Source organism: Pseudomonas sp. ML96, assembly GCF_000761545.1.
In the GTDB taxonomy this organism is placed as follows: domain Bacteria; phylum Pseudomonadota; class Gammaproteobacteria; order Pseudomonadales; family Pseudomonadaceae; genus Aquipseudomonas.
Genome location: NZ_JPMY01000045.1, coordinates 54275 through 143812, shown reverse-complemented (window position 1 = coordinate 143812; position 89538 = coordinate 54275). Strand labels below are relative to the sequence as shown.

90 protein-coding genes, 2 pseudogenes and 3 riboswitches (1 of these 95 running past the window's edge) are annotated in these 89538 nt (G+C 65.9%); of the genes and pseudogenes, 34 read left to right on the top strand and 58 right to left on the bottom strand.

The genetic code is table 11. The annotated features are described in order from the left end of the window. Positions 1-316 precede the first annotated feature (316 nt). Complete coding sequence (locus IP89_RS21355; RefSeq protein ID WP_043311855.1) at positions 317-676, bottom strand: DUF5064 family protein; 360 nt, start codon at positions 674-676, stop codon at positions 317-319. 66 nt (positions 677-742) lie between these two features. Then, complete coding sequence (locus IP89_RS21350) at positions 743-1060, bottom strand: DUF2288 domain-containing protein (protein WP_043311852.1); 318 nt, start codon at positions 1058-1060, stop codon at positions 743-745. A gap of 325 nt (positions 1061-1385) precedes the next feature. On the opposite strand from IP89_RS21350, the gene IP89_RS21345 reads away from it, so the two are divergent. The 8 genes from IP89_RS21345 to IP89_RS21310 all read left to right on the top strand — a co-directional run bounded on the left by IP89_RS21345 (position 1386) and on the right by IP89_RS21310 (position 8712). Beyond that, positions 1386-2507 (top strand): branched-chain amino acid ABC transporter substrate-binding protein, encoded by a 1122-nt coding sequence (locus tag IP89_RS21345; RefSeq protein ID WP_043311850.1) that lies wholly within the window; start codon positions 1386-1388, stop codon positions 2505-2507. A gap of 117 nt (positions 2508-2624) precedes the next feature. Continuing rightward, complete coding sequence (gene livH, locus IP89_RS21340) at positions 2625-3548, top strand: high-affinity branched-chain amino acid ABC transporter permease LivH (RefSeq protein ID WP_043311847.1); 924 nt, start codon at positions 2625-2627, stop codon at positions 3546-3548. Continuing rightward, a complete protein-coding gene (locus IP89_RS21335; protein WP_043311845.1) occupies positions 3545-4804 on the top strand; it encodes a high-affinity branched-chain amino acid ABC transporter permease LivM in 1260 nt (419 codons plus the stop codon). Before livH ends, IP89_RS21335 begins: the two co-directional genes overlap by 4 nt. Next, positions 4801-5568, top strand: a complete 768-nt coding sequence (livG, locus tag IP89_RS21330) for a high-affinity branched-chain amino acid ABC transporter ATP-binding protein LivG (protein ID WP_043311843.1) — start codon at positions 4801-4803, stop codon at positions 5566-5568. Before IP89_RS21335 ends, livG begins: the two co-directional genes overlap by 4 nt. 2 nt (positions 5569-5570) lie before the next feature. Then, the gene (locus IP89_RS21325) at positions 5571-6272 is read left to right on the top strand and encodes an ABC transporter ATP-binding protein (RefSeq protein WP_043311842.1); all 702 of its coding nucleotides are present in this window, start codon (positions 5571-5573) and stop codon (positions 6270-6272) included. Between the two features lie 222 nt (positions 6273-6494). Then, the gene (sstT, locus tag IP89_RS21320; protein ID WP_043311840.1) at positions 6495-7706 is read left to right on the top strand and encodes a serine/threonine transporter SstT; all 1212 of its coding nucleotides are present in this window, start codon (positions 6495-6497) and stop codon (positions 7704-7706) included. 101 nt (positions 7707-7807) lie between these two features. Next, entirely contained in the window at positions 7808-8314 is a 507-nt protein-coding gene (locus tag IP89_RS21315) for a GNAT family N-acetyltransferase (RefSeq protein WP_043311838.1), read from the top strand. Between the two features lie 50 nt (positions 8315-8364). Beyond that, entirely contained in the window at positions 8365-8712 is a 348-nt protein-coding gene (locus IP89_RS21310; RefSeq protein WP_052081177.1) for a hypothetical protein, read from the top strand. On the opposite strand, the gene IP89_RS21305 is transcribed toward IP89_RS21310, so the two are convergent. The 4 genes from IP89_RS21305 to IP89_RS21290 are packed head-to-tail and all read right to left on the bottom strand — an operon-like array spanning position 8706 to position 11173. Beyond that, positions 8706-9098, bottom strand: a complete 393-nt coding sequence (locus tag IP89_RS21305) for a DUF488 domain-containing protein (RefSeq protein WP_043311836.1) — start codon at positions 9096-9098, stop codon at positions 8706-8708. The genes IP89_RS21310 and IP89_RS21305 overlap by 7 nt on opposite strands. A 3-nt stretch (positions 9099-9101) precedes the next feature. Continuing rightward, positions 9102-9404, bottom strand: coding sequence for a DUF5629 family protein (locus IP89_RS21300; protein WP_043311833.1), 303 nt, complete (start codon positions 9402-9404; stop codon positions 9102-9104). After that, on the bottom strand, positions 9401-10042 hold the full coding sequence (locus tag IP89_RS21295) for a YceH family protein (protein WP_043311830.1): 642 nt from the start codon (positions 10040-10042) through the stop codon (positions 9401-9403). Before IP89_RS21295 ends, IP89_RS21300 begins: the two co-directional genes overlap by 4 nt. A 60-nt stretch (positions 10043-10102) precedes the next feature. Then, complete coding sequence (locus IP89_RS21290) at positions 10103-11173, bottom strand: diguanylate cyclase (RefSeq protein ID WP_043311827.1); 1071 nt, start codon at positions 11171-11173, stop codon at positions 10103-10105. A 130-nt stretch (positions 11174-11303) separates the two neighbouring features. Here IP89_RS21290 and IP89_RS21285 point away from each other — a divergent pair, with 130 nt between their 5' ends. After that, positions 11304-11978 (top strand): COG3650 family protein, encoded by a 675-nt coding sequence (locus IP89_RS21285; RefSeq protein WP_043311825.1) that lies wholly within the window; start codon positions 11304-11306, stop codon positions 11976-11978. A gap of 84 nt (positions 11979-12062) precedes the next feature. After that, the gene (gene gap / locus IP89_RS21280) at positions 12063-13100 is read left to right on the top strand and encodes a type I glyceraldehyde-3-phosphate dehydrogenase (RefSeq protein ID WP_052081176.1); all 1038 of its coding nucleotides are present in this window, start codon (positions 12063-12065) and stop codon (positions 13098-13100) included. Here the strand turns inward: gap and IP89_RS21275 are convergent. The 13 genes from IP89_RS21275 to IP89_RS21215 form a co-directional block, all read right to left on the bottom strand. After that, positions 13097-13615 (bottom strand): GNAT family N-acetyltransferase, encoded by a 519-nt coding sequence (locus IP89_RS21275; protein ID WP_052081175.1) that lies wholly within the window; start codon positions 13613-13615, stop codon positions 13097-13099. The two genes, gap and IP89_RS21275, sit on opposite strands and share 4 nt — an antisense overlap. After that, positions 13612-14703 carry a PLP-dependent cysteine synthase family protein gene (locus IP89_RS21270; RefSeq protein ID WP_043311823.1) on the bottom strand — a complete coding sequence of 364 codons (1092 nt, stop codon included), beginning with the start codon at positions 14701-14703 and terminating at the stop codon, positions 13612-13614. The genes IP89_RS21275 and IP89_RS21270 overlap by 4 nt, the downstream gene beginning before the upstream one ends. Positions 14704-14713: 10 nt before the next feature. Then, positions 14714-15619, bottom strand: coding sequence for a DMT family transporter (locus tag IP89_RS21265; RefSeq protein WP_043311899.1), 906 nt, complete (start codon positions 15617-15619; stop codon positions 14714-14716). Between the two features lie 85 nt (positions 15620-15704). After that, positions 15705-16037 carry a Na+/H+ antiporter subunit G gene (locus IP89_RS21260; RefSeq protein WP_043311820.1) on the bottom strand — a complete coding sequence of 111 codons (333 nt, stop codon included), beginning with the start codon at positions 16035-16037 and terminating at the stop codon, positions 15705-15707. Beyond that, positions 16034-16303 (bottom strand): K+/H+ antiporter subunit F, encoded by a 270-nt coding sequence (locus IP89_RS21255; RefSeq protein WP_043311817.1) that lies wholly within the window; start codon positions 16301-16303, stop codon positions 16034-16036. The genes IP89_RS21260 and IP89_RS21255 overlap by 4 nt, the downstream gene beginning before the upstream one ends. Further along, positions 16288-16785 carry a Na+/H+ antiporter subunit E gene (locus tag IP89_RS21250; protein ID WP_043311815.1) on the bottom strand — a complete coding sequence of 166 codons (498 nt, stop codon included), beginning with the start codon at positions 16783-16785 and terminating at the stop codon, positions 16288-16290. Before IP89_RS21250 ends, IP89_RS21255 begins: the two co-directional genes overlap by 16 nt. Further along, positions 16782-18269, bottom strand: coding sequence for a monovalent cation/H+ antiporter subunit D (locus IP89_RS21245; RefSeq protein WP_043311898.1), 1488 nt, complete (start codon positions 18267-18269; stop codon positions 16782-16784). Before IP89_RS21245 ends, IP89_RS21250 begins: the two co-directional genes overlap by 4 nt. Next, positions 18266-18613: a Na+/H+ antiporter subunit C gene (locus IP89_RS21240; protein WP_043311814.1), complete on the bottom strand. Its 348-nt coding sequence runs from the start codon at positions 18611-18613 to the stop codon at positions 18266-18268. Before IP89_RS21240 ends, IP89_RS21245 begins: the two co-directional genes overlap by 4 nt. Next, on the bottom strand, positions 18613-21414 hold the full coding sequence (locus IP89_RS21235) for a monovalent cation/H+ antiporter subunit A (RefSeq protein WP_043311811.1): 2802 nt from the start codon (positions 21412-21414) through the stop codon (positions 18613-18615). Before IP89_RS21235 ends, IP89_RS21240 begins: the two co-directional genes overlap by 1 nt. Before the next feature lie 206 nt (positions 21415-21620). After that, positions 21621-22121: an acyl-CoA thioesterase gene (locus tag IP89_RS21230; RefSeq protein WP_043311808.1), complete on the bottom strand. Its 501-nt coding sequence runs from the start codon at positions 22119-22121 to the stop codon at positions 21621-21623. Positions 22122-22161: 40 nt separating this feature from the next. Beyond that, complete coding sequence (locus IP89_RS23585) at positions 22162-22563, bottom strand: hypothetical protein (RefSeq protein ID WP_177326914.1); 402 nt, start codon at positions 22561-22563, stop codon at positions 22162-22164. Then, the gene (locus IP89_RS21220) at positions 22560-22880 is read right to left on the bottom strand and encodes a hypothetical protein (protein WP_043311802.1); all 321 of its coding nucleotides are present in this window, start codon (positions 22878-22880) and stop codon (positions 22560-22562) included. Before IP89_RS21220 ends, IP89_RS23585 begins: the two co-directional genes overlap by 4 nt. Positions 22881-22944: 64 nt before the next feature. Beyond that, positions 22945-23409, bottom strand: a complete 465-nt coding sequence (locus IP89_RS21215; RefSeq protein ID WP_043311800.1) for a glycine zipper domain-containing protein — start codon at positions 23407-23409, stop codon at positions 22945-22947. A 161-nt stretch (positions 23410-23570) separates the two neighbouring features. Here IP89_RS21215 and IP89_RS21210 point away from each other — a divergent pair, with 161 nt between their 5' ends. Further along, the gene (locus IP89_RS21210) at positions 23571-23813 is read left to right on the top strand and encodes a hypothetical protein (protein ID WP_043311798.1); all 243 of its coding nucleotides are present in this window, start codon (positions 23571-23573) and stop codon (positions 23811-23813) included. Here IP89_RS21210 and IP89_RS21205 read toward each other — a convergent pair. From IP89_RS21205 to dinG, 9 genes and pseudogenes are all read right to left on the bottom strand, one after another. Continuing rightward, positions 23810-24943: a glycerate kinase gene (locus IP89_RS21205; RefSeq protein WP_043311795.1), complete on the bottom strand. Its 1134-nt coding sequence runs from the start codon at positions 24941-24943 to the stop codon at positions 23810-23812. The two genes, IP89_RS21210 and IP89_RS21205, sit on opposite strands and share 4 nt — an antisense overlap. A 43-nt stretch (positions 24944-24986) precedes the next feature. After that, positions 24987-26345 (bottom strand): GntP family permease, encoded by a 1359-nt coding sequence (locus tag IP89_RS21200; RefSeq protein ID WP_043311792.1) that lies wholly within the window; start codon positions 26343-26345, stop codon positions 24987-24989. Between the two features lie 121 nt (positions 26346-26466). Next, entirely contained in the window at positions 26467-27552 is a 1086-nt protein-coding gene (locus IP89_RS21195; RefSeq protein ID WP_043311789.1) for a sugar diacid recognition domain-containing protein, read from the bottom strand. 27 nt (positions 27553-27579) lie between these two features. After that, the gene (pdxH, locus tag IP89_RS21190) at positions 27580-28227 is read right to left on the bottom strand and encodes a pyridoxamine 5'-phosphate oxidase (protein WP_043311787.1); all 648 of its coding nucleotides are present in this window, start codon (positions 28225-28227) and stop codon (positions 27580-27582) included. Positions 28228-28295: 68 nt separating this feature from the next. Next, positions 28296-28982, bottom strand: a pseudogene (locus IP89_RS21185) (OmpA family protein); the annotation flags it as partial. A 22-nt stretch (positions 28983-29004) separates the two neighbouring features. Beyond that, the gene (locus tag IP89_RS21180; RefSeq protein ID WP_043311785.1) at positions 29005-30150 is read right to left on the bottom strand and encodes an EstA family serine hydrolase; all 1146 of its coding nucleotides are present in this window, start codon (positions 30148-30150) and stop codon (positions 29005-29007) included. 152 nt (positions 30151-30302) lie between these two features. Beyond that, a complete protein-coding gene (locus IP89_RS21175; protein ID WP_043311781.1) occupies positions 30303-32573 on the bottom strand; it encodes a hypothetical protein in 2271 nt (756 codons plus the stop codon). Between the two features lie 94 nt (positions 32574-32667). Next, positions 32668-33417 (bottom strand): SDR family NAD(P)-dependent oxidoreductase, encoded by a 750-nt coding sequence (locus IP89_RS21170; protein ID WP_256203179.1) that lies wholly within the window; start codon positions 33415-33417, stop codon positions 32668-32670. A gap of 101 nt (positions 33418-33518) precedes the next feature. Then, positions 33519-35666, bottom strand: a complete 2148-nt coding sequence (dinG, locus tag IP89_RS21165; RefSeq protein ID WP_043311779.1) for an ATP-dependent DNA helicase DinG — start codon at positions 35664-35666, stop codon at positions 33519-33521. Positions 35667-35747: 81 nt separating this feature from the next. Here dinG and IP89_RS21160 point away from each other — a divergent pair, with 81 nt between their 5' ends. After that, positions 35748-36212 carry a CopD family protein gene (locus IP89_RS21160; RefSeq protein WP_043311777.1) on the top strand — a complete coding sequence of 155 codons (465 nt, stop codon included), beginning with the start codon at positions 35748-35750 and terminating at the stop codon, positions 36210-36212. Positions 36213-36275: 63 nt separating this feature from the next. On the opposite strand, the gene IP89_RS21155 is transcribed toward IP89_RS21160, so the two are convergent. Together IP89_RS21155 and IP89_RS23795 are read right to left on the bottom strand one after the other, a co-directional pair. Continuing rightward, the gene (locus IP89_RS21155; protein ID WP_081963339.1) at positions 36276-37013 is read right to left on the bottom strand and encodes an OmpA family protein; all 738 of its coding nucleotides are present in this window, start codon (positions 37011-37013) and stop codon (positions 36276-36278) included. A gap of 132 nt (positions 37014-37145) precedes the next feature. After that, positions 37146-37499, bottom strand: a pseudogene (locus tag IP89_RS23795) (OmpA family protein); the annotation flags it as partial. Positions 37500-37931: 432 nt separating this feature from the next. Between IP89_RS23795 and IP89_RS21145 the strand changes: the two are divergent. Genes IP89_RS21145 through IP89_RS21135 form a run of 3 tightly spaced genes read left to right on the top strand, consistent with a single transcriptional unit; the run spans position 37932 to position 40083 of the window. Further along, positions 37932-38429, top strand: a complete 498-nt coding sequence (locus IP89_RS21145) for a DUF6231 family protein (RefSeq protein ID WP_043311774.1) — start codon at positions 37932-37934, stop codon at positions 38427-38429. Between the two features lie 4 nt (positions 38430-38433). Then, a complete protein-coding gene (locus IP89_RS21140) occupies positions 38434-38907 on the top strand; it encodes a YchJ family protein (RefSeq protein ID WP_043311772.1) in 474 nt (157 codons plus the stop codon). A gap of 60 nt (positions 38908-38967) precedes the next feature. Next, on the top strand, positions 38968-40083 hold the full coding sequence (locus tag IP89_RS21135; protein WP_043311770.1) for a hypothetical protein: 1116 nt from the start codon (positions 38968-38970) through the stop codon (positions 40081-40083). A 39-nt stretch (positions 40084-40122) separates the two neighbouring features. On the opposite strand, the gene IP89_RS21130 is transcribed toward IP89_RS21135, so the two are convergent. Beyond that, the gene (locus IP89_RS21130) at positions 40123-40686 is read right to left on the bottom strand and encodes a hypothetical protein (protein WP_043311768.1); all 564 of its coding nucleotides are present in this window, start codon (positions 40684-40686) and stop codon (positions 40123-40125) included. A 170-nt stretch (positions 40687-40856) separates the two neighbouring features. On the opposite strand from IP89_RS21130, the gene IP89_RS21125 reads away from it, so the two are divergent. The 3 genes from IP89_RS21125 to IP89_RS21115 all read left to right on the top strand — a co-directional run bounded on the left by IP89_RS21125 (position 40857) and on the right by IP89_RS21115 (position 44149). Continuing rightward, positions 40857-41294, top strand: coding sequence for an LEA type 2 family protein (locus tag IP89_RS21125; RefSeq protein ID WP_256203178.1), 438 nt, complete (start codon positions 40857-40859; stop codon positions 41292-41294). A gap of 5 nt (positions 41295-41299) precedes the next feature. After that, a complete protein-coding gene (locus IP89_RS23210; protein ID WP_081963338.1) occupies positions 41300-41500 on the top strand; it encodes an SEC-C metal-binding domain-containing protein in 201 nt (66 codons plus the stop codon). Positions 41501-41611: 111 nt separating this feature from the next. After that, positions 41612-44149 carry a penicillin acylase family protein gene (locus IP89_RS21115; protein WP_052081173.1) on the top strand — a complete coding sequence of 846 codons (2538 nt, stop codon included), beginning with the start codon at positions 41612-41614 and terminating at the stop codon, positions 44147-44149. Between the two features lie 6 nt (positions 44150-44155). On the opposite strand, the gene IP89_RS21110 is transcribed toward IP89_RS21115, so the two are convergent. Then, entirely contained in the window at positions 44156-45532 is a 1377-nt protein-coding gene (locus IP89_RS21110) for a choice-of-anchor Q domain-containing protein (protein ID WP_156115108.1), read from the bottom strand. 545 nt (positions 45533-46077) lie between these two features. Between IP89_RS21110 and IP89_RS21105 the strand changes: the two genes are divergently transcribed. The 3 genes from IP89_RS21105 (at position 46078) to IP89_RS21095 (ending at position 48955) form a co-directional block, all read left to right on the top strand. After that, positions 46078-46755: a polysaccharide lyase family 7 protein gene (locus IP89_RS21105; protein ID WP_043311765.1), complete on the top strand. Its 678-nt coding sequence runs from the start codon at positions 46078-46080 to the stop codon at positions 46753-46755. A 245-nt stretch (positions 46756-47000) separates the two neighbouring features. Then, entirely contained in the window at positions 47001-47480 is a 480-nt protein-coding gene (locus IP89_RS21100) for a hypothetical protein (protein WP_043311763.1), read from the top strand. A 152-nt stretch (positions 47481-47632) separates the two neighbouring features. Beyond that, on the top strand, positions 47633-48955 hold the full coding sequence (locus tag IP89_RS21095) for an outer membrane protein transport protein (RefSeq protein WP_043311761.1): 1323 nt from the start codon (positions 47633-47635) through the stop codon (positions 48953-48955). Positions 48956-49014: 59 nt separating this feature from the next. Here IP89_RS21095 and IP89_RS21090 read toward each other — a convergent pair whose 3' ends face one another. From IP89_RS21090 to cobO, 14 genes are all read right to left on the bottom strand, one after another. After that, positions 49015-49566, bottom strand: a complete 552-nt coding sequence (locus tag IP89_RS21090) for a glutathione peroxidase (protein ID WP_043311758.1) — start codon at positions 49564-49566, stop codon at positions 49015-49017. Positions 49567-49629: 63 nt separating this feature from the next. Beyond that, positions 49630-49752 (bottom strand): hypothetical protein, encoded by a 123-nt coding sequence (locus IP89_RS23790; protein WP_256203176.1) that lies wholly within the window; start codon positions 49750-49752, stop codon positions 49630-49632. Beyond that, a complete protein-coding gene (locus tag IP89_RS21085; protein WP_043311755.1) occupies positions 49749-50957 on the bottom strand; it encodes an MFS transporter in 1209 nt (402 codons plus the stop codon). Before IP89_RS21085 ends, IP89_RS23790 begins: the two co-directional genes overlap by 4 nt. Positions 50958-50984: 27 nt before the next feature. Next, positions 50985-51398 carry a MarR family winged helix-turn-helix transcriptional regulator gene (locus tag IP89_RS21080; RefSeq protein WP_043311753.1) on the bottom strand — a complete coding sequence of 138 codons (414 nt, stop codon included), beginning with the start codon at positions 51396-51398 and terminating at the stop codon, positions 50985-50987. A gap of 72 nt (positions 51399-51470) precedes the next feature. Further along, on the bottom strand, positions 51471-52208 hold the full coding sequence (locus IP89_RS21075) for an adenosylcobinamide-GDP ribazoletransferase (RefSeq protein ID WP_043311751.1): 738 nt from the start codon (positions 52206-52208) through the stop codon (positions 51471-51473). Beyond that, entirely contained in the window at positions 52208-52780 is a 573-nt protein-coding gene (gene cobC, locus IP89_RS21070; RefSeq protein WP_043311749.1) for an alpha-ribazole phosphatase family protein, read from the bottom strand. The genes IP89_RS21075 and cobC overlap by 1 nt, the downstream gene beginning before the upstream one ends. Beyond that, positions 52777-53832 carry a nicotinate-nucleotide--dimethylbenzimidazole phosphoribosyltransferase gene (cobT, locus tag IP89_RS21065; protein ID WP_043311747.1) on the bottom strand — a complete coding sequence of 352 codons (1056 nt, stop codon included), beginning with the start codon at positions 53830-53832 and terminating at the stop codon, positions 52777-52779. The genes cobC and cobT overlap by 4 nt, the downstream gene beginning before the upstream one ends. Then, positions 53829-54350 (bottom strand): bifunctional adenosylcobinamide kinase/adenosylcobinamide-phosphate guanylyltransferase, encoded by a 522-nt coding sequence (cobU, locus tag IP89_RS21060; protein ID WP_043311745.1) that lies wholly within the window; start codon positions 54348-54350, stop codon positions 53829-53831. The genes cobT and cobU overlap by 4 nt, the downstream gene beginning before the upstream one ends. Positions 54351-54360: 10 nt before the next feature. Continuing rightward, a complete protein-coding gene (locus IP89_RS21055) occupies positions 54361-55824 on the bottom strand; it encodes a cobyric acid synthase (protein ID WP_043311741.1) in 1464 nt (487 codons plus the stop codon). Continuing rightward, positions 55821-56807 (bottom strand): threonine-phosphate decarboxylase CobD, encoded by a 987-nt coding sequence (gene cobD, locus IP89_RS21050; protein ID WP_043311740.1) that lies wholly within the window; start codon positions 56805-56807, stop codon positions 55821-55823. The genes IP89_RS21055 and cobD overlap by 4 nt, the downstream gene beginning before the upstream one ends. Continuing rightward, a complete protein-coding gene (gene cbiB / locus IP89_RS21045) occupies positions 56800-57705 on the bottom strand; it encodes an adenosylcobinamide-phosphate synthase CbiB (RefSeq protein WP_043311737.1) in 906 nt (301 codons plus the stop codon). Before cbiB ends, cobD begins: the two co-directional genes overlap by 8 nt. Then, on the bottom strand, positions 57702-58352 hold the full coding sequence (gene bluB, locus IP89_RS21040; protein ID WP_043311735.1) for a 5,6-dimethylbenzimidazole synthase: 651 nt from the start codon (positions 58350-58352) through the stop codon (positions 57702-57704). Before bluB ends, cbiB begins: the two co-directional genes overlap by 4 nt. Then, a complete protein-coding gene (locus IP89_RS21035; RefSeq protein ID WP_043311732.1) occupies positions 58349-59641 on the bottom strand; it encodes a cobyrinate a,c-diamide synthase in 1293 nt (430 codons plus the stop codon). Before IP89_RS21035 ends, bluB begins: the two co-directional genes overlap by 4 nt. Next, positions 59638-60249 carry a cob(I)yrinic acid a,c-diamide adenosyltransferase gene (gene cobO / locus IP89_RS21030; RefSeq protein ID WP_043311730.1) on the bottom strand — a complete coding sequence of 204 codons (612 nt, stop codon included), beginning with the start codon at positions 60247-60249 and terminating at the stop codon, positions 59638-59640. Before cobO ends, IP89_RS21035 begins: the two co-directional genes overlap by 4 nt. Before the next feature lie 119 nt (positions 60250-60368). Further along, positions 60369-60585: riboswitch (cobalamin riboswitch) on the bottom strand. A 107-nt stretch (positions 60586-60692) separates the two neighbouring features. Here cobO and IP89_RS21025 point away from each other — a divergent pair. Continuing rightward, positions 60693-61028 carry a four-helix bundle copper-binding protein gene (locus IP89_RS21025; protein ID WP_043311726.1) on the top strand — a complete coding sequence of 112 codons (336 nt, stop codon included), beginning with the start codon at positions 60693-60695 and terminating at the stop codon, positions 61026-61028. Positions 61029-61031: 3 nt separating this feature from the next. On the opposite strand, the gene IP89_RS21020 is transcribed toward IP89_RS21025, so the two are convergent. The 6 genes from IP89_RS21020 to IP89_RS20995 all read right to left on the bottom strand — a co-directional run bounded on the left by IP89_RS21020 (position 61032) and on the right by IP89_RS20995 (position 64787). Further along, complete coding sequence (locus tag IP89_RS21020; RefSeq protein ID WP_043311723.1) at positions 61032-61352, bottom strand: hypothetical protein; 321 nt, start codon at positions 61350-61352, stop codon at positions 61032-61034. A 19-nt stretch (positions 61353-61371) separates the two neighbouring features. Continuing rightward, positions 61372-62034, bottom strand: coding sequence for a class I SAM-dependent methyltransferase (locus IP89_RS21015; protein ID WP_043311720.1), 663 nt, complete (start codon positions 62032-62034; stop codon positions 61372-61374). Next, complete coding sequence (locus IP89_RS21010; RefSeq protein ID WP_043311719.1) at positions 62031-62546, bottom strand: C40 family peptidase; 516 nt, start codon at positions 62544-62546, stop codon at positions 62031-62033. Before IP89_RS21010 ends, IP89_RS21015 begins: the two co-directional genes overlap by 4 nt. Positions 62547-62630: 84 nt before the next feature. Further along, a complete protein-coding gene (locus tag IP89_RS21005; protein WP_043311716.1) occupies positions 62631-63245 on the bottom strand; it encodes a C40 family peptidase in 615 nt (204 codons plus the stop codon). Positions 63246-63314: 69 nt separating this feature from the next. Then, positions 63315-64082, bottom strand: a complete 768-nt coding sequence (locus IP89_RS21000; RefSeq protein ID WP_043311713.1) for an NAD-dependent deacylase — start codon at positions 64080-64082, stop codon at positions 63315-63317. Between the two features lie 33 nt (positions 64083-64115). Next, positions 64116-64787, bottom strand: coding sequence for a DNA-3-methyladenine glycosylase I (locus tag IP89_RS20995; RefSeq protein WP_043311710.1), 672 nt, complete (start codon positions 64785-64787; stop codon positions 64116-64118). A 69-nt stretch (positions 64788-64856) separates the two neighbouring features. Here IP89_RS20995 and IP89_RS20990 point away from each other — a divergent pair, with 69 nt between their 5' ends. After that, positions 64857-65153, top strand: a complete 297-nt coding sequence (locus tag IP89_RS20990; protein WP_156115107.1) for a hypothetical protein — start codon at positions 64857-64859, stop codon at positions 65151-65153. Here IP89_RS20990 and cobM read toward each other — a convergent pair. Genes cobM through IP89_RS20970 form a run of 4 tightly spaced genes read right to left on the bottom strand, consistent with a single transcriptional unit; the run spans position 65122 to position 67213 of the window. Beyond that, on the bottom strand, positions 65122-65889 hold the full coding sequence (gene cobM, locus IP89_RS20985) for a precorrin-4 C(11)-methyltransferase (RefSeq protein ID WP_043311705.1): 768 nt from the start codon (positions 65887-65889) through the stop codon (positions 65122-65124). The genes IP89_RS20990 and cobM overlap by 32 nt on opposite strands. Positions 65890-65902: 13 nt before the next feature. Then, positions 65903-66316 (bottom strand): cobalamin biosynthesis protein, encoded by a 414-nt coding sequence (locus IP89_RS20980; RefSeq protein WP_043311703.1) that lies wholly within the window; start codon positions 66314-66316, stop codon positions 65903-65905. Next, positions 66294-67016, bottom strand: a complete 723-nt coding sequence (locus IP89_RS20975; RefSeq protein WP_043311701.1) for a CbtA family protein — start codon at positions 67014-67016, stop codon at positions 66294-66296. Before IP89_RS20975 ends, IP89_RS20980 begins: the two co-directional genes overlap by 23 nt. A gap of 11 nt (positions 67017-67027) precedes the next feature. Then, positions 67028-67213, bottom strand: coding sequence for a CbtB-domain containing protein (locus IP89_RS20970; RefSeq protein ID WP_225580665.1), 186 nt, complete (start codon positions 67211-67213; stop codon positions 67028-67030). A 181-nt stretch (positions 67214-67394) separates the two neighbouring features. After that, a riboswitch (cobalamin riboswitch) is annotated at positions 67395-67618 on the bottom strand. Positions 67619-67678: 60 nt separating this feature from the next. Then, a riboswitch (cobalamin riboswitch) is annotated at positions 67679-67881 on the top strand. Positions 67882-67975: 94 nt separating this feature from the next. Here IP89_RS20970 and cobW point away from each other — a divergent pair. After that, positions 67976-69028, top strand: coding sequence for a cobalamin biosynthesis protein CobW (gene cobW, locus IP89_RS20965; protein ID WP_043311699.1), 1053 nt, complete (start codon positions 67976-67978; stop codon positions 69026-69028). A gap of 1 nt (position 69029) precedes the next feature. Beyond that, positions 69030-72764: a cobaltochelatase subunit CobN gene (gene cobN / locus IP89_RS20960; RefSeq protein WP_043311697.1), complete on the top strand. Its 3735-nt coding sequence runs from the start codon at positions 69030-69032 to the stop codon at positions 72762-72764. Between the two features lie 5 nt (positions 72765-72769). Here cobN and IP89_RS20955 read toward each other — a convergent pair whose 3' ends face one another. Both IP89_RS20955 and IP89_RS23475 read right to left on the bottom strand, forming a co-directional pair. Continuing rightward, positions 72770-73843, bottom strand: coding sequence for a 3-deoxy-7-phosphoheptulonate synthase (locus IP89_RS20955; RefSeq protein WP_043311695.1), 1074 nt, complete (start codon positions 73841-73843; stop codon positions 72770-72772). A gap of 276 nt (positions 73844-74119) precedes the next feature. Next, positions 74120-74275 carry a hypothetical protein gene (locus IP89_RS23475; protein ID WP_156115106.1) on the bottom strand — a complete coding sequence of 52 codons (156 nt, stop codon included), beginning with the start codon at positions 74273-74275 and terminating at the stop codon, positions 74120-74122. A 49-nt stretch (positions 74276-74324) separates the two neighbouring features. Between IP89_RS23475 and IP89_RS20950 the strand changes: the two genes are divergently transcribed. The 9 genes from IP89_RS20950 to IP89_RS20910 all read left to right on the top strand — a co-directional run. Further along, positions 74325-75323, top strand: a complete 999-nt coding sequence (locus tag IP89_RS20950) for an ATP-binding protein (protein ID WP_043311694.1) — start codon at positions 74325-74327, stop codon at positions 75321-75323. Beyond that, positions 75305-76015, top strand: coding sequence for a VWA domain-containing protein (locus IP89_RS20945; protein ID WP_371261970.1), 711 nt, complete (start codon positions 75305-75307; stop codon positions 76013-76015). Before IP89_RS20950 ends, IP89_RS20945 begins: the two co-directional genes overlap by 19 nt. Continuing rightward, the gene (gene cobF / locus IP89_RS20940; protein WP_043311692.1) at positions 76012-76779 is read left to right on the top strand and encodes a precorrin-6A synthase (deacetylating); all 768 of its coding nucleotides are present in this window, start codon (positions 76012-76014) and stop codon (positions 76777-76779) included. The genes IP89_RS20945 and cobF overlap by 4 nt, the downstream gene beginning before the upstream one ends. Before the next feature lie 579 nt (positions 76780-77358). Continuing rightward, positions 77359-78147, top strand: coding sequence for an efflux RND transporter periplasmic adaptor subunit (locus IP89_RS20935; RefSeq protein WP_043311690.1), 789 nt, complete (start codon positions 77359-77361; stop codon positions 78145-78147). Then, positions 78144-79463, top strand: a complete 1320-nt coding sequence (locus tag IP89_RS20930) for an efflux RND transporter periplasmic adaptor subunit (protein WP_043311688.1) — start codon at positions 78144-78146, stop codon at positions 79461-79463. Before IP89_RS20935 ends, IP89_RS20930 begins: the two co-directional genes overlap by 4 nt. Then, positions 79464-81560: an HlyD family efflux transporter periplasmic adaptor subunit gene (locus IP89_RS20925; protein WP_043311685.1), complete on the top strand. Its 2097-nt coding sequence runs from the start codon at positions 79464-79466 to the stop codon at positions 81558-81560. It abuts the gene before it with no gap. 97 nt (positions 81561-81657) lie between these two features. Beyond that, complete coding sequence (locus IP89_RS20920) at positions 81658-86643, top strand: DUF4347 domain-containing protein (protein ID WP_052081172.1); 4986 nt, start codon at positions 81658-81660, stop codon at positions 86641-86643. Positions 86644-86701: 58 nt separating this feature from the next. Next, a complete protein-coding gene (locus IP89_RS20915; RefSeq protein ID WP_043311683.1) occupies positions 86702-88195 on the top strand; it encodes a TolC family protein in 1494 nt (497 codons plus the stop codon). An 889-nt stretch (positions 88196-89084) separates the two neighbouring features. After that, positions 89085-89538, top strand: the 5' portion of a protein-coding gene (locus tag IP89_RS20910) for a flavin reductase family protein (protein ID WP_043311682.1). It continues 119 nt past the right edge of the window; only the first 454 of its 573 coding nucleotides appear in the window; its start codon is at positions 89085-89087; its stop codon lies off the right edge, out of view.

The following is an 89538-nucleotide window of genomic DNA, read 5'->3' as shown; positions in this document are numbered from 1 at the left end:
ATGACTGTTAATCATTGGGTCCCTGGTTCGAGTCCAGGTCGCGGAGCCAAATTCGAAAGCCTCAGGTGAAAACCTGGGGCTTTTTTGTTGCCTGCCGAACTCTCGCCAGGGACTGCGTCCCAGGTTATTCGGCCTTCGGCCTCACCCCTTCGGGGCCGCTGCTCACGCGCGTTCGGCTGCGCCATCGAGCCCAGATCACAGCCTCATGCCGAAAAGCATCAGGCGAAAACCTGGGGCTTTTGTTTCCAGCAGAAATCCGTATGCATAGAAAAGAAGAAGCCCCGCCAGTGTGGGGCTTCTTCTTTAGAAAGGTCTCTCAGAGGCCATCCTTCTCCAGATGGTCGAAATTGACCGTCTCGCCCGGCTTGGCATGCAGCTTGTCGCGGATGTCCTCGAACATTTTGTCGAACTCGGCATGACCACGCATGATCAGCGAGTGGTTGGTCGGCAGGCCATGCTTGGCTGCCACCCGGGTGGCGACGCTGGCGAAGTTGAAGGCGGTATCGCGATGCAGATCGAACTCGTCCTTGAACGCCTTGCCGGCGATCTGCCCCTCCATGCGGAAGTGCATCATCTGCCCTTCCTTAGGGTCGTTGCGCACCTCGTAGAAGAGGTCCACGGAAAACTCCATCTGGCCAGGCAGACTGGCTCTATGTAGATGCCCCGGTTCAAACATGTTGGCTCTCCTTGCAGGTCGAAAAGCTCAGTCTAGACCAGCATCGGTAAGCGCAAATGACCCGCTTCAGTGCAGCGTCGCACCAGCTGTGCGCTCCTGAATCAGCACCCACGGCGACACCACCACGGCCCACAGCTCCGGATCGCGCTGCAGATAATCCTGCGCACGCGCCTCATCGACCTTCGCCACCAGCCCTGCCTGCAGCCAGGCAGCGACCTTGGCGCTATCGTCGCCGGCCACGGCCTGCGCGACTTCCACCAGATTCAGGCTGTTGTCCGCCCACAGCAGCTGACCGCGAGCGAAGAAGGGCTGCAGCTCCTCCCAGGAAATCTTGGCCGTTTCGCCAAGTAGTTTGGCATAGAGGGTGCTTGCTGTTTCTGTCATGACTTGCCCTGTGTAAAAAGCACACGAATGTGAAAGCGGTCGCCATGATAGCGCCGCTCCCCCGACAGGCAAGCTCACCCCTCGACCCACTCCGGCATAAGGACCTTTCAGTCACCAAAAGACGCGCCGTTATTCTGTACGTTTATTTCAACCAAGCGACACTATCCCCTCACGCCTCCCAAAGTGCGCTTTTCAAGGCGCAAAACAGAGTTCTACACTGTGCCGGTACAGTTGCCGGGGGAGCGTGACCGGATACCTTTACCGGTCCTGCAGCTTTGGCCGCATGGATTACAAGAACGAACAACACATATAAGAGTGGAGCACTATGAAACAGGCTACCAAGCAAGTTACCAAGCTGTTCGCCGCTATGGCCCTGGCTGGCGCTGCCAGCTACTCGATGGCCGCTGACACCATCAAGATCGCCCTGGCCGGCCCGGTTACCGGTGCTGTTGCCCAGTACGGCGAGATGCAGTTCATCGGTGCCGAAATGGCCATCGAGCAGATCAACAAGGCCGGCGGGGTGAACGGCGCGATGCTCGAAGGCGTCAAATACGACGACGCTTGCGATCCGAAACAAGCCGTTGCCGTAGCCAACAAAATCGTCAACGACGAAGTGAAATACGTCGTTGGCCACCTGTGCTCCAGCTCCACTCAGCCGGCGTCCGACATCTACGAAGACGAAGGCATCCTGATGATCACCGCGGCTTCCACCAGCCCGGACATCACCGCTCGTGGCTACCAGCTGGTATTCCGCACCATCGGTCTGGACAGCCTGCAAGGCCCGACCGCCGGCAACTTCATCGCCGACCACGTCAAGCCGAAGACCGTTGCCGTCGTTCACGACAAGCAGCAGTACGGTGAAGGCATCGCCACCGCGGTCAAGCAGACCCTGGAAGGCAAAGGCACCAAGGTTGCCGTGTTCGAAGGTATCAACGCCGGTGACAAGGACTTCTCGTCCCTGATCTCCAAACTCAAGCAAGCTAACGTCGACTTCGTCTACTACGGCGGCTACCACCCGGAACTGGGCCTGCTGCTGCGTCAGGCTGCCGAGAAAGGCCTGAAGGCCAAGTTCATGGGTCCGGAAGGCGTGGGTAACAAAGAAATCTCCGCCATCGCCGGCCCGGCTTCCGAAGGCCTGCTGGTCACCCTGCCGAAGTCCTTCGACCAGGATCCGAAGAACCAGGCTCTGGTTGAAGCCTTCAAGGCCAAGAACCAGGACCCGAGCGGCCCGTTCGTCTTCCCGGCTTACGCCGCGGTACAGGTCATGGCCGACGGCATGAAGAAAGCCGGCAGCACCGAGACCGACAAAGTCGCTGCCGCTCTGCGCGCCAACACCTTCGAAACCCCGACCGGCGAGCTGGGCTTCGACGAGAAGGGTGACCTGAAGAACTTCAGCTTCGTTGTTTACGAGTGGCACCAGGACGGTACCAAAACCGAAGCCAAGTAAGCTTCCCGCCTGAACCCAAAGCCCACTGCGCGAGCAGTGGGCTTTGTTTTATTGAGATTTCCGGCCATCCGTCGCGTCACAAGCGCCGCTTTACGGACCGAGCCGAGGAGTTAGGTAATGCCTGAGCTCTATCACTATCTTCAACAGCTGGTTAACGGTCTGACCGTTGGCAGCACCTATGCCCTGATCGCCATCGGCTACACCATGGTCTACGGCATCATCGGCATGATCAATTTCGCCCACGGCGAGGTGTACATGATCGGCTCGTACGTAGCCTTCATCGTCATCGCCGGGTTGACCATGATGGGGCTCGACAGCCTGCCCCTGCTGATCATCGGCGCCTTCGCCGCCAGCATCATCGTCGCCAGCGCTTATGGATATAGCATCGAACGGGTGGCATACCGGCCGCTACGCGGCAGCAACCGCCTGATCCCGCTGATTTCGGCGATCGGCATGTCGATCTTCCTGCAGAACGAAGTGCTCCTCGCGCAGGATTCTAAAGACAAGGCCATCGCAACCCTGATCCCCGGCAACATCGTGTTCGGCGAGAGCACCATGAATGGCGTGGTGATCTCCTACATGCAGATCCTGATCTTCGTCGTCACCTTCCTGGTGATGTACGGCCTGACCATGTTCATCTCCAAGTCCCGTCTGGGTCGCGCCTGCCGCGCCTGCGCCGAGGACATCAAGATGGCCAACCTGCTGGGTATCAACACCAACAACATCATCGCCCTGACCTTCGTCATCGGTGCCACCCTGGCCGCCGTGGCCGCGGTGCTGCTGGGCATGCAGTACGGCGTGATCAACCCGCACATCGGCTTCCTCGCCGGCATCAAGGCATTCACCGCCGCGGTGCTCGGTGGTATCGGCAGCATCCCGGGCGCCATGCTCGGCGGCCTGGTACTCGGCGTGGCCGAAGCCTTCGGCGCCGATATCTTCGGTGACCAGTACAAAGACGTAGTGGCCTTCAGCCTGTTGGTGTTGGTACTGCTGTTCCGTCCGACCGGCATCCTCGGCCGTCCGGAGGTCGAGAAAGTATGAACACCAAGAACCTCAAGACTGCCTTCTTCAGCGCCCTGCTGGTGCTGGCCGTGGCCTACCCGGTGCTCGGCCTGAAGCTGACCACCGTCGGCATCAAGCTCGAAGTGCATGGCGCCAGCCCTGCGGCGCTGTGGACCATCGCCGCTGCGGCCATCGCCATGTTCTTCTGGCAGCTGTTCCGTGATCGCCTGGGCAACGCCGTGGCCAGCGCGCCCAGCCTGCCAAAGCTGCCGGCCGGTGCCAGCAACTTCCTCACCCTGCCCTCCACCCAGCGCTGGGTCATCCTCGGCCTGATCGTGGTCGCCCTGGCCTGGCCGTTCTTCGGCAGCCGTGGCGCCGTGGACATCGCCACGCTGATCCTGATCTACGTGATGCTCGGCCTCGGCCTGAACATCGTGGTCGGCCTGGCCGGCCTGCTGGACCTGGGTTACGTCGGCTTCTACGCCGTGGGCGCCTACAGCTACGCGCTGCTGTCGCACTACTACGGCCTGGGCTTCTGGGTGTGCCTGCCGATCGCCGGCCTGATGGCGGCGTTCTTCGGCTTCATCCTCGGCTTCCCGGTGCTGCGTCTGCGCGGCGACTACCTGGCGATCGTCACCCTCGGCTTCGGCGAGATCATCCGCATCCTGCTGCGTAACCTCACCGAGCTGACCGGCGGCCCCAACGGCATCAGCAACATCGAGAAGCCGAGCCTGTTCGGCCTCTCCTTCGAGCGCCGCGCGGCGGAAGGCATGCAGACCTTCCACGAGTATTTCGGTATCGCCTACAACTCGGTGAACAAGGTGGTGTTCCTCTACCTAATCGCCCTGCTGCTGGTACTGCTGACCCTGTTCGTGATCAACCGTCTGCTGCGCATGCCGATCGGCCGCGCCTGGGAAGCCCTGCGCGAAGACGAGATCGCCTGCCGCGCGCTGGGCATGAACCCGACCGTGATCAAGCTCTCCGCCTTCACCCTCGGCGCCGCCTTCGCCGGTTTCGCCGGCAGCTTCTTCGCCGCGCGCCAGGGCCTGGTGACTCCGGAGTCGTTCACCTTCATCGAGTCGGCGATCATCCTCGCCATCGTCGTGCTGGGTGGCATGGGCTCGCAGCTCGGCATCATCCTCGCCGCCGTGGTGATGATCCTGCTGCCGGAACTCATGCGTGAGTTCAGCGAGTACCGCATGCTGATGTTCGGCGCCCTGATGGTGCTGATGATGATCTGGCGTCCGCAGGGCCTGCTGCCCATGCAACGTCCCCACCTGGAGTTGAAACCATGAGCCGCCCGATTCTTGAAGTCAGCGGGCTGACCATGCGCTTCGGCGGTCTGCTGGCCGTCAACAATGTCGCCCTGACCGTGCAACCCAAGCAGGTGGTTTCCATGATCGGCCCGAACGGCGCCGGCAAGACCACCGTGTTCAACTGCCTGACCGGTTTCTACCAGCCCTCCGGCGGCGTGATCCTGCTCGACGACGAGCCGATCCAGCACCTGCCGGGCCACAAGATTGCCCACAAGGGCGTGGTGCGTACTTTCCAGAACGTTCGCCTGTTCAAGGAAATGACTGCGGTGGAGAACCTGCTGGTCGCCCAGCATCGCCACCTCAACACCAACTTCTTCTCCGGCCTGTTCAAGACTCCGAGCTTCCGCCGCAGCGAGAAGGCGGCCATGGAATACGCGGCGCACTGGCTGGAAGAAGTGAACCTCACCGACGTGGCCAACCGCCCGGCCGGCACCCTGGCCTACGGCCAGCAGCGCCGCCTGGAGATCGCCCGCTGCATGATGACGCGCCCGCGCATCCTCATGCTCGACGAGCCGGCCGCCGGCCTCAACCCGCGCGAGACCGAAGATCTCAAGCAGTTGATCGGCATGCTGCGCAACGACCACGACGTGACCGTGCTGCTGATCGAGCACGACATGCACCTGGTCATGAGCATCTCCGACCACATCTACGTGATCAACCAGGGCACCCCCCTGGCCAACGGCACTCCGGAAGAAATCCGCAACAACCCGGACGTGATCAAAGCCTATCTGGGGGAGGCGTAAGCATGCTGAGTTTCAAGAACGTCTCCACCTTCTACGGCAAGATCCAGGCCCTGCACGACGTCAGCATCGAAGTCGAAAGGGGCGAGATCGTCACCCTGATCGGCGCCAACGGTGCCGGCAAGTCGACCCTGCTGATGACCCTGTGCGGCTCGCCGCGCGCGGCCAGCGGCAGCATCCGCTACATGGGTGAGGAGCTGGTCGGCCAGGAGTCCTACGACATCATGCGCAAGAGCATCGCCGTCGTGCCGGAAGGCCGCCGCGTGTTCGCCCGCCTGACCGTCGAAGAGAACCTGGCCATGGGCGGCTTCTTCGGCAGCAAGGGCGACAACCAGGAGCAGCTGGACAAGGTTCTGCACCTGTTCCCGCGCCTGAAAGAGCGCTTCGAGCAGCGCGCCGGCACCATGTCCGGTGGCGAACAGCAGATGCTCGCCATCGGCCGCGCGCTGATGAGCAAGCCGCAACTGCTGTTGCTCGACGAGCCGTCGCTGGGCCTGGCGCCGATCATCATCCAGCAGATCTTCGACATCGTCGAACAGCTGCGCCGCGATGGCGTGACCGTGTTCCTGGTCGAGCAGAACGCCAACCAGGCGCTCAAGCTGGCCGACCGTGCCTATGTACTGGAAAACGGCCGCATCGTCATGCAGGGCACCGGCGCCGACCTGTTGGTCGACCCGAAAGTGCGCGACGCCTACCTCGGCGGCTGATGCTCGCGGCTTGAATGGGAACGGCCCCTCGCGGGCCGTTTTCATTTGTACCGGCTGACCGAAGGGCACCACAAAACGGGCCAGCCCTATAGAATCGCCGCCTTTCATTTTCTGCGCCTATCGTTACCCGATAGACCTCCGGACACCGGCCACCGACCATCTCGGCGGCCGCCCGCGGAATCGCCCACCGGCGTGTTCCGCCGCATCACAGGAACGACATCCATGCTCCTTCGTCCCCTCGTACAACTGTTCAACCGCACCAGCCTGGTGCTGCAGATCGCCATCGGCCTGGTCGCCGGCATCCTCCTGGCCCTGCTCTTCCCGCAGGCCACCGATGAGGTCGGTTTCTTCGGCAGCCTGTTCATCTCCGCGCTGAAAGCCGTGGCACCGATCCTGGTGTTCATCCTGGTGGCCTCGGCGATCGCCAACCACAAGCCGGGCCAACCCACCCATATCCGGCCGATCCTGGTGCTGTACCTGATCGGCACCCTGGCCGCCGCCATCGTCGCGGTGATCGCCAGCAGCCTGTGGCCCTCGACCCTGGTGCTGCATGAAGCAGCAACCGGCACCACCCCACCCGGCGGCATCGCCGAGGTGCTGAAGAGCCTGGTGCTGAGCATGGTCGACAACCCGGTCAACGCCCTGATCAAAGGCAACTTCATCGGCATCCTGGCCTGGGCCATCGGTATCGGCGTCGCCATCCGCCATGGCAGCGACACCACTCGCGCGGTGTTCGCCGACCTGGCCCACGGCGTCACCCTGATCGTGCGCCTGGTGATCCGCTTCGCCCCGCTCGGCGTGTTCGGCCTGGTCGCTACCACCTTCGCCGACGCCGGCCTCAAGGCGCTGATCGGCTACGCCCAGCTGCTCGCCGTACTGGTCGGCTGCATGCTATTCGTCGCCCTGGTGGTCAACCCGCTGATCGTGTTCAGCCAGATCCGCCGCAACCCCTACCCGCTGGTATTCACCTGCCTACGCGAGAGCGGCATCACCGCCTTCTTCACCCGTAGCTCGGCGGCCAACGTGCCGGTCAACCTGCAGCTGGCCGAGCGCCTGGGCCTGCACGAGGACACCTACTCGGTATCCATCCCGCTGGGTGCGACCATCAACATGGCCGGCGCGGCCATCACCATCAGCGTGCTGACCCTGGCTGCCGCGCACACCCTGAACATCCAGGTCGACCTGCCTACCGCCATCCTGCTCTGCGTGGTCTCGGCCATCTGCGCCTGCGGCGCCTCCGGCGTGGCCGGCGGCTCGCTGCTACTGATCCCGCTGGCGTGCAGTCTGTTCGGCATCCCTGGCGAGATCGCCATGCAAGTGGTGGCCATCGGCTTCATCATCGGCATCCTGCAGGACAGCGCCGAAACCGCGCTGAACTCCTCCACCGACGTACTGTTCACCGCCGCCGCGTGCATGGCGCGGGACAAGGACTGAGACAGTCGTCGCACGGAAAGCCGCCCGCGAGGCGGCTTTCTTTTGCGCGCTCGCCAGGCTCGTGATCGAATGGCGCCTCACGTTTTCGCTCCGAGCCACCCATGCCCCTGACGATTCGCCCTGAGCAGCCCGATGACGCAGCCGCCATCGAGGCACTGACCATTGCCGCCTTCCGCGACGCGCCCCACAGCAGCCACACCGAGCAGTTCATCGTCCGCGAGCTGCGCGCTGCCGGCGCCCTGAGCCTCTCGCTGGTGGCCGAGGACAACGGCGCGATCCTCGGTCATGTGGCCCTCTCCCCCGTATTGATTTCCTCCGGAGCCACTGGCTGGTTCGGTCTCGGCCCCATCTCGGTCGCGCCCTCACACCAGGGCCAGGGCATCGGTGCACAACTGATGCACGCCGCTCTCGACGCCCTGCGCAAGCAAGGCGCCGCCGGCTGCGTGCTGCTCGGCGATCCGGCCTACTACGCTCGCTTCGGCTTCAAGGCGGAGCCGAGCCTGGTGCTGCCCGAGGTGCCAGCGGAATACTTCCAGGCGCTGTCGTTCGATCAGCCGCTACCCCAGGGTGTCGTCACCTACCATCCGGCATTTGCCGCACAGAGCTGATGCAGAACGCAAAGCTGCTCCATCCACAATCAACGGAAAAGGAAATTCCCATGCACAAACTTGGCTACGCCCTACTGCTCTCGCTGCTCGCCAGCGGCGCCTATGCCGGCTGCGGCGAGGGCCGCGGCACCTGTTACTACTACAAGAAGGGCGAACTGAAGGGCCAGGGCACGTGCGCGGTGACCACCTGCGCGGCCACCGACCAGTACTTCCACAGCGAATGGGCCTGGGACAACGGCAACGCGGTGAACATCGAGCCCACCGCGGACAAGCAAGGCACGCTGGTCAACGGCAAGCCGGGTTACGTGCTGCAGCTGCCATTCAAGGACGAGGGCATGATCTGCTACGCCATCGCCAAGAACGACGAGCTGGTGTGCAACGACTCGGGCGTCTACTGATCCGCGTAGCACACCGGCGAACTAGGCGGCCCGCGTCGCTCTAGCTCTTCTTCGAGGAATTCGGCAAGTACCCGGGCGTTGTTGAGCTGCTCCTCGCGGGCGGCGAACAGCAGGGTCAGGTTGCCCTGCTCTGCCATCACCAGCAATGGCTGCCAGCGCTCGGGATGGCCCGCCAGCTCGCCGCGATAGAGCAGGCGAAATTCATCGAACAACGCCGGATCGTGGCAGAAACCCTTGCGCAGCGCGTCCGACGGCGCCACCTCCTTGAGCCAGGCGCTCAGGGCCAGGCTCTCTTTCTTGCAGCCGCGCGGCCACAGACGGTCGACCAGCACACGCTGGCCATCTTCGGCCGCCACCGGCGCGTAGACGCGCTTGCAGCGGATCACGCCTCAGCCCTCCTGTTCCGGGTCGTCGTCCTGGTCGTCATTGTCGGCGCTGATCGCGCCCAGGCAGACCAGTTCGTGCTCGCCCTCTGCACCCTGGATGCGCCAGCTGCCGGCCTCCCCGGCAGCCACAGCGGCGCTCACAGCCACGGCGCTGAAGCTCCACACGCGACGGGTGCGACCGTCCATGCATTCGATGTGCAGTTGCAGCTGCTCGCCCTGGGCCTGTTCGTGAAGCTCGAACTGCCAGGCGTGCAGGCCGTCGACCAACAGCATGTCGGCGCTGCGCAGATCATCGAGCAGGCTCATGCCCCACCCTCCAGACGCGCCAGGCGCTCTTCCAGGGCGGCGATACGCGCCTCCAGCTCAGCGATGCGCGAGTCATCGGCAACCGCTCGAGCCGGGGCATCGGCCTGGCGTGCCGCCAGCAGCGCTTCCAGGTCCGCGGCCTCGCCGAGCTGATGCATGTAGCGGTCCTCGCGCTGACCACTCTGGCGTGGTAGCAGAACGGCCATGTCGCGACCGCCCAGGCGCTCCAGCTGATGCTGCACCTCGGCGGGGTCTTCGAACTGGTACAGGCGATTGCTGCGGGTCAGCAGCTCGTTGATGGTCTGCGGGCCACGCAGGAACAGCAGGCCGAGCAGCACCTGCTGCGGCTTGACCAGCTCCAGTGCCTTGTCCACCCGGTGTTCCCAGCGATCGGCACGACCGCCCATCACCAGGCGGATCAGACCACGTCCTTCGAGCGCGCGTAGGGCCTGGCCGACCTGGCCCTCGGTGAGGTTCATCAGCGGCTCGCGACTGGTCTTCTGGTTGCAGGCCAGGACCAGCGAGTTGAGAGTCAGCGGATAGGTTTCTGGAGTGGTGGCCTGCTTCTCGATCAGGCAGCCGAGGATGCGGACCTCGGTGGCATTGAGCGGCTCAAAGCCTTCGGTGGCGCTGGACATGGGTGTTCCCGTGCAGAGTGGAAGGCCCCTAGCCTGACACGCGCGGCCCGCCCTGGGAACTCAGCTGCCCGGATTGGGCTGCGCCTCGGCCGCGTCGCCAGCGATCACCACCCGGTCGCGACCGTCCTGCTTGGCCTGGTACAGCGCCTCGTCGGCGGCCTTGAGCCAGTGCGTGGCATCGAGCTGGAACGGGCTGTAGCCGGCCAGGCCGATGCTCAGGGAAATCTTCAGTTCGGGGGCCAGCGGGCTGCGCACCTCGCCGAGTTCCTGGCGCAGACGCTCCATCACTTCACTGGCCAGCACCGGCGGCGTGTTGGGCAGAATCACGCAGAACTCGTCGCCACCATAGCGGCCGGCCATGTCTTCCTGGCGCAGGCTGCGCACCAGCTGCTCGCTGAGCAGGCGCAGCACGCTGTCGCCGACCAGATGACCGTGGCGATCGTTGATGTCTTTGAAGTGGTCGAGGTCGATCAGCGCCACGGTGGCGCGCTGCTGGCCGCCACGGCACTTGATGAACTCCTGCTGCAGCAGGTCCTTCCAGTAGCCATGGTTGAACAGCCGGGTCAGGCTGTCGGTGCGGCTGGCGGTGCGCAGCGCCTGCTTGTGCTCGGCCAGCTTGATGCTCAGGCGGTAGCTGACCCAGCCCAGAGCCAGCGGATAGAGGATCAGCATCGGCAGGCAGGCATAGAGCTGCAGCATGTTGGTGTCGGGGCTGAAGCCCGGGCCGAACACCAGCATGGCCAAGCCCATGCCGGCGAGCATGGCCAGACCGCCCTTGGCGAAGAAGCGCATGCCGCCGGCGGCAACGTTGTCCATCGCCATCATCGCCAGAATGGTCACCGTCGGCAGCACGTTGAACTGCATGGCTGCGGCCCAGAAGCCGCCGAAGATCGAGTCGATCAGCAGGCTGCGTCGCTCGGTCTTGAACGGCACGGGAGACAGGCGCGCCAGCTGGTAGGCCAGGTGCGGCCAGAGAAAACCGTTGAACACCAGCAGCACCCAGACCCAGGGCGCAGTCTGCAGTGGCGCCAGGGCGGCGGCCACGCAGAAGAAGCCGATGCCCAGGCCAATGCAACGAGGCAGGTAGATACGCTTGGCGAATGAGAGGCCGGAGCCGGTGCTTCTATCCATGTTCACACTCGGTACTGCACGCCTCGAAGAATAACCGATGGGCCGAACTATACAGCCTCAAGTGTCGTTTCCGAACTTGAGCTGGCCACGCGCGCTGGGTAACGTTGCCGCTTGTCGCCAGGAGAGTCCCATGCCCGATGTTCGTCCCCTGCTGTTCGCCCTGCTGCCTCTGTTCGCCGGCTGCCAGCTGTTCAGCGTGTACACGCCCCCATCCCCCACCGCTGCCCAGCAGCGCCTGCAAGGCGAACTGCGCCTGCAACAGGGCAAGTTGCTGCTGAGCCCCTGTGGCGAGCAGCGCCAGCTGGAAGTGATCAACGACGGTAGCAATGACATCGCGCGCGAGGCCGCCGCGCTGTTCGCCGATGGCAACGAGCAGCTGTTCGTCGACCTGCGCGGCACCGCCGGCGCCAGCAAGCAGGCGGGCCTGGATGGCGAGATCCGCCCCAGCCAGGTCTACCGCCTGCAGGGCGAAGGCCCGGCGTGCAACGAGCCCGGCTTCAACAGCCTGCTGCTGCGCGCCAGCGGCCATGAGCCGGACTGGACCCTGGGGGTCAGCGAGAAGGGCCTGGTGCTGCTGCGCCCGGACCAGGAAGCACTGGCCCTGCCCTACGTCGAGGAGCAGCTGCCCGGTGGCAGCTTCAACCTGAGCAGCGAGGCCAACGGCCAGCGCCTGGAGCTTTGGCTGGCGCCGCAGCGCTGCGTCGACAGCATGAGCGGCGCCGTGCAGCACCTGAGTGCCGAACTGCGTCTGAACGACAAGGTACTGCGCGGCTGCGCCTCCTTCGGCGGCGCGCGCAGCCAGTAAACGCCAGCCTTGCAGCCCGCCTCGCTTTCGTGGGGCGGATGGGCCGCCTATGCTGAAGACGGACCCAGACAGTCGGAGACTGCCATGCTGCGTATTGCCCTGAACGGATACGGGCGCATCGGTCGCGCCCTGCTGCGCGCCTTGTTCGAGCGCGGGCTGGAAAGCCAGTTGCACGTCGAGGTGATCAACGAGACCGGCGACTTCAACACCCTCGCCCACCTGACCCGCTTCGATACCACCTTCGGCCGCTTCCAGGGCCAGGTGGAAATCAACCACGACGTGATGCAGGTGCGTGGCCAGTCGATCCACCTGATCGGCCAGAAGGACTTCACCCAGCTGCCGTGGAAACAGATGGCGGTCGACGTAGTCGTGGACTGCACCGGCAAGGCCAAGAAGCGCGCCACCGCCGAACAGCACCTCACCGCAGGCGCGCCACGGGTACTGCTGTCACACCCGCTGGACAGCGCCGACCTGACGGTGGTCTACGGCGTCAATCACCACCTGCTGGGCAACCAGCAGATCGTCTCCAACGCCTCCTGCACCACCAACTGCCTGGCGCCGCTGGCCCAGGCTCTGCACACCGCGGTGGGCATCAGGCAGGGGCTGATGACCACGGTGCACGCCTACACCAACGACCAGAACCTGCTCGATAAGACCCACAATGACCTCTACCGCGCCCGCGCCGCCGCGCAGTCGATGATCCCTACCAGCACTGGTGCGGCGAAGACCATCGGCCTGGTGATCCCGGAGCTGGAGGGCCGCCTCGACGGCATGGCCGTGCGCGTGCCGACCGCCAACGTGTCGCTGCTTGACCTGACCTTCACCAGCGAGCACCCGACCAGCCGCGAGGCGATCAACGACACCCTGCAGAAAGCCGCGCGCCAGTTCCCCCTGGGCGTAATGGAGTGCAACGACCTGCCACTGGTGTCCTCGGACTTTAACGGCTACCCGGTGTCCTGCGTGGTCGACCTCAATCACACGCGGGTGCAGGGCGACAATCTGGTCAAGGTGCTGGCCTGGTACGACAACGAATGGGCCTTCGCCAATCGCCTGCTGGATGTGCTGCAGCTCTGGCTCAAGCCGCTGGAGCCGATGCGTACCGTGCCCGTGCAGCCCGGCTAGCTGCTCGCGCGCAGGTAGCACAGCGTGGTGCGGCGCGAGCCGGCCGCGCGGCGCTGTGGATCGGCAAAGGTTTCAACTTCGACGAAACCGGCCTTGCGCATCATCCCTGCCGAGCCGGCATTTTCCTCGTGACGCTCGATGTAGATGTCGTCAATGCCCAGCGCCTGCAGCCCCTGCACCGCCTCGCCGAGCAGCCGGCTACCCAGGCCGCGCCCGGCCAGCTCGCGGTGCACCACTGCCTCACCGACATAACCCTGCGGCAGATCACGCCGCTCCGGCGCCTGGTAGCGCTCGAAGTTGCTGCTCGCCAGGAAGGTGACGAAGCCGACCAGCGCGCCACTCTCACGACGCGCCAGCACGGCCCGCACCGAGCCCTCGGCGATGCCCTGCAGGTGCGCCAACACGGCGTCCTGGGGCAGGTAGTTCCAGGGATTGGGGCCGTGCTCGAAGATGAAGGCGAGCATGACCGGGATGTCCTCGGCACGCGCCGGGGCGCTGGCAAAGTGCTCGCTCATAGGCCGCTGCTCGGCATCTCCGGCAGCGCCCCACCCTGCTCGGCACAGGCCGCCACCGCCTCAATCAGCGGCGCCAGCGCATAGCCCTGCTCGGCCAGCCAGGCATCGCAGTAGTAGCTGGTGGCGTAGCGCTCACCGCCATCGCAGAGGATGGCCACCACCGAACCGCGCTGGCCGGCCTCGACCATCTTGCGCGCTACCAGCAGTGCGCCGATCAGGTTGGTCCCGCTGCTCGCGCCGACGCGCCGATTCAGGCGCCCAGCCAAGTAATGCATGGCCGCCAGCGAAAGGGCGTCCGGCACCTTGCACGCGGCGTCCAGCACCTGCGGCAGGAACGACAGCTCGACCCGCGGCCGGCCGATGCCCTCGATGCGCGAACCGCAGTCCAGGGTCAGACTGCGGTCGCCGCTGACGTAGCTATCGAAGAACACCGACTGCTCGGCATCGGCGCAGAACACCCGGGTGGCGTACTGGCGGTAGCGCACGTAGCGCCCCAAGGTCGCCAGGGTGCCACCGGTACCGGGGCTGGACACCAGCCACGCGGGCTCGGGGAAGTGTTCGTGACGCATCTGCTGGAAGATCGATTCGGCGATGTTGTTGTTCGCCCGCCAGTCGGTGGCCCGTTCGGCGTAGGTGAACTGGTCCATGAAGTGGCCGCCGCTTTCCTGGGCCAGACGCACTGACTCGGCGTGGATGCGCGTGGGGTCGTCGACCAGGTGGGTCTGGCCACCGTAGAAGGCGATCTGCGCCAGCTTCTCCCGGGCCGTGGAGGCCGGCACCACGGCGATGAAGGGCAGCCCCAGCAGGCGCGCGAAATACGCCTCGGAGATCGCCGTGGAGCCGCTGGAGGCCTCGATCACCGGCTTGCCCTCGCGCAGCCAGCCATTGCACAGGGCATAGAGGAACAGCGAGCGCGCCAGGCGATGCTTGAGGCTGCCGGTGGGATGGCTGGACTCGTCCTTGAAGTACAGCTCCACGCCCGGTAAACCGGGCAGCGCCAGCGGAATCAGGTGAGTGTCGGCGCTGCGCTGGAAGTCAGCCTCGATGATGTGCACCGCCTCGCGGGTCCACTTGCGGATATCAGTCATGCGCTGCTCCTCAATCCAGAATGCCGGCTGGGGCCGGGGCAGTACTTTTCCACTGGCTCAGCGCCACGCCGACGAACACCAGCGCGGCGGCGGCGTACTGCATCGGCGACAGTCGCTCCTCCAGCAACAGCGCGGCGAAGATCAGGGTGAACACCGGCAGCAGGTTGGTGAAGCCCGAGGCCTGGCTGGCCGGCAGGCGACTGACGCCGAAGTTGTACAGGCCATAGGCGCCGACGGTGACCACCACGCCGAGATAGATCACCGAACCCAGGCCCAGCGCGCTGAACTGCTCGGGCAGCGGCTCCAGCAGCAGGGCCAGTGGCAGAAAGAACAGCGAGCCGATGAAGGCCTGCATGGCGGTGAGTACGAACGGCGAATAGCGCTCGCAGAGGCGCTTGAGCAGCAGCGTGTAGCAGGTCGCGCAGAGCACCGCGAGAAACTCGTAGAAGTTGCCCAGCAGCGGCGCGGGCGCGTGGGCATCCGCCTCGCCCGCCAGGCTCAGCCAGATGGCGCCGACCACCGCCAGCATGAAGCCGGCCCAGGTGCTCAGGGCCACGCGCTCGCGCAGGAAGCTGAAGGCGCCGACTGCGACCAGCAGCGGCAGCAACGCGGTGATCATGCCGGCCTGGGTGGCACTGGTGTGCTGCAGCGCCAGGGCCTCGAAGATGAAGTACAGGCAGGGTTCGCAGGCGGCCAGGGCGAGCAGGTAGCGCCAGTCGCCGGGGCGATAGTCGAGGCGGCCGCGCCAGCGCCAGGCCAGCAGGAAGATCAGACTGCCGAGGAGCATGCGGCCGAAGATCACCCACATCGCCGGCAGCTCGGCGAAGGCAAACTTGAGGGCGATGAAGGAACTGCCCCACAGGGCCATGGCCAGCACCAGGCAAGCCATCGCGAACAACCTACCCTGCCGGGCCATCACCGCCACCTCCACACGAAAAACTCAGTGTAGGTGGCGAGGCATCACGCCGACAGGCACAGCGGCGCGGAGAAACTGTGCCGCCTTACTGGTCCCAGGGCTTGCCGCGGGTCTTCGGCTCCAGTGGCAGCTGCTGCAGCACCGCGGCCTTGGCCAGCATATAGGCGCTGACCGGAGCACTGATGAAGAGGAACAGGCTGATCAGCAGTTCGTGGGAACTGAGGGTCTGCCCGCCGGTGCTGAAGAAGATCAGCGAAGCCACGACCAGTCCGCCCACGCCCAGGGTGGTGGCCTTGGTCGGGCCGTGCAGGCGGGTGAAGAAATCGGGCAGGCGGTACAGGCCGATGGCGCCGATCAGGACGAAACCGCTGCCCAGCAGCAGCAGCGCCGAGATGAGGATTTCCAGCCACAGGCTCATTCGATGATGTCTCCACGCAGCATGTACTTGGCCACCGCCACGGTGCTGACGAAGCCGAGCACGGCAATCAGCAGGGCCACTTCGAAGAACAGCTCGCTGCCCTTCCAGATGCCGAAGAGGATGATCATGGCGATGGCGTTGATATACAGGGTATCCAGTGCCAGCACCCGATCCGGCAGGCAGGGCCCTTTGATCAAGCGAGCGGTGGCCAGCGCGAGCGCCAGGCCGAGCATAGCCAGGCATACGGGAATCACGTAGCCGAGCATGGGAATACCTCCTTCAGCGGGGCTTCGTAGCGCTGCTTGATCTCGTCGATCATGGCCTGCGCATCCGGCACGTCGAGGCCATGCACCAGCAGGGTCCGGCGATCCATGCTGAGGTCGGCGGCCAGCGAGCCGGGGGTCAGCGAGACCACGCTGACCAGCACGCTGATGGCCAGCTCGTTGTCCAGTTCGATCGGCACCTCGACGAAGGCCGGGCGCAGCTCGCGGATACGGCCCAGGGTGAGGCGCGCCACGTGAAAGTTGGCGACCAGGATGTCGCCCATCACCATGAGCAGGAAGCTCAGCAGCTTGAGCGGCTTCCAGCCCGTGGGGTGCTCGATCAGCAGGCGGTTGCAGGCCAGCGGGATCAGCAGCGCCAGGACGCTGCCGAGCAGCCACTGGCCGAGGGCGAAGTTGTCTACCAGAAGCATCCAGGCCAGCAGCAGAATCAGGCTCTGCGCCGGGTGCGGCAACAGTCGACTCATGGCCGGCCCTCCCCGATCAACGCCCGGTAGGGCATAACGTCATGCAGCTGCGCCGCGGCGGCAGTGCTGTAATCCAGCAGCGGTGCGGCCAGGGCCACCAAGCCCAGGCTGCAGGCGAGCAGCAGCATGCACGCACACAGCCGGCCACGGTCCAGCTCGGCGCTGTCCAACGTACTCAAACCTACTCGCCAGAACAGGGTGCTGCCGGCGCGGCTGAAGGCCACCAGCGCGGCGAAGCCGCCGAGCAACAGCACGCTCCACAGGGCCACCGAGGGTTCGGCACGCAGCAACAGCAGCTTGCCGAGGAAGCCGGACAGCGGCGGCAGGCCGACCACGGCCACCGCGCCGAAGAAGAACAGGCCGCCGAGCAGCATCGGATTCTCCAAGGCCGGGCCCTGCACCAGATCGCCGCCTTTGCTGCCGCGCTGGCGGGCGATCAGGTCGGCGAGCAGGAACAGGCCGCCGGCCACCCAGGTACTGTGCAGCAGGTAGTAGAGCGCCGCCGCGTGGGCCTCCGGCGTGCCGATGGCCACGGCGGCCAGCAGGGTGCCGGCGGAGACCAGCACCAGGTAGGCCAGCAGCAGCGGCAGGCTGCGCGCGGCCAATGCGCCCAGCGCGCCGAGGGCCACGGTGACCAGCGCCAGCGGCCACAGCCAGACCTGGACCAGTTGCGCCAGCTCGCCGCCACTCTCGCCGAACACCAGGGTGCAGACCCGCAGGATGGCGTAGATACCGACCTTGGTCATGATCGCGAACAGCGCCGCCACCGGCGCGCTGGCGGCGGCATAGGCCCGTGGCAGCCAGAAATACAGCGGCACCAGCGCGGCCTTGAGAGCGAACACCAGCATCAGCAGCGAACCGGCCGCAGCCAGCAGCGGCACCTGGTCGCCCGTTGCAGCCGCCACCCGCGCGGAGAGATCCGCCATGTTCAGGGTGCCACTCACACCGTAGATCAGCCCAAGCGCAATAAGGAACAACGCGGAACCGGTCAGGTTGAGGATCACATAGTGCATCCCCGCCCTCACCCGCTCGGCGCTGCGGCCATACAGCAGCAGCGCGTAGGAGGCGATCAGCAACACCTCGAAGAACACGAACAGGTTGAACAGGTCGCCCGTTAGGAAGGAGCCGTTGATGCCCAGCAACTGGAACTGCAGCAACGCATGGAAGCGCGGGCCACGGCGGTCATCGCCACGCAGGGCGTAAAGCACCACGACGCTGCCGAGTACCGCGGCGGCCAGCAACAACAGCGCACTGAGACGGTCGAGCAGCAGCACGATGCCGAACGGCGGGCGCCAGTCACCCAGGGCATAGATGCGCAGCTGGCCATCGTCGGCCTGCTGCAGCAGCGCCAGGGCCACCGGCACCAGCGCCAGGGTGGCGAGCAGCGAGAGGCCGCGCTTGAGCCGCTCATGCGATGGCAGCACCAGCAACAGCGCGCCGGCCAGCATCGGCAGGAGGATGGGCAGGATCAGCAGATGATTCACGGCCGCCACTCCTCCTTCTCGCGCCGATCCGGGCGACCATCGACATGGTCGTTACCCAGGTTGGCCACGCCACGCAGGGCCAGGACTACGACGAAGGCGGTCATGGCGAAGCCGATGACGATGGCGGTGAGCACCAGCGCCTGTGGCAGCGGGTCGGCCGGGTTGGCACTCTGCCCGAGCACCGCCACCTCGCCACTGAGGCGGCCCATGGAGAAGAGGAACAGGTTGACCGCGTAGGACAGCAGGGTCAGCCCCAGCACCACGGGGAAGGTACGCGCACGCAGCAGCAGGTAGACGCCGCTGGCGGTGAGCAGGCCGAGGGTGACGGCGAACAGCGCCTCCATCAGTGAATCTCCTTGCTTGCCGGCGGGGTCAGGCTGAGCTTGCCCAGGTTGACCAGAATCAGCAGGGTCGAGCCCACCACCGCCAGATAGACGCCGAGGTCGAACAGCATGGCCGTGGCCAGCTCGAATTCGCCCACCAGCGGCAGCTCGAAATGGCCAAATGCCGAGGTCAGGAACGGCCGACCGAAGACCCAACTGCCGAGGCCGGTCAGCGCGGCGATCAATACGCCGGCGCCCGCCATGCGCTGGTAGTTGAGCGGCATGCGCTGCTCCATCCAGGCCACGCCGTTGGCGATGTACTGCAGCGCCAGTGCCACCGCAGTGATCAGGCCGGCGATGAAGCCGCCGCCCGGCAGGTTGTGCCCGCGCAGGAAGATGAAGGCCGAGATCAACAGCGCCAGCGGCAGCAACAGGCGCGACAGGGTCATCAGGATCAGCGGGTTCTTCGACCAGGCCCAGCGCCGGCCTTGCGGGTCGCAGGTCGGATGGAACAGGCGCAGGCCGTCGAGCATGGCGAATATGCCCACGGCGGCGATGGCCAGCACGGTGATCTCGCCCAGCGTATCGAAGCCACGGAAGTCGACCAGGATGACGTTGACCGCGTTGGTGCCGCCGCCACCGCTGATGCTGTTAGCGAGGAAGAACTGGGCGATGCCGCCGTCATAGGGGCGGGTCAGTACCGCATAGGCCAGCACCGCGACCATCAGGCCGCAGCCACCGGCGATCAGCAGATCGCGCAGGATGCGCGGCAGCGAACTCTCCGCTGGCGTGCGCGATGGCAGGTAATACATCGCCAGCATCAGCAGAATGATGGTCACCACCTCCACTACCAGCTGGGTCAGTGCCAGGTCGGGCGCGGAGAAACGGGCGAAGGCCAGCGCCACCAGCATGCCGCCGACGCCGAGAATCAGCAGCGCCACCAGGCGCTGGCGATGCAGCACCGCGGCCAGCACGCCGCTCAGCGCCAGCACCAGCATGCCCAGCCCCGTGAAGGGGTCGAGCGGGCTCAGCTCGCGGCTGCCGCTGAGCTGACTCAGCGGCGCCAGGCTCACGGTCACCAGAGCCAGGGCGCTGAGCAGCAGCAGCGCCAGGTAACGCTGCAGCGAGCCATTTTCCAGGCGTGCGGTGAGCCAGGCGGCTGCAGCCACCACGCGCTGCACCGCGGCCTCGAACACCAGCTTGGCGTCCACTTCCGGCACGCTCTCGTACAGGCGGAACAGCGGCTTGCGGCCGATGTACACCAGCACGCCACCGATCAGCGCCACGAAGCTCATCGCCAGCGGCATGTTGAAGCCGTGCCAGATGGCCAGACTGTACTCCGGCAGCGCGCCGCCCAGGCTGGCCTGCGCCGCCACCGCCAGCAATGGCGCCACCGTGTAGGCCGGTAACATGCCCACCAGCAGGCAGAGGAACACCAGCACCTCCACCGGCACTTTCATGTAGCGCGGCGGCTCATGCGGCGGGAACTTGGGCAGGTTGATCGGCTCGCCGTTGAAGAACACGTCGTGGATGAAGCGCACCGAATAGGCCACCGAGAACACCCCGGCGAGTACCGCAGCCGCGGGAATCGCCCAGTGCAGCAGGTTACCCTCCAAGGCGTGCTGCACCGCCTCGCCGAAGAACATCTCCTTGCTCAGGAAGCCATTGAGCAGCGGCACCCCGGCCATCGCCGAGGACGCCACCATGGCCAGCACTGCGGTGTGTGGCAGGTACTTCCACATGCCGTTGATGCGACGCATGTCGCGACTGCCGGTCTCGTGATCGATGATTCCCGCTGCCATGAACAGCGAGGCCTTGAAGGTGGCGTGGTTGATGATGTGGAACACCGCCGCCACGTTGGACAGCTGCGAGTCCATGCCCAGCAGCAGCACGATCAGGCCCAGGTGGCTGATGGTGGAGTACGCCAGCAGGCCCTTCAGGTCGTTCTGGAACAGCGCCATCACGGCGCCCACCAGCAGGGTCGCCATGCCGGTCAGGCCGACCAGGTAGAACCACAGGTCGGAGCCCGCCAGCGCCGGGTACATCCGCGCCAAAAGGAACACCCCGACCTTAACCATGGTCGCCGAGTGCAAGTACGCCGAGACCGGGGTCGGCGCCGCCATCGCGTGCGGCAGCCAGAAGTGGAAGGGGAACTGCGCCGACTTGGTGAAGGCGCCCAGCAGCACCAGGATCAGCGCCACCGGATAGAGCGCATGCGCGCGAATCAGCTCGCCGGCCGCCAGCACCACGCTGAGCTCGAAGCTGCCGACGATATGGCCGATCAGCAGGATGCCGGCCAGCAGCGCCAGGCCACCACCACCGGTGACCGCCAGCGCCATGCGCGCGCCCTTGCGCGCGTCGCTGCGCTTGCCCCAGAAGCCGATCAGCAGGAACGACGTCAGGCTAGTCAGCTCCCAGAACGTCAGCATCAGCAGCAGGTTTTCCGACAGCACCAGGCCGAGCATAGCGCCCATGAACAGCAGCAGGTAAGCGAAGAAGCGGCCGATGGCCTCGCGCTCGGACAGGTAGTAGCGGGCGTAGAGGATCACCAGCAGGCCGATGCCGAGGATCAGCAAGGCGAAGAGGAAGGACAGACCGTCCAGGCGCAGGGAGAGATTGAAGCCCAGCTGGCTCAGCCAGGGTTGCGAGACCACCAGCAGCTCACCGGCGAATACCCGCGGCGCCTGCCACAGCAGCAGGCCCAGGCCGAGCAGCGGCGCCACGGCGGTGGCCAGGCTGCTGGCCAGACGGCCACGGCGCTCGAACAGAAGGGGAAGCAAGGCGCCGAGAAACGGCAGTCCGACTATGAGCAATAGCTCCATGCATCTCCCCTATTCGGGCCCCAACACAGGTCTTGGCTGGGGCAAATCTGTTCTTTCCTCGCGCGGCGGTGCCTCTATCAGCGAAGGGCGTGCGGCGATTATCCATAACTATCAGAACTAAGCCATAGATAAATTATTACATTATGCACGGAGCATCAGCCCCACAGCCGAGGATAGATCAGCTAACCAGGCAGAAGTGCCGCGCCTCAGACGGATGCCTGCAACGCCGCCTCCCAGCTGCTTACCCGCTCGGGCGCGCTAGCGAAGCCATGCGCCAGGAAGGTCGCGGGCGCCAGCGTGCGGCCGCCCTTCTTGAACTTCATCTTGACCAGCACCTCGGCCGCCAGCTCGCCGCGCACCTGCAGGCGGTGGCAGAAGTAGGCGCACTTGTCGTCGGCGTGCATCAAACGCGTCTCGACCCGCACCCGGCTGAACAGCGCGATCGGCCTGAGGAAACGCACCTGCTGAGCGACATTGACGAAGCCAGCGCCACTGCGCAGCACCGTGAAGAAGCGCCCGATCTTGAGCAGGTAATCCAGCTGCGCCGTCTCGGCGTACTGCAGATACTTGTCGCTCTTGAGCACGCGCACGCCGGAATCGAAGGGCGTGACCCAGAACCAGGTCGCCACGGTATCGGTCGCCGCATGGCTGGCATGGCCGCGCAGGCCGATGAAGAAGGCGAGGATATTTCTCAGCAGACCGGACATTGGCGACTCCTTGCCGAAGCCGCACGATGCTCCCGGAAGATCAGGCTGGCGCGCGGCGATGGAACTGCAGATACAACTGTTTGAGAGGGTTCGGCAATTGCTGCCAGTAGCCCTCGGCCTTGTCTGACGGCACCTGCCAGAACAGGTTCTCGACAAACGAGACATCAATACAGTTGCGCACTTCCGCGCTGCAATCCTCCAGCGCATCGCTGATAAGGGTGAATAACGGCAGGTGATCAGATGGGGCGATGCCCTTGTTCATCTGCGCATTGAGTGCATTGGCCAAGCTGTGGAACCAAGAGTACTCGAACTGCGGCAATGGATCGCCCCAGTCATCGAAGTACTTGCCATCGGCCTTGGCCGCGATGTCGGGAAAAGCGCTGCGTACGGATTGATAGAACGCCGGAATGCTTTCCAGCCTCGGCATGGAGCTGTGACTCAACGTACGCCACCTGCCGGCTTGGCGACGCCTCTGATGACCAGATACAACAATGGCCCGATGGAGGCGAAGACTGCCGTGATCGCGAAATAGGGAAGCAGCGAGGCCAAGGAGCCCTGCCGAGCCTGATTGTCGCGATACATCCAGACACAGGCCAGCGCGGCAAAGATGTAGAGATCGATCACCACTTGAGCGGTATCCAGGCTGGACATCAGCTGCATACCGAACTGCAACAACGACTGCTCGGCCTGGAGCATCACGAAAATCGTGTAAGCCGAGAACGCGACCAGAACGGCCAACGGCAGAATTCTTTCCTTCATCACACCTTCCTTGGATAGAAGCGAAAAGGCCCGGCAAATGCCGGGCCTCTTGTTATCAGCGAGCTCAGTGAGCGACGCGGCTGGTACCGTCGACCGTCATGATGCGTACGCGGTCGCCGACGCGGAACACTTCGTTTTCCTGCACCTGCTGCACATAGGCGCGCAGGCTGCCATCATCTTCGCGCACGGTGATTTCCACGCCCTGGGTACGGGTCAGGCCTTCCTCGGTCATGGCGCCCAACAGGCCGCCTGCGACCGCACCGATCACCGCCGCCACGGCCGCACCGCGACCGCCACCGATGGCGCTGCCGCCAACACCGCCGACCACCGCACCGGCGCCCGCACCGATCGGGGTCTTGGTGCCTTCGATCTTCACCGGACGCAGCATCTCGACGGTGCCCAGGCGCACGGTCTGCACCTTGCGTGCCTCGTCGCGGCTGTAGGAGTCGCCGCTAAGGTTGGAGGCACAACCGCCCAGGGCCAGAGTCAGGGCAACGCAGGAGGCGGTCAACAGCTTGGTAATACGCATAGGGTTCTCTCCGTGTGAGGCAGTGTCCATTAGACCGCGGCGCCGACAACCTGTCACCCGCCGCTCTAACGCCAGTGTAGTGGGCAGGTGCGACATCGGGTCAGGTTTGCAGCGCGGGCACCTGGGGGCAGGATGGTGCTGACGCTTTCGAGAATCATGCAATGGACTACTTCATCGTCGCCGTCACCACCCTGGCAGGCCTGTACTTCCACTGGTGGCTCTATGTGCGCATCCGCCGCTGGATGGACCGCGACCTGGCCCTGTCCATAGCTGCCGGCGACCCGGCCATGAGCGACTACATGCTCGAGCGCCTGGCCGAAGCCAAGGCCCAGGGCATCCGCCGTGGCCAGTTGGAAGACTGGCTACACCAGGCCGCCTGCGACTACCTCAAGCACGGCGCCTAGCCTCGCGCCAGGCGCCACATGCGCGCCAGGTCGCAGGCGCGCGCCTGCAACTCGGCTGCGGCGCCCTGCATGGCCTGTTCCAGGCTTTGCGGCCCCGAGGTGAGGCTGAAGGCCGCATCGATTCCCGCGTCATACAACGCCTGATAACCCTCACCCAGACTGCCAGCCAGGGCGACTACCGGAACCCCAGCCGCCTTGGCCACACGCGCCACACCAACCGGCGTCTTGCCGTGCAGGCTCTGCGAATCCAGGCGCCCTTCTCCGGTGATCACCAGATCGGCGCCCTGCACCGCCGCCGCCAGGCCGGACAACTCGGCCACCAACTCGATGCCCGGACGAAAGCCCGCATGCAGGAAAGCCTTGGCGGCAAAGCCCAGGCCACCTGCGGCGCCGACGCCCGGCTGCAAGCTGTGATCATCGCCCAGCGTTGCTTCGACCACGCGCGCGTAGTGTCCCAGGGCGGCATCCAGCAGCTCCACCTGCTGTGGGTTGGCGCCCTTCTGCGGACCGAAGACATGCGAGGCACCACGTGGGCCGCACAGCGGGTTGTCGACATCGGCGGCGATCTCCACCCGCGCCTGCAGCAGACGCGGGTCCAGGCCACTGACATCGACACGGGCCAGGCGCGCCAACGCCGCGCCGCCAGGTGGCAGCTCGGCATCGTTGGCATCCAGGAAGCGCACGCCCAGCGCTTGCAGCAGACCGGCACCGCCGTCATTGGTGGCGCTGCCGCCGAGGCCGAGGATGATGCGCGTGGCACCGGCGTCCAGCGCCGCGCGAATCAGCTCGCCGGTGCCGAAACTGCTGGTCTGCGTGGCATCGCGACGCTCGCGTGGCACCCAGTGCAGGCCGCTGGCGGCGGCCATCTCCAGCACTGCGGTGCCCTCGCCCAACCAGCCCCAGTGCGCCGGCACCGGTTCACCCAGCGGGCCACGCACCAGGCACTCGCGGCGCTCGCCGCCAGTGGCCGCCAGCACGGCGTCGACCGTGCCTTCGCCACCATCGGCCATCGGCCGCAGCAATACCTCGGCTTCGGGATAAACCTGACGCCAACCGCGGGCAATGGCGGCCGCCACATCAGGCGCGGAGAGACTCTCCTTGAAGGAGTCGGGAGCGATGACGATCTTCATACGGAACCTTTGAGCAAGGCGGCGCCCCGGGCGCCGCCAGCAATTACAGCAGAACCAGGCTGAGCAGCCAGACGGTGATGATGCCGGCGATGCCCTGGATCAGGGTGGCGACGGTCTGAGCGCGGTAGGCCACGGAGACCGGCATGCGGCTGAACTGGGTGACTACCCAGAAGAAGCTGTCGTTGGCGTGGGACACGGTCATGGCGCCGGCGCCGATGGCCATCACGGTGAGTACGCGGCCCATCTCGCTGTCCAGGCCAAGTTGGCCGAGCATCGGTGCGACCAGCGCGGAAGTGGTGACCAGCGCCACGGTGGTCGAGCCCTGCGCACTCTTCAGCGCGGCAGCTACCACGAACGGCATGAACAGGCCGATACCCAGCGCCGACAGGGTGTTGCCCAGATAGTCGCCCAGCGGAGTGACCTTGAGGATCGCCCCGAAGGCGCCACCGGCACCGGTGATCAGTAGGATCGGCGCGGCCTGCACCAGGCCCTCGACCACGTGATCGTGGAATTCCTTGCGCTTGTCCTCGCTCTTGAGCAGCGTGCAGGCCAGCGCCAGGCCGACCAGCAATGCCACCACCGGCTGGCCGAGGAAGGTCAGCGCGGTGAGCACGAAGCCCTCGCCCAGCGGCTTGCTCGGGAATACGGCGATGGAGCCCAGGCAGATCAGCAGGATCGGCACGAAGATCGGCGCGAAGGCCTGGAAGGCGGTCGGCAGCTTGCCGTAGCGCGCCTTCAGCTCGGCGAAGTCTTCGGCGGCTGGCAGCGGCAGGCCGTCGTCCACCAGGGCGATGTCCTTGCCGAGGAAGCGGTTGGCCCACCACATGCCGGCCAGCGCAGTGACGAAGGCCACCACCAGGCCAACAGCGATTACCAGGCCCAGGCTGGCATCTAGGCCCAGGTTGCCGGCAGCGGCGATCGGGCCGGGAGTCGGCGGCACGAAGGTGTGGGTGGCGTAGAGACCGGTGGCCAGGGCCACGCTCATCGCCACCACGGAGACTTTCATGCGTGCGGCCAGGGCGTTCTTCAGCGAGTTGAGGATGACGAAACCGGAGTCGCAGAACACCGGGATCGACACCAGGTAACCGATGATCGACATGGTCAGGGTTGGGAAGCGCTCGCCGAGCAGCTTGATCACCGTCTCGGCCATGGTGATGGCTGCGCCGCTGCGCTCGAGGATCACCCCGATAACGGTGCCGAGCACGATGACGATACCGATGTAGCCAAGGATGTTGCCGAAGCCGCTGGTGATGGTCTTGACGATTTCTGCGCTGGGCAGTTGGTAGGCGAAGCCGGCGATGAAGGCCGCGGCGAGCAACGCCAGGAAGGGATGCAGTTTGAGACGGGTGGTGGACAGCACGATGAACGCGATCAGCGCCACCAGGATCAAGACCAGGAGCATGGCCTATTCCTCATTGTTGTTATTAGGAGCGGCCATTGTGAGACGCTGCCACGGCGCAGTCCCTATGCGAACGCACCAGTCATGGCGAACCTTAAGCATCCATAACTGTGCGGCCGCACAATTACTCGTCCAGCAGTTCCAACCCCAAGGTGAACAGCAGACGCTGGTCGCGCCGCGCCAGATCCAGCCCGCTCAGCTCGGCGATGCGTTCCAGCCGATAGCGCAGGGTATTACGGTGAATGCCCAGCTCATCGGCACAGGCCTGCGGGTGACCGTCGTGCCGGCACCAGGTGGCCAGGGTTTCGCGCAGCTGGCCCTGGCCATCCTGCGCTAGCACCCGGCGCAGCGGTGCCAACCAGCGCTGCAGCGACCAGTCGTGGCGCCGACCATGCAGCAACGCCTGCAGGCGGTATTCGTCGAGACGCAGAATACGTACGGACGGTTGATGGGCCTGCGCGTAGACCTGCAGATCGCGTAGCGCCAGGGCCGCCTCGCGCAGATCGGCGAGCCCGTGCAGCACATCGCTGAACAGCAGGCGGCGTATACCCAGGCCACGGGCGTCGAGCTGGGCCAGCCAGGCCGCATCGCGCCCGCTCTGGTAGGGACGACAGAGCAACAGTTGGCGCACGCCGAACGGCCCGCACTGCTCGGCCTTGCCGGCCAAGGCGCCCAGCGCGCGAGCCTGGTCACCCTCCTCCGCCAACTCCAGCAGCACTAGCTGGCGCGGCCAGCTCAGTTGCAAGCCGATACGTTCGGCCTCGGCCTGCAGCTGCGCGAGGCTGACGCCGCTGTCGGCGATCTGCCGCAGCCAGGTTTCCAGTTGATGACGCTGCCAGTGGCGCTCGGCCTGCAGCTGACGCTGCTCGACCAGCATCTCGGCAGCCATGCGCACCAGTTCGGCGTAGGGCCGCACGGTGTCCGGTGCGCCGGTGATGCCGAGCACGCCGATCAGTTGCTCGGCGTGCAGCAGCGGAAGGTTGACGCCTGGGCGGACGCCACGCAGACAGGCGGCGGTCTGCTCATCGATCTCCACCACCCGGCGGTTGGCCAGCACCAATTGGGCGCCCTCGTGACGGGTGTGCAACCGCGCCGGATCACCACTGCCGATGATCATGCCCTGGGCATCCATGACATTGATGTTGTGCGGCAGAATGGCCATGGCGCGGTCGACGATGTGCTGCGCCAGGGTGGAGTCGAGTTCGAGCATGCAGGCCTCCGGACGAAGGCCCGCAGTTTAGGGTGCCAGGCGCTCGCGCTGCCAGCCGCCATCCACCAGGCGGTAGTTGAGGCGGTCGTGCAGACGGCTGGCCCGGCCCTGCCAAAACTCGATGCGCTCGGGCAGCAGGCGGTAGCCGCCCCAGTGCGGTGGGCACTCTGGGGCGCGGTCGAGGAAGCGTCGCTCGGTCTCGGCGAGCAGCTGCTGCAGCTCCTCGCGATCGCGGATTACCCGGCTCTGCGGTGAGGCCCAGGCGCCGATGCGGCTGCCCAGCGGGCGCACCTGGAAGTAGGCGTCGGACTCCTGCGCCGAGACCTTCTCGACCCGCCCCTCGATGCGCACCTGGCGCTCGAGGCTCGGCCAGAAGAAGGTCATGGCGGCGAAGGGACGCGCCGCCAGCTGGCGACCCTTGGCGCTCTCGTAGTTGCTGAAGAAGGTGAAGCCCTGCTCGTCCAGGCCCTTGAGCAGCAGCACCCGGCAATGCGGGCGCCCCTCCTCGTCGACCGTGGCCAGGGTCATGGCGTTCGGCTCGACCGGCAGCTGCTCAGTCTTCACCGCGTCGTCGAACCAGCGGCGGAACAGGGCGAAAGGCTCGGCCGGGGCCTGCTCTTCGCCGAGTCCGTCGCGGGTGTAGTCACGCCGCATATCGGCCAGGGTCTGGGTCATGCGCACATCCTCTCAGTGATGCCGCAAGCTTACTGTGCTTTGTCCTTCTTCTTTTGATCTGCGGCAATCTGCGCCACTGGCAGGTTGGCCGCAGCTGCGGATGCGGTAGCAGTCGCCGGAGCCGGCTGGCTGTAACGGGCGAGCAGCGCCACCAGGGTCTTCTGCGGAGTCAGGACGATTTCCACACGGCGGTTCAGCGAACGGCCAGCGGCGCTGTCGTTGGCGGCACGCGGCATGTCGGAGCCGACGCCCTTGAGCAGCAGGCGGTCGCGCTGCAGGCCGCTGAGGCGGAAGATCGAGGCCACGGCCTTGGCGCGGTCCTCGCTGAGCTTGCGGTTGTCGTCGACCTTACCGACGCTGTCGGCATGGCCGAGGATCAGCACGCCGGTGTTCTTGTCCGCTTCGAGGATCTTCGCCACCTTGGTGAACGGGCCGAGCACCGCCGGCATCAGCATGCTCGGGCGGTCCGGGTTGAACGAGCTCTCCACCGGAGCAGTAACTACCAGCACGTTCTCGCGGCGCTCCAGCTCCATCTTGCTGCCGCTCAGAGCGGTCTTCAGGCGCGGCTCGTACTCATCCAGCCAGGCATTGGTGACTTCGTGGTCGATCTTGGGCGGCGCCTTCTTGGCTGCGGCGACCGGCTTGTCGCTGTCGCCGAACGGCCACCAGCTGCTGGAGGTTTCTTCCTTCTTGTCCGAGTTGGCGCAGGCAGCGAGGCTCAGGCAGCAGAGCAGGATGAGTGTTTTCTTGTGCATGGTCAGGTCTTCCCCCAGCAAGTTACAGGCATTGGCCCAGCGCGCGCGCCAACTTCTGCGCACGAGGGTCCATCAATACGTATGGTCCGAGACTATTGGTGACGAAGCCGAAAGCGACTTCGCGTTCTGGATCGGCAAACCCGACGGAGCCGCCCGCTCCTGGATGGCCGAAGGATTTGCGCCCCAATCCATAGGTGGCGTTGGCAACGTCCGCCTGGTCGAGCATGCAGCCCAGGCCCAGGCGGGTCGAAGTCAGCAGGGTGCGGTCTTCGCCGCAAGAATGTTCGCGAGTCATCTCGCCCAACAGTTCCGGCTCCAGCAGACGGCCGTCGAGCAGGGCCGCATAGAAGCCAGCGAGAGAACGTGCATTGCCATGGCCGTTGGCCGCCGGTTGTTGCATGAGTCGCCACTCCGGCTTGTTGGTACTGGTGAGGATAGACGGCGGATTGGCGAACGCGCGGGTGGTCAGCGAGGTCGGCTCGCTCATCATGCACTTGAACAGGCGCTGGGCGGCGGCGTCGCCCATGTCGCCCTTCTTGCGGGCGATGTGAGCCACGCGCGGAAATTCTTCTTCGGCCAGGCCGACGTGGAAGTCCAGACCCAGCGGCTGGGCGATGCGCGCGGCGATGGTCTCGCCCGGCCCACGCCCCTCGACCCGGCGCAGCAGTTCGCCGACCAGCCAGCCGTAGGTGATGGGCGAGTAGCCGTGCGCCTCGTCGGGCGTCCACCAGGGTTGTTCGGCGGCCAGGGCGGTAGTCATCTGCTGCCAGTCGTAGAGCGCTTCGGCAGGTAGCTGCGCGCGCAGCGCCGGCAGGCCGGCACGGTGGCTGAGCAGTTGGCGCAGGGTCACGCACTCCTTGCCGGCCGCGGCGAACTCCGGCCACCAGCGCGCCACGGGGGCATCCAGCTCGAGCTTGCCCTGCTCGACCAGTTGCAGGGCGGCAACGGCGGCAAAGGTCTTGGTGCAGGAGAACAGATTGAGGATGGTGTCGGTATGCCAGGCCTCGGCGCCATCCTTGTCAGCCGTGCCTGCCCAGATATCGACGACGGTTTCGCCGCCGATCTGCACGCACAGAGCGGCGCCACGTTCTTGGGGATCGTCGAAGAGTTCGACGAAGGCATCCTTTAGCGCTTCGAAGCGCAGGTCGAAATGGCCCTGGATCTGCAACCTCTTACTCCTCGGTCCGAATGGCCGGCATTGTTTCAGCCCCGGCTGTTCATGGGAATCCTGCCGCTTTGCTCAAGTCACTTGGTCAGACCAACGGTCTAGCCCCCGGCAGCGCGGCAACGCGCTCCGGGAGTGGACTCAAACAGAACAGATCAGGGTTTGGCGGGGGCCGCGTCGGCCTTGGGCAGCAGCTTCTCGGCCACCTTGAGGTTGGCCTTGCGCACCGCTTCGACGAAGCCTTGCCACGGGCGGTCGGTGATGGCGACCAGGCCGAAGTGGCCGTTCTCGCCGTCCAGCAGGCGACCGCTGGCCGGTTGGTCGAGGTACTGGAACCAGTGCACACCGACGATCGACGGCTCTTCCAGGGCCTTGGCCAGGAAGTTGGCGTAGGCCGGGCCACGCTCCTCTTCCTTGTAGGTCTCGCTCACGCCGCCCCAGAACGGCCCGCGATCACGCGAGCCGAAGTGGAACTCGGTGACCAGCAGCGGCTTGTCCAGCGCGCGCAGGGCAGCGAAGTCGTAGCCGTGCTGCGGCTCGTTCACATAGAAGTTGAAGCTCAGCACATCGCAGTACTGCGCGCAGGCCTCGATGGCCTCCGGCGTGGCGATGGCGAAGCGGCCACCGAGCAGCATGTGGTTGGGCGAGTGCCACTTCAGGGAGTCGGCGATGGTCTTGAAATAGGTCTCGGCGAACAGGCGCTGGAAGTTCTTCAGGTCCTGCTCGATCTGCGGGAACTCGGCGCTCGGCAGCGGCGGCTCGAAGCCCGGGTCTTCCATCAGCTCCCAGGCCTTGAGCTCGATGCCCCAGGCCTTGGACAGGCCGTTCTGATTACGGTACTTGTCGCGCAGCTGCTTGAGGAAGGCGCGCTTGGCCGGCACATCGGTGGTCAGGCGCAAGGTGCCGTAGGCCAGGGCGTAGCGGGCTTTCGGATCGTCACCGGGTGCGGCCCAGGCCAGTTCGTTGTCGGCGAAGAAGCCCATCAGCCAGGGGTCGTCGCGGCGGTCGCGGGTGGCGATGGCGATGGCGCGCTCGGCCGCCATGGCGAAGCGCGGGTCGAACGGGTCGGGCATGCCGCCCCACCAGTCGTGGCCGGTGCTGATGGTGGCGTAATCGCCGGAAATCGACAGCGGGATGCTGTAAGGCAGGCGCTGCGCCTTGCCCAGGGTGTCGTCGCTCCAGTTACCCAGGCTGTTGAAGCCCCAGGCCTGCAGGCGGTCGAGGGTGTGCTGGGCCCAGCGGTCGGCATCGAAACCGGGCGGTGGGCAGGCTGCCGGCTCGGCCGGTGCCGGCGTTGCGGCCAGCGGCGGTTGCGCCGCCTGGCAGGGTTCGGCGTAGCTGCGCTGCAGGTTGGCACGGTAGAAGTCGTACCAGCGGCCGTGGTCGAAGGCGCGGCCACGACTGGCGCCGCTATCGCTGCGGCTGTCACGCTTGCCGTAGTAGCTGGCCAGCGGCTCGCCGTCCTTGGGCAGGGCTGCGAACATCGATTCGCGCCCTTCGACATAGGTCTGGCTCTGCCAGGCGCTGACCGCATTGACCCCGAGGGAGTAGAAGGGATGGCCTTCTGGCGTGACCAGGTACCAGCGGCCATCGCGTTTCTCGGTACGGAAGAAGCCCTTGGCCTCGAAGGTCGGGCCGCCCATCCAGCCACCGAACTTGTCCTGCTGCGGGCGCTCGGCCAGCCAGGTCTTCAGTTGTTCGCGCTCGCGGGCCGCGCCTTCGCGCAGCTGCTGATCCTTGTCGACCTTGCCCGGCCACTGGCCACGGCTGTACTGGCCGTAGGCGTCGATGATGCCGGTATACACGGCCTGTTGCGCCGCATCGCCGGCCTGCACGCCAAAGCGGCCGAGCAGCACGCTCTGCGGCGCATTGGGCTTGCTCATGCTCAGTGTCACCGCGCTGACCTGCGCGGCCGTCAGCTCGCCCTCGACCACGTCAGCCAGCAGCACGCGCTGGCCCTCGACGCTGACCGGCATGGGCGGTGCGGCACGCATGCCCTGGGCCCGCGGCGAGGTGGCGGCGAGCGGCACCAGCAGGGTCTGCGCCGGACCGGCCGGCAGGGCTATGCGACTGGTCAGCACCTTGCCGTCACGGCTCTCGATCCGCACCTCCAGCGTCACCGCCCAGTCCATGGCGTTCTGCAGGCGCAGGCTCATGGCGCCGGCCTGCGACCAGTCCCAGTCGCCCGCCTGCGGGCTCAGGCGCAGGCTGGGGTTATCACCGGCATTGAAGGTGAAACGGCGCAGCACCTCACCCTCGGGCGTCGGCTCAGCGGTCAACTCGGGAAAACTGGCGACCTGGCTCTCGACCTTCACCACGTCGGTGGGCTTGATAAAGCTGAACAAGGTCTGCTGGCCCTCGGGCGCAGCCATGGCCGGCGCGGCGAGATTGAGGGCGAGAACGAGCGGGAGAAAACGGCGGATCATTGAACAGGCACTCCGGAAGATGTCCAAGTAGACACCAGGCAGGGTTGCGATTGCCACCCCGGAGCCCGTCTAGCGACAACGCAAGTGCCTGATTTCAGACAGAGCTGGCCTTGATTCGATCCAGCAACCGGTCCGGGAGCAGGCGATTGAGCAGGCGGAACAGCTTGGCCGGCACCGTCACCGGGTAGCGGGTACGTGGCACGCGGCTGTCCAGCGCCTGCAGCACGGCCTCGGCCACCGCTTCCGCCGGCAGGGTGAATTTGACCGCCGCACCCTCGCGGGCCAGACGCTCCTCCATCACCGAGTAACTGGCAGCATGGGCGCCACGCGCGGTATCCACGTGTTTGCGCAGGGCCAGCAGGCTGTTGGCGCGGAAGCGCGCAATGATCGGCCCCGGCTCGATCAACACCGCCTCGATACCGCTGCCAGCCAGCTCCAGACGCAGGGTGTCGACCAGCCCCTCCATGGCGAACTTGGAAGCGTTGTAGGCGCCGCGCAATGGCAGCGCCGCATAGCCCAGCACCGAGCTGTTGAACAGGATGCGACCGTGGCCCTGACGGCGCATGACCGGCAGCACAGCAGCGGTCAGCTCGATCGGACCGAACAGGTTGCTCTCGAACTGCTCGCGCCAGGCCGCACGAGGCAGGTCCTCGATGGCGCCGGGTTGGCCGTAGCCGGCGTTGTTGAACAAGGCATCCAGGCCGCCACCACTGCGTTCCAGCACCCAGGCCAGGGCCGCGGCGATGCTGGCGGAATCATCCAGGTCGAGCTGCACCGCCTCGAAACCCTCGGCCTGCAGGTGCTCGACGTCGGCCGCCTTGCGTGCGCTGCGAACACCCGCCAGCCAGCGTCACGACAGGCCAGCGCCGTGGCGTGGCCGATACCCGAGGAACAGCCGGTGATCAGGATGGTGCGCATGGCCAACTCGCTGACAGGTAAAGGGGATCAGGCGATCTCGCGGCGGAACGGCGGCAAGGCGTTGAGGATGGCCTTGCCGTAACGCTGGGTCACCACGCGGCGATCCAGCAGGGTGATGATGCCGCGGTCGGCCTCGGTGCGCAGCAGACGACCGCAGGCCTGGATCAGGCGCAAGGATGCGTCGGGCACGGCGATCTCCATGAACGGATTGCCGCCACGCGCCTCGATCCACTCGGCCAGCGCCGCCTCCACCGGATCGTCCGGCACGGCGAAGGGGATCTTGGCGATCACCACGTGTTCGCAATAGGCACCCGGCAGGTCGACACCCTCGGCGAAGCTGGCCAGGCCGAACAGCACGCTCTCCTCGCCGTCGTCGACCCGCGCCTTGTGCTTGTTCAGGGTCTCCTGCTTGGACAGGTTGCCCTGGATCAGCACGCGCTTGCGCCAGTCGCGGTCGAGGCCGTCGAACACGTCCTGCATTTGCTTGCGCGAGGAATACAGCACGAGGGTGCCGCGCGCGCCCTTCACCAGTTCCGGCAGGTCGCGGACGATGGCCGCGGTGTGGGCGGCGGCATCGCGCGGGTCGGCCTTGAGGTCAGGCACGCGTAGTACGCCGGCATCGGCATGGTGGAACGGGCTGGGTACCACGGCTGTAACCGCTGCCTTGGGTATACCGGAGCGCATACGAAAACGGTCGAAGGTGCCCAGCGCGGTCAGAGTGGCCGAAGTCACCAGGGCGCCGTAGGCGACATTCCACAGGTTGCGACGCAGGGTCTCGGCGGCGAGGATCGGGCTGGCGTTGACCTCGATATCGAACTGCGCGCCGCTGTCGGCCAGGGTCAGCCAGCGCGCCATCGGCGGGCTGTCTTCCGGGTCCTCGACAGTGAAGGCGGTCCACAGTTCCCAGTTGCCCTGGGCGCGTGACAGCAGGCTGCCGAACAGCGGGTACCATTCCTCGGCCTGGTGGCTGGCCAGCCCCAAGCTGGTGCCTTCGTCGTCCATGGCCTGCTTGATCAGTTCGGTGAGGCGGGTAAACACGTCGGTGAGCTTGGCGAAGCCCTTCTTCAATTCAATGCCCAGCTCGCGCAGATGCTCGGGCACCAGGCCGCCCTCGAAGCGATGGCGCGGGCGCTCGCGGCCTTCCATGTCTTCGCCGGCGCGGAAGTCGGCCAACTGCTCACAGGCGCTGAACATGAACTGCTGCTGAGTGCGCAGCTCGCGGGCCTGCTCCGGCACCTGCTCGATCAGGCGACCGAGGTCGCCGGGCAGCGGGTGCTGGGCCAGCAGCTTGGTCAGGTTCTTTTCTACCTGGCCGAGCCAATCGGCGGTGCTGCGCAGGCGGGTGAAGTGGGCGAAGTGGCCGATGGCCTTGTCCGGCAGGTGATGGCCTTCGTCGAATACGTAGAGCGTCTCGCGCGGGTCCGGCAGCACGGCGCCGCCGCCCAGGGCCAGGTCGGCGAGAACCATGTCGTGGTTGGTGACGATCACGTCGACCTTGGTCATGCCTTCGCGCGCCTTATAGAAGGCGCACTGCTGGAAATTCGGGCAATGGCGGCTGGTGCACTGGCTGTGATCGGTGGTCAGGGTGCCCCAGACCTGATCTTCCAGCTCCTCAGGCCAGCTGTCGCGGTCGCCGTCCCAGCGGTTGCCGGCAAGCCTCTCGATCATCTTGCTGTAGAGCTTCTGGCTGTTTTCGTCGACGTCGATGCGGAAACCTTCTTCCTCGAACATCTGCGCGGTGGCACTCTGCGCCTGGCCTTCCTGCAGCAGCATGTCCAGCTTGGACAGGCACAGGTAGCGGCCGCGACCCTTGGCCAGGGCGAAACTGAACTGCAGGCCGGCGTTGCGCATCAGGTCCGGCAGGTCCTTGTGCACGATCTGCTCCTGCAGCGCCACGGTGGCAGTGGCGATCACCAGGCGCTTGCCGGCGGCCTTGGCAGTGGGGATGGCGGCCAGGCTGTAGGCCACCGTCTTGCCGGTACCGGTGCCCGCCTCCACCGCAACCACGGCGGGTTCGCCATCACGCTGACCTTCGTCGTTGTGCTCGATGGTGCCCAGCACCTTGGCCACCTCGGCGATCATCAGGCGCTGGCCATAGCGGGCCTTGAGCCCCTTGGCTTCGAGGAAACGGCTGTAGGCGCCCTGGATCTGGGACTTGAGTTCGGAGCTGAGCATGGGCGCGGAAAAGGCTGGATAAATTTTCAGTAGTTTACCGATAGGTTATGCTCGCGCGCCATCGCTAACCGGAGCTTGCCGATGACTGTCTTTGCTGCCCTCTACGCCGTGCATGTGCTGGCCACCCTGGTCTGGGTCGGTGGAATGTTCTTCGCCTGGATGATTCTGCGCCCCGCCGCCGTGGCCAAACTACAAGCGCCGGAGCGCCTGAGCCTGTGGCTGGAAGTGTTCCAACGCTTCTTCCTGTGGGTCTGGATCGCCGTGCTAGTACTGCCTGTTTCCGGTATGGGCATGCTGCATATGCGTTTCGCCGGATTCGAGACGGCGCCGCGCTATGTGCAAATCATGATGGGCCTGTATCTGGTGATGCTCGCCCTGTTCCTGCGCGTGCGCTTCCTGCAGTTGCCGCTGCTGCGCCGCGCCGTGGAGGCGCAGAACTGGCCGGCAGGTGGCGAGGCTCTCGGGCATATCCGCCGCCTGGTGGGAAGCAATCTGCTGGTGGGGCTTGCTCTGGTGGCCATTGCGGCCGCCCGCCCGACTTTCTGATAGGGCCGAATCAGCTCCCGCACCACCCGAGAGTGGCGCGGGAGTAGATCACCGCCAAAAACGCTATTGCGCGGGTTGCGCCTCGACTGACGCCTCGACCCGACGGTTCACGGCACGGCCTTCGTCGGTGCCATTGTCGGCCACCGGGCGAGACTCGCCGTACCCTACCGACGACACCCGATCACTCGCCACGCCGTACTGGTTGACCAGCACGTCACGCACCGCATTGGCACGCCGCTCGGACAGCCCCTGATTGTATGCATCAGAGCCATTGGAGTCGGTGTGGCCTTCCACGGTGGTGCTGGTCTGCGGGTATTGGCTCATGAAGTCAGCCACCGCTTTGATATCGGCCTGGCTTTCTTCCTTGACCACGGACTTGTCGTAATCGAACTTGACGTCCAGCTCGACGCGTACCGGTTCACCGGCCTCGACTACAGGCTCAGCAGCGGGTGCGGAATCCGGATACTCGGGCAACGGGCATCCGTTGTGGCGTACCGGGGTGTTGGGCGGGGTATCGGGGCAACGGTCACGACGGTCGAATACACCGTCGCCATCCTGGTCACCGTCCTGGGCATAGCAGACCAAGGTTCCGATGACCGCACCGGCCACCGCACCTCCAGCTGCCCAAGCAGAACTCTCGATGGCGCCAAGACCTCCTCCGGCCAGGCCGCCAATCGCCGTACAAATGGGCCAGTTCCCTTGGTTGAGCGGCGCATCTCCCGTACTGGAAGTCGTGACGCAACCTGAGAGAACACTACTGACCAAGAGAAGGGGTACAACTGCCCTTGAGATGCTTCTCATGGCGGGATCTCCTGTGTCACCGGTTCGATTACCGGTAACACAGGAGTAAAGACCCGTCCCCCAAAGTGTACAAGCCAGTCCCGGTGGACGACTGCGCGCTGTGCTACAGCCGCCTTGCCGGGAGAAGACTACTTAGGGGCGAGCTTCGACCTCGGCTTCAACGCGACGGTTGATGGCGCGGCCTTCGCTGGTGGCGTTGTCAGCCACCGGACGGCTCTCGCCATAGCCGACCGAACTCACGCGGTCGCCACCTACGCCGTACTGGTTGACCAGTACGTCACGCACGGCATTGGCACGGCGCTCGGACAGGCCCTGGTTGTAAGCGTCGGTACCGACGGAGTCGGTGTGACCTTCAACCACGGTGCTGGTGGATGGGTATTGGCTCATGAAGTCGGCCAGCGCTTTGATGTCGCCTTGGCTTTCTTCCTTGACCACCGACTTGTCGAAGTCGAACTTGACGTCCAGCTCGACGCGTACCGGCTCGGCGGGTTCGGCAACCACTTCCTCAACGACGGTCTCTTCGACCACTGCAACCTGCTCCTCAGCGCCATGCACCCAGCAATAAGCTGCGGCTACACCAGCACCGACTAGCGCGCCGTAACCGGCCCACTCGGAGTTTTCGATCGCGCCCAGCGCTGCACCAGTCACACCACCCACAGCCGCACAGGTCGGCCAATCGGTTTTCTGAATGCCTGCACAGCCGGTCAACAGACTGCTCGCCAGAATCAGGGGTACTGCTTTCCTTGTGATACTCATCTTCTTAGGTCTCCTGTTTAGGAAATCGGCATAACCGACAGCAAAGAAGTAAAGATCGCTTCCTTACTATCCGCCAGTTATAGGCACTTTCCATACCAATATCCATAGGATCGGGGCGCAGGGCGCGATAGTCTTGGCATACCTTCAGCGAATCTGTGCGCCATGAATCACAATCCGTCCTCGCGTACCCCACAGCAGGCGCTCGCCGCCCTGCTCGACCACCATGAACCGCAGCGCCTGCTGCTGGTCGGCGCCAGCCAGCTGCCTGCCATCACCGCATTCCAGCAGGCACACCCGCAGGCGCTGGTTGCCCAGGCTCCGGCCGGAGCATTACCCACCGAACTGGCGGCCCAACGTTACGATCTTGCACTTGTGGTGGACTGCCTGGAGCACCTGCCCAAGCGCACCGCGCTGGAACTGCTGGGCGGCATCCGCAACCTCAACGCCAGCCGGATGGCCGTACTGGTCGACCTGAACGCCTGTGGCTGGCAGGAAACCGAGCTGTTCGCCCTGGCTCTGCAGGCCACGGAAAGCTTCCAGCGCGAAGGGCAGACGCTCACCCTGTTCACCTACGACCTGCGCGACTACAAACAGGTACCGGACTGGCTCAATGCCAAGTTCTGGGCCAACCCGCAAAACTTCGGCAAGTACTGGTGGTGACCCTATGAGCCAAGCCTGCCCCTGCGGTAGCGGCAGCTCGCTGGAGAGTTGCTGCGGCCACTATCACCAAGGCACACCGGCGCCCAGTGCCGAGCATCTGATGCGCTCGCGCTACAGCGCCTATGTGCTGGGCCTGGTCGACTACCTGGTCGCCACTACCCTGCCCGCGCAACAGACGGCACTGGACAGCGAGAGCATGCGTGCCTGGAGCCTGGGCAGCACCTGGCTGGGGCTCGAGGTGGAAAGCCACGAGCTGGTCGGCGCGCAACCCGAGCATGCCTTCGTTACCTTCACCGCGCGCTGGCACGACGGCAGCGGCGAACACAGTCATCGCGAGCGCTCGGCCTTCGTCCAGCGTGATGGGCGCTGGTACTTCCTCGATCCCACCACGCCACTCAAGGCCGGTCGCAACGACCCTTGCCCCTGCGGTGGCGGGCAGAAATTCAAGAAGTGCTGCAGCGGCTACCTGAGCTCGTAAAACTCTGCTTCATTTGTTGCCCAGAGCCCGGCGGGGACCGGGTCCAACAAGGAGAAGTAGATGTACAAGCACTATGGAACGAGAGCCGCTCTGGCCGCATTGCTGATCGCTAGCGCCGTCCAGGCCCACGCCGGGGCATTGCAGGTCAGCCTGGGCAGCAGCGAACGAGTCACCCGGTTATTCGCCTACCCCAACAACTGCAGCGTCATCTGCTATCGCAACTGGACCCTCGAGCAGACCGCCGAGCACTACCTCAAGCAGAGCCTGCAGCGTGATGGCTACGCCGATGCCACGGTCGCCGTGAGCCGTGACGGCGACACACTTTCTGCCAGTTTCACTGGCGTGCCGGCCGACTACGGCACACCGCTGACCAACTTGCTCAACGCTGGTGATATGGCCTTCGACGGCGCCAGCAAGCTCAACGGCGACGGCAAGTGGCAGTACAGCTGGTACTTCTTCCTGCCCCTGGGCATGGCCCTGGAAAACCGCAAGAGCGTAGAGCTGCTGCACTTCCCACCGGACTACTCGCTGACCCAGGCCCAGGACTACCTGGAATCCAAGACCACCGATCGTTGGGCCTCACTGCTCACCGAGAACGGCGTAGCCGCGGCGCAGACTCCGGCCTACCAGACCATCATCGACATCGCCCCGATCGCCGCACCCGCCAGCGCCGGTAGCGATCTGGAAGGCGTCTACGGCTATTTCACCGACTACCAGACCACCATGGTCGCCCAGCTCACCGCGGGCGCCGGCACTCCGCTGCCCATGGTCGCGTTCGGCGGCCCGGTGCGCAGCTGGGTCAACAGCCAGTACAAGGTGAATATCGGCGTGCTGGGCCTGGACGAGATCACCCCGGCCCCAGGCCAGAGCGTGCCGGTGCTCGGTGCCAACCACCCGAGCTACATCTGGTACGCGGCCGATCCGGAAAACTATGACGGCGACCAGGCGAAAGCCGACGCCGCCGGACTCAAGGTCATGGGCCAGGACATCAGCGCAGCCTGCTGGCAGGCCGGCATGGGCCAGAACCCGGCCGCCGATCCGCAGCAGACCCTTAACAGCTGCACGCAGAAGTGGCAGGTGACGGACCAGGTGCAGACCTGCGAGCTGTTCTACACCTCGATCCGCAACCTGACGCCGCCACAAGCCCAGGCCAAGTGCAGCAGCGGCAAGAGCTGATGGCAGAAACGACAAGGCCCGCAATCGCGGGCCTTGTACTTATTCCTGCAGTTTGAGGTGCGAGGTGTCCGGCGGCGGTGCGGCCGGCGCACCCTTGGCCTGACCCATGTCGCTGCCCACCGGCGCCAGGCTGAACTGCGACAGATCGACCTGTGGCGCCTGGGCCTCGGCCTTGGCATCCTGCAGATCGGCACCGACCGGGGCGATGCCGAAGTCCGGCGCCTGCACGTCACTGAACGCCGCCATGTACTCGTCGCGCGGAATCACCCGAGCAGAGCTCGCGGCTTGCAGCGGCGCTGCAACGGCAGCGGCAGCCACCGGGGCTGGAGCAACTGGAGCCGGCGCAGGCGGTGGTGCCAGCTCGACCTCTTCCACCTGCAGCGACTGGACGATGGCCACGGCGCCGGCGCGCTCCATGGTTGCGCGGTACTTCTCGGCACCGGCGGCGTCCAAGCCGCTCTTGATCACGATGCGCCTGCCGGAAAACAGCAGGGCGATGCGCTGGGCATCCGCCTGGAACAACCGCGCCAGATTCTCCTTCACCTGCTCCAGTGGCGCACCTGGCACCACCTGCCCGGCAAAGGCGATCTCGTAGAGACTCATGGTCACACTCCTGTCCAATTCTGCCGCCAGTATGGCGCAGTTTTTTCCCGTGAACAGCTTGCGGCTGCCAAGCAGCCGCTTGTTACACTGGGGACGTCCTGCGGAGGCACAGCATGCGTTCATGGCTACGAGCACGCACCATCCATCTGGCGGTCATCACCGGCCTCTGCATGAGCCTGTGGGGTTGCGCCGGCTGGTTCGGCGGTGACTTCCAGAGCCCCGACGTGCACCTGGTCAAGGTCGACGTGATCAAGGCCAAGCTGCTGGAACAGCAGTTCTCCCTGCGCTTTCGCATCGACAACCCCAACGACTCCGACCTGCCGGTACGCGGTCTGGTGTACGACATCCAGCTCAACGACATCAAGCTGGCCGAGGGCGAGTCCAGCGAGTGGTTCACCGTGCCGGCCCACGGTCGCACCGAGTTCGAAGTGCCGGTGCGCACCAACCTGTGGCGCCACGTGAAGAGCATCGTCAAATCCCTCGAGGAGCCGGACCAGCCGATCCGCTACCGCCTGCGCGGTGAGGTGAAGACCGGCCTGTTCTTCGGCCGCAACGTGCATATGCAGCGCAATGGCGAGATAATCCCCGGCGATTACATCCCGGAGTGAGTTTCATGACTCAGCAACCCCACGTTCACGGCCCCGACTGCAACCACGACCACGATCATCACCACGATGACGACGGCCATGTGCACGGCCCGCACTGCAACCATCACCATCAGGAACCGGTGCGTAACCCGCTGAAGGAAGTCGGCCGTAACGATCCCTGCCCCTGCGGCAGCCAGAAGAAGTTCAAGAAGTGCCACGGCGCCTGACCTGAGCTCCTCGCCGGCAGGGCCTCTCGCCCTGCCGCGCCCCTACTCCCCGACGCATTCGCCCTCTACAATCCGCACCCATCATCCGTCTCCCTGCGCCAGGAGCCAGTCATGGGTTCGCGCCTCGTTTCTCGCCCGCTGTTCATCGCCGCTGCCGCCGCTCTGTGCAGCACCCTGTTCCTCAGCGGTTGCCAGTCCTTCCTCAATGGCCGCTACGCCGACAGCGTGCACCCGGACCAGGGCATCGTCCGCGTCCAGGGCCTGGCGCAGAGCGTGGTGGTACGGCGCAACGCGCTGGGCATGCCACTGATCGAGACCACCACTTTCCATGACGCCCTGTTCACCCTGGGCTATGTGCACGCCGCCGACCGCCTCAGCCAGATGGTCGGCATGCGCTTACTGGCCGAGGGCCGCCTGGCCGAGATGAACGGCCCAGGCGTGCTGGAAATCGACCGTTTCATGCGCACCGTCAACCTGCGCGCCAGCGCCGAGGTGCTGTACAAGAACGCCTCGCCACGCATCAAGAAGTTCTTCGAGGTCTACGCCCGCGGCGTCAACGCCTACCTGTTCCGCTACAAGGACAAGCTGCCGATGGACCTGGCCGAGAGCGGTTACCGCCCGGCCTACTGGAAACCGGAGGACTCGGTACTGCTGTTCTGCCTGCTCAACTTCGGCCTGTCGGTCAACCTGCAGGAAGAGATTGCCGCCCTCACCCTCAGCGACAAGGTCGGCGCCGACAAGCTGGCCTGGCTGCTGCCGAGCTACCCGGACGAACCGCTGCCGTTCGACGAGGCCGAGAAACTGCGCGGCCTGAGCCTGGCCGGCAAGATTCCGGGCCTGGCCGCGGTGAACGACGCCGCCGGCCAGGTGGCCGCGCTGAACATGCTCGGCGTTGCCGCTTCCAACAACTGGGCCATCGCCCCGCAGAACAGCCGCAGCGGCAAGAGCCTGCTGGCCAACGACACCCACCTGCCGCTGTCGATGCCCTCAATCTGGAACTTCGTGCAGATCCGCTCGCCGAAATTCCAGGCCGCCGGCGTATCCATCGCCGGGGTTCCGGCCGTGGTCGCCGGCTTCAACGGCAAGCTGGCCTGGGGCATGACCATGGTGATGGGCGACAACCAGGACCTGTTCCTGGAGAAGGTCAAGCGCGAGGGCGGCCGCCTCTACTACATGGCCGACGGCAAGTGGCAGCCGACCCGCGAGCGCCAGGAAACCTTCTTCATCCGTGGCCAGCGGCCGATCCGCGAGACCATCTGGGAAACCCGCCACGGCCCGCTGCTCAACTCCGCCCTGGGCGAGCGCAAGACATCCATGCAGCCGCTGCCGTTCTCCAGCGGCTACGGCCTGGCCCTGCATAGCATCCAGAACGAGGCCGATCGCTCGATCGACGCCTTCTTCGACCTGTCCCGCGCGCAGTCGGTGGAGCAGGCCTTCGAGGCCACCCGCGAGGTGCGCGCCATGGCGCTCAACATCGTGTTCGCCGACGCCCAGCACATCGGCTGGCAGGTCACCGGCCGCTATCCCAATCGTAAGCAGGGCACCGGCCTGGTGCCGTCGCCGGGCTGGGACGGCGCCTACGACTGGGACGGCTACGCCGACCCCATGCTGCACCCCTACGACCAGGACCCGATGCAGGGCTGGCTCGGTACAGCCAACCACCGCACCGTACCGCGCGGCTATGGCATGCAGCTGTCCAACTCCTGGTTCTACCCGGAGCGTGCCGAGCGTATCGCGCAACTGGCCGGCGCCAAGCGCCAAGACCAGAAGAGCATGATCGCCATGCAGTACGACCAGACCACGCCTTTCGCCGGCAAGCTGCAGGCGATGCTGGACGCACCGAACATGGCCGCCCCCCTGAAGAAGGCCATCGCCGCCCTGCCGGCCGCCGAGCGCGCCAAGGCCGAGGAAGCCTACAAGCGTTTGATGGCCTTCGACGGGCGCATGGCTGCTACCTCGGCAGACGCGGCGCTGTACAGCGCTTTCCTGCACGAGAGCGCGCGGCAGACCTTCCTCGACGAGTTGGGCCCGGAGACCTCGCCGGCCTGGCAAGCGCTGGTAGACACCGCCAACAACAGCTACTCGGCCCAGGCCGACCACCTGCTCGGCCGCGACGACAGCCCGTTCTGGGACGACGTGAAGACCGCGCAGAAGGAAGACAAGCCGGCAATCATGGCGCGCAGCCTGGCCGGTGCCGTCACCTACCTGGAAGGCAAGCTCGGCGCCAATCGCAGCGCCTGGCAATGGGGCAAGCTGCACCAGTACAACTGGACCAGCGAAGCCACCAAGATGGCGCCCTACCTGAGCGCCAGCCAGCGCAGCGGCATCGAGGCCCTACGCGGCTACCTGGATCGCGGCCCCTACCCGGCCGGCGGCGACCACGGCACCCTCAATGTAGCCGCCTACGAATGGGGCAAGGACTTCAACGTGTGGCTGATCCCGGCCATGCGCATCGTCGTCGACTTCGGCCTGGAAGAGCCGATGATCGGCGTCAACAGCTCGGGCCAGTCCGGCAACCCGGCCAGCCCGCACTACGCCGATGGCATCGAGGCCTGGCTCAAGGGTGGCTACATGAGCTTCCCGTTCCAGAGCCGTAACGTCGACAAGGTCTACGGCAGCAAGCGCCTGCTGCTGACCCCGGGCCGCTGAGCGGCCCTACTGGGTGAACCAGCGCTCGTAGGCGCCGACGTCGCAGATAGAGGTGCCGTTGCGGTCGCCATCGCGCGGCCGCGGGGCACCGCGCTGGTCATGGCTGGCGCAGGAGCCGATGCCGATATCCAGCGCCGGACTGTTCTTCAGCAACTGGTGATAGCGGGTGCCCTGCCCCACGCCGACGCCACCTCCAGTCGATGAATACAGACCGGGACTCAGCACCGAGGTGAACAGGGTGTCCTCGTCCACCCAGTAGCTGGGCTGGCAGGTGCCCAGATCGGCACCCATCATCAGGCCGCGCGCCAGGTAAGCCACGCCCTGGTGATTGCAGTTGGCCGGAGAGGCATTGAGCGAGTTTCCGGCAACGATGCTGTTGCGCACCGTCAGGCTCCCCAGGTTGCTCACCCCCAGCCCCTGGTTAGCTGCCACCGTCACGTGGCTCAGCAGCATCTGCGCCTCAGCGCCGGTAGGCGAGAAGCCGAACAGGCCATTGGCGATCACGCCATTGGTGTCGGTGCCGAAGTTGCCGCTGACCGTGCTGTTGACCAGCTTGAACACGCCTCGCTGGTTGTTCACGATCGCGGCGCCCCCGCCGCCGCCCGCGTACTGTCCGGCGCGGTTGGCCACGAATGAAGAGCGCGCCACATCGGCCTGCCCCTCGTTGTAGATGGCGCCGCCGTGGGCATAGTCGACATCGTTGTCGGTCACGCTGTTGTCTTCGAAGTGGCTGTCGCGCACCTGCAGCGAGCCCAGGTTGTATATGGCACCGCCCTGCCCGCTGAAGCCCTCGTCGCCATTGGAGTTGTTGCCCGTGAATCGGCTGAAGCTGATGTTCAGCGTGCCGAAATTGGCGATCGCCCCGCCCTTGCCCTGGATGCCAGGCGTGGCGCGGTTGTCGTAGAAGCCGACGAAGGCGATCAGCGCCTCGCCGTCGTTGCGTATGGCCCCGCCGTAGGTGTCAGCCCGACCGTCGCGCAGGCTGAGCTGGCGCAGGTTGAGCCAGGCACCGGGGAGCACCTCAATCAACCTGTCCGAGACGCCCTGGATGATGGTGTTGTAGTCCTTGTCGCCGACGATGGTCAGCCTGCCGCTGACATCCAGATCTCCACGCACGCCGAGATCTTCGTCCGGGTCCGGCTCTTCGTCGGCGTTCCAGCCGGGGTCGGCAAGGCTCAGGGTGTAGGTGCCAGGGCGCAACTCGATGCGGTCCGCGCCGGGATTGAGGTTGGCCTGGTAGATGGCCTCGCGCAGCGAACAATCGTTGCTGCAACTCAGGCTAAAACGATCCTCGGTGTTACTGACCACGAAGGTAGCTGCCTGCACTGGGGCCATGCAGACCGCGGTAAGCGTGAGGGGAGAGAGTAAGGCACGACTGGACATGGCGATTCTCCGGATGCGTTGAGTATTCCCAGTCGGAGAATGCTCGGCTTCCGGCACTGCCACGCCTCGATTGCGGCGCGACAGCTATCACTAGACTGGCGAATCCAGCCCAGGTTCGACGCGCTCACACCTGCACCGTGACGCCCTTCACATCCCGCCCCGCAGCGCCGTTCTGCGTACTGATAACCACCGCACAAAGCCCTCTAGCACGGGGGTTTCCGTTCGTCGCCCAAGCGCAGCCGCAGGCGCCGGATCGCGCCGTTGCGCTGCTGGAAAATACCTTGGCGGATCAATGCGATAGACGAATTGAATTCGGCGTCAATTTATCGCCAATTAACAGGCGCCAATATAACGACGAACGGTAATTATCAAAGCCCGGACTGCTCCGTATAAAGCGCTCCGTGCCCGGCCAATCCACCGGCCAGGCATGCAAGAGCTTCATTTCGTGTGCATGTAACTGGCAGGGCGGCTAGGCAGTTTTCAAGTCGGGATCGACCTGCGCTTCGAATGATTTTTTTGATTTTCTTCCGGAGCAGTTACGCACCATGATCGACCTCAACACCTGGAACCTGACCATCCCCGTCGGCGAGCCGGCTACCACCATCACCACCCCGCTGCTCGCTTCTGGCTACCAGGACGACTACTTCAAGAACATCAACGGAACCCTGTTCTTCTGGGCGCCGGTCGACGGCACCACCACCAAGAGCGCCAAGTACCCGCGCAGCGAACTGCGCGAGACCTATGCCGACGGCAAGCTGCGTAACTGGAAGTACAAGGAGGCGGACAACTACCTGCGTGCGACCCTGAAAGTCACCCAGGTACCGTCCACCGGCAAGGTCGTGATCGGCCAGATCCACAACGTGGAGGGCGACGATCCGCCCATCAAGCTGCAGTACGAGTACAGCGCCTCGGCCAAGACCGGCAGCGTGACCGCGATCTACCGCCTGAAGCCGGGCATCGACACCAGCAAAGCCATCGTGCTGCGCAACGTGCCGCTGGGCCAGAGCTTCAGCTACATCATCCGCCTGACCCCGGGCGGCACCCTGGCGGTGTACGCCAAGCTGCCGAGCGCTGCACAGGTGAAGTGGAGCGCCAAACTCGATACCAGTTGGGCCGCGCAGACCATGTACTTCAAGGCGGGCAGCTACGTGCAGGACAACGTCGGCAACAACACCGAGGCCGGCAGCGCAGAGTTCACCAGCCTGAAGATCGAGCACCTCTAAGCGGTCGAACCAGGTAGCCAGCATCGCGCTGGCTACCTGGACGAGTAACTGATCACTTTTTAATCGCAGACAGTCATATCAGCCCGCCAAGAAAGGCTGAAACAATTTAAAAACAACCCTTTACGCTCGATTTGTAGCACTACACTTCAAATCGAGCGGCTAACCCCGCTCCCGGCGGGGTCTTTATTAGAACCAAGAACAGCTGCCAGGCACCTGACCCCGCCGGCACCTTTCACGAGGGCCTTATGGGAATTGCCGCCAGCGATCTCTGCCAACACGTGATCCGCCCTACTCTGCTTTATATAGGGCGCCATTCCCCTACCGCCGAAGCCCTGCTGCTGGGCGCCGCCGCTAGCCAATCCGCCCTCGGCAGCGCACTGGACGATCAGCGCGGCCACGGCCTCTACCGCATCAGCGAGCAGCGCCACGAGCAGCTCTGGGACCAGCATCTGGCCCGCGACCCGGACCTCGCCAGCCTGGTCCGCGGCCTGGCTAGCCAGCATGCCTTCCTCGCTGCTCCGCACCTGGAACTGACCGTCAACCTGCGCTACGCCACAGCCATCGCCTGGCTGCTGGTCGAAGCCGAGCAGGCGACACTGCCCGCCGAAAACGACCTGCCCGGCCTGGCTCGCATCTGGCTCAAGGTGTTCCAGCCGCAGGGACAGCTACGCGACTTCGTTCTGGCCTGGCAGCAGTTCGTCGCCCCACAGCATCACGCCGCCTGAACCAATGGTGTTTTTTACTGACCTATAAGTCAGCTCCATCGGCAAAATCATTTTCACAAATCATCACGTAATTCCCGTCGCAGAGCGGTTGGCAAGGCGCGGCAAAACGCGTAGCTTGCCGCCCTCGTTTTTTGCATTCCGTGAGCTTACTAATGAAAAAAATCTGGTTGAAGACCTCTCTCGCACTCGCCGTCAGTGCGGTTTCCACTTACAGCCTGGGCAACGGAATTGCCATTAACGAACAAAGCGTCAGCGGCATGGGCACCTCCTTCGCCGGCCGCGCATCCGCCGTCAACGATGCCTCCATCCTCTACGGCAACCCGGCTGGCCTGAGCAAACTGGAGCGCGCGGAAGTGCTCGGCGGCTTCGGCCTGATCAAGGCGAACGTCGATATCGATAATGCCAATCGCAAAAGCTCCGAAGGCGACATGGTGCCGATGACTCCGGTCCCGTTCGGCTATTACGCCAGCCCGATCGACGAGAAATTCAGCTGGGGTATTGGCCTGTACGTGCCGTACGCGCTGATCAGCGACTACGAGAAGAGCTTCGGCGGCCGCTACAAGGGCCTGTACAGCAAGGTAGAAGTGGTCACCCTGCAGCCGACCCTGAGCTACAAGATCAATGACCGCGTGTCCGTCGGCTTCGGCCCGACCATCAACAAGATCAAGGGCAAGCTGACCAGCAACCTGAATGACGGCGCTCTGGCTGCGGTGGGCGGCTCCGGCGACGCCAAGGTCAACATCAAGGGCGACGACACTGCCGTAGGCTTCAACCTCGGCGTACTGGTCGACGTGACCGACAGCCTGACCTGGGGTCTGACCTACCACTCCAAGGTCGATTACACCCTGGAAGGCCGCACCAAGGTCAGCAGCTTCAACGGCCCGGTACTCGGCGCCCTGAACGGTGAATACGATGCCACCCTGGACTTCACCACTCCGGAAACCGTCGACACCTCGGTCACCTACAAGCTCGACGACAAGTGGACCGTCTACGCCGGCTCCACCTGGACTCGCTGGAGCCGCCTGGATGCCATCGTGGTCGAGAACGAGAACTCGCCAAACCTGACCATCCCGGGCATCGGCACTCTGCCGGCGCCGCTGGGCACCGTCAGCGAAGAACTGAAGTGGCACGACACCTGGTCCTACGCCATCGGCACCTCCTACCAGCTGACTCCGGAAGTCGTGCTGCGTACCGGCCTGGCCTTCGACCCGTCGCCGGCCGAGAACGCCCACCGCACCGTGCGTATCCCGGTCGGCAACCGCAAGGTGTTCTCCCTGGGTGCCGGCTGGTCGCCGAGCAAGGACATGACCATCGACGTGGCCTACTCCTATCTGCGCGAGAGCAAGGCTTCGGTCAACCAGCCGGACCGCACTCTGTCGGCAGGCCCGATCAGCGCCAATATCGCCCCCGGCTACAGCGCCGAGTACCGCAACAGCGCCCACGGCCTGGGCCTGCAAGCCACCTACCGCTTCTAAGCGCCGTAGGCAGCAACGAAAAAGCCGGGCACTTGCCCGGCTTTTTCATGCCCGTCGATTCACTGCTGGGCGATGGCCTTGTCGATGGCCTCGATCAGGTCCTCGTCGTCCGGCTTGGTCAGGCTGGAGAAGCTGGCGATCACCTTGCCGTCGCGGCCCACCACGTACTTGTAGAAGTTCCAGCGCGGCGCGCTGCTCTGCTCGGCCAGCTCACGGAACAGCGGCGCCGCATCGCTGCCGCTGACCGACTGTGGCTCGCTCATGGCGAAGGTCACGCCGTAGTCGATGAAGCACACCTTGGCGGTGCCCTCGGAGTTGTCGGCTTCCTGACGGAAGTCATCCGACGGCACGCCGAGCACCTCCAGGCCCTGCCCCTTGTAGCGCTGGTAGAGCGCCTCCAGCCCCTTGAACTGTGGGGTGAAACCGCAGTGGCTGGCGGTATTGACCACCAGCAGCGGCTTGCCGGAGAAACGCTGGCACAGGTCGATACGCTCCTTGGAGCGCAGTTGCTGCAGCTCGCCCTGATCCTTGAGCAGTGGCGGGCAATCGGCCGCCCACAGCGGCGTGGACAGCAGGCAAAGCAGGGACAGCGAGGCGATGCGCGGCAACATGGTGACAGGCTCCAATTCAGTCATGTCGCTCACGCTACTCGCCCGTCGCCGTCGCGGCAATCTTCAGCACAGGCTCATGTTCAGCTGCATCAGGGCCAGGCCGCCGCGCGCCCAGCCCCACCAGGCCAGTACCAGCAGGCCGGCGACCAGCAGCGCCGCCAGGCCCAGGCCGGCCGCGCGACTCATGCAGCCCCCGCACCGCGCAGGCGCGCCACCGGCTGCTCACGCACCGGCCAGTTGAGCGCCGCCGCCAGCAGACCGAAGAGGATCGACAGCTGCCAGACCACCTCATAGCTGCCGGTATGGTCGTACAGGTAGCCGCCCAGCCAACCGCCGAGGAAGGAGCCCAGCTGGTGGAACAGGAACACGATGCCACCGAGCATGGACAGGTTGCGCACGCCGAACAGAGTGGCCACGGTGCCATTGGTCAACGGCACGGTCGATAGCCAGAGGAAGCCCATCGCCATGCCGAAGGCATAGGCGCTCCACTCGGAAAGCGGCAGGTAGACGAAAGCGACGATCACCAGCGTGCGCGCCAGATACAGCCCGGTGAGCAGCCTGGGCTTGGACATCCGCCCACCCAGCCAGCCGGCGACATAGGTGCCGAACACGTTGAACAGCCCCACCAGCGCCAGCACCGTGGTACCGACCGAAGCCGGCAGGTGCTGATCGACCAGGTACGACGGCAGGTGCACGCCGATGAACACCACCTGGAAACCACAGACGAAGAAGCCCAGCGCCAGTAGCCAGAAACCGGAATGCGAGCAGGCCTCGCGCAGCGCCTCACCCAGGCTCTGCTCGCCACCCGCCGGGGCTGGCAGCGGCGTGTCACGCACCATCAGCGCCAGCGGCGCGATCAGTGCCACCAGCATGGCCAGCGCGAGCAGCGCCGAGGACCAGCCGAGCCAGCCGATCAGGCCCAGGCTGCCCGGCAGCATGGCGAACTGGCCGAAGGAACCGGCGGCAGCGGCGATACCCATGCCGATGCTGCGCTTCTCCGGCGGCAGCGCGCGGCCGACCACGCCGAGCATCACCGAGAACGAGGTACCGGACAGGCCGATACCGATCAGCAGGCCGGCGCTGAGCGACAGCGACAGCGCCGAGTCGGACACCGCCATCAGGCCCAGGCCGGCGGCATACAGCAAGCCGCCGGCAATGATCACCCGCCGCGCGCCGAAACGGTCGGCGATGGCACCGGTGATCGGCTGGGCCAGGCCCCAGATCAGGTTCTGCAGGGCGATGGCGAAGGCGAACACCTCGCGGCCCCAGCCGTACTCGCTGCTCATCGGTCCGAGGAACAGGCCGAAGCCATGCCGGATGCCGAGGGACAGGGCGAGGATCAGCGAGGCACCTACCAGTAGCCAGGCCGCCGTGCGCCACGGATTGTTCATGTCGTTGTCTCCACGGGCAGCGGCCCGTCAGTCGATGGTTTCCAGATCGTCGAGCAGCAGCATCAGCGCCGCCCGCTTGTCCGCGCCCAGGCGCAGTGCCACTTCCTGCTGCGCCCGCTCCCACAGCGGTGCGCCCTGCTCCAGCACCTGCCGGCCGGCGGCACTGAGCACCACCTCACGGCTGCGCTGGTCGACACCGCCGCCCAGCTGGACCAGGCCCATGCCCTCCACCACCCGCAGGTTGCGCCCGAGCGTACTGCGGTCCAGGCCCATGGCCTCGGCCAGCATGGAAATGCTCGGACTCTCCAGGCGTTGCAGATTGCGCAGCAGGGAAAACTGCGCGGCATTGAGCCCGACATCGGCCAGGGCTTCGTCGTAGATGCGGGTGACACCGCGGCTGGCGCGGCGCAACTTGGTACACAGGCATTGGGTCGGCAACATGAATACAGGTATATACCCGCATCTACCGAACAGGCAATTACAGTTGCGCGATAAGACAGCGGAACAGATGGACTAGATGAACAGAGCCAGGGCCACTAGGACCACGCATTCGGCCAGCTCCAGCAGGGCGCCGGCGGTATCGCCGGTAGTGCCGCCCAGACGCGTTACGAAGGCCCGGCGCAGCAGCCAGAACATCATGGCCGCAGTGGCCAGAGCCAGCAGAGCGCTCCAGCCGAGCAGCAGCATGGCGCCAGCGTGAAGCGCCAGCAGCAGCGGCAAGCGCTCGCGCGGCAGGTGCTCGCTCAGCGCCTGGCCGAGGCCGCCGGCGCGCACATAGTCGGTCGTCAGGAACAGTAACGGCAGCAGCATGCGCCCCAGCCAGGGCGCCAGCAGCAGGCCGACCCAGGCGCCGTGCTCCAGCAACACCACCAGGGCAGTGAACTTGAGCAGCAGTACCAGCAGCAACACCACCACGGCGATGGGGCCGCTGCGCGGGTCCTTCATGATCGCCAGGGTGCGCTCGCGATCACCGTAGCCACCAACCCAGGCATCGGCCGTATCGGCCAAACCGTCCAGATGCAGGCCTCCGGAAAGCCCGACCCAGACCGTCAGCAGAATGGCCGCCTGGAGCAGCGCCGGCGTACTGCCGAGCAGCCCATGCAACGCCAGCAGCAGGCCACCAAGTAGCAGCCCCACCAGCGGATACCATAGCAGCGAGCGACCGATCTGCGCAGGCTCCGGCATGCCCGCCAGCCGAACAGGCAGGCGGGTGAGGAACTGCAGGGCGATCAGCAGCGGCTGCGGCAGCATCAGACTTCGGTCAGCTGCAGATCGGCTTCAACCTGCAGGCCATGCAGCGCGCCATAGCCCACCTCCACCTGCAGCAGCTGGCTCTCCGGCAGGTTGCGTGCGCGCGCCAGCAGCAGGCGCATCACGCCACCGTGGGTCACCAGCAGCACACGCTTGCCGTCCAGCTCGGCCTGCAGGCGCTCGACGGCGCCCAGCACGCGCGCGGCGAAGTCGCGCACCGGTTCGGCTTCCGGCGGGGTGAAACGGTAGGGATCGTTCCAGAACTTGCCGAGCGCCTCCGGGGCTTCCAGCAGTACCTCGGCCGAGTTGCGGCCTTCCCAGGCACCGAAGTGCAGCTCACGCAGATCGGCCTCGATACGCAGGGGCACGCCCAGGCCTTCCGCAAATTGACGAGCGAACGACTCGCAACGCTGCAGCGGCGAGCTGACCACCAGGTCCCAGCCGCCCTTGCCGGCCAGGGCCAGCTGCATCTGCTGTCGCCCCTGCTCGGTCAGCGCATCGTCGCTGCTGCCGCGAAAGCCGGGGCCGGCGTCGGTCACGCCGTGGCGCAACATATCCAGGGAAAGGGTCATTGTTTGTCCTCAACCAGAGCTTCAGAAAAGGTAGCCATGCCGCCATGCAGCGCGCAGGCAAGTTTGATCAGGGGCAGCGCCAGGGCCGCACCGCTGCCCTCGCCCAGGCGCAGGCCGAGGTCGAGCAACGGGCTGCCGCCGAGTTCGGCAAGCAGCGCGGCGTGGCCCGGCTCGGCACCGGCATGGGCGAACAGCAGCCAGGGCCGCACGCCGGGGTTCAGACGTACGGCGCACAGGGCCGCGGCCGTGCAGATAAAGCCATCGACCACGGCCGGAATACCGGCCTGAGCACAGGCCAGGTAGGCACCGGCCAGGGCCGCCAGCTCGAAGCCGCCGACCCGGCGCAGAGCCTCGAGGGGTTCGCCCAGTTGCGCACCGTGCAGGGCCAGAGCCCGCTCGATTACCGCCTGCTTGTGGCTGACGCCAGCGCCATCCAGGCCGGTGCCGGGGCCGGTCAGCTGACCCGGCTGCAGATCACTCAAGGCGCAGGCCAGGGCCGTGGCGGCGCTGGTATTGCCGATGCCCATCTCGCCGGCCAGCAGCAGATCGCAGCCCTCGCCCAGCGCCTGCTGCACCGCCTCGCGACCAGCCTGCAGCGCGGCGGCGCACTGCTCGGCTGTCATCGCCGGATCAACGGCGAAGTTGGCGGTGCCGGCGCCCAGACGCAGGTGGCGCACGCCGGGCAGCTCCAGATCGAGATTGATGGTGCCCAGGTCGACCAGGCGCAGCGGCATGCCCTGCTCGCGGGCCAGCACGCTGACGGCGGCGCCGCCGGCGACGAAGTTGCCGAGCATCTGCGCGGTCACCGCCTGCGGATAGGCCGACACTCCCTCGGCGACCACGCCGTGGTCACCGGCGAACAGCACCAGCTGCGGATTGTGGATGGCGGGTTTCTCACACCCCTGCAGCGCGGCCAGGCGCACGGCCAGGCTCTCCAGTACACCGAGGGCGCCAGTCGGCTTGGTCAGCTGCGCCTGGCGCGCCAGGGCGGCGGCCTCGGCAGCGGCATCGGGCTGGCGGCAGGCTTGCTGCCACCAGAGGGAAGAAGTCATAGCGGCGCTCCTTTGAGCAGCATGGGCAGGCCGGCGACACAGAACTGCACGCGCTCGGCCCGTTCGGCCACGGCCTGGTGCAGCCAGCCGGCTTCGTCGACGTAGCGACGGGTCAGCTCGCCCAGCGGCACCACGCCCAGCCCGGTCTCGTTGCTGACCAGGATGATGCGCCCGGGCAGCTCGGCCAGGCTTTCCAGGAAGGCATCGCGCTGCATGGCCAGGCGCGTCTCGTCTTCCAGCATCAGCAGATTGGTCAGCCACAGGGTCAGGCAGTCGACCAGCAGGCAGCGGCCGGCGGCAGCATTGTCGCGCAGGGCGCGGGCCAGTTCGACAGGCTCCTCGACCAGGCCCCACTCGGCCGGGCGTGTGGCGCGGTGATGGGCGATGCGCTTGGCCATCTCGCCATCCCAGGCCTGGCCGGTGGCGATATAAGTGACCGGCAGGCCGCTATCCGCAGCCAGCTTCTCGGCCAGGCGGCTCTTGCCGGAGCGGGCGCCACCGAGGATCAGTTCGAGCATGGTTTGCCCCTTACAGGCCGCACAGCTCGCGGAGCAGGCGGGTGTCCAGATGTGCCTCGACCAGGTCGGCCAGGCGCTCGATATCGCGTTCGCGGCGCGCATGGTAATCCACCTCGCGCGCCTCGCGCAGGCCGGCCCAGGCGAGCAACGCGGCGCAGGCGGCCGGCTGCTCGAACAGGCCGTGCAGGTAGGTGGCCATGACCTGGCCGTCGGCGCTGATGGCGCCATCGCTGCGCCCATCGTCCAGGCGCACGGCGTGACTGGCCAGGGCGGGGCCACTACTGACCCCGGCATGGATCTCGTAGCCGCTGACCTCCAGCTCACCCAGGCTCAGGCGCCCGCGCACATTACGCAGCTGCTTCTCCGGCTCCAGCACCGTGACGTAGTCGAGCAGGCCGAGGCCCGCGCTGCTGCCGGCCGGGCCTTCCAGGCCATGAGGATCGTCGATGCGAGTGCCGAGCATCTGCAGGCCGCCACAGATGCCGAGCACCTTGCCGCCGTAGCGCAGGTGGCGGGCGATAGCGGCATCCCTGCCATGCTCGCGCAGGCGCGCCAGGTCGGCCCGTACGCTTTTGGAGCCGGGCAGGATGATCAGGTCGGCCGGCGGAATCGCCTGACCGAGGCCGATGAACTGCAAATCCACTTGCGGATGCAGGCGCAACGGATCGAAGTCGGTGTGGTTGCTGATGCGCGGCAGCACCGGTACGGCGACGCGCAGCACCTTCTGTTCCTTGCCCGGCTGCAGCACCTGCACCGCGTCCTCGGCCTCCAGGTGGAAGTCCATCAGGTACGGCAGCACGCCGAGCACCGGCTTGCCGGTGCGCTGCTCCAGCCAGTCCAGCCCCGGTTGCAGCAGCGCGATATCGCCGCGGAAACGGTTGATCACGAAGCCCTTGACCCGCGCCTGCTCGCTCGGCGACAGCAGCTCCAGGGTGCCAACCAGGTGGGCGAACACGCCGCCCTTGTCAATATCGGCGATCAGCAGCACCGGGCAGTCCACCGCCTCGGCGAAGCCCATGTTGGCGATGTCGCCGGCGCGCAGATTGATCTCGGCCGGCGAGCCGGCACCCTCGACCATCACCACCGGGTACTGCGCCGCCAAGCGCGCGTGGGATTCGAGCACCGCCTCGCGGGCAACGCGCTTGTAGTCGTGATAGGCCACGGCGTTCATGTTGCCGATGGCGCGACCCTGGATGATCACCTGGGCGCCGGTGTCGGAATTGGGCTTGAGCAGCACCGGGTTCATATCGGTGTGCGGCGCGAGGCCCGCAGCCTGGGCCTGCACCGCCTGGGCGCGACCGATCTCGCCGCCATCGGCAGTAACGGCACTGTTCAGCGCCATATTCTGCGGTTTGAACGGCGCCACGCTCACGCCCTGGCGCTGCAGCCAACGGCACAGGGCAGTCACCAGGGTGCTCTTGCCGGCGTCCGAGGTGGTGCCCTGGATCATCAATGTGGCAGCTGTGGCGCTCATTGCGGCATCTCCTTCAGCGCCTGTTCCAGGCGCTGCCAGCCGGCCTCGTCGCCGGGCAGGCCGAAGCGCAGGCAGCGGGTCTCGGCGAACAGGCGCAGGAGGATGCCGCGACGAGCGAAGTAGCCATGCAGGCCAACCGCCTGGTAATGGCCGACCAACTGGAACAGCGCCGTGCCACCGACCGGAGCCAGGCCATGTTCGCTGAGCAGTACGGCCAGGCGTAGACCATCGATGTTCAGACGCTCGCGCTGCTGGCGCTGGCCTTCCACATCGCCGAGCAGCGCCGCGGCCACCGCCCGCGCCGGGCCGCTCACCGCCCAGGGGCCGAGCAGCTGCGCCAGGCGTTCGAGCGTCGCGGCCTCGGCCAGGACGAAGCCCAGACGAATGCCGGCCATGCCGAAGAACTTGCCGAACGAGCGCAGCACGATAAGCCCCGGCAGATCGCTGTCGGCCGCCAGGCTGTGCTGCGGCGAGCAATCCATGAAGGCCTCGTCCACCAGCAGCCAGCCACCGCGCGCCTGCAGCCGCGCGTGCCAGTCGAGCAGGCGCTCGCGCTCGATCAGGCGGCCGGTCGGGTTGTTCGGATTGACCACCAGCAGCACGTCCAGGCGATCCAGGCTGCGCTCGACCGCCCCCTCGCTCAGCTCAATCACCTGATGCCCTTCGCGGCGCCAGGCCTCGGCATGCTCGGCATAGGCCGGCGAGACGATGCCCACCCGCCGTCCCATGCGGCGCAGGCGCGGCAAGGCCTGGATCGCCGCCTGCGAGCCAGCCACCGGCAGCAACATCGACGCTCCGTAGAAATCGCAGGCGATGGCCTCCAGGCCATCGTCAAGCTCGGGCAAGCGCTGCCAGGCGGCGGCCGGCACCTCCGGTATCGCCCAGCCATAGGGTGCGATGCCGGTGGACAGGTCGAGCCAGTCGGCCAGGGGAATGTTGTAGCGCTGCGCCGCTTCGCGCAGCCGGCCGCCGTGATCAAGCAAGGTAGAGGCCTCCTGCCAGCAGCAGAAGCAGCCACAGGGCTACCCCGCCGTACACCAGATTGAGCGCCCGCTCGATGTCACGCGCCCGCGCCGGAGCACCCTCACCCAGCTGCGGGCGCTGCTCCTCGACGCCGTGATAGACCGCCGCGCCACCCAGGCTGACGCCCAGGGCGCCAGCCCCGGCGGCCATCACTGGGCCGGCATTCGGGCTGTCCCACTGCGGCGCCTGCCGGCGCCAGCAGCGCAGCGCCAGGCGCGTGCGGCCGAGCAGCGCGTAGGTCAGCGCCACCAGCCGTGCGGGCAGGTAATTGAGCACATCGTCGATACGTGCGGCGGCCCAGCCGAAGCGCTCGAAACGCTCGTTGCGGTAGCCCCACATGGCGTCCAGGGTGTTGCTCAGGCGATACAACAGCACGCCCGGCGCGCCGAGCAGGCAGAACCAGAACAGCGCAGCGAACACCGCGTCGGAGCCATTCTCCAGCACCGACTCGGTGCCGGCGCGGGCCACACCGGTGGCGTCCAGCTCCGCGGTGCGCCGGCTGACCAGGTAGCCGACACGCTGGCGTGCTTGTGGCAGATCCCCCAGGCGCAGCGCCTGGGCCACCGGCAGCGCGTGCTGACCGAGGCTCTTCAGGCCGATGGCGAAATACAAGGCGAGGATATCGACCAGCCAGCCCAGGCTGGACAGGCTCAGCAGCCACACCAGCGCCACCGGCGGCAGCACCGCCAGGCACCAGCCGGTCACCCCGTGGCTGCGCCAGCCACGGCCACCGGCATTCAGGCGCTGCTCGATGCGCGCCGCCAGGTTGCCGAAGCCCACCAGCGGGTGCCAGCGCCGGGGCTCGCCGAGCCAGGCATCCAGGCCGACGCCGGCCAGGGCTGTGAGGGCGATGCTCAAGGCCGCTGGCCCCAACGGTCGGCGAAGACCAGCTCGTCCAGCGCGCGTTCGCTAGCCCAGCCTTCCTGCACCAGCATCGGCTGCTCGTAGAACTCCTCGACCGGGCCCAGGCAAAGCACCGCCACCGGCTGGCTGCCATCGGGCATGTCCAGCAGCCGGGCCAGTTCAAGCGGATCGAACAGCGATACCCAGCCCAGCCCCAGGCCCTCGGCGCGAGCGGCCAGCCAGAGGTTCTGGATGGCGCAGCTGAGCGAGGCCAGATCCATCTGCGGCAGGGTGCGACGGCCGAACACATGGGCCTCGCGCCCTTCCATCAGAGCCGCCACCAGCAGCTCGGCGCAGTCGCGCACACCCTCGACCTTCAGCCGCATGAATTCATCGCTGCGCTCGCCCAGCGCCTCGGCGGTACGCACCCGCTCGGCCTCGATCAGGCCATGGATGCCCTCGCGCAGCTCCGGGCGGGTGATGCGGATAAAGCGCCAGGGCTGCATCAGGCCGACGCTGGGCGCCTGGTGCGCCGCCTGCAGCAGGCGCGCGAGCAGCGCCGGCGCTACCTCGCCGCCGGCGAAGTGGCGCATGTCGCGGCGCTCGGCAATGGCGCGGTAGACCGCGGCGCGCTCGTCGGGGCTGAAGGCGTGGTCGCTCATGGCAGCAATAGCTCGGCCGCCGCCCTGGGGTTGGACGGCAGATAGAAGTGGATATAGGAGGCGGTCAGCCGGCCATCGCGAAACACCGCTTCGGCCACCGGCTTGCCATTCGGGCAGACGCCACGAGCCAGCGGCGCCTGGGCGCAGTCCAGCACGGAATGGTGGTAAGTATGCCCGCGCAGAGCGCCTTCGGGCAGCTCCACCTGTTGCAGGGCCAGGGCCGCCAGGCGCGGCTGCATGCGTGCGCTACCCGGCAGCAGGCCGAGCAGCTCGGCGCTTTCGCCCTGTTTGTCGGTCAGCACCTCGAGCAGATAGAGCATGCCGCCGCACTCGGCGAGGACCGGCTTGTCAGCGCCATGATGCTCACGGATCGCCTGCAGCATGGCGCGGTTGCCGGCCAGGGTCTGCAGATGCAGCTCGGGATAGCCACCGGGCAGGTACAGGCTGTGCACGTCCGGCAGGGCCTGATCGGCCAGCGGCGAAAAGAACACCAGCTCGGCGCCCAGCGCGCGCAGCAGATCGAGATTGGCCTGGTAGAGGAAGGCGAAGCTGGTGTCGCGGGCCACGCCGATGCGCACACCACGCAGCAGCGGCTCGATGGTCTGCTCGGCAGGCACGGCAAAGCTCACCGCATCGGGCAGCAGCTCGCCGGCACTGGCCAGCAGGGCATCGGCGGCGGCGTCCAGGCGGGTATCGAGATCGGCCAGTTCCTCGGCCTGGATCAGTCCCAAATGACGGCGCGGCAGCTCCAGTGCGGCCGAGCGCGGCAGGCCGCCAAACCAGCGAATGGCCGGTGGCAGGCTGTCACGCAGGATGCCGTTATGGCGCTCGCTGCCAGTGCGGTTGGCCAGCACCCCGGCCAACGGCAGGTCAGGCTGGAAATGGGCCAGACCATAGGCCAGGGCGCCGAAGGTCTGGGCCATGGCGCCGGCCTCGATCACTCCGAGCACCGGCACACCGAAGCGCCGCGCCAGGTCGGCGGCCGAGGGCGCGCCGTCGAACAGGCCCATGACGCCCTCAATCAGGATCAGGTCGGCCTCCCCGGCGGCTTGCCAGAGCAGGCGCTGGCATTCCTCCTCGCCGGCCATCCACAGGTCCAGTTGGTACACCGGCGCGCCGCTGGCGCGGGCGAGAATCATCGGGTCGAGGAAGTCCGGTCCGCACTTGAACACCCGCACGCGCTTGCCGGCACGGCTGTGCAGGCGTGCCAGGGCGGCGGTGACGGTGGTTTTGCCCTGGCCGGAAGCCGGCGCGGCGATCAGCAGAGCCGGACAGTGGCGCACGCTCAAAACTCCACTCCCTTCTGCGCCTTCACGCCTGCCTTGAAGGCGTGTTTGACCAGCGTCATCTCGGTCACCGTATCGGCGGCCTCGATCAGCCCCGGCTGGGCGCCGCGGCCGGTCACCACCACGTGCTGCAGCAGCGGGCGCGCCTCGATATCAGCGAGCACCTCGTCCAGCTGCAGGTAACCGTGCTTGAGGGCGATGTTAAGCTCGTCCAATACCACCAGGCCGATGCTGTCGTCGGCCAGCAGGCGGCGTGCCACCTGCCAGGCCTCGCCGGCCATCGCGATATCGCGCTGGCGGTCCTGGGTCTCCCAGGTGAAGCCCTCGCCCATGACGAACCATTGCACTTCTTCTGGGAAGCGGCGGAAGAAGGCCTCTTCGCCGGTGCTGGCAGCGCCCTTGATGAACTGCACCACGCCGACGCGCATGCCGTGGCCGAGGGCGCGGGCGACCATACCGAAGGCCGAGCTGCTCTTGCCCTTGCCGTTGCCGGAATGCACCAGCAGCAGGCCGTATTCGTCCTGAGCCTGGGCGATCTTGTCGTCGACCAGCGCCTTCTTGCGCTGCATGCGCGCCTTGTGGCGGGCATCGCGTTCGGCCGATTCGCTCATCTCTGGCTCCTGGGCGCATGGCGCCATGCGCACCCGAATGGCTTTGGGCGCGAAATTCTTTGAGGCAGGAGGAGAAAGGCGGCGGTCGGCACGGGGCCGCAACCGCAGAGCCCGCCGCACTGCCGTGGATAGCGACAGGCCGGTCTCCGGGCTCGTGAGCCAGGCCTTGTGGCCTGTGGATCGCGCCTTCCCATGCCGAAGCACAGTGGCCTGAGCGACCCTTGTCTCACCTACCGTTGCGGGGGCAGCGCCGGATTCTTCATGACGAACGTACCGGCTTCCCTGTTTCACCCTCGGTCGCTGACGCGCCGGGGCACCTGAAGCAGGCGCGCAGCTTAGAGCCCTGCCGGGTGCCGGTCAATCGTGCACCGCCGGGCAGAAGAGTCGAACCCGTCGGCCCATGCGGCCTCACAAGCAGGACAAGCCACCCCGAGGAGAGCCCCATGGTTCGTCAACGCTACGCCTCCTGCATCCAGGCCTGCAGTGCCTGCGCCATCGCCTGCGAAACCTGCGCCGCCGCTTGCCTCAAGGAAGCGGACGTGCAGCACCTGGCCACCTGCATTTCCTGCGATATCGAATGCGCCGACCTGTGTCGCCTGGCCGAGCGCCTGATGGCCCGCGACAGCCCGCTGGCCGACGAGATCTGCCGGCTCTGCGCCATCGCCTGCCAGGCCTGCGCCGAGGCCTGCGGCAAGCACCAGCACGATCACTGCCAGCAGTGCGCCCAGGCCTGCCAGCGCTGCGTGGTGGAGTGCGAGGCGCTGGCCGCCGGCGCCTGAAGTTCAGGGCCTGGGCGTGAAACCGGCCGGTTTGCTCGCCAACCACTCGACGAAGGTGCGCAAGCGCTCATCGGCCAGCAGCGCCTCGCGGCTGTTGTAGGTCAACGCCAGCTCCTTCTCGCTGAACAGCTTGTGGATCTGGTTGTGGCAGGCGCGGCAGACCCAGAGCGTGGCGGTGATGCGCTCGCTCTTGGCGAAGCGCTTCTGCACATAAGGCTTGTCGTGCAGGGCCTTGGGGATCAGGTGATGGCGGGTCAGCGGCAGACGGCGCGCGCAGAGCTCGCAGGCGTCGGGCTGGGGCGGCAGGCGAATGGCTTCGGGCATCGTGATGAAGCCAGGCGCCTCAGCGCTTGCGGCAGAGGGTCAGGCCGTCGCCCAGCGGCAGCATGCTGACATCCACGCGCGTGTCGCGGCGCAGACCACGGTTGAGCGCTTGCACGGCACGGGTGTCGGCGCTGTCCGGATTCTGCTCCAGCACCCGGCCACTCCACAGGGTGTTGTCGAACAGAATCAGGCCGCCCTTGCGCGCCAGCACCAGCGCGTGCTCCAGGTATACCGTGTAGTTGGCCTTGTCGGCGTCGATGAAGATCAGGTCGAAGCTCTCGCCGTGGCCGCCGCGCTCCAGAGTGTTGAGGGTTTCCAACGCCGGCGCCAGGCGCAGGTCGATGCGCTCGTTGACGCCGGCCTCGTACCAGTAGCGCTCGGCGATGGCGTTGTACTCGCCGGGCAGGTCGCAGCAGGTCAGGCGACCGTCCTCGGGCATGGCCTGGGCCATGCACAGCGCGCTGTAGCCGGTGAAGGTGCCGATCTCGAGGATCTTGCGCGCTCCGCTGATCTGCACCAGCAAGGCCATGAACTGGCCCTGCTCGGGGGCGATCTGCCAGCGCGACATGGGCAGCAGCGCCGTCTCGTCGCGCAGACGTTTGAGCAGCGGCGACTCGCGCAGCGAGACGTCCAGCAAGTACTGGTAGAGCGCGTCGTCGAGATTGAGCGTGCGGTTGGTCATGGCTGGCGCGCCAGTTGCCCGGCAGCCAGGACGCGCTTGGCGCCCAGGTAGCTCTTCTGCCAGTAGGCCTGGGTCAAATAGTCCAGGCGCACGGTGCCGCCACTGGAAGGCGCATGCACGAAGCGCCCCTCGCCGACGTAGATACCGGCATGGCTGACCTGGCCGCCGCCATTGGTGGCGAAGAACACCAGGTCGCCACTCTGCAGGTCGCCGCGACCGACATTGGGCACGCGCAGGTTGATCATCTCGCGGGTCGAGCGCGGCAGCGCGATGCCGGCGGCATTGCGGTACACGTAGCCGATCAGGCCGCTGCAGTCGAAGCCGCTCTCCGGCGTGTTGCCGCCATAGCGGTAGGGCGTACCCTCCAGGCCGATGGCACTGATCACCACGTCATCGGCATTGCCGCCGACGATGGGGAAGGGATTACTGGATTCTTGAGAGGGAGGGTTGCCGGCGCAAGCGGTAAGCAGCGCGGCGAGGGCTAGCAGGGAGAGGCGAGCCGTGAAGTGCATGGGCGGTCGTCCTGGCCGGAATGCGCCCTACTCTGCCGGCTTGCAGGCACGGGCGCAAGGCCCGTGCCCCAAGATGGATCAGACTCAGCGGTGCAGCGGCGAACGCCTGTCGCTGGACGGCTCCGGCGCCATGGCCAGCACGCGCTTGGCTTCCATGTAGCTGCGGCTCCAGTAGCTGTCGTCCAGGCTGTCTACCCGCACACCGCCGCTGCGGCTGCTGCTGGAGTGGATGAACTGGTCATCACCCAGGTAGATGCCAGCGTGGCTGACGCGACCGCGACCACGATTGTTGAAGAAGATCAGGTCGCCCGGCTCCAGATCGTGACGGGACACCAGCGGAGCATCCAGGTTGATCAGCTCGCGGGTGGAGCGAGGCAGCTTCATGCCGGCCTCTTCCTTGAACAGGAAGCCAACGAAACCGCTGCAATCGAAGCCGCTGGTCGTCGACGTGCCGCCCATGCGGTAGCGAGTACCGACCAGGGACAGGCCGTGGGCCAGGATGTTGTCTGCCAGCGACGGCAGCTCATACGGCTTGTCGTCGGTCAGATCAACCATCTGCTCGTCGGTCAGCATGGTGACCGGCTGCGGTGGTTCTTGTTGAGCCAGATCCATCTGGGGCTGCGGTGCCTGCTGGTTGGCGCACGCCACCAACAGGACTGAGAGTGCAATGGGCACGAGGGGTGCGAAGCGCTTTAGCATGGGCACGACCGTGTCTGTCTGGTTTTTATAAGGGGGCGACTATGCCGTCACCAGACGTAATTTGCAAATTCAATGCCCGGAAATGTGACTTAGTAGTTCCGGCAAAACGTCTGACGCCCTTCCTGACAAATGGACATCCAGCCAGCGGCTGATCTCGGTCTTCTGTGGGTTCACTTCCACGGTGAACCCCCCATTCCTGCGGGCCTGGACCATGGGTTCGACTATGTAGGGGAAGCTCGCGGTAGTACCCACCGCGATAACCACATCGAAGCCCTCATGCACCTGGTCATAAAGCCGACCAATGGCATCCTCGGGCAGCATCTCCTCGAACAGCACCACCGGCGGACGCAACACGCCCCCGCATTGGGCGCAGCGCGGGGGCAATGGTTTTTCCAGGTGCACGGCCAACTCGGGATCTTCTGCGCCGCAGGACTGGCAGAACAGCGGCGCCAGCTCGCCGTGGATCTCGATCAGCCGCTCCGGCGGCGAGCCCGCCTGACGGTGATAGCCGTCGATATTCTGCGTCAGCACCCAGCAACCCGGCTTGCGCCTCTGCAGCTCGGCGATGGCGGCATGCCCGGCATTGGGGCTGGCGGCCAGGCAGGCCTCGCCAAGCTGAGCCAGGTACTTCCAGCACAGCGCCGGATCGCGCTGCAGCATCGGCCCGGACAATGCCGCCTCAATCGGCAGGCCCTCGGCGGTCAGGCCGTTGTACAGGCCTCCGAGGCCGCGGTAGGTGGGCAGCCCGGAATCCGCCGAGAGTCCGGCACCGGTGATGACCAGGATGCGCTCGGCACGCTGGATGGCCTGGGCGACGCGGATGATGTCCTGTTGCATGGCATTGCCTCCTCGGACCACAAAGCGGCTTTGTCAGTGATTGACGGTATGCGCCAGCATCACCGACAGCTGACACAGCGGCCGGCCACTTTGCTCGTGCCACTGATTGAAGGCGGCCTGCACCAACGCCAGGTCCTTCTGGCTGGTCGGCGCCTTGTCGATGATTTCCTGGGCCTTGAGCGCGGCGACCATGTCATCGGTGGGGATGAAGGTGTCCTTGCCGGCCATGCGCAGGAAGCGCGGCGCCGACAGGCCACCGAGCTGACTGCCGTGCTTGGCCAGGTACTTCCACAGGCCGACGATGTCGGTCACCGGCCAGTCGGCGATCAGCGCACCGAAGCTGCCCTTGTCCTTCTGCACATCCAGCACGAACTGGGCGTTGCGCGGCACGCTCTTGAGCTTGCCCAGGTGGCGGATCAGGCGCTCGTCCTGCATCAGCCGCTCCAGGTGTTCGGCGCCCATCAGCACCACCTTCTGCGGATCGAAGCCGAAGAACGCCTGCTCGAAGGCCGGCCACTTGGCATCCACCAGGCTGTGCTTGAGGCCGGCGCGGAACACGCGCAGGGCGATCAGCGACAGGTAGCGGTCATCGGAAAGCGCGCGCAGCTCGGCGTCGCTCTTCGGCTGCGGCAACCTGGCCTCCAGCGCCGCGGCCGAGCCGAAGCGATTGAGGCAGTATTCGTGCAGCCACTGATAGTCACGCATGAGAGATCCTTGCCCGAAAGAGGCGCACAGGTTGCCCGCAACCCTTGGCGCCGCGCAATATTCGCCGCCATGAACGACCCCGTGGAAAGCTTCTTCGCCCAATGCCAGGCCGTGCTCGCCGACGATGCCGCCCTGCTCGCCCGCCTGCAGGCGGCCGGCTTCGACTGCCAGGCAGGCTACTGGGCCTTCCGCCTGCCGCAGCTGCACCTGTGGCTGGCGCCGCAGCTGGACTACCCGCGCTTGCGCCAGGCGCTCTACGCCAGCGAGCTGAACACGCGATTGCAGGCGCTGGGCGGCGAGCTGGCCATCGCCAACAACCAGGGCAACAGCGATCTCAGTCTGTACTGCCTGCGCCGTCTTTCCTGAACAGGTGGCGGGTGGCCTCGGCATACAGCGCCGAGCCGGCGAAGTTCTCCGCGCTCAACACCCGGCCGACCAGGATCAACGCGGTACGGCGGAAGCCCTTCTCGGCCACCAACACCTCGATATCCGCCAGGGTCCCGCGCACCCAGTCCTGATCCGGCCAGCTGGCGCGATGCACCACGGCGATCGGGCAGTCGACGCCGTAGTGCGGCAGTAGCTCCTCGACGATGCGCGGCAGATGCTGCACGCCGAGATGGATGGCCAGGGTCGCGCGATGGCTGGCCAGGGCGCCGAGCTCTTCGCCCGCCGGCATCGGCGAGTTGTGGCCGTAGCGGGTGAGGATCACCGTTTGCGCCACCTCGGGCAGGGTCAGCTCGGCTTCCAGCAGCGCCGCGCAGGCTGCCGTGGCGGTGACGCCGGGGACGATCTCGAAGGGAATCTGCAGCGCGCGCAACTCGCGAATCTGCTCGCCGATGGCGCCGTACAGTGACGGATCGCCGGAATGCACGCGGGCCACGTCCTGACCCTTGGCATGGGCTTCGGCCAGCAGCGTGATGATCTGCGAAAGGTGCAGCTCGGCGGTGTTCACCACCTGCTCGGCGCTATGGCCCTGCAACAGGGCCTCAGGCACCAACGAGCCGGCATAGAGAATCACCGGGCAGCTGCGGATCAGGCGCTGGCCCTTGACGGTGATCAGCTCGGGATCGCCGGGGCCGGCACCGATGAAATAGACGGTCATAGGAAATTCCGGTTCAGGCCGTGGCGATGGCCAGGGTAGCAGCGGCGCTGCGCTGTTTGCGGCAGATCAGGGTGGCGGCACGACCAGAGCGTTCGGCAGCGCAGGCCAGGGCACTGGCCTCGGCCACGCTGGCTGAGCCGGTCAGCTCGCGCACCCGCTGCGAGCCTTCACTCAGCTGCGACTCGTAGGGCACCAGTTGCTCGGCCGAGTAGAAATCCAGCGGCAGGCCAAGGTCGGCCGCCAGCTGCAGCAGCCCGGCCTCGTCGCGTTTGTGTGCGCTGCTGGCCAGGCCATGCAGCGCACTCAGCGGCAGGGCGAGCTGCGTCAGGCTCTGTTCCAGCAGCTCGCGCAGCTCGGCCACCTTGCAGCCGCGGCGACAGCCGAGACCGGCGATCAACAGCGGATCAGGCGTCGCGCTGTTCGCCACGGGCGAAGAACCAGGCAGCAGCCAGGCCCAGGGCCGACCAGAACATGGCGTTGGTCAGCAGCGAGGCGAGGATGAACTCGTGCTCCAGCGCCTCGGGCGCCAGGCTCTCGTGCACTTCCGGCTGCGGCGCGCCGATCAGGTGCGGCACGGCCAGCAGCACCAGGCCGACGCCACGCAGCGCCCAGTTGCGGCCGAAGGCGATCAGGCCCAGGCCAGCGGCGGTGGCGATGGCAGTACCGATCCACCAGTACTGGCGCAGCAGCAGGTCGGCGGCGGCGGTGCCCGGCAGCTCCGGCGGCAGCCCGGCGGACGGCGCCAGACTGAACACGGCGAAACCGCCCAGGCCCCATAGCAGCCCCTGCCAGGTCTGGCTCGGCGCACGCAGGGTGAACAGGCCAGCCAGCATCAGGGCGAAGCCAACGGCTACCACCAGGTTGCTCAGGCCAGTGGACAAGGTGCGCTGCCAGCCGTCTTCGGGAGCCCAGGCCTCGCCATCGTGGCTATGGCCGGCGGCCTCCTCGTGTTCGTGCTCATGGGCGGCGACCGGCGCCTCGTGGCTGTGCTCAGCTACCGGCTCGGCGGTTTCGAAGGTTTCCGCATGCAGAATCAGCGGGGTAACCCACAGGCTCTGCAGCAGGGTCAGAACGATGGCGGCCAGGAGGCCTGCGAAGCCCGCGGTCTGGGCGATGCGCTTGATCATGGCAGGCGGTCTCAGTGGCAGGGGAAGGCAGCGCTGTGGCGCGTGTCGTGAGCGGCGTTGTGCATCGCCTCGATATGCGAGAAGCCGGCGAAGAAGATCAGCAGTGCGCCGAGCAGGCAGCTACCGGCGGCGATGGCCAGGCGTTTGGACAACGGGAGTGAAACGGAAGCGGAGGACGACAGCGTGCGGCTGGACATGATGAGCACCTTCCAGGGATTGGTATTCCGGTAGAAGGTCGCAGCGAGGAAATGACCCATCCTGGGCCATAAACCGGCATGCGCCCGCCCACCGCGGGTTGCCAACGAGCCCGTTCAACACCTGCTGCGCGCCGGCCCTGCTGAATGAATGGCAGGCCCTGGCTCACGAGGCGTCTAAGCGGGTTCTAACGAAGATTCAGGCCGGTCTCCGGGCTTGCGACGCCTTTGCAGGAACCGGGTCGGCCTTCCCATGCGCGAGGCACAGTGGCATTGAGGACCCGTCGATCGCTTACCGTTGCGGGGGCAGCGCCGGACTCGCCCACTCCATGCGTGGAGAAGGGCCCACCGGCTTCCCGTTTCACCTCACGCACGGCGGCGAGAGGCACCTGAAACAGCTTTTCTAGAACATCACGAAGCCCCGCCCAGCGTCAACCGCGAGGTTGACCGTACCCCAGGCACTGCGTAGCCTTGCGCCCTTTCCGAGGTTCTTCTTCGCCAGCCGAAGAAGCTAAGAGGGAACAGGGTCTTTCAAGCCCTGGCTGCCCCCGCAACTGTGAACGGACGAGATTCCCCGATAGACCACTGCCAACTGGCGGGAAGGTGGGGAATCGCAGCAGCAATGCCGCACGCCGTAAGCCAGGAGACCTGCCTCGCAAATGTTTCGACAACCGGGCGGGGTGATCCGGTGGTGTTCGGCCCTCGCTCGTCCGCGCGTGCCCCGCCCTGCCCGTCCGTCCATTTCACGACGCTTCCGGGGCTGCCATGCAATCGCTCGCCAAACTTCCCGTCACCATCGTCACCGGCTTTCTCGGTGCCGGTAAAACCACCCTGCTCCGTCACCTGCTGGCCAATGCCGGCGGCCGCCGCATCGCGGTGATCGTCAACGAATTCGGCGAGCTGGGCATCGACGGCGCCATTCTCAAGCAGTGCTCAATCGGCTGCACCGAGGAAGAGGCCAATGGCCGCGTCTATGAGCTGGCCAACGGCTGCCTGTGCTGCACCGTGCAGGAAGAGTTCTTCCCGGTGATGCGCGAGCTGGTGGCCCGTCGTGGCGAGCTGGATCACATCCTCATCGAAACCTCCGGCCTGGCCCTGCCCAAGCCACTGGTACAGGCCTTCAACTGGCCGGAAATCCGCACCGCCTGCACCGTCGATGCGGTGATCACCGTAGTCGACAGCCCGGCCGTGGCCGCCGGCACCTTCGCCGCCTTCCCCGAGCAGGTGGACGCCCAGCGCAAGCAGGACCCGAACCTCGACCACGAATCGCCGCTGCACGAGCTGTTCGCCGACCAGTTGGCCAGCGCCGATCTGGTGGTGCTGAACAAGACCGACCTGCTCGATGCCGACGCCCTGGCCGCCGTGCGCGCCGAGGTGGCCGAGGAGCTGCCGCCAGCGGTCAAGGTGATCGAGGCCCAGGGCGGCGACCTGCCGCTCGGCGTGCTGCTCGGCCTGAACTGCGAGACCGAACTGCATATCGACGCCCGTCGCACCCACCACGACGAGGAAGACGAGGACCACGACCACGACGAGTTCGACTCCTTCGATCTGGTCCTGCCGGAGGCCGAGGAAGCCCGCCTGCTCGCCGCTCTGAAGGACGCCGTGGCCAAGCACGGCATCCTGCGCGTCAAGGGCTTCGCCGCCATCCCCGGCAAGGCCATGCGCCTGCTGGTACAGGGCGTTGGCCAGCGCTTCGATCGCCACTTCGACCGCGCCTGGGGCGAAGGCGAAGCGCGCGTTAGCCGCCTGGTGCTGATTGGCCAGAGCCTCGACCGCGCCGCCATCGAGGCGGAGCTGAAGGCCGCCCTGGCCGGCTGACATGCACCTGCTGCGCGCCCAGGCCGGCGTCACCCTGCCGGCCGACAGCATCGCCGACCTCGGCCAGACTCCGGCCGAACTGGTGATCCTCTGCACCGGCGACTCGCATCTGTCGCTGCTGGCCGAGGTGGCGCGCGAGCTACCCGAGGACTTCCCCAGCCTGCGCCTGGCCAGCCCGGCGCAGCTGCCCAATCACGCCTCGGTGGACTTCTACGTCGAGCAAGTGCTGCGCCACGCCAAGGTCATCCTGATCTCGGTGCACGGCGGCGTCAGCTACTGGCGCTACGGCATCGAGCGCCTGGTCGAGCTGGGCCGCCAGGGCACCAAGATCATCCTGGTGCCCGGCGACGACAGCACCGACCCCGAGCTGACCACGCTGAGCAATGTGCCGAGCGAGGACAGCCAGCGCCTGTGGCAGTACCTGCGCCAGGGCGGTGCGGACAACGCGCGCCACCTGCTGCACCATATCGCCAGCCGCTGGCTGCAGCGCGACTACCCGTGGAGCGAGCCACGCGCCCTGCCGCGCACGCTGATCCATCACCCACAGCATGGCGAGGCAAGCCTCGAGCACTGGCGCGCCGACTGGCAGCCGGGCCAGCCGGTGGCAGCGCTGCTCTTCTACCGCGCCCAGGTGCAGGCCGGGAACACCGCCTTCGTCGACACCTTCTGCCAGCGCCTGCAGGCCCAGGGCCTCAACCCGCTGCCGATAGCCGTGGCCAGCCTCAAGGAAGCCGGATGCCTGACCCAGGTCGAGGCCTGGCTGGACGAAACCGACACGGCGGTGATCCTCAACACCACCGGCTTCGCCCAATCCAACCCGGAATCGCCACAGGAACGACCGTTCCGCCGCGACGTGCCGGTGCTGCAAGCGCTCTGCGCCCTTGATAGCGAGGAACAGTGGCAAGCCAGCCCCCAGGGCCTGGGCCCGCGCGACCTGGCCATGCATATCGCCCTGCCCGAGCTGGACGGCCGCCTGATCACCCGGCCGATCAGCTTCAAGGGCGTGGCCGCACGCAGCGAGCGCAGCCAGAGCGATGTAGTGCGCTACCGCCCGCACCTGCCGGGCATGGACTTCGTCGCCGAGCTGGCCCTGCGCTGGACCCGGCTTGCGGCCAAGACCAACGCCGACAAGCGCGTCGCCCTGATCCTGGCCAACTACCCGACCCGCGACGGCCGCATCGGCAACGGTGTCGGCCTGGACACCCCGGCCGCCGCGCTGAATATCCTGCGCGCCCTGCAGCAGCAGAGTTATCCGGTCGAGGGACTACCGCACGACGGCACCGCGCTGATCCACCAGTTGCTCGGCGGCGTGACCAACGACCTCGACAATCTCGACCAGCGCCCCTGCGCCCAGAGCCTGGCGCTGGACGACTACCAGCGCTGGTTCGCCAGCCTGCCCGCGGCCAACCAGTGCGCCGTACTGGAACGCTGGGGCCCGCCCGAGCAGGACCCGATGTACCGCAGCGGCCGCCTGATGATCGCCGGCCTGCGCTTCGGCCTGACCTTCGTCGGTATCCAGCCGGCGCGTGGCTACCAACTGGACGCCGCGGCGGTGTACCACGACCCGGATCTGGTGCCGCCGCACGGCTACCTGGCCTTCTACTGCTGGCTGCGCACGACCTTCGCCGTCGATGCGATGATCCACGTCGGCAAGCACGGCAACCTGGAGTGGCTGCCGGGCAAGAGCGTCGGCCTGTCCGAGGCCTGCTGGCCGAGTGCGATCCTCGGCCCGCTGCCCAACCTCTATCCCTTTATCGTCAACGACCCCGGCGAGGGCGCCCAGGCCAAGCGCCGCACCCAGGCGGTGATCCTCGACCACCTGATGCCGCCGCTGACCCGCGCAGAGAGCTACGGCCCGTTGCGCGACCTGGAGCGCCTGGCCGACGAGTACTACGAAGCCAGCCAGCTCGACCCGCGCCGCGCCCTGGAACTGCGCGGCGAGATCCAGCGCAAGGTGCGCGAGGCCAGCCTCGACCGCGAGCTGGGCCTGCAGGTCAACGACGATGCGGACAGCTGGCTGCCGCAGCTGGACGCCTACTTGTGCGACCTCAAGGAATCGCAGATCCGCGACGGCCTGCACTGCTTCGGCGAGTCGCCGAGCGGGCGCCTGCGCCGCGACACTTTGCTGTCGCTGGTACGCATCCCGCGTGGCGATGGTCACGGCCGGCACGCCAGCCTGCTGCGTGCCCTCGCCCAGGACCTTGAGCTGGACTTCGACCCACTCGGCGGCGAGCCGGCCGAACCCTGGCACGGCCCACGCCCGGATTGCCTGCAAGCACTCAGCAATGAGCCCTGGCGCAGCCGTGGCGATACGCGTGAGCGCCTAGAGCTGCTGGCATTGCAGATGATCGACTCAACGGATTTCGAATCCGTTGGATCGGCCAGCAATACGGTATTGCACGAGCTACATAGCCATATCGCCCCAATGCTGGATAGCTGCGGCAGCGCCGAGATGCACGGTCTGCTCGCCGCTCTTGAAGGCCGCTTCGTGCCGCCAGGGCCGAGCGGCGCGCCCAGCCGCGGGCGCCTGGACGTGCTGCCCACCGGGCGCAACTTCTATTCGGTGGACGTGCGCCACCTGCCCACGCCCACCGCCTGGCGCATCGGCGTGCAGAGCGCCGAGCGCCTGCTGGAACGCCATCTGCAGGACGAGGGCGAGCATCTGCAACGCCTGGGCCTGTCGGTATGGGGCACGGCAACCATGCGCACCGGCGGCGACGATATCGCCCAGGCCCTGGCCCTGCTCGGCGTGCGCCCGGTTTGGCAGCCCGGCAGCCAGCGGGTCGAACGCATCGAAGTACTGCCGCTGGAGCAGCTCGGTCGCCCGCGGGTGGACGTGACCCTGCGTGTCTCCGGCTTCTTCCGCGATGCCTTCGCCAATCTCATTCGTCTGTTCGATACGGCCGTGCAGGCGGTGGCCGAGTTGGACGAACCCGAGGACATGAACCCGCTGGCCGCGCGCGTCTGGCAGGAAACCCTGAGCCATCAGGACCAGGGCCTGGACCCGGTCGAAGCACGCCGCCAGGCCGGCTGGCGCATCTTCGGCGCCAAGCCGGGGGCCTATGGCGCCGGCATCCAGAACGCGGTGGAAGAACGCCTGTGGCAGACCCGCACCGATCTCGCCGAGGTCTACCTGAACTGGGGCGGCTACGCCTACGGCCAGGGCGCCGAGGGCCTGCCCGCCCGCGCGCAGTTCGCCGAACGCCTGCAGCAGCTACAGGCGGTGCTGCACAACCAGGACAACCTCGAGCACGACATCCTCGATTCCAACGACTACTACCAGTTCCAGGGCGGCATGCTGGCGGCGGTCGAGACCCTGCGCGGCGGCAAGGCCGCCAGCTATTTCGGCGATAGCAGCCAGCCGGACAACCCGCGCATTCGCACCCTCAAAGAAGAACTGGGCCGCGTGGTGCGCGCCCGCGCGGTGAATCCCAAGTGGATCGCCGGAATGAAGCGCCACGGCTACAAGGGCGCCTTCGAGCTGGCCGCCACGGTCGACTACCTGTTCGGTTTCGACGCCACCAGCGAGCTGGTCGACGATCACCAGTACGCCTTGCTGGCCGATGCCTACCTGCTGGACAAGGATACCCGCGACTTTATCCAGCAGCACAATCCGGGCGCGTTGCAGGACATGCTCGAACGCCTGCTGGAGGCCCAGCAGCGCGGCCTCTGGCAGGAGCCAGGTGAGTACCAGGCGCAGCTGGAAAACCTGCTGCTGGATGCGGAGGAGTCCTGATGCCCTCAGCGCCCCGCCCGCAGCCGCTCGGCCGCCTCGCGCAACATCGCCTCGGTGCCACTCCAGCCCAGGCAGCCGTCGGTAATCGACACGCCGTAGCGCAGCTCGCTGGACAGCGCCTGGCAGCCGTCGAACAGATGGCTCTCCAGCATCACCCCGCGCAGGCTGGCGTCGCCGGCCAGGCGCTGGTCGAGTACGTCGCGCAGCACCGCCGGCTGGCGCAGCGGGTCCTTGCCACTGTTGGCGTGGCTGCAGTCGACCATGATCCGTGCGGCGATGCCCTGCTTCTCCAGGCTCGCCCGCGCCACGGCCACGCTGGCCGCATCATGGTTCGGCCCGCCGTGGCCGCCGCGCAGCACCAGGTGGGTATCCGGGTTGCCATCGGTCTCGACCAGCGCCGGGCGGCCCAGACCATCCACGCCGAAGTGCTGGTGCGGGTGCGCCGCCGAGCGCATGGCGTCGCAGGCGATCGACAGGCTGCCATCGGTACCGTTCTTGAAGCCCACCGGCACATCCAGGCCGCTGACCAGCTCGCGATGCACCTGCGACTCGCTGGTGCGCGCGCCGATGGCGGCCCAGCCCAGCAGGTCGTCGAAGTAGCCAGCCACCAAAGGCTGCAGCAGCTCGGTGGCCACTGGCAGGCCGCGTTCGAGCATGGCCAGCATCAGCCGGCGCGACAGTTCCAGGCCGCCGGCCATGTCGCCGCTGCCGTCCAGCTGCGGGTCATAGACCAGGCCCTTCCAGCCAATGGTGGTACGTGGCTTCTCGACGTAGGCGCGCATCACCAGCAGCAGTTGGTCGCTCACCTCGGGAGCCAGGGCGGCCAGGCGGTCGGCGTATTCGAGGGCGGAAATCGGATCGTGCAGGGAACAGGGGCCGACGACGACCAGCAGGCGCGGGTCGGAGCCGTCGAGTACAGCGCGGATGGCCTCGCGCTGGGTCTGTACCTGGCTGGCGAGAGCGGCGGACAGCGGCAGGTGCTGACGCAGATCGGTGGGGCTCGGCAGCGGCGTTGCGCGGCGGCGAGTGGTGGATGGCGGCACGGCTTGTGCGCGCAGAGCGGTAACGGAAGCATTCATGGCGGTGGTCCTCGCCCGGCGTGGTCTCATGCCACGCGCGGCGCGCTATCTGGGTGTTCGACTGGAATCTCGGTGGTGCGCGGCAGCGCTGCTAAATCGCCAGGCGGAGTTGCGGTAGCTGCGGTAATAGGCGGTGTAAGCGGTCATGTTTCGATCCTCTGTGTGCATCGTGTTGGCCTTGTGGGCCGAAAAAACAAAAACCCCGGTCGGGTGGCCGACCGGGGTTTCGTGAAACTGGCTGGTGGCGACCCTTTGCTCTGGGGCGCCTGTGGGGTATCAGGCGCGCCGCTGGCTAAACCAATACCCATAAAAGAAATAAGCGACGGCCTCGACCTGCGCACGCACGCCAGCCACGCCGACAGCGGCGGAGCGAACGAGGCGGTTCAGGGAAGGACGAGACGACATGCTGATCTCCAAAACGATGGCTGCCACGCTAACCGATCCTCCCGCTCTCTTTCAACCTTTGATCCGAGGTAACGCCATGCAGCCCCATTTCCCCCTTGCCGCCGTGGTGGCCGCCGACGAGCTCAAGCTGGCGCTGTGCCTGGCCGCCATCGACCCGGCCCTGGGCGGCGTGCTGATCGAAGGCCCGCGCGGCATGGCCAAGTCCACCCTGGCGCGCGGCGTGGCCGACCTGCTCGACGGTGGGCGCTTCGTCACCCTGCCGCTGGGCGCCAGCGAAGAACGCATCGTCGGCACCCTCGACCTGGATGCCGCGCTCGGCGAAGGCCGCGTGCGCTTCTCCCCCGGCGTGCTGGCCAATGCCCACGGCGGCGTGCTCTACGTCGACGAGGTCAACCTGCTGCCCGACCATCTGGTCGACCTGCTGCTCGACGTCGCCGCCAGCGGCATCAACCACATTGAGCGCGATGGCCTGTCGCATAGCCACCCGGCGCGCTTCGTGCTGATCGGCACCATGAACCCCGAGGAAGGCGAACTGCGCCCGCAATTGCTCGACCGCTTCGGCCTCAAGGTGCAGCTCGGCGGCACTCCCGAGCCGGCCCAGCGCGCCGAGATCATCCGCCGCCGCCTGGCCTTCGACGATGCCCCCGAGGCCTTCCTCATCCAGTGGCAGAACGAGCAGAACACCCTGCGCCAGCGCTGCATGGATGCCCGCCAGCGCCTGAGCGCAATCGCCCTGGACGACGCCAGCCTCGACGCCATCGCCCAACGCTGCTTCGCCGCCGCCGTCGACGGCCTGCGCGCCGACCTGGTGTGGCTGCGCGGCGCCCGCGCCCATGCTGCCTGGCGCGGCGCCAGCCAGATCGAGGCCCAGGACATCGACGCTCTGGAACCCTTCGTCCTCGCCCATCGCCGTCGCGAACAAACGCCGCCGGCCGCAAGCCAACCACCGGCATCGAACCAGGCCCAGCAGCCCTCGCAGCAGGAGCAGGGCGAAGGCCAGTGGGGAGCATTGCCGCCGCAGGCCGTGGCGGTCGGCGAACGGCGCGAGCCGCCCACCTGGCCAAAAAAGCCCTGAGCATCCGCCCGCGCCAGGCCCCAGGCGCGGATGCCCTACCTCAACCCGGCCAGGCCCAAGGCGGACGCAGCGGCGCACGCGGCACCGGCACGCCCACACGCATCGACTGGCCGGCGACCCTCGCCCATGGCCGCCCAGGCTGCCGCGCCGACCTGCACTGGCATGCCCGCCGCCTGCGCCCCGGCGAGCTGTGGCTGGTGATCGTCGACGCCTCGGCCAGCACCCGCCACCACGGCGCCCTGGCCCAGGCCAAGGGCCTGCTCGCCGAGCTGTTCGCCAGCGCCTACCGCCAGCGTGCACGCCTGGCCGTGCTCGAAGCCGGTGGCGCCCAGCCGCGCTGGCTGTGGCAGGGACAGAAGGCATCGCCTGAACTGCACGCCTGGCTGCAACAGCTCGGCGCCGGCGGCGGCACGCCGATCATCGAGGCCCTGCAACTGGCCACTCCCTGGCTGCTGCGCCGGCAACGCCATAAACCAGGCGAACAACAGCGCCTGCTACTGCTCACCGACGGCCGCCTATGCGACTGGCCGCGGCTTACCGCGCTACCCTGCCCCGGCCTGCTGCTGGATATCGAGCGCGCGCCCATCCGCCTCGGCCGCGCCCGCCAGCTGGCCAGCGAGCTGGGCGCCGACTACCACCATATCGACGAACTGGCGCCCGCAAGCCGCGCGCCCACCTGGAACAGACCATGAAAGAACTGCTGCTGGTCGGCATCGGCGCCGGCGACCCGGACTACATCACCCAACAGGCGATCAAGGCCCTGCGCCGTAGTGACGTGATCTTCCTGATGGACAAGGGCCCGGCCAAACACAAGCTCAACGCCCTGCGCCGGGAAATTTGCGAGCGTTTCCTTGAAAGCCACAACCCACGCTTCGCCGAAGGCCAGCAGCCGGAACGCGAACGCGACGCCACCGACTACCGCGCCAGCGTGGACGAACTGAACCGCGACAAGCAGGCGGTGTTCGAGCAACTGATCGACGAGCAGATGAGCGACGGCGAGACGGCCGCCTTCATGGTCTGGGGCGACCCCTCGCTGTACGACAGCAGCATCCGCATCATCGAGTCCATCGCCACCGCGCGCAGCGACCTCAGCTATGACGTGATCCCCGGCATCACCAGCCTACAGGCCCTTACCGCCCGCCACCGGGTCCCGCTGAACCAGATCGGCCGCGCCGTGGAAATCACCACCGGCCGACTACTGGCCGGGGGCTGGCCGCAAGGCGTGGACAGCGTGGCGGTGATGCTCGATGCCAAGGACACCTACCTACGGTTTGTTGGGCAGGGGCTGCATATCTATTGGGGGGCGTATGTGGGGACGGCAGATGAGATTCTGATTGCTGGAGCGCTGGATGAGGTGGCGGAGAGGATTGCCGTGGCTCGCGCGGAAGCGCGGGAGAGGAATGGGTGGATTATGGATAGCTATCTATTGCGCAAGAACAGAACAGCACAGGTGTAAACAGCTCAAGCAGCGATTGTTTACAGCGTCATGCATCAGGCAGCAATCGGCCAATAGCTGCCAGTGAGAACTGGAGAAATTCGACTAGCCACACTCTTTGAGGGGCAGTTTTGTATGGATCAACTGAGTGATCCCAGGAATTGCACAATCGATTTGAGAGCGACGCTTATAGCCGTGTCTGAGTCGACACCGTGTAAGTGGCCGTACCAGCCAAGCTCAGTAGGGTAGGCAAACATGTAATCAATCCTGCCTGCACGTAACTGCTGGCAGGGAGCGCTGAAGCTGACGCCTGACTTGAGGATCTGAGGGAGAGACCCAGCTTCTTTCAGTGCGGCAGTTATCGCCGGTGAATAACCACGACGCTCGCTTACTGCTGTGATCAGTTGGGGGTCATTAAGCAGGCGCCGCACGTTGATCTGGCCCTGCTCATTTAGGTAAGCCTCGACCTGACCGTAGCCGTGCCCAAGTCCTTCTGAATCACAATTAAATGAGCTCGCTTTTTATTGATCCCACGTACGAGATTTGCGGCCTGGTACTTCTTCCGTACACTGCCGGCACAAGACATACAGGGACGCCGCCATGCATTACTCGCCAAGCCTCTTTGGCCTAGCTCTGAGCCTGATCATCGCCCAAGCGAGCCATGCGGAAAGTCCAGTAGGCGACCCGCTTCTGGATTCGACGCTCAGCCCAGTCCAGAGCACCAGTGAACGTGCCGTGCGAGGCGTGCTGCGCGCCCGCGATCAGGCAGTACTGTCCAGCGAGCTGGCGGGGCGCATCGTCGAAATGCCTTATACCGACGGCCAGGACTTCAAGAAAGGGGCCGCGTTGGTGCGCTTCGACTGCAGCGCTTATCAGGCCCAGCTCAATGCCGCCCAAGCCGCCGTGCGAGCTGCGCGTGAGGAATTGGGCCACAACAAACAGCTGGCTGCCCTCAACTCGGTAGGCCGCTTCGAAGTGGCACTCTCCGAAGCCAAGCAGGCCCAGGCCCAGGCCGAAGCCCAGGTCTATCAGGTACAGGTTAAGCGCTGCAGCGTGACTGCCCCCTTCGACGGCCGCGTCGTGCAGCGCAGGGCACAGCCGCACGAGAGCGTCGCCAGCGGTACTCCACTGCTAGAAATCGTCGATAACCGCACCCTGGAGGTTCATCTGTTGGTGCCGTCGAGCTGGCTCGGCCGCCTGCAACCCGGCACGCACTTCGAATTCACCCCCGATGAAACCGGCAAGCCACTGCAGGTCGAGATCAAGCGCCTCGGCGCACGTATCGACGAAGGCAGCCAGACACTGCTATTGATCGGCACGTTGCCGACCGATACCCAGGGCCTGCTAGCCGGCATGAGCGGCAGCGCCCGCTTCACGGAGGCGCCATGACCGCGCAGGTGCCTGGCCTTGCCGAGCGGGTATTCGCGCAGATACTGGCTCTGCAACAGCAGACCCGTGCCGCCAAGGACATCGACAGCCTGGCCTACGCATTGGTCAACGATGCACAAGGCCTGTTCGGCTTTCGCCATGCAGCGCTGCTGATTGCCGGCAAGGTACGCGCGCTGACAGGCATCAGCGTGGTCGAGCCCAACGCACCCTTCGTGGCCTTTACCGAGAACGCCGTCAGCCAGCTACACGCCCAGGGGCGTTCGGATCAGGCACAAAGCGTGGCCTCCGACTCGCTTGACGCTCAGGCTCAGGCCGATTGGCACAGTCTGTCCTCGGGCTTCGTGTTCTGGTTGCCGCTGCTGGATCGCCAGCAGCAACCCTTCGGCGGCCTGTGGATTGCCCGTGAGCAGCCCTGGAGCGAGGCCGAGCAGGCACTGCTAAGTCAGCTCGGCAACTGCTACGCGCATGCCTGGCTGGCCCTGCAGCCACGCAAGCCCTGGCGCCTGCGTTGGCCACGCAAGAAGATCCTCACAGTAGCTGCAGCAGCCCTATTGCTTCTATTAATACCGATACGCCAATCCGTGCTGGCCCCTGCCGAAGTGGTGCCACTAGGCGGCCAGGTAGTGGCAGCCCCTCTGGACGGGGTCATCGCCGAGTTCCTGGTCAAGCCCAACCAGACCGTGAATAAAGGCGACGTACTGCTACGTTTCGACGCCACCAGCATCAAGGCCCAGGCCGACGTTGCCGAACGCAGCCTCAATGTCGCCGAAGCCGAGCTCAAGTCCAACACTCAGCGCGCCTTCGCCGACGCCGAATCCAGCGCGCGAATCGATCTGTTCGCCGCCCGCGTGGAACAGAAGCGTGCCGAGCGCGACTACGCCCGCGAGCTGCTGGCCCGCACCGAGGTACGCGCCGAGCGCGACGGCATTGCGGTATTTGCCGACGCTCAGCGCTGGATCGGCAAACCGGTACAGACCGGTGAGCGCCTGATGGAGATCGCCGATCCCCTGCAGGCGGAACTGCGCATCGAGCTGGCCGTCGGTGATGCCCTGGGCTTCCAGCCCGGCAGCGAAATCGCCCTGTTCCTCGACAGCGACCCGCTCCACCGCCATGAAGCACGCCTGCAACGCAGTGCCTACGAGGCGCAGAAAACGGCAAGCGGACAACTGGCCTATCGCCTGGATGGCGAATTCACCGACGCACCACCTCGCATAGGCCTGCGTGGCACCGCCAAACTCTATGGCGAGCGCGGCCCGCTGGCCCTCTATCTACTGCGCCGCCCACTCGCCGCGCTGCGCCAAACGATAGGCCTGTAGATGCAACTCCCCGCACTGCGCGCCGACCTGCAGTTATCCGAAGCGGCACCGGGCTTGGACGGCGCGCCACAGTGGACGCTTGCCGACCCTCTGCGCGGCCGCTACTTCAAGCTCGGCGCCCAGGCCATACGCCTGCTCCGCCATTGGCCACTCGGCGACGCAGCACAAGTGCTGCAGGCGGCCAATCGCGAGCCTGGTGTGCCGCTGGGAGAAACGGATCTGCAAGAACTGCTGAGTTTCCTGCGCAGCTATGACCTGATCGCAGCCATGGATACCGAGCAGCGACAGAGCTACACCGGCAAGGCCGCCCAGCAACGCCAGGGCCTGTGGAAAAGCCTGCTGCACCAGTACCTGTTCTTCCGTATCCCGCTATGGCGCCCTGATGCATTTCTGGGCCGCACCTGGCCCTGGCTGCAGCGCCACGGCACCAAGCTGCTGCGCTTCGGCCTGCCGTTGCTGCTGTGCCTGGGCATATTCCTGGTAGCCCGCGACTGGGAACGCTTCATCGCCACCTTCCCTCATCTATTCAGCCTTGGTGGCGCCCTGTCGTTCGGCATCGCCCTGACCTTCGCCAAGCTCTGCCACGAGTTCGGCCATGCTTACATGGCCAAGCGTGCCGGCTGCCGGGTACAGAGCATGGGACTGGCGTTCATGGTCATGCTGCCGATGTTCTACACCGACGTCAGCGACGCATGGCGCGTCAACGACCGCCGCTCACGCCTGCTGATCGGTGCCGGCGGAGTGCTCGCCGAGCTAGTGCTGGCCTGTATCGCCCTCCTCGCCTGGTCGCTGCTGCCCGATGGGCCGGCACGCACGGCAGCCTTCATGCTGGCCAGCGCCACCTGGATCACCACGCTGATTATCAACCTCAACCCCTTTATGCGCTTTGACGGCTACTTCCTGCTCAGCGACTTGTGGGGCGTGGACAACCTGCAGGGACGCGGCTTCGCTCTGTGCCGCTGGCGCCTGCGCGAGGCACTGTTCGGCTATGGCGAGCCGGCACCCGAACCCTGGTCGCCGAGCATGCAGCGCAAGTTGCTGCTCTGGGGCTACGGTTCCTGGTTGTGGCGTGCGGCACTGTTCCTCGGCATTGCTCTGGCCGTATACCACATGTTCTTCAAGGTGCTGGGCATCTTCCTGATGCTGGTCGAGCTGGTGTGGTTCATCGGCCTGCCAGTCTGGCGGGAAATGCAGGAGTGGTGGCAACTCCGTGGCCATGCCCACCCAGGCAAGAGTCTGCTGACAGGTGCCGCCCTGCTGCTGGCCCTCGGTATTTTCGTCATCCCTTGGCGCAGTTCCGTGGAAATCCCAGCCATGTTGGAGGCTGCCGGCAATCATGCACTGCACGCCCCCGTGGCGGCGCGTCTCAAGCAGCTACATGCACGCGATGGCCAACAGGTGGAAAAAGGCGCCTTGTTGCTGGAGCTGGAATCTCCCGACCTCGACTCACGCCAGATCATCGTGCGCCGCGAGATAGACATTCTTCAGCTGCAATTGCGCCGCCAGGCTGGACGCAGCGAGACCATCGGCGATGCTGCCGTCCTAGAACAGCAGCTGGCCGAAGCTATCGCCGAGTATCGGGGCCTGGCCGCACAACGCCAACGCCTGGAGATTCGTGCGCCTGCCGCCGGCACCGTGCGCGATCTGCCACCCAACCTGATGCCTGGACGCTGGCTCTCACCGCAGACGACCCTGGCCCGTATCGTCGAGCCCGGCCTGCAGTTACGCGGCTACCTGGCGGAAGCAGAACTGTGGCGCATCGAGGCCGGCACCGAAGGCCGCTTCATTTTCGATGACCCCAGTCGCAGCGCTGCAGCGGTACGTCTGGACGAGATCGACACGACCGGCGTCGCACATATCCAGCTCGAAGCCCTGACCTCGGACCATGGGGGCCCCCTCGCCGTACGCCGCAACGAGTTTCAGGAGGCCGAGCCGACCAGCGCCCAGTATGGTGCGCGCTTGCAACTGCTCGACACACAGCTCGAAGTGACGCAGCCCCTGCGCGGCCTGGTGGTACTGAGCGGGCAAGGCCAATCGATCCTGGGCTTCGTCTGGCGCAAGGTCGCCGCACTGGGCATACGCGAAAGTGGCTTCTGACTTATCTATCAAGAAAAACGTTGCGCCGACCCATATTTCTCTCGATAGTTCCGCAAAATCTAAAAATTGGTACGACTGTGCCGACATGGAGGTTCCTGTGAAATTCCTTGACCTGTTCAAACGCCAGGCAAGCCCCTACACAGCCAAGCGCGCGCCCCTGGCCGCGGCGCTGGAACCTCGCATGTTGTTCGACGGCGCAGTCGCCGCCACAGCAGCCGAAGCAGCCTCCTCCGCAGAACACCAGACTGCCGACCCCGCCAAGACGCAAACCGCTGACGACAGTGCCCCACACGCCAGCGACGCAGCAACGCCACCCGCGGCCAGCAGCGACCAGCGCCAGGAAATCGTCTTTGTCGATGGCAAGCTGCAAGACGCCCAGCAACTGATTGCCGGGCTGCCAAGCGGTACAGAGGTCGTGGTCCTCGACAGCAACAAGGACGGCCTGCAACAGATCGCCGACTACCTGAAGAATCGCTCCGACGTCGACGCAATCCACCTCCTGAGCCATGGCGCAGAAGGCACGGTCGAGCTGGGTAATACGTGGCTGAACAGCCAGAACATCGGCCAACACGCCCAGCAACTGAATGCCATCGGCGCGGCATTGGCGACCGATGGCGACATCCTGCTTTATGGCTGCAATACCGGCGAGGGCGCACAGGGCGCGGCGCTGATCAGCAAGCTGGCGCGCCTGACCCAAGCCGATGTAGCTGCTTCCGACGACGCCACCGGGGCAGCCAGCAAAGGCGGCGACTGGGTACTCGAGAGCCACACGGGTCAGGTGGAGTCCCAGCCACTGCAAGTCGCCGCCTACGACGCCCTGCTTGCCGCACCGGCAGATGAAAACTATGACGATGACGTATCAGGCACCGTATTCAACAGCAATAACTTCACCCTGGACGGTATTCGCTATGTGCTGACGGGCACTGCGGGCACCTACGAATCGATGATTGGCGACGGCGCAGTAAACCCCGGCGTTAACAACGCCATGATGTTCGACTTTTCAGATAACAATCCGATAGGGATAGGCGGATTGAACTCGGTCACTATCTCGGCCGCAGATGGCAGCGCATTCAGCCTGGCGGGGATCAAGTTCCTGTTATACAACACTGGCGATTACGGCCCCTCCTCCAGCGTCACGCTGACGACGAATGACGGTAAGACCCTCGGAACGTTCGCCCCCAGTAGTACCGGGGCGGGCTATAGCTTGAATTTGTCTGCCAATTCCGACGCCCAGTACATCACCAGCATCACCTTCTCCGGCACCAATCTCTTACTCGAAGTCGACGACCTGAATTTCGAGGCGGCCGTCCCCCCCAACGCCGTGCCGGTCGCCACCGGCAACAGCTATACGGTCAACGAAGACTCGACGCTCACTGTAACGACCGGTTCAGGAGTCCTCGCAAACGACACCGATGCGGATGGCGACTCACTGACAGCCGTGCTCGTCACCGGGCCAAGCCACGGCTCGCTGACCCTCAATGCCGATGGCAGCTTCAGCTATACGCCCACTGCCAACTACAGCGGCGCGGACTCTTTCACCTATAAAGCCAACGATGGCACGGCGGACTCGTCCTCTGTCACCGTGACGCTGACCGTCACCGCCATCAACGACGCGCCAGTGGTGGCCAACCCAATCCCCAACCAAAACGCCAGCGAAGGTACGGCCTTCAACTTCCAGTTTGCCGCCAACACCTTCAGCGATGTGGATGCCGGCGCCACCCTGAGCTACAGCGCGCAACTGACCGGCGGCGGAGCCCTGCCCGCCTGGCTCAGCTTCGACCCTGCCACCCGCACGTTCAGCGGCACTCCGGCCGACAGCGATGTTGGCACCATCAGCATTGACATCATTGCCAGCGACGGTAATGGCGGTACGGTAACGGACACCTTCAATATCGCCACCGCCGATACCAATGCCACCCCGGTGGTTACCACCAGCGGCGGCACCACTGCCTTTACCGAAGGCGACAACGTCACCAGCACACCGGTTACCGTGGACAGCGGCCTTACCCTGGCCGATACGGACAACGCCACCCTGGCCAGCGGCAAGGTCTCAATCACCGGCAACCTCCAGACCAGCCAGGATGTACTGGCGTTCACCAACAACCCTGCCACCATGGGCAATATCAGCGCCAGCTACAACTCCGCAACCGGTGAGCTGACCCTGACCTCCGCCGGCGCCAGCGCCACCCTCGCGCAATGGCAGGCAGCCCTGCGTTCGGTGACTTACAGCAATAGCAGCGATACCCCTGGCACCGCTACCCGCACCATCAGTTTTGTCGTCAACGACGGGCAGAGTGATAGTCCAACTGCCACCAAGACCGTAAGCGTGGCCAACATCAATGACGCTCCACAGGTCACGGCACCTGCGACCATCAGCGTCAGCGAAGACACCCCTGGCGCCATTACCGGCATCAGCTTCAGCGACGCCGACGCCGGCAGCGCCTCAGTCACCGTCACCCTGTCCGTAGCCTCAGGCGGCCTGGCTGCTACCAGTGGTGGTGGCGTTACTGTTGGCGGCACCTCCAGCACCATGACCCTGACCGGCAGCATCGCCAACATCAATGCCTTTATCGGCGGCAGCAATGTCAGCTTCACCACGGCTGCTAACGCCACCGGCAATGTCACCCTGACGGCCAGCATCAACGATGGCGGCAATACCGGCAGCGGTGGCGCGCAAATCAACAGCACGACTGTCACGCTGCAGGTTGCCGCGGTCAATGATGCCCCGACCATTAGCGCCCCCGGCTCAATCGCCATCAGCGAAGATGTGTCCGGTGCGCTCACTGGCATCTCGTTCAGCGATGTCGATGCCGGCAGCAGCACGGTAACTGTCACCCTGTCGGTCGCCTCGGGCAGCCTGGCCGCCACCAGCGGCAGCGGCGTTACCGTCAGCGGCACCGCCAGTGCCATGACCCTGACCGGCAGCATTGCCAACATCAATGCCTTCATTGCAGCTAACGGCGTGCACTTCACCACCGCCGCCAATGCCACCGGCAACGTGGTGCTCGACGTGACCATCGACGACGGCGGCAACACCGGCAGCGGCGGCAACCAGACCGACCACACCACCGTCACCCTCACCGTCACCGCCGTCAACGACGCCCCGGTCAACAGCGTGCCGGGCACCCAGAGCGTGTTGCAGGACGGCACCCTGGTGTTCAGCTCCGGCAACGGCAACGCGCTGTCGATCGCCGACGTGGACGCCGGCAGCGGCACGGTGCGCGTCACCCTCACCGCCAGCAACGGCGTGCTCACCCTGGGCAGCCTCAGCGGCGTGAGCTTCCTGGTCGGCAACGGCACCGGCGACGGCACCATGACCTTCGAAGGCACCCTCAGCGCCATCAACAACGCCCTGGCCGGGCTGTCGTTCTCCCCCACTGGCGGCTACTACGGCCCCGCCTCGGTGGAGATCACCACCGACGACCTCGGCCAATCGGGCAGCGGCGGTGGCCAGACCGACACCGACACCATCCTGATCAACGTCGCCCAGCCCAACCCATCGGTCACCGGAGTCGCCGGCGGCAGTCCCGACGGCATCTACAAGGCGGGCGACACCGTCTTGATCAATGTCACCTACGACCAGGCAGTGACCGTATCCGGCGGTGTGCCCACCCTGCTGCTGGAAACCGGCGCCATCGACCGCAGCGCTGTTTACGTGGGCGGCAGCGGCACCGACACCCTGACCTTTGCCTATGTGGTGCAGGTCGGCGACCAGAGCAGCGATCTCGACTACACCGGCAGCGCTGCGCTGTCGCTCAACGGCGCTACCATCGCCAGCGTCAGCCTGGGCAATCCCGCCTTCACCACCCTACCGAGTGTGGGCAGCCCCGACGGCCTGGCCGGTCAAAGCGCCCTGATCATCGACACCGCCGCGCCGGTGGTAGGCAGCGTCAGCGTGCCGCTCGCTGGCACCTACGTCGCCGGTCAGGCGCTCGACTTCACCGTCAATTTCAACGAAACCATCACGGTCGACACCGGCGCTGGAATCCCGCGCCTCGCCGTCACGCTGGATGGCGGTGGCGTGGTCTACGCCGATTACGTCTCGGGCAGCGGCAGCAGCGCACTGGTGTTCAGGCTCACCCTCAGCAGCGGTCAGTTCGACAACAACGGCATCAGCATCAACGGCCTTCAGGCCAATGGCGGCACGCTCAAGGACGCCGCCGGCAATGACACCGTGACCACACTCAACAACGTGGGCTCAACCAGCCAGGTGCTGGTGGATGCTGCCGGTCCTGAGGCCGGCATCGCCCTGGATGGCGCCTCGCCAACCAGTTCCAGCACCCTGAGCTTCACCGTGACCTTCAACGAAGATGTCACCGGCGTCGACCTCGCAGATTTCACTCTGGCCACGACCGGCAGCGCCAGCGGTACGCTGCAATCGCTGGTGCAGTTGGACGCCCGCACGTACCGCATCACCGTGAGCGGCGTCAGCGGCCAGGGCAATCTGGGGCTGGCGCTGACGGCCAACGGCAGTGGTATCGCCGATGGCCAGGGCAACACGATGGCCACCTCTGCGTCCACGGCCGGCTACCTGATCGGCGGTGTGGCGACCGGTGACCCCGAGTTCCGTACCACCACGCCGGAGAACCGCATCCCGATACCGATGCCACCACTACAGCCCGACGTGCCCGACATGGCGCCACCGTCGCAAATGGACTCGCTGCTGGTACCGCTTCCCTTGCTCGATACGCCGACGGTGGGCAGCGATTTTCGCCCACTGAGCGAAATCTTCCTGAGTCAGAACAGCGCTCAGGAAAGGAGCTTCATCGCCCAAGTATTCGGTAGCAACGACAGCTATGGCGATGGGACCGGCACCGGCTTCCTTGGCTTCGGCGGCGGGAACGGCGGGGTGTTCGGTAGCAGTACCCTGGCCGGCATCTTCAACGACGATGGTTTCAAGGAAGCCGCACCGCTCAAGATATTCGACCGGCGCAGCAGTGACATCGAGGACGGCCTGCCCGGCATCTTCGGCGCACTCAGTCTGAGCCAGCAGTTGCACCAACTTCACGAGGCGGAACAACAACCACAGCGCGAACTGGCCTGGGCCCTGGGGCAGCTCGCGCAGAGCAAAGCGTCCGTCTGAATCTGAACCACACGACATTTGAGATCTGTATGGAGCCGTAACGAGGGGGCGGCCAAGGATGAACAACAAGAAGAACCTGCTCGGCGTGAGCTTGCTCGCGCTGGCGATCAGCGGCTGCGCCGTGACCAGCCAGCCGATCGAGCGCGATGTCAGCGAGCAACGTGCGCGCGACGACCTACAGACGATGTTCAAGGATCAGGAACCGCTGAGCGGTCCGCTGACCCTGCACGACGCCATGGCCCGTGCGGTGAAGTACAATCTGGAAGCCCGTCTGAAGGTCATGGAAGAGGCACTGGCCAAGCGTCAGGTCGACCTCGCCTCCTTCGACATGCTGCCGCGCATGGCGATGTCGGCGGGCTACGCGGGCCGCAACAACGTCAGCGCATCGAGCAGCCAGAGCGTGCTGACCAACACCCAATCGCTGGAACCTTCTACCTCGCAGGACCGCGACCGCGACGTCGCCGACCTGACCATGGTGTGGAACGTGCTCGACTTCGGCGTCAGCTACGTCAGCGCCAAGCAGCAGGGCGACCAGCGTCTGATCGTGCAGGAGCGCCGCCGCAAAGTAGTTCACACCATCATCCAGGACGTGCGCTCTGCCTACTGGCGCGCCGTAGCGGCCGAGCGCCTGCTGAAGCAGATCGACAGTCTGATGGCCCGTGTCGACGAGGCGCGCAGCAGCAGCCAGCGCATGAGCAGCGAACGCATCGGTGACCCGATCCAGGCGCTGAGCTATCAGCGCGCACTGATCGAGGCCTCCCGCCAGCTGGAAGAACAACGCCGTGCCTTGTCTCTGGCCAAGACCGAACTGGCCACCCTCATCAACCTGCCCCTGGGCACCGATCTGACCCTCGCCGCCAGCAACGATTATTCGGTGCCGGAACTGAAGGTCGACATGGATCACCTCGCCCAGGAAGCGCTGGCCAACCGCCCCGAACTGCGCGAGCAGGACTATCAGGCGCGCATCAGTGCAGCAGAAACGCGCAAGGCCATGCTGCGTCTGCTACCCGGCCTGGAGTTCTCCGCCGGCGGGCACTATGACAGCAACAGCTTCCTAGTAAACCAGAGCTGGGCAGACTATGGCGTCAAGGTGACCTGGAACCTGTTCAACGTGCTGTCCGCGCCTGCCGCCATCGACGTCGCCAAGGCCGGGCAGGAAGTGGCCGATGCGCGCCGCCAGGCCATGTCGATGGCGGTACTGGCGCAGCTATATGTCGCCAACGCCAACTTCAACGAGGCACAGCGCCAGTTCCAGACCAGCCAAGAGCTAGCCCAGCTCGACAGTCAGATCGCCGATCAGCTGCGCAATCGCCACAAGGCACAGGGCATCGGCGAGTTGGAGCTGATTCAGGGCGAACTCAACGCTCTGCAGGCCGACCTGCGCCGGGACCTGGCCTATGCAGAACTGCGCAACAGCTATGGCCAACTGTTCGCCAGCGTCGGCCTCGACCCGCTGCCCAAGGAGCTGCCGTCGACTCAGCTCAGTGATATTGCCCAGGCGCTGGCTAACAGTGAGCAGCGTTGGCAAGCGGGGGAGCTTTCGGGGCTTTAACCTCCAGAAGATGGGTGTGAACGATCCTGCGCAGGCTTATTCACATCCTTCGTTGATGTCCGTTATTGGCCGCTCACTGCCTAATAGCCAGAACCATGCGCCCTATTCAGCATCACATCGCTTTTCGCCCTTACGGCGAGTTACTTTCTCTTTGCACGCGCAAAGAGAAAGTAACCAAAGAGAAAGCGCGCCCGACATCCGGGTCTGGCCTGCGGCCAGACTTCCCTCGCTCCGGTGCTGCTCCGGGGGCCGTCACGAAAGGACGTCCCTGTCCCTTCGTTCCTCGCTCGGCGTCCTGCCTCGCGTCCCCCTGCACAACACCTCCACTCAGCCTCCTGACGGGGTTCGGATTCCGAGTTGCCTGGCTGTTCATCTTTCCGCTTCGCGGGTTGCCGTGATCGTTCCCACGCTCCGCGTGGGAATGCAGCCTTTGACGCTCCTGCGTCCATTCATTGCTTTGTGCTAACCGGCAGCTCTGTGGCACAGAGCGCCACGGGATGGGCTCCCACGCAGAGCGCGGGAACCATCAGGAATACCGAACTGTCAGGCAACTCCAACCGCCCCCTTCAGGAGGCCAAACGGAATCGTTGTGGAAGGGGTTGAGCGGCATGGATGCCGCGAGAGCGACGATGGGCCAAGGATGGTCCTTCGACGCGTGCCCCTGGAGCAACGATGGAGTGAGGGAAGTCGAGCTCAGCGAGACCCGGATGGCGGGGCAAGACCTTTTGGTTCCTTTTTGGGGGCCGGCCATCCGGGCGACTGCCAAAAAGAACCCGCCCAGCAGGGCGGAACCACTGCCCCAGCCAACACAACAATCGGCTAGCGCAGTTGCCGAACCCAACCTTGCCAAGCGAGCATTCGATTCATCTCGCAGTAAGGAAGCACTCAGATGAATCCTCATCAAAAACCAGTCGACCTCGCCAAGGCCTACCGCCTCCTAAACCACGGCCCTACGGTTCTGGTGTCAGCCCGCCACGACGGCGTCGACAACGTCATGGCCGCAGCCTGGTGCTGCGCCCTGGACTTCGCCCCACCCAAGCTCACCGTGGTGCTGGACAAAGCCACCCGCACCCGCGAACTGATCGAACGCAGCGGCCGCTTCGTCATCCAGGTGCCCACCGCCGCCCAGCTGCAGCTGACCAACCAGGTCGGCAACCACAGCCTCAAGGACGATCCAGACAAACTGACCAAGGCCGGCGTCGAGCTGTTCGAGCTACCCGGCCACGATCTGCCCGCCGTGCAAGGTTGCTCGGCCTGGCTGGTGTGCGAGCTGATTGCCGAGCCGCACAACCAGCAGGCCTACGACCTGTTCATCGGTGAAGTGGTCGGCGCCTGGGCCGACG

Coding starts and splice junctions, on each gene's coding strand:
- IP89_RS21115 (WP_052081173.1), top strand. CDS start 41,612: ATGGGTTCGCGCCTCGTTTCTCGCCCGCTGTTCATCGCCGCTGCCGCC.
- IP89_RS20915 (WP_043311683.1), top strand. CDS start 86,702: ATGAACAACAAGAAGAACCTGCTCGGCGTGAGCTTGCTCGCGCTGGCG.
- IP89_RS21235 (WP_043311811.1), bottom strand. CDS start 21,414: ATGGAGCTATTGCTCATAGTCGGACTGCCGTTTCTCGGCGCCTTGCTT.
- IP89_RS21155 (WP_081963339.1), bottom strand. CDS start 37,013: ATGAGAAGCATCTCAAGGGCAGTTGTACCCCTTCTCTTGGTCAGTAGT.
- cobW (WP_043311699.1), top strand. CDS start 67,976: ATGCAATCGCTCGCCAAACTTCCCGTCACCATCGTCACCGGCTTTCTC.
- IP89_RS21295 (WP_043311830.1), bottom strand. CDS start 10,042: ATGTCCAGCGCCACCGAAGGCTTTGAGCCGCTCAATGCCACCGAGGTC.
- IP89_RS21005 (WP_043311716.1), bottom strand. CDS start 63,245: ATGCTAAAGCGCTTCGCACCCCTCGTGCCCATTGCACTCTCAGTCCTG.
- cobT (WP_043311747.1), bottom strand. CDS start 53,832: ATGACTTCTTCCCTCTGGTGGCAGCAAGCCTGCCGCCAGCCCGATGCC.
- pdxH (WP_043311787.1), bottom strand. CDS start 28,227: ATGACCCAGACCCTGGCCGATATGCGGCGTGACTACACCCGCGACGGA.
- IP89_RS21075 (WP_043311751.1), bottom strand. CDS start 52,208: ATGCTGCCGCAGCCGCTGCTGATCGCCCTGCAGTTCCTCACCCGCCTG.
- IP89_RS20970 (WP_225580665.1), bottom strand. CDS start 67,213: ATGTCCAGCCGCACGCTGTCGTCCTCCGCTTCCGTTTCACTCCCGTTG.
- IP89_RS21145 (WP_043311774.1), top strand. CDS start 37,932: ATGAATCACAATCCGTCCTCGCGTACCCCACAGCAGGCGCTCGCCGCC.
- cobO (WP_043311730.1), bottom strand. CDS start 60,249: ATGAGCGAATCGGCCGAACGCGATGCCCGCCACAAGGCGCGCATGCAG.
- IP89_RS20995 (WP_043311710.1), bottom strand. CDS start 64,787: ATGCGTGACTATCAGTGGCTGCACGAATACTGCCTCAATCGCTTCGGC.
- IP89_RS21015 (WP_043311720.1), bottom strand. CDS start 62,034: ATGACCAACCGCACGCTCAATCTCGACGACGCGCTCTACCAGTACTTG.
- IP89_RS21000 (WP_043311713.1), bottom strand. CDS start 64,082: ATGCAACAGGACATCATCCGCGTCGCCCAGGCCATCCAGCGTGCCGAG.
- IP89_RS21345 (WP_043311850.1), top strand. CDS start 1,386: ATGAAACAGGCTACCAAGCAAGTTACCAAGCTGTTCGCCGCTATGGCC.
- dinG (WP_043311779.1), bottom strand. CDS start 35,666: ATGCTCAGCTCCGAACTCAAGTCCCAGATCCAGGGCGCCTACAGCCGT.
- IP89_RS21270 (WP_043311823.1), bottom strand. CDS start 14,703: ATGACTGATATCCGCAAGTGGACCCGCGAGGCGGTGCACATCATCGAG.
- IP89_RS20935 (WP_043311690.1), top strand. CDS start 77,359: ATGCATTACTCGCCAAGCCTCTTTGGCCTAGCTCTGAGCCTGATCATC.
- IP89_RS21260 (WP_043311820.1), bottom strand. CDS start 16,037: ATGAGCCTGTGGCTGGAAATCCTCATCTCGGCGCTGCTGCTGCTGGGC.
- IP89_RS21325 (WP_043311842.1), top strand. CDS start 5,571: ATGCTGAGTTTCAAGAACGTCTCCACCTTCTACGGCAAGATCCAGGCC.
- IP89_RS21285 (WP_043311825.1), top strand. CDS start 11,304: ATGCCCGATGTTCGTCCCCTGCTGTTCGCCCTGCTGCCTCTGTTCGCC.
- IP89_RS21025 (WP_043311726.1), top strand. CDS start 60,693: ATGGTTCGTCAACGCTACGCCTCCTGCATCCAGGCCTGCAGTGCCTGC.
- cobC (WP_043311749.1), bottom strand. CDS start 52,780: ATGACCCTTTCCCTGGATATGTTGCGCCACGGCGTGACCGACGCCGGC.
- IP89_RS21310 (WP_052081177.1), top strand. CDS start 8,365: ATGCACAAACTTGGCTACGCCCTACTGCTCTCGCTGCTCGCCAGCGGC.
- IP89_RS21175 (WP_043311781.1), bottom strand. CDS start 32,573: ATGATCCGCCGTTTTCTCCCGCTCGTTCTCGCCCTCAATCTCGCCGCG.
- IP89_RS20990 (WP_156115107.1), top strand. CDS start 64,857: ATGAACGACCCCGTGGAAAGCTTCTTCGCCCAATGCCAGGCCGTGCTC.
- IP89_RS21300 (WP_043311833.1), bottom strand. CDS start 9,404: ATGAGCCTGCTCGATGATCTGCGCAGCGCCGACATGCTGTTGGTCGAC.
- IP89_RS21265 (WP_043311899.1), bottom strand. CDS start 15,619: ATGGCCCGGCAGGGTAGGTTGTTCGCGATGGCTTGCCTGGTGCTGGCC.
- bluB (WP_043311735.1), bottom strand. CDS start 58,352: ATGAGCGACCACGCCTTCAGCCCCGACGAGCGCGCCGCGGTCTACCGC.
- IP89_RS21125 (WP_256203178.1), top strand. CDS start 40,857: ATGAGCCTGTGGGGTTGCGCCGGCTGGTTCGGCGGTGACTTCCAGAGC.
- IP89_RS20925 (WP_043311685.1), top strand. CDS start 79,464: ATGCAACTCCCCGCACTGCGCGCCGACCTGCAGTTATCCGAAGCGGCA.
- IP89_RS23210 (WP_081963338.1), top strand. CDS start 41,300: ATGACTCAGCAACCCCACGTTCACGGCCCCGACTGCAACCACGACCAC.
- cobM (WP_043311705.1), bottom strand. CDS start 65,889: ATGACCGTCTATTTCATCGGTGCCGGCCCCGGCGATCCCGAGCTGATC.
- IP89_RS21135 (WP_043311770.1), top strand. CDS start 38,968: ATGTACAAGCACTATGGAACGAGAGCCGCTCTGGCCGCATTGCTGATC.
- IP89_RS21105 (WP_043311765.1), top strand. CDS start 46,078: ATGATCGACCTCAACACCTGGAACCTGACCATCCCCGTCGGCGAGCCG.
- gap (WP_052081176.1), top strand. CDS start 12,063: ATGCTGCGTATTGCCCTGAACGGATACGGGCGCATCGGTCGCGCCCTG.
- IP89_RS21215 (WP_043311800.1), bottom strand. CDS start 23,409: ATGCGTATTACCAAGCTGTTGACCGCCTCCTGCGTTGCCCTGACTCTG.
- IP89_RS21230 (WP_043311808.1), bottom strand. CDS start 22,121: ATGTCCGGTCTGCTGAGAAATATCCTCGCCTTCTTCATCGGCCTGCGC.
- IP89_RS23790 (WP_256203176.1), bottom strand. CDS start 49,752: ATGAGTCGCGCGGCCGGCCTGGGCCTGGCGGCGCTGCTGGTCGCCGGC.
- IP89_RS20975 (WP_043311701.1), bottom strand. CDS start 67,016: ATGATCAAGCGCATCGCCCAGACCGCGGGCTTCGCAGGCCTCCTGGCC.
- IP89_RS21130 (WP_043311768.1), bottom strand. CDS start 40,686: ATGAGTCTCTACGAGATCGCCTTTGCCGGGCAGGTGGTGCCAGGTGCG.
- IP89_RS21160 (WP_043311777.1), top strand. CDS start 35,748: ATGACTGTCTTTGCTGCCCTCTACGCCGTGCATGTGCTGGCCACCCTG.
- IP89_RS21200 (WP_043311792.1), bottom strand. CDS start 26,345: ATGCTCCTGGTCTTGATCCTGGTGGCGCTGATCGCGTTCATCGTGCTG.
- IP89_RS21335 (WP_043311845.1), top strand. CDS start 3,545: ATGAACACCAAGAACCTCAAGACTGCCTTCTTCAGCGCCCTGCTGGTG.
- IP89_RS21220 (WP_043311802.1), bottom strand. CDS start 22,880: ATGAAGGAAAGAATTCTGCCGTTGGCCGTTCTGGTCGCGTTCTCGGCT.
- IP89_RS21110 (WP_156115108.1), bottom strand. CDS start 45,532: ATGTCCAGTCGTGCCTTACTCTCTCCCCTCACGCTTACCGCGGTCTGC.
- IP89_RS20950 (WP_043311694.1), top strand. CDS start 74,325: ATGCAGCCCCATTTCCCCCTTGCCGCCGTGGTGGCCGCCGACGAGCTC.
- IP89_RS21355 (WP_043311855.1), bottom strand. CDS start 676: ATGTTTGAACCGGGGCATCTACATAGAGCCAGTCTGCCTGGCCAGATG.
- cobF (WP_043311692.1), top strand. CDS start 76,012: ATGAAAGAACTGCTGCTGGTCGGCATCGGCGCCGGCGACCCGGACTAC.
- IP89_RS21290 (WP_043311827.1), bottom strand. CDS start 11,173: ATGGATAGAAGCACCGGCTCCGGCCTCTCATTCGCCAAGCGTATCTAC.
- IP89_RS21255 (WP_043311817.1), bottom strand. CDS start 16,303: ATGCTCGGCTACGTGATTCCCGTATGCCTGGCTATGCTCGGCCTGGCG.
- IP89_RS21275 (WP_052081175.1), bottom strand. CDS start 13,615: ATGAGCGAGCACTTTGCCAGCGCCCCGGCGCGTGCCGAGGACATCCCG.
- IP89_RS21100 (WP_043311763.1), top strand. CDS start 47,001: ATGGGAATTGCCGCCAGCGATCTCTGCCAACACGTGATCCGCCCTACT.
- cobN (WP_043311697.1), top strand. CDS start 69,030: ATGCACCTGCTGCGCGCCCAGGCCGGCGTCACCCTGCCGGCCGACAGC.
- IP89_RS21095 (WP_043311761.1), top strand. CDS start 47,633: ATGAAAAAAATCTGGTTGAAGACCTCTCTCGCACTCGCCGTCAGTGCG.
- IP89_RS21085 (WP_043311755.1), bottom strand. CDS start 50,957: ATGAACAATCCGTGGCGCACGGCGGCCTGGCTACTGGTAGGTGCCTCG.
- IP89_RS21195 (WP_043311789.1), bottom strand. CDS start 27,552: ATGCTCGAACTCGACTCCACCCTGGCGCAGCACATCGTCGACCGCGCC.
- IP89_RS21090 (WP_043311758.1), bottom strand. CDS start 49,566: ATGTTGCCGCGCATCGCCTCGCTGTCCCTGCTTTGCCTGCTGTCCACG.
- livH (WP_043311847.1), top strand. CDS start 2,625: ATGCCTGAGCTCTATCACTATCTTCAACAGCTGGTTAACGGTCTGACC.
- sstT (WP_043311840.1), top strand. CDS start 6,495: ATGCTCCTTCGTCCCCTCGTACAACTGTTCAACCGCACCAGCCTGGTG.
- IP89_RS21240 (WP_043311814.1), bottom strand. CDS start 18,613: ATGGAGGCGCTGTTCGCCGTCACCCTCGGCCTGCTCACCGCCAGCGGC.
- IP89_RS20930 (WP_043311688.1), top strand. CDS start 78,144: ATGACCGCGCAGGTGCCTGGCCTTGCCGAGCGGGTATTCGCGCAGATA.
- IP89_RS20955 (WP_043311695.1), bottom strand. CDS start 73,843: ATGAATGCTTCCGTTACCGCTCTGCGCGCACAAGCCGTGCCGCCATCC.
- cobU (WP_043311745.1), bottom strand. CDS start 54,350: ATGCTCGAACTGATCCTCGGTGGCGCCCGCTCCGGCAAGAGCCGCCTG.
- IP89_RS21055 (WP_043311741.1), bottom strand. CDS start 55,824: ATGAGCGCCACAGCTGCCACATTGATGATCCAGGGCACCACCTCGGAC.
- livG (WP_043311843.1), top strand. CDS start 4,801: ATGAGCCGCCCGATTCTTGAAGTCAGCGGGCTGACCATGCGCTTCGGC.
- IP89_RS21315 (WP_043311838.1), top strand. CDS start 7,808: ATGCCCCTGACGATTCGCCCTGAGCAGCCCGATGACGCAGCCGCCATC.
- IP89_RS21140 (WP_043311772.1), top strand. CDS start 38,434: ATGAGCCAAGCCTGCCCCTGCGGTAGCGGCAGCTCGCTGGAGAGTTGC.
- IP89_RS21205 (WP_043311795.1), bottom strand. CDS start 24,943: ATGAAGATCGTCATCGCTCCCGACTCCTTCAAGGAGAGTCTCTCCGCG.
- IP89_RS21020 (WP_043311723.1), bottom strand. CDS start 61,352: ATGCCCGAAGCCATTCGCCTGCCGCCCCAGCCCGACGCCTGCGAGCTC.
- IP89_RS21010 (WP_043311719.1), bottom strand. CDS start 62,546: ATGCACTTCACGGCTCGCCTCTCCCTGCTAGCCCTCGCCGCGCTGCTT.
- IP89_RS21350 (WP_043311852.1), bottom strand. CDS start 1,060: ATGACAGAAACAGCAAGCACCCTCTATGCCAAACTACTTGGCGAAACG.
- IP89_RS21210 (WP_043311798.1), top strand. CDS start 23,571: ATGGACTACTTCATCGTCGCCGTCACCACCCTGGCAGGCCTGTACTTC.
- IP89_RS21250 (WP_043311815.1), bottom strand. CDS start 16,785: ATGAGTCGACTGTTGCCGCACCCGGCGCAGAGCCTGATTCTGCTGCTG.
- IP89_RS21080 (WP_043311753.1), bottom strand. CDS start 51,398: ATGTTGCCGACCCAATGCCTGTGTACCAAGTTGCGCCGCGCCAGCCGC.